This is a genomic window from Paenibacillus harenae DSM 16969 (assembly GCF_000422465.1).
GTDB lineage: Bacteria > Bacillota > Bacilli > Paenibacillales > Paenibacillaceae > Pristimantibacillus > Pristimantibacillus harenae.
This window is the reverse complement of the sequence record NZ_KE383842.1, coordinates 517,845-632,262: the sequence shown is the minus strand read 5'-3', so window position 1 is coordinate 632,262 and position 114,418 is coordinate 517,845. Positions and strand designations below refer to the sequence as shown.

Genomic DNA, 114,418 nt, shown 5'->3' with positions numbered 1-114,418 from the left:
GGCGGTCACTTTACGAAATTTTCTTTTTATACGACGCATGGACGAATCGCGACCTCCTTAAAGGTTTGCGTGAGCAAACCTACTTCGTAAGCATAAGCTTAGGTTTGCGTGAGCAAACCTACTTCGTAAACATTACAAATATAAGTGGATTTTCATGTACTGTACCAAAATATGCGATGAACAGGTGAATTATGAGATTAGTTTCGGATAAGGAGTTAATCTCAGCGGATACGAAAAAAGGTGTTCCGCAGGTCGGATTTGACCTGCGGAACACCTTTTTTTTATTTGCGATATGGCCGTTTGGCACGCGGAGGACCTAAAATTTCAGCCCAGACGACTGCCTTTCTTATATCGTCGGCTTGTACGGATGCCGCTGTCCTGCTGTTGCCGGCAGATCTGCTCTTATCGCCGTCAGGCTCCTTGGATTTATACGGGCTCGCTCTGCGGGACGAACGCTCGGGAGCGGTCGTCTGCGCCGTTCTAGACGGGGATAGGTATCCGCCCTCATAAGAATCATGATCCGATGTCCGGTTCTCCTGCTCCATACGCGAGCGGTAAACCGGCCGCTCAGCCGTACTCTCCGTTCTATGCCCCTCTTCCAGGGTTTGAGGGTCCGCTCTACGCGGCAGGCCGCCGCCTCCGAAATTCGGCATTTGGTTCGGCCGCTTCTTGCTGCCGGACTTGCCGAAGAACGAAGCGATCGCGCCTAAAACAATGACAACGATGAAGATATTGTCCATCAAAAATTCGATTAGTCTCAATCCGTCTTCACCTCCACGGCGCGGAAGCGCTGATTCGTTCCGTTCATTCGCTCATTAACGGCCGTCTTTGCCGTCAGTCGAACCGTCCGTTTTACTGATCGAGCTCCGCATTTGCGTATCGGCTTCAATATTTTTCAAGTTCATATAGTCCATGACGCCGATTTTACCGCTTTTCAACGCTTCTGCCATAGCAAGCGGAACCTGCGATTCCGATTCTACGACGCGAGCTTCCATCTCCACGACCTTCGCCTTATTTTCCTGCTCCTGGGCTACGGCCATGGCGCGTCGTTCCTCCGCTTTCGCTTGAGCGATCTTCTTATCCGCTTCAGCTTGCTCGGTTTGCAGATGCGCGCCGATGTTTTTGCCTACGTCGACGTCCGCGATATCGATCGATAAAATTTCGAAAGCCGTTCCGGCGTCAAGCCCTTTGCCCAACACCGTGCGCGAGATCATATCCGGATTTTCCAACACGTCCTTATGCGAATTTGCAGAACCGACTGTCGTTACAATACCTTCGCCTACCCGGGCGATGATGGTCTCCTCGCCGGCGCCGCCGACGAGACGGTCGATGTTGGCGCGAACCGTAACGCGGGCTTTAACTTTAACCTCAATACCGTCCTTCGCTACCGCCGCAACGATCGGCGTTTCGATTACGCGGGGATTAACGCTCATTTGCACGGCTTGCAGCACGTCTCGTCCTGCAAGATCAATGGCTGCCGCCCGTTCGAAAATAAGGGGAATATTCGCTCGCTGTGCGGCGATCAAAGCATTCACGACGCGGTCGACGTTACCGCCGGCCAAGAAATGACTTTCCAACTGGTTGATCGTTAAGCCAAGTCCAGCTTTCGTCGCTTTGATTAGCGGATTCACGATCCGGCTTGGCACGACCCGGCGCAAACGCATGGCAACCAGCGTTATAATGCCTACTCTCACGCCTGAAGCCAAAGCCGATATCCACAGCATAATCGGGAAAAAGCTTAAAAACACCGACAGCACGATAATGGCAACGACAACTAAGATTAATACGGATACGAGTGGATCCAATTCATCAGCCTCCATGTCAATTCATAATCTTTTCCTATTCTACTACTTCTTTCACAATAACCCAAGTCCCCTCGGCTTTTATAACCTTAACCTTTCGGTTAACGTTGACGAATTCGCCGGAGGTAACAACATCAATCCGGTTATCCCCGATCATGACGGTTCCGGACGGTCGCAGCGGCGTTAACGTTACTCCCTCATGACCAAGCAGCGATACCTTAACATCAGCCGATAGGTAACCTTCCTCCGTCGTCAGCTTATCGCGAAGAATGAATTTGTTCCAAACGCCTTTCTTTTTGTTCATCCTGACGAAGATCGAAATGATGACGATGGCTGCAACGATCGCCACAGCGAATGAAATGAACGCAGTCATCGGATCGGAAGCGGCTATGACGACACCCGTTATTAACGCCGCGCTGCCGAGAATGCCTAATATTCCAAAGCTTGGCACGAATACCTCGATAATAAGCAAGGCTATACCGAGGATAAACAGTACGACCGATTCCACCCCGGCAAAGCCGGCTACGTAATGGCCGAAGAAATACAGCCCGAACGACAATATGCCGATAATGCCCGGCACACCGAAACCCGGAACAAGCATCTCGATGACGATGCCGGCGATGCCGAGAATAAGCAGCACGGTCATGACAACCGGATTAATGAGCCATCGGGCGACATTTTCCGCGATCGACGGTTCGACCTCGATTTGGATGCGGGATTCGAGTCCCAGCCATTTCACAACCTCATTAACTGTGCCTGCAGTATGCTCTGAGTAACCGAGCGTCTCCGCCTCGCTGGCAGTTAAGGTTAGAATCTCCCCTTTCTGTTTATCTCTGCCGATTTTGTCCTGCAAATGAAGCGTCACATTCGGATCGACCATGGCTGCAGCGATGTTTTTATCCCTATCGTTCAGCGCCGCGGCTTCGCTCATCTCCGACACCCAGAACGAAATGGTCTTGGGATTTTCGATTAAAGTGCCCGCTCCGTCGACAACAGCAGCCGCTCCGATCGTGCTCCCGGGCTGCATCACGATCTTATCCGCGTTAAGCGCGATATAAGTGCCGGCCGATACCGCCTTCCCTTCGACGAAAGCCGTCGTCGGGATGCGGCTTTCACGGATAAAATGGCCTATGCTTTCTGCATTGACGACTTTTCCGCCAAGCGTATTGATCACCAGGATCACATGCTCGGCATTCGCTTCATCGGCCTCTTTATAAGCTCTTTTCAAGAACGATTCAAGCCCGGACTCCACCGTCTGCTTGACGGGTATAACGTAGACCGCCGATCCTGTGTCTGCTTCTGCCGCAGCGGCTTGCCGGGCAGAAACGCCGAACAGCCCTGCGAGCGTAAGCAACAACATCGCCGCCAGCAAAATGACGGGCACGGGGTACAAGCTTCTTCGTGAGCGGTTCATGTGCAAGAAAGCCCCTCCTTTTTCTTATATTATGTATTATTACGATCTAAAGGATTTAATGTTTCAAATGTGACCGCCTCCTTAGTATGCCACTGCAACCGGTTTAGCAATGTATAATCGTTCAACCTTCAAGTGTAAAAACTTATAAATGCTTATGAATTTAAAAAAACACCCCTGTACAGGGGTGTTTTGTGAGTCCGAATGTGTAGTTACTTCAGAAGTTGCTGTACGAACTGATTTACTAGTTTACCGTCAGCGCGACCCTTTGTTTTTGGCATAAGGGCACTCATAACTTTTCCCATATCGGCTTTGGAAGAAGCACCGAGTTCATGGATGGTCTGTGTTACTATCTCTTGAATCTCTTCTTCAGTCAGCTGCTCGGGAAGGTATTGACTAATAATTTCAATTTCTACTGCAAGATCCGCAACTAGATCATCACGGCCGGCTTTTTTAAATTCTTGGAGGGAATCTTTACGTTGTTTGATTTCGCGACTTAGAATATCAAGCACTTCACTGTCGTCCAAAGGACGCTTAAGATCAATTTCCAAGTTCTTAACTGACGCGCGCATCATTCGAATAACGGCTAGTTTGAACTTGTCCTGATTCTTCATGGCTTGCTTCATATCGTCGGTCAATCTTTCGCTCAGGTTCATTATGGAAGGATCCTCCTAAAACTTTCTCTTACGCGCAGCCTCAGACTTCTTCTTGCGCTTTACGCTTGGTTTTTCATAATGCTTGCGTTTTTTCACCTCAGCAAGAACCCCATCTTTAGCGATGGAACGTTTAAAGCGGCGAAGCGCAGCATCGATAGTTTCGTTTTTGCGAACTTTAGTTTCAGACACCAGTTTTCCCTCCCTCCGAAACAGACCGTCCAGAGCTAATACACGGTTTATCAAATTTCATTATATGTCAAACCAAAAGGCAGTGTCAACTTCAGACCTCTCCCAGTAATGGAGAAAGCTTCGCGCCGCCTAATAAATGGATATGCAGGTGATAGACGACTTGCCCTCCATCCGCATTCACATTGTTCACCAACCGATAACCGGACTCGTCGATGCCTTGCTCTTTCGCTATTTGCCTTGCAGCAGCGAACAGCTCTGCGATAACCGGCGCATCCTCATCCGTTACGTCATTCATCGTCGGGATGTGCTTCTTCGGGATGATTAAAATATGTACGGGAGCGGCTGGCTGGATGTCTCGGAAAGCAAGTATCCTATCATTCTCGAACACTTTCGTCGACGGAATGACGCCTTCGATTATTTTGCAAAATATGCAGTCCATCAGTTCACCCCCTATTCCTGCTTTCCTCCTATCATAACGAAAAAAATGAATCTCGTCCAATTGGCAGACGCCGGCGGGTGAACGCAGTTGACGCCCCGCCGGCTCTGGCGGACATTCTAATAAAAAGGCAGCAAGCTAAGGGCAAGCAGCGCCGCGAGCGGGAACACCCGGCGGACAAATCGCCTGCGCGGGAAATAGGGATAAGGATAGATGGGATAGCCATATGGCGCGAAAGGCAAAAAGGCTCTGCCGTCCCACTCATCGGACCCGCACGGCACGGCAAGGCAAACCACCTCATCGTCCAAATACTCGATAATTCCGTCGCAGCACCAGCCGTCATGCGTTTGAGCCAATACGTAGCGATTCATATGGCTCTCGCACCATTGTTTTTTTTGCTGGGTGTCAAACATTGTGTTTTCCATTCATTTCAGCCTCCTGTCAACATTATCATATTCACAGGTGGGCATTTGGCTACTCCCGTCAAACCTAAAAACTAGGACCGACCAAGTTATTTCGAGACTTGCTCCGACATCAGCCGCTGAAGCTCGTCCATCAGATCCAACCATTCGGCTCCGCTGGCCAGACGGATAATCGCTGTGCGGTTATCCTTCATTTTCAAATTGAAACCGCTCATGACGCCCGCCAGGCTTGAAGCAGACTGCTTCAAGGCCTGTAAATTGACTATATCCGGGTCGTTCAGCGGGCCTTCATAATTGCCGATCGATTGAAGCGACGAATCGACATTTTTTATATAGGCAGATGCGATCTCCGCCTCCGAATTTCCATTGCCGTTCAGCTTCTGCGCTTCTTCCGCTAACAGCACGACTGACCGCCCTTTCTGTGAAATCTTTCCGGCATCATATTTGATCTCGGCCCGCTTCTCGAGAAGCTCGCTTGCCAATAAGGCGTCGAGCTGGACAACGAGCTCCTCGAAGTATTGCCGCGATTCTGCCGCAGCGGTAAATATACGCTCGCCGGCTTCGAATTTATTGCCTTGCATGTTCTGTAAGGATTGCGAGTACAGAAAAACGTTGCCGACTAAGCTGAAAACGAGAAGCACAAGTGTAACCGGCAGCGCAATCGGCCTTTTTCCCGCTGGTTGTTGTTCCATAAATACCACCCTCCTTTATTCATGACTTAATGATGAAGCTGCACCGACTGTCCGCCGTCAAAGAAGAACACATGGCGCTCCTGAATCGGACGGCCCAGCACGGATTCTATCGCTTCCGCATACAGCTCAAGCTGGAAACGGTGCCGCTCGGCCGCTAGCTCCCACCGGCTCCCGACTATCCGATCCGTCTTATAATCGAGCAGAACGATCCCGTCCCGATCCTCGAACAAGCAGTCAATAATCCCCTGAATCAGAATCGGTTCGTCTGCCAGTGAAACGTCCGTACGCGGGTATACCCGGCTTGCCGGGAACATGCAGCTGAAGGGGATCTCCCGGCGCACCCAATCCGCCGATAGCAGCCTCTGTCCCAGCCCGCTTCCAAAAAATGCGGCTACGCCGGGCAGATCAATCGATTCCGACTGCTTGACTGTTAATATTCGCCGTTCAATCATGTTCTCCATCGTTTGCTGAAGCTTTGCTTCGTCCATATCACCCGATAGAGGAACATGCTGCATTAGCAAATGGTTCACCGAGCCCTTCTCGGCGGCGGTCAGCGACACTTCCGCCATGAAAGAAGGGCGTCGAAGCCGAAATGCGGATATGCCGGTGGACGGAACTCGACGCCCGGATCCGCTACCGTGTGCTTCCCCGCTTGCCGGAGGGTCGTCCATTGGCGCAGCATCCTCCTGTACGTCCGCATAGAGCCGCTTCATTTCTGTGACTGACGTTTTGGCGGCCAGCTCCGCCGCGGCTTTGTGAGGATATTCCCATTCCAGGCGGAGCCGGAGCTCTTCATCCGGTTCCGTATCCTCCAGCAGCGAGAGCGAAGTAACGGCTTGCAGCCGCTCGGTCAAATCGCCAGACGAAGCTTCCGTTATATCCGACGCCGCTGCAGCCTCATTGACGAGTAATGCGGCTGCCAGAATGCCCGCTTGCCATTGCGGCGGATTGCCGCCAGCAGACAGCTGCTCCTGCTCCGCCATTTGGCGCGCTGCCAGCGGACCAAGCCAGTCGATGTAGGATCGCGCCGAAGCGACGCGGAAATCCGGCATGGTGCCGTCCGCATCGACGGAGGCAAGCCAGCGTTTCAGCTTGGCTTCCGCATCTGCCACAGTGCCGACAAGAAACATTTTTTCCTTCGGGCGCGTTAAGGCGACGTACAAAATCCGCATTTCCTCGGCCAGCATTTCCATGCGCATCGCTCTGCGAATAGCCAGATAAGGAAGCGTCGGATAGCTGATCCGCAATTCGGGATCGACGAACCGCGGTCCGAAGCCGAGCTGCTTATGCTTTAAGAAGGCGCTGCGGACATCCTGCTGGTTGAACAGCTTGCCGAGTCCGGCGACAAAAACAACGGGAAATTCGAGCCCTTTGCTTTTGTGAATCGACATGATCCGGACCACGTCCTCCTGCTCGCCGAGCGCCCGCGCCGTTCCCAGATCGCCGCCGCTGTCTCTCATCCGCTCGATAAACCGGAGGAAACGGAACAGTCCCCGGAACGAGGTCGCTTCATATTGTCTCGCGCGGTCATGCAGGGCGCGCAAATTGGCTTGCCGCTGCGTTCCGCCCGGCAGGCCGCCTACAAAATCGTAATAACCGGTCTCCCGGTATATTGCCCACAGCAAGCCGGCAAGCGAGCCCTGCCTCGCTTCCGCGCGCCAGCGATCCAGTCCGTCAAGAAACTGCGATAATTTCCTGCGCAAGCCTTCATCCAGAAACAAATCCCCCGCCGCATGAAGCACGGCATCGAAATAGGAGCCTTTTGCCGACAAAATCCGAATTCGCGCCAGCTCCTCCGCATTTAGCGCAAATAACGGGGATCGAAGGACGGCTGCGAGCGGGATATCCTGGTACGGATTGTCGATGACGCGCAGCAAGGACATCATGGTCTCCACTTCAACGGCGTCAAAATATCCGCTGCTTAGTTCCGCATAGGCCGGTATGCCGTTTGCCTGCAGCTCCTCTATCATGATCGGCGCCCATTGCTGCGTAGCCCGGAGCAAAATGACGACATCTCTCCACTGGAGGCTGCGGCTCGCTTTGCGTTTGCCGTCATACACCTGGAAGCCGCTGTCAATCAGCCTCCGGAGCCGCTCTGCGATCCAACGCGCCTCCAGCTGCGCCGTCTTCAGTTCGGCTGCCGATTCTGCAGCCGAACCGTTCTCGTTCTGCTCAATGTCCTCTTCCTGTTCGGTAAACTCCGGTCCGTCGGAATCCTCAGCGGCGTCGTCCGCACCCGCTTTGTTCAGAACGGCGAACTCCACACGGCAGTTGTCCGCCGGCTCGGGATCGGGGTAAGCCGCTCCGCAGACGAGCTCAGCGCGTTCATCATAGTCCATTTCCGCGACATTCTCGCGCATAATGGAGCGGAATATGGCATTAACGCCGTCAACGACCTCAGCGCGGCTGCGGAAATTTCTCGCCAAATCAATGCGTAAGCCGGGAGAGGTTTCATTCGTTTGTTCGCCTTGACCTTGACGTGACAGGTATGATTTATATTTTTGCAAGAACAGTCTCGGCTCGGCGAGCCGGAACCGGTAAATGCTCTGCTTCACGTCGCCGACCATGAACCGGTTGCCATGGCCGGGCCGTTCGATTAAGGAGACGATCGCCTCCTGCACCATATTCGTGTCCTGGTACTCATCGAGCAAAATTTCATCGAATTGCTGCTGGAACTCGAGCGCCGCAACCGACGGGATCAACCGGTTTGGCGTAGACGCAGGATCGCGCAGAATGCGAAGGCAGTAATGCTCCAAATCGCCGAAATCAAGCAGCCCCTTTGCCCGTTTTGCAGCCTCGTAGCTCTCGCCGAAATCGATGACAAGCTCCGCCAACGCCCGCATAAGCGGCGCCAGCTCCCGGAGCTCCTCCAGAAACTGCCCGGCCGACCGGCCAAACAGCTCATCCGCCAGTGCCGTAATCAGCTTCTTCGCGTTATCCCGCAGCTCCTTCGCCTGTTCCTGCAGCGATTTATCGTATTCCTCGCCGCGCATCGGCTTCAGCTTGCCGAATTGGACCGATTGAAACGGCCCGATCCACGACTCCCACGGCGATGTGTTTATCAACTCGGATAGACTGCCGACCATAAGCAAATCCTCGTCGAAGCTGGCGGCGTAAGGCGCAGGCCCCGCCGGCTGTCTCGTTAGCTCGAGCGCCTGCCGCAGCAGCGAGGCTGCGCCGTCCAGCGCAAGCCGGATATCGCCTTGCAGGCTTGCAACCCACTCGCTGCGCTGCAGCTCCGCGACATCCGTAATGTCGAAAGCAGCCGCAGTCTCGCGAAGCCAATGTTCCGGCCATGGATGGCTTTGCGAAAAGTCGTACAGCTGCTGGACCAGACGGTACAGCGGCTCATCGCCGCGTTCGCCGCCGTAACGGTCGGCCAGGCGAAGGAACGCGCCGTCGTCGCCGGCGCTCTCGTATTTCTGCTCGAACAGCTGATCGAGCACGTCGAGCCTCATCAGCTCGCTCTCGGTTTCATTCGCGATCCGAAAGCCCGGATCCAGTCCGATAAGCGGGTAATATCTTCGGATGACGTCCAGGCAAAAAGAATGAAGCGTCGTGATCGAGGCCCGGTTCATTAAGGCAAGCTGACGCCGCAAATGCTCCGAATCCGGCTGTTTTTCCAGCTCCTTCTCGAGCGCAATCCGGATTCGTTCCTTCATCTCGGCGGCAGCGGCCTTCGTGAACGTCGCGACGAGCAAGCGGTCAACGTCGGATTGGGCGGAAATTTTGCGGATGATTCTCTCGACGAGAACGGCCGTCTTGCCGGAGCCTGCGGCAGCGGCAACGAGAATATTGGAGCCGCTTGTGACGATGGCATCCCATTGATCATCGGTCCAGGTGCTGTTTTCCGGCTTTGGCGTATCTTTAGCGGTATGCATCGTCTATCACTCCTTCTCCAGCTGCTGCCAGATTTCATCCTTTGCAGGCTTGCTTAGCTTCCGATATTCATTTCCGTCAAACTGCGCGTCGAACTGGCAAACCGCTTTGTAATCGCAATATTGGCAAGGCGATTTGGCGCCGATCCGATACGGCTCGATCGATACCTCGCCGGCGCCGATGTCGCTGCCGATCCGGCCGATCGTTTTTCGCACGGAACGGCGCAGCACATCCCATTGTTCATTCGTTACGACCGAGGAACTGCCGTAGAAGCTGCCGTCCCGCTTCAAGGCTACGGGAAGCAGCTCGGAATAGCCCGTCTCCAGCTCATCGTCCATAAGCCTTACCGTCTCCGCTTCGGCGGTCACCAGCCCGCGCATTTTGTACCGCTTGAGCAGCTTGCCCGCAACCTCGGACGGATGAAGGCCGTTGGATAAAGCAAGCAGCGGATTATGAACGTGAAAATATAACACGCCTGCAGGGGAAGCCGATTTCCCCAGCCATTCCGGCGCATGGGTCACGAGCACGTCGAGGTAGGCCAGCATTTGCAGCGACAGACCGTGAGCGACCTCCTCCAGCCGAAGCTGCGTCATGCTTGATTTGTAATCAAGCACGCGCAGAAGCAGTCCCTGCTCCGACTCCGCGGCGTCGACACGGTCTATTCTGCCGATGATTTCTAAAACTCCGCCGTCCTCCAGCGGAATCTGAAGCGCAGGCAGCGCACCGCCCGGCCCGAAGTCAATCTCCGTACCAACGGGATGGAATTCGGCCCGCCTCGCGTGCTCGCCCAGTATCAGGGCTGCTTGTCCGACGATTTCCTTCAGCTTGCGCGCGATATATTGAAAGCGGCTGCTGCTTAACAAAATTTGCGATTGCAGCTTCGGCGCCAGCTCATCTACCGTCTGAGCGGCAGCTGCCTTGAGCTCCGCCGGAGGCATCTGGCCCCAGCGCGGGCCAAGTCCCGCTGCCAGCCGGCTTAATGCGGCATGGAAGAGCTGTCCAACGTCGGGTGATTCGAGCCGGTACTGCTTCCGTTCCCGCAGCTTCAGCCCGTGGATGGCAAAATGCTGAAACGGACAGGATACGAAACGCTCCATTCTCGATACGCTTACCTGCAGTCTTGCGCCGTATAGTTCACGGGCCGTTTCCCTCGTCAGCACCTGCTCTTGATTCACATAAACAAGGGACGCCGTCAGCCGTTCAAGCTTAGGCTGCCATTCCGGCCTTACGGCAAACCAGTTATACATATCCCACCAGAAAGGCGGGATCATTTCTCCCTGTCTCCACTTCCGGATCGCCGCAATCAAATACGATAATGTCCGCGCCGGCCGGGAGACGAATTCTCTCTGCTCCTGAACCGGCAGGCTGGAAGAAGGCTCCGCCGCTGCGCTGTGAACAGGGATTCCGGGAAAAAGCTGACGCACATGCCTGACGATTTCGGAAGGCAGCATGCTTTTGCCCTCCTCGTCCGCCTGCGCCCAGCTGAGCCACAAATGGCGGCTTGGCGTCGTAAGCGCGTTGTAGATCATAAATCGTTCATCCAGCAACCGCCGCCTGACGCCGGGCGCCATAACGAGTCCGTCCTCCGCAAGCCGTTCGCGCTCCGGCTCGGTCAAAATGCCGTCTTCCTTCACTCTCATCGGCATAATCCCGTCATTCGCTCCAAGCACGTAACATATGCGGACATGACCGGACCTTGTGCGGTCCATGCTGCCGATCAGCACCTGATCGAGCGCCGGCGGGACAGCGGCCAGCTTCAGGCTGTCGAGTCCGGCTTCCACCATGCCGGCGAACAATTCCGGCGTCAGCGATTGCTGTCCCGCCAGCTCGACTAATTGATCAAGCAGCTGCATGACGTTGTCCCAGAGCTGCCGGTGGCTTCTGGCCCGCTGCGGATCGCCGCCTTCCATATCTTCCTGGCTCCATCGCTCAAGCCTGTCCGCCGCTTTTGTCTCATCGAGCAGGCGATACAGCGCTATGCACATTTCCTTAACGTTCTCCGCCTTCTTCATCGCATCTCCGAAGCGGCGAAGAGGCGGCACGACAGACGCTCTGGCCGCAAGCACGATATCAAATTCCCGCTGCGCTTTCTCGCTGACCACCGTCTCCATATCTGAATCATCGTCAAGAGAAACGGGAACAAGCGGACGCCAGCGCTTCTTGTCCAGCCACTTCCATCCGTCAATACCGGCAGCCAGCGCATAGTTTTCAAGCAGGTCGAACCATTCGCGGGGAATGCTGTTGTCCGGGTTGAACAGCATTTCGGTTTTGACACAGCGGAACACCGCATCGTACCGCCAGCCGAACAATGCCGTCTCCATCGCGGAACGAATAAATTCGACTAACGGGTGATGAACGGCTTTTTCCTTTTGATCGACAAAAAACGGTATTCCGTATTCGGTAAACAGGAGTCCGATATAATCGATGTAGTCTTCCGCGTTACGCACCATTACGGCCATATCCCGCCAGCGCAGATTCTCCGATTGCGCCCTGCGGATCATATCGCGCGCGACCGCTTCAACCTCGGCGCGCCGGCCTGCAGCCGCATGCAGAGATACGCCGCAGTTGTCAGAACCAAGCTCCAGCATCGAGCGGTCCGAGAGAAGCATCGGCACCCGGTCATGGTAATGCTTCTCCAAATGAGCCAGCATCGGACTCCCCCGGAATCTCGCCGGCGGCTCCTCGCCAAGCATAATCGGCTGGTGTACGGCAACGTCCCGCTCAGCCGCCTGCTCCATCAGCTTGTTATAGGTTTCCGCTGTCGGATGGAAAAGCTCCAGCTCGTGCGGCTTCTCGCCTGGCCCGTAGATACGGTTCAGCGTCAGCGTGACCGTCACCTGCGCGGACGACGCCATTAAGGCGCCAAGCGCCTCGTATTCGGTCGGTGTAAAGCCATAGAAACCGTCTACCCAAATTTGCGCGCCCTGCATCGAGGATGCATCGGCGAACCCTGCCTGCAAATATCGCAAATAATCCTCGGCGTCGATATACATGCCGGCGAGCTCCTGCTCCATTTGACTGTATATCAGCTGCAAATCATGCAGCTTTCGCTTTAATAAGACGGAACCGGAAGCCGCCGAATCGGCCGTCTCCGTCTTGGCTTGCAGGATTTCGGCGCCGATGCCGTATCGCTTCCATTCCGTTAGCAGCTCAGCAAGCCGGTCAATGAATCCCGGCTGCCCCGCCCCGTTCTGGAACAGCCCCAGCTGCTTCCCCAGCCTGTGAACGATCTTGTAGAGCAGCATGTGCTTCCCGGTATCGCCGATCGGAACAAGAGCGGTCCCGCCCGTCTCCTGCATGACCCGGAAGGCCAGCCTTCTAAAGCTCATCGCTTGCGCTCGGATCGTGCCGTTCAGACCGCCGCTCTGAAGCAATGCGTATTCGGTCTGGAAGGTCGCCTGCTCCGGCACCAGCATAATGAGCGGCGGCCCTTCCGGCTGCTCGCGCAGCCGGTCTCTGATTTCGTTTAAGCAATAAGTTGTTTTACCGGTCCCTGAACGGCCAATGACAAATCGGAGCGACATGCGCAGCTCTCCCCTCTGTGCGTTTCACACTCTTATTTGCTTCGTACCTCAAATATCGCGAATTTCAAATAATGTCCTTCATTGACGCCGAGCAGCTGCGGGTGGTCCTTGCCGGCCGCGCGCCATTCGACTAACCGGAGCAGCTTGCCGGCATCGGCTGCCGCATCCTGGATCGTCTCAAGGAACAGATCGGGACGCATATGGTATGAACAGCTGGCGGTTACCAGGTATCCGCCATCGTTGACAAGCTTTAGCCCCTGCAGATTAATATCCTTATACCCTCTGCAAGCGCCCGCCACGGCGCTTTTCGTTTTCGCAAATGCAGGCGGGTCCAGAATGACAACATCCCAAGTGCGGCCCGCTGCGCCTTCCAGCTTCTTCGAGGTATCCACGCCACCGAGTCCCCGCTGCTTTCGTTCGTCGTTCGCCTTCACCTGCAAGCGCAAATAATCAAAAGCGTCGGCAACGACAAATTCAACGCGGTCCGTAAACCCGTTTCTTGCGACATTCCGTTTCGCGGTTTCGATCGCATGCTCCGATACGTCGAGGCAGGTTACCTTCTTCGCGCCGTACTTGCAGGCATGCAGCGTAAAGCTGCCCGTATGCGCGAAGCACTCCAGCACGGACGCTCCGTCCCAATACGGATAGGTGACGATTTTCCCGTTTGAATTCACCGGCACCTTTTCTGCTGAGGCTGTACCGGCTGAAGCCTTTGGATCTGCAGCTTCCCCCGCCGCTTCGGCGCGGTTAACGAGACGAATGCCGCTTCTGCCGCCCCAACCCGTCATGAGCGGCGCGATTGAAGCGCGATTTTCGCGTTGATCGAAGAAGTAGCCGGTCTTCTGTCCCTCCACAATATCAACCTCCAGCTTCAGCCCGTTCTCTTCGATCTCGAGAATCGGCGGGCATTCTCCGTACAATACGCCGGTTCTCCGCTCAAGCCCTTCCAGATCGCGAACGCTAACGTCGCTCCGTTCATAGATTCCGCGCGGCTGGAAGACGTCGATCAGCGCTTCGATTAAAGCTTCGCGACTCTGATCCATGCCAAGAGTCAGCAGCTGCAGCACGAGGACATCGTTGAATCTGTCGACGACCAGTCCGGGCAGGAAATCAGCCTCGCCGTATACCAGCCTGCAGTCTGCGTCTTCGACGAACCGGCGGCGATGCTCCCCGCATTGGCGCAGCCGGCCCCTGAAGAAATCGGCATCCATCGCTTGGATCGGTTCATATGCGACTACGCGAACGGTGATTTGCGATTTCGGGTTCCAATAGCCTGTCGCCAGATACCTTCCTTGATGCGTTACGACGTCTACCAGGTCGCCCGGCTTCGCTTCCCCCTCCATCCGGTCAATTTCGGTTGCGAATATCCATGGGTGTCCTTGCTCCAGACGTTTTTTTCTGGCCTTCAATAACCATATTTTCGGATTGCTCATGTTTGCGATCGTCCTCTCTATGAACTGCTTGTCATGCTTGTCTTGCTCAAGGCATATGTATACATACGAAACGAACCTCTGGTTACGAAGAAGGAGACCGTCCTATGTTTCAAACGATAATTATTCCAATGCTGCTCGGATTCTCTGTTTTTATGTGCGGGATGAAGCTGATGGAGCTGGCGCTGCACCGGCTTGCGGGCCCATACTTAACCCGCATTCTGGAGCGTTCAACCGCTACCCCCATTCACGGTTTAGCGGTCGGGACCGCCACAACCGCCTTTCTGCAAAGCAGCACGGCCGTTACCGTCATCTCGATCGGCATGGTTAATGCCGGACTGTTAACTTTTCCAAGAACATTAGGTATCATATTGGGTACGAACATCGGTACATGCATAACGACGGAGCTGATCGGATTAAATTTAAACAAGCTCGCCGTCCCCTTGCTGATGACGTCGGTCGGGGTATGGATCCTTACGGCTCTGATCGGGGAAATCCGCCTTTTTCCGTCCTTGCGCAAGCTCAAATGGCTGGATTCGCTTCGCTCCTCCTCCGTCGCCTTCTGCGGCTTTGCCCTGCTGCTGACCGGCATAACGATGATGCAGGGGATCGGTCCCGCCGTGCAGGAAAGCGGCATGTTCGGCTGGTTTCTGGCGAAAGCAGCCGAGAACCTATGGTGGGGTCTGGCGGCCGGCGCGATTCTTACCGCTGCCGTTCACAGCAGCGTAGCCGTAATCGGCATCATTATGGGCTTCGTCTCGATAGGGGCCATGCCGGTTGATCTCGGAATTGCCGTCGTGCTGGGCGCCAATATCGGAACCTGCTTCACTGCTCTTCTCGCCTCGATCGGCGGTTCAAGAGCCGGTCAATATGTAGCCTTATCCCATGTCATATTAAACCTCGGCGGAGCATTATTATTTATGCCGTTCATCGGAGAGCTTGGCGCCGCGTCCTCCTGGATGGCCTCTTCGGCCTCCGGCCAGATCGCACGCTCACAAACTATTTTCAACATTCTAAGCTCGCTGATTGCTCTGCCCTTCTGTTATTTGCCGGCGTTCCGGAAAATGGACCCCGTGACGCAAGCCTAATCGGTCTGAATACGAAGCAATTGCAGCGCGCCCGCCACGATCCGGTGATTGTTGTCATAACCGGACTGCCGCTGGCGCTTCCATGCATCCAGCGGATCAAACCAGTCTACGCCGCGTATTTCTTCGACTTGCGCCTGCAGGGTGCCGCTTATTGCCTCCACCAGGTAGTAATGCACCTCTTTGTCTACCGTTCCGTGCGATTCGTGCTCGTATTGGTATTTGATCTGATCGATTGGCGCAATGATTTTGCCTACAAGTCCCGTTTCCTCGGCGATTTCCCTAAGAGCGGTTTGTTCGACCGTCTCGCCGGCCTCCATTTTCCCTTTCGGAAGCGACACCTTGCCGTACCGGTCCTGTATGAGTTGAATTTGCAACCTCCCTTGTTCCGTATAGCGGTACACGACGCCGCCTGCTGAAATCTCTTTCATTCTATGGCCCCTCCCTGAATCGTTTACTGTCTATTATATGCAGCAAAGGATTCCTCCATCTATTCCATGTCTGGAATCGATAAGCAAAGGAATCCTCCGCGTTCGTCAACATTCAATTAAGCTCTAATCGCTTCCGGAAGATCCGGCTCAAAGCTGCGCGGCTCCGCCCCGTTCACCCGCGGCACCCGCTCATCGAGCACGCGGACCAGCGTGCCCTTGCATTCGTTGACGCCGGCTTCCGTTATCTTAACGCGGCACAGCTGTCCGATCAGCGCTTCCGAACCTTCAAACACGACTTGGATGTAGTTGTCGGTGTAGCCCATAATTAGTCCGGTGCCCGGAGCTCCCTTATAGTCGCGCTCCGGAATGACGTCAAGCACTTGACCGACATATTGCTTCGCGTATTGCAGCTGCATCTTCTCGGACAAATCGATCAGCTTGTGAACGCGCTCGTTCTTCACTTCCTCGTCCACCTGATCGTCCATGCGGGCTGCCGGCGTTCCGGTTCGTTTGGAATACGGGAAAACGTGCATCTCGGCAAATTGCAGCTCCTCCATGAAGCGGTAGCCGCTCTCGAACATTTCCTCCGTCTCCCCGGGGAATCCGACAATAACGTCAGTCGTTATCGCCACGCCGGGCATCGCCTCGTGAAGCCGTTTGATTTTGGCTGCGAATTCTTCGGTCGTATATTTGCGGCGCATCCGCTTGAGAACCGAGTTCTCGCCGGCCTGCAGCGGGATGTGAAGATGGCGGCACATTTTGCTGGAGCGGTTCAGCACATCGATCATCGCATCGTCAATTTGACTCGCTTCTATCGAGCTGATCCGGATCCGTTCGAGCCCTTCCACCTTGTCCAAATCCCACAGCAGACGGGTCAGATTATAGTTTTCCATGTCATCGCCGTATCCGCCGGTATGAATACCGGTTAATACGATTTCCTTGTATCCGGATGCAACGAGCTGCTTCGCCTGCTCCAGCACGCTTTCAGCCGCCCGGCTCCGCGACAGCCCGCGTGACCAAGGAATGATGCAGAACGTGCAGAAGTTGTTGCAGCCCTCTTGGATTTTCAGAAAAGCGCGCGTCCGCTCCGTAAAGTCAGGCACATTGAGCTCTTCGAAATCGCGTGTTTTCATAATGTTGCGAACGGCATTGACCGGCTTGCGGTCCCCTTGAATCTGATTGACAAATTCCATGATTCTCTCACGGTCCTGCGTGCCGATGACGAGATCGACGCCTTCAATCGCCATAATCTCCGCCGGCGACGTCTGCGCGTAGCAGCCGGTTACGGCGATTACCGCATCGGGGTTGCGGCGAACCGCTCTCCTGATGATTTGGCGGCTCTTCTTGTCTCCCGTATTGGTAACCGTGCATGTATTAATCAAGTAAACGTCGGCAGTCGATTCGAAATCGACCTGCTCGTAGCCTTCGTTTTTGAACAGCTGCCAGATCGCTTCCGTGTCATAGAAGTTTACTTTGCAGCCTAGCGTATAAAATGCGACCGTTGGCATTGTGGTCACGCTCCTCCCATTTCTCCGGATTCATATAATAAGCAGGTTAATCCGACGATACCCGCTGTTTCCGTTCGTAATATCCGCTTGCCCAGACCGGCCAAAACGGCTCCCGCCGCTTCCGCCTCCGAAGCCTCGCGCTCCGTAAAGCCGCCTTCCGAACCGACGATAAGAAGAACCTTCGCCTCGTTTGCAGCTTCAGTATGATTCTGCTTGGCGAGCCATTCACGTACAGCCGTACCAATGCCCTTTCCGTTAGCGGCATCGCCTTCCCGTTCGTAACAAAATAAAGCCATATCATAGGAGCCGATCGAATTCAGCAGTTCGCGCCAGCTGTGAACCGGCTCGATTTCCGGTATCCGGTTACGGTGAGACTGCTCTGCGGCTTCCTTCGCAATCTTGCTCCAGCGTTCGATCCGCTTCGCTTCCTTTTTGCTGTCATACTGAACGACCATACGCTCAGACTCAAAGGGTATAAAGGAATATGCGCCTATTTCAGTACCCTTCTGAATGACAAGCTCCATCTTATCGCCCTTCGGCAGGCTTTGCGCGATCGATATCGACCATGCCGGCTCGCTGTCATTCGGAAGTAATTGGACTATATCAGCCGTTATTTGCATCGGCGTAGCCTCCCGAACGGCTACAAGCGCCGTGCGCGTCTCCCCGTCGCTTACGATAAACTTATCGCCCGGCTTCGTTCGCATGACACGGACCGCGTGATGCGCGTCGTCGCCTATGATGCGGACTTGGGAGTCTCGAAACTGTCCCGCCGCTACAAAATATCGTTGCATCGTCGTTGTCTAACCACCCTTAAACAAAATTCCATTCTCCATCTTACCATGTCTTATATTGAAAAATCTATGATTAACCGTTGCCAATCGGGCAACGGCAATCATTTGACTTGTGCACGATAACGCTATGAAAAAATCGAATAAGCTAATCGTAATGTGTTGGATGCCATATTGGTCGCTAATCCTAAAATCGGATCCAGCGTAACTCTGCGCAAGGGCGGGATAAATACGATAAGCAGGAAGATGAACATCCCCCATTGCACGTTCTGATCCATTTTATAACGAATCCTTAACGGCATCAGATCGGATATAATCCGGTAGCCGTCAAGCGGAGGCAGCGGAATCAGATTAAATACAAATAATAAAAAGTTAAATGAAATAAAATAGCTGAAAAACCGTTCGACCGCCATACTGACGCCTATGGAAGCCGAATCCAGAACCCCATATATATGCAGCGGCACAAAAATAAATACGCCGATTGTCCCGATCAATAAATTGCTGAGAGGCCCGACTGCGGTAACGATAATACTCATTAATCGAGGTCTGCTGAATTTGCTCGGATTGACAGGTACAGGCTTCGCCCATCCGAAGCCCGCGATCAGAATCAGGATCGTCCCGATAACATCCAGATGAACTCTTGGGTTAAGAGTGACCCGGCCTGCGTTATAAGCGGTATCATCGCCAAATTTATACGCACTGTAAGCATGGGCAAACTCATGTACAGTAAATGCTATAATAAGCGCAAGCGCAATAAACGGCAAATCCTCCAGGGGATATCTTAAAAAGCTTTGAAAATCCATTAAATCACCGGCTTTCTCGCCACGAACGCAATCCATTCTTCATCGCGGCGTTTTTCGATTATTTCAAAGCCGGACCGGAGCAAGCCTTCCTCCACATCGGTTTCCTTGTTTTTGTACACGCCCGAAGCGATATAGATTCCATTAGGCTTGAGCGCTGCGTACACATCATCAATAAACAGCAGTATAATTTCCGCCAAAATATTTGCGACCACGAGGTCAACCGGCAAAGTAACTTGGAGAGTTCCGCTATCGCCGACTTCATGGCTATCTTTCAAAACGCCTAGCAAATCGCTAAGTCTTACTTCAACCTGCCCGGACAGATCATTCAGCTTGACGTTCTCCGTCGCACTTGACACGGCAACCGGATCCAAATCAAGCGCAAGCACGCTCTTTGCCCCCAACCGGCAAGCGCCAATCGCCAGAATGCCCGATCCCGTCCCTACGTCAATCATTTCTTCTCCGCCGCGGATGACGGACTCCAGTGTCTGCAAGCACAACGCAGTCGTCGGGTGGGTGCCCGTGCCGAAAGCCATCCCCGGATCAAGCTCGATAATACGCTCATTCGGGCCGGCCTCGTACTCTTCCCATGTCGGCTTAATCGTTAACGTATCCGATATGCGAAGCGGTTTGAAATATTGCTTCCAAGCAGTCGCCCAATCCTCGTCGTCAACAACGATTGCCGAATATTCGACTGCCCCGGGATCGATATCAAATTCGCGAAGCTCCTCAACGCGAGGCTTCAATGCTTCAATTAAGTCATCGGGATCCGTATCTTCCGGAAAATAACCTTTTATAATCGCCTGGCCTTCGGGAATATCGTTAAGCGGCAGCTCATACCACTGTCCAAGCGATGTGTCCCGCTGTTTATTGAGCGTGCCCGACTCTTCAATGGATACGCCGCCCGCGCCCATTTCGTGCAAAAAATTCGAAATCATCTCCTGCGCCTCTTCGGTCGTCGAGATTGTTAGTTCATGCCATTTCATATGTATACTCCTCCATCGCTTAAACATCTCAGCCGTCCATTTTCGGCTCGGCTGTGATAACGTTACATAAAACCTAACCTCTATTGTACAACATAGTGATGCCTGAGTACAAAAAATCAAATACGTATTCTACCAAAAGGATGAAAACTTATATATGTACGAATGCTATATAAGTTAAACTAATGATTTATATGTGTTGATATCGCTGCGAGCGTATGTTTCTTTCGTTCAACATATAAAGAATGTATAAGTTGAAAAAGCCCGCAAGCATATTGCCTGCGGGCTTCCCGATTATACGACGGTCGTATCCGTGTTGCCGCCGATTTGATGAATAAGATGCAGCGCCCGTTCAGCAACCGTCTCATCGACGGTCGCAGTCAGCAGACCGCTCTCGAACACGCCGTTAACCTCGAAGGCGCGCAGCGCCTGAAGCTTATGCAAAGCCTCCTGGGCGCCGCTTTCCCCGTCAAAGGTGGCTCGTATTTCTACCTGACTCATGATGGAACCTCCTTAAAGGTTTGCAGAGCAAACCTGCTTCGAAAGCTTACGCTTAGGTTTACGGAGCAAACCTGCTTGCGAAAGTTTTTGCTTATGCTTAGCAAACCCGCTTCATAAGCAAACGCTTAGGCGCGGTTTATTGCTCTTCGTTACGCTGATCCGCTGCAGCGGCGCGCTGCATCGCTTTACGGTCAGCCTCATCCGCCAGCTCCTCAGAAAACTCTACATCTTCGATTTTACCCGGCTCATGCTCTGCCTCATTATCATTTACTATCAGATTATTATTGTTTTCCATTTTTTTCATCCTCCTTTTGTCAACTCCATTTACGCTCAATTACCCGTATAGAATATGTCTGTCCGCCAAATCCTATTCAATGCCTGATTAACGGAACCAACGGCATGCCGAGGTATAACGAGAGAACCGAACCGCTGCTATCTTGTATTCAGTCCAGTAATTTATGGAAATTAGTTCACTTTCATGGATGAAATCCATCATAGTCAAAAAAAAGACGATCCGCGTTAATCACCGCGGAACGCCTTTTTCATACGTTCGAAAATGGATTCATGATGTTCTTGGCCATCGGAACCATCACCGCTTAACCCGCCGAATTGGCGCAGCAGCTCCTTCTGGTCATCCGTCAAGCTGGTTGGGGTAACAATAGTTACTTTCACGTGCTGGTCGCCTTGCCCGTAACCGCGCAGCCTTGGCACGCCCTTCCCTTTGAGCCGGAAATAAGTTCCGGTCTGGGTGCCGGCCGGCACTTTCAGCTTGATCTTCTCCGTCAGCGTCGGAATTTCGATCTCGTCGCCAAGCGCCGCTTGCACGAATGTGAGCGGAACCTCGCAATAAATATCGTCGCCTTCGCGTTCGAAAAACTCATGCGCTTTGACACGTATAACGATATAGAGATCGCCCGCGGGCCCCCCGCGAAGACCGCCTTCGCCCTCGCCGGACATCCGGATTTGAGCGCCGTCGTCTACGCCGGCTGGAATACGTACTTTAATTTTACGCTGACGCTTTACCTTGCCTGCACCGTGACAGTTGCCGCATTTATCTTTGATAATGCGTCCCGTGCCGCTGCAGTTCGTACAAGCGCGCCGATTGACCATACGGCCGAACGGCGTGTTCTGAACGACCTCTTGTTGTCCGCTTCCTTTACAAACCGAACAGGTATCCGGCTTCGTACCCGGCTTCGCGCCGTTGCCGTGACAAGTGTCGCATGTCTCTGTCCGCGGAATGGTAATATCGGTTTCCTTGCCGAACACCGCTTCCTTGAACTCGACCGTCATCGTATACTGCAAATCGTTGCCGCGCTGCGGCGCATTCGGATCGCGGCGTCCGCCGCCCCCGCCGAAGAACATATCGAAAATGTCGCCGAAGCCGCCGCCGAAATCAGCTCCTCCGCCGCCCATGCCTTGATTCGGATCAACATGTCCGAAACGGTCGTACGTTGAACGCTTGCCGTCGTCGCTCAGCACGTCGTAGGCTTCCTTCACTTCCTTGAACTTGGCTTCGGCGTCCGCCGCCTTGTTCACGTCCGGATGATACTGCCGGGCCAGCTTACGGTACGACTTCTTAATATCTTCAGTTGAAGCGTCTTTTCCGACGCCCAGTATCTCGTAATAATCGCGTTTATCTGCCACCTGTTCTCACCTCCGCTATATCCTATAAGTGTATGCTTTCGATGTAGGTTTGCTGTGAATCTTTCTGCATGCGCATAATTGCACAAACGCAAGAAAGGAGGTCAAAGCCAGGCAGCGCCTGACTTTGACCTCTCGCCCGCTACACTTATTTCTTGTCGTCAACTACCTCGTAATCCGCGTCGACTACGTTATCCTTATTAACCTTTGAAGCGCCGGCATCGCCTTCTGCGCCTTCAGCCGCTCCTTCAGCAGCTTGGGCCTGCTCATAGAGCTTAACGGAAAGCTGCTGAACGATTTGCGTCAGCTCCTCGGCAGCCGCAGTGATTTGCTCCAGATCGTCGGTTGCAAGCGCAGCCGTTACTTTCTCTTTCGCTGCGTTCGCTTTTTCGATTTCCGAAGGATCAACCTTATCGCCAAGGTCTTTAATCGTTTTATCAACGGAGTAGACCAGTTGGTCTGCGCTGTTCTTAGCTTCTACAAGCTCGCGGCGCTTGCGGTCTTCCTCCGCGTTAAGCTCTGCGTCCTTCATCATTTTCTCGATTTCTTCATCGCTTAGACCGCTCGACGAAGTAATCGTAATTTTCTGGCTCTTGCCGGTGCCTTTATCAAGGGCGGATACGTTAACGATACCGTTGGCATCGATATCGAAGGTAACCTCGATTTGCGGCACGCCGCGCGGTGCGAGCGGGATATCGTTCAATGTGAAACGGCCCAGCGTTTTGTTGCCGTTCGCCATCGAGCGTTCGCCCTGCAGAACGTGAATTTCAACGCCTGGCTGATTGTCCGCATAGGTCGAGAAAATTTGCGATTTGCTTGTAGGGATCGTTGTGTTGCGTTCGATCATCTTGGTAAATACGCCGCCAGCCGTCTCGATACCGAGCGACAACGGAGTAACGTCGAGCAAGACAACGTCCTTCACATCGCCGGTCAGAACGCCTGCTTGAACGGCTGCGCCGAGAGCGACGACCTCATCCGGGTTAACGCCTTTGTGCGGTTCTTTGCCGATCAATTTTTTTACCGCATCCTGTACGGCAGGAATACGAGTCGAACCGCCGACAAGGACAACTTTATCGATGTCGCTTGCGGTCATGCCGGCATCGCTGAGCGCTTGACGAGTAGGTCCAAGCGTACGCTCTACAAGCGCAGCCGACAGCTCGTCGAACTTCGCGCGGGTAAGGCTCATCTCCAAGTGCTGCGGAACGCCGTCAACCATCGTAATGAACGGCAGCGAGATGGACGAAGTCAGTACGCCGGAGAGCTCTTTCTTCGCTTTCTCGGCAGCATCCTTCAAACGTTGTACAGCCGCTTTATCTTTGGAAAGATCAATGCCCTGATCCTTCTTAAATTCGTTAACGAGGTGGTCGATAATCACTTGGTCGAAGTCATCGCCGCCGAGTTTGTTATCGCCGCTTGTGGCTTTAACTTCGAAGAAACCGTCGCCAAGCTCCAGGATCGATACGTCGAACGTACCTCCGCCAAGGTCATAGACGAGAATCGTTTGATCTTCCGTTTTCTCAAGGCCGTAAGCAAGCGCAGCCGCTGTCGGCTCGTTGACGATACGAAGCACTTCAAGACCGGCGATTTTACCGGCATCCTTCGTCGCTTGGCGCTGGCTGTCGTTGAAATACGCCGGAACGGTAATAACCGCTTGCGTTACAGGCTGTCCCAGATAAGCCTCTGCGTCAGCTTTCAGCTTTTGCAAAATAATAGCCGAAATTTCTTGCGGCGTATATTCTTTATCGTCGATTTTTTCTTTGTGATTCGTGCCGATATGGCGTTTGATCGAGCTGATCGTGCGGTCGGGGTTCGTGATCGCCTGGCGCTTAGCCGTTTCGCCGACTACGCGTTCTCCGTCTTTCTTAAAGCCGACTACCGAAGGCGTTGTGCGGTTCCCTTCCGGGTTAGGAATGACAACAGCCTCTCCGCCCTCCATGACGGCTACGCAGGAGTTTGTTGTACCAAGGTCAATACCGATTACTTTACTCATCGCTTCGTTCCTCCTAATTATGATTTAAACACGGTTTCGAAATCTCGTTTCGTTATAAAAGGAAGACTCGTGAATTAGCTGCTAACTTTAACCATTGCAGGGCGCAGAACCTTTTCTTTCAAAATATAGCCCTTCTGCATTTCCTCCACGACAATGCCTTCTTCATGCTCCTCGGATTCGACTTGCATAACCGCTTGATGAAATTCCGGGTTGAACGGCTCGCCGACAACCTCCATGGGTTTCAGCCCTTCCTGCTCAAGCGTCTGCACCAGTTGACGGAAGATCATGTCCACGCCTTTCGCAAGCGAGTCAAAATCACCGTTAGCCGAAGCCGCGGCAACGGCGCGTTCAAAGTTATCTACAACCGGCAATAGCTGTCCAATCAGCTTCATGGAAGCGTATTGTCCGAGTTCTTCTTTCTCCTTCAGCGTACGGCGGCGGAAATTATCAAAGTCTGCTTGCGCGCGTAAGTATCGTTGTTGGTTCTCTTCCGCCAACTTCACGAGCTCGGCGTAACGGGCATCTTCGCCATCCGTTTCTTGAAGCGCTTCGCCCGAAGCAGGTTCCGCCTGCTCTTCTGCCGCCATCTCTTCAGCTGTCGCCTCTTCAGCGGCAACTGCCGCTTCCGCAGCCTCATTATGTTGTTCCTTCGTACTCATACGTTCACCTCCTTATAGAAATCATTTATACCATCGGCTCAGAAGAACCGACATATCCTTGGATATAAGATCCAGAAGACTAATTACTTTTCCGTACTCCATACGCGTAGGTCCCAATATTCCGATCGTTCCCAGCGACTGGCCGTCAATCGCATACGTTGCCGTTATCAAACTGCAATCGTTGATTGCCTTGTGGTCATTTTCTGTTCCGATCCGAACTTGTATACCCGATGGAAGGCCGGAAATCATTTTCATTATAGTTGGCGTTTCCTCAAGCAAATCCAAGATCGTTTTGACCTTGTCAACGTCCTTGAATTCAGGCTGCGTCAGCATGTTGGTTGTTCCGCCAAAGAAAATCCGGTGATCGTGATCGTTCTGCAGCGTCTGGTCAAGCACCTGAAGCAGCTGCTCGTAATGATCGACATGCCTCTCCAGCTCCTGCCCGACTTCCGTGTAAAGCTTCGAACGCAAACGGACTAACGGAACGCCGACCAGCTTCGTGTTCAAAATGTTGACGACTTTCTCCATGTCTTCCATCTTGACGCCGGCCGGAATCGAAATCGTCCTGTTCTCGACATGTCCCGTATTCGTTACGATAATCGCAACGGCAGACTGTTGATCGAGCGGAACTAAGCCAAAATGCTTCAACGAATTGTTGAACGTCTCAGGTCCGAGCAGGATAGACGTATAATTCGTCAAATTGGACAAAATCATCGCCGTATGCTGTATGACCTGCTCCATCTGATTCATCTTGTCCGTTACGAACGAGCGAACCATCCCGATGTCATGGTCATCCACTTCGTTCAGCTTAACTAAATGGTCGACGTAATAACGATAGCCCTTAGTCGATGGGACACGTCCTGCCGATGTGTGCGGCTGCTCCAGAAAGCCCAGATCCTCCAGATCCGCCATTTCATTGCGAATCGTCGCCGGACTATAGCCGACGTCGCCGCGCTTCGAGATGCTCCGTGAACCGACCGGTTCAGCCGAGCGAATATAATCATCCACTATCGCGTGCAAAATCATCCGTTGTCGTTCCGTCAGCATTCGAATTCCCCCTCATTAATTAGGCTATCCGCTGTTATCGTACACCATCGTTAGCACTCAATCGGTTCGAGTGCTAATCATTAATACAAAAATACCAAACCAGCTTGACGATTGTCAAGTCAGTTCAGCATTTTTAGCACCGCTATTTCATCGCAGGCAAGCTGCTTCGGACAATTCACGCAATCTTTCCAAACCTTCTCGGGAAAAATTTCTTTGTCTACGACGGTGAACCCGTTTTTCACAAAGAAGGACACCGCATAGGTCAAGGCCATTACCTTCGGAGTCCGCTGCTCCCTTGCTTGCTCAATCAAGGCGTCCACCAGCTTGCTGCCGATTCCGAGACCCTTGTAGCCGTCAGACATTCCGAGTGACCGGATCTCTACCAAATCGCTCCCAAGCTTCGTCAAGGAGCCGCAGCCGACGACCTCGTCTCCAATTTCCGCGACGACGAAGGAATCGATCATATAAGCGAGCGCTTCCCGTGTGCGAGGCAGCATAATGCCTTTCTCCGCGTAACCCTTAATTAATAGAAACAACGTCTCGATATCGTCCGACGTCGCTTTTCTGCATACGACTTGTAAAGCCTGCATATATGCCTTCGCCTCCACCCGGTGCATGTTCAACTCGATATGAATAAATATACAACAGAACGTATTTTAACTCAAGATAATTTTATTCATATTTCCGTGTGCAATTAGCCGATAAAAGCGCCAAATACGTCGTTGCCTAGCAGCACGCCCTTGCCGGTTAACCGATAAATCGTATCCCGCTCCGCCGGAACCGACTCGAGCAGCCCGTCGGTCTTCAGCTTATTGATGACGTCGCCGAATTTGTCCTCCAGCCGCCGCCCTCCGAATTGCTCGGCGAATCGGGATGCAGGAACGCCTGCAAGCAATCTGAGGCCGACCATCATCAGGTCCTCCATCGCTTCTTCCTCGGACACCTCGAAGACCTCGAGGCGCGGCAAGCCGGAAGCAGCAGATTCAATATATGGCGTAATCCCTTTTAAGTTGACATGGCGCTGTCTATTCGCATATCCGTGCGCTCCCGCACCCAGTCCGTAATACGGCTCATTGCGCCAATACGTGGAATTATGCCGGCTCTCGAAGCCGGGCTTTGCAAAATTGCTTATTTCGTAATGTTCATAACCGTTCGCTTTCAGCATATCCATCAGCAAAATGAACATATTAAACTCCTCTTCTTCAGGAGGCAGCGGCAGCTCATTTCGCTCATAGAGCTTGTGGAACAGCGTATTTTCCTCGACCTTAAGGCTGTATATGGAGTAATGCGGCAGATCAAGCGCCAAAGCGCTGCGGACGCTGTCAGCCAAATGCAAGGCGGTCTGACCCGGCAGTCCGAACATCAGATCGATCGACATATTCGTAAAGCCTGCGGCCCGGGCATTATCCAAACTGCGGTAGACGTCTTCTACGTTATGAATACGGCCGATTCGCTCCAGCAGTCCGTTATCGAACGACTGGACGCCGAAGCTGATCCGGTTCACGCCGCCGGCCTTCATCGCGGTCAGCTTCCCGAGATCGGTTGTCCCCGGATTGGCTTCCATCGTAAATTCCACATTCGCCGCAAGCGGGAAATAAGTACGGACATTGGCCAAAAACCTTTCCATCTGCGGAGGCGTAAGCACGGTAGGCGTTCCGCCTCCGACAAATACCGTGTCGATCTCCTCAGGGGGCAGCTCCGCCGTTGTCCTCCGCATCTCCTGCTCCAGCGCGTCGAGGTATTGGTCGACGGGCTGCCCTTTTAATACGTAGGAAGTGAAATCGCAATAATGACATTTGTTCGTACAAAACGGGATATGAATATACAAAGCGCGAGGCGCTCGTAAGACGCTCATTTTAAATTCCTCCTAAAGAGTTTTGCTTAGCAAAACTCACTTCGTAAGCTTCATCTTAGAGTTTTGCTTAGCAAAACTCACTTTGTAAGCATATGCGCAATAGAAAAAAGAGAGAGCTGCGCTCTCCCTCATCCTCGTACGGTTTAATCTTCGTCGATTTTGAGCACCGCCATGAACGCTTCCTGCGGCACCTCCACGCTGCCTACCTGCTTCATCCGCTTCTTGCCTTCCTTCTGCTTCTCAAGCAGCTTCCGCTTCCGGCTGATGTCGCCGCCATAGCACTTCGCAAGGACGTTTTTGCGCATGGCTTTAACTGTCTCGCGCGCGATAACCTTCGTGCCGATCGATGCCTGTACGGGCACCTCGAACATCTGCCTCGGAATAAGCTCCTTCATCTTCTGGCAAATGATTCGGCCGCGGTGGTAAGCGCGATCGCGATGCACGATAACGGACAAAGCGTCGACCTGCTCGTTATTGAGCATGATGTCCATTTTGACCAGATTCGATCTCCGGTAACCGGAGATCTCATAGTCAAACGATGCGTAGCCCTTTGTACTCGACTTCAATTGATCGAAGAAATCATAAACGATTTCAGACAACGGCACCTGATACGTAATCGTCACGCGATTAGTATCCAAATATTCCATATTCACAAATTCGCCGCGTTTGTTCTGGCACAGCTCCATAATCGCGCCGACATAATCGTTCGGCACGATAATGGCCGCCTTCACGTACGGCTCTTCGACATAATCCAGCTTGCCGGCTTCCGGATAATTCGACGGGTTGTCGATCTCCAAAGCTTCGCCGTTCGTTAAGGTAACTTTATAAATAACGCTTGGCGCCGTCGTAATGAGAGGAATATTGAACTCCCGTTCAATACGCTCTTGAATGATTTCCATATGGAGCAAGCCCAGGAAGCCGCAGCGGAATCCGAAGCCTAATGCGGTTGAGGATTCCGGCTCATATCTTAACGACGCATCGTTCAGCTCCAGCTTCTCCAGCGCTTCGCGCAGATCGTTGTAATCCTGCGTTTCGATCGGATACAAGCCGCAGAATACCATCGGGTTAATCCGGCGGTAGCCCGGCAGCGGCTCGGGAGCAGGACGCTTCGCTTCCGTTATCGTATCCCCTACGCGCGTATCCTTCACGTTCTTGATGCCCGCTACGACAAAGCCGACATCGCCGACAGCGAGCTCGTTCACGATCGTCATGCGCGGCATGAACGCCCCGACTTCGATCACCTCGAATTCGGCTCCCGTTGCCATGAACCTAATCTTTTTGCCTGCCTTAATACTGCCGTCCATCACCCGTACATAGACAATTACGCCCTTGTACGGATCATAATGGGAGTCGAAAATAAGCGCTTTAAGCGGCTCGTCCGGATCCCCCGTCGGGGCAGGCATCTTCGAGACGACCTGCTCCAATATTTCTTTAATGCCGATGCCCGCCTTCGCCGATGCATGAACCGCTTCGCTGGCATCAAGTCCGATGACGTCCTCGATCTCCTGCTTAACCCGTTCGGGCTCGGCGCTCGGCAGGTCGATTTTATTAATTACCGGAACGATCTCAAGATTATTGTCCAGCGCCAAATATACATTCGCAAGCGTCTGGGCTTCTATTCCCTGAGCCGCGTCAACAACGAGGAGCGCTCCTTCGCAGGCCGCCAAGCTGCGGGAAACCTCGTAAGTAAAATCGACGTGCCCGGGGGTATCAATTAAATTAAGCAAGTATTCCTCGCCGTCATCGGCGCGATAAGCTAAACGAACGGCCTGCAGCTTGATTGTAATGCCGCGCTCCCGTTCCAAGTCCATTTGGTCGAGAACCTGTTCCTGCATTTCACGGGACGACAAAGCGCCGGTATATTCAAGAATTCTGTCGGCAAGCGTTGATTTGCCATGGTCTATATGTGCGATGATGGAAAAATTTCTAATTCTCTTTTGCCGGTCACGTACGTCAGTCATGCCTAACCCCCACAATTTCCAATAATGCTAATCATTCCTCCTATTATATCAGTTAAGGTGTCGACCAGCAATGTTCATTCTCATTTAATAAGCCCGTCAAAAATCGATACGACCAATCGGATGCCCTCGCTTGACATGTTCTGGAGCAACCCCGAAGTCGAATCGGCGATCCGGTTCACGGCCGGCTGATCCGCCTCGATCGGTATACCCGGAAGCCGTTCGTTCTCTTGGACGGATTCTTCGCTCGGCTCAGGCCCCGCCAGTCCCGCCAGACGCTTCACTTCTTCAAGCTCCTGCTCGAGCTTCGCTATTTTCTGCCGCTGTGCCAGGGCGATGTCGGATATCGGTTCTTCGGACGGCTCCGGCTTAGGATCAGCCGCTTGCGCCTCCGCATATTCAATGCCTTCGATCGGACCGTTGATCCGTTCGATGCCGGCCGTAGACATCTCGATGCCGTACATGACGACGACGGCCAGCGCACCGCCAAGCACCGCCCATTTGAACGCTTTTCCCTTCATCATTCCCTCATTCCTTTCCGGTCGCTATCCGAATTTCGATTGCTGCCGTCAGCTTTCTTTCCCTTTATTCACCGATGCCTTTTCATCCGCCCAGTAGATCTCGGATATCACTTCGGCAAGCGCATCCGCCGTGCGGTAAGACTCCTCAAGCGTATTATCGACGCCGCCCACTTCGATGAGAACGCTATCCGGCGCGAGCGACTGATTATATTCGGCATTTCCGGATGCAGCCGTCTTCCCCCAAATTCCGCGGGATATGCCGGGATATTTTTTATCCAAAGCTTCGTGGATTTTCGTGGCAAACGCTTCATTCTGCTCCCAGTTCGGATTTTTATGCCCGATAATGAAATAAACCTGCGCATAGCTTTTACCGTTGATATCAATGGTCGTATATTTGCGTTTCTGGGAATCACGGTGCAGGTCGAAGAAAAACTTCAAATCCCGGCTGCTGGCAATCGCTTCCTTAACTGTCTTCATCGAATACTTATAGGACAGCTCCCAGCGGTAATTTTCGATTGCGGTCGGATAGTCCGTGTCGGAATGCTGCGCGCCGACCCCCATTTCTTCGAGTTTTTGCGCCAGACGCTTGCCTACGAGCGTAATGTTCTTCGTACTGGAATTCGGATCCTTGCTCTTATCGGTCAGCACCGGATACCAGGATTCCCGGTTGTGGGAATGGTAGATGAATGCAACCTTTCTTCCTCCGGTTGCCGGCTTGGCGGGCTTATCCTTATCGCCCTCCTCATCGGATGTTCCAGGTTTAACCGGGGGAGTATCGTTCTCCGGCTGTTTTGGAGGCTCATTATTCCCTGTTCCGCCTTCCCCTTCTTCAACCGCCCCCTCGGACGGTTCGCCGGGAATCGGCGCATTGTCTTCGGGACCGACCGCCGTATCCGTGCCTACCCCTTTGCGAATCAGAATCGCATCGTTCGCGTTCATTCCTGGCAGCTCGCCGGCAAGCAAGCTCTTTGGATCGCTCGGATTAATGTCGGTTAATGCCCTGATCAGCATCGCGCTGATTTGCTTTGTATTGAAAGATTCCGTTTCCTTGCTGCTTTGGAAAGCGGGCATCTCCATTTCTAGCATATCCCCAAAAAATCCGCTGGATACGGCCGCAGCGAATCCTTTCATTGAATTTACGGGTGAAGACGTCGACTGCTGATGCGCCATCCCGGCAATGCCAAGCGTGACAAAGAACAGCATCGAGCTAAATGAAAGCAGGGCAAAGGTTCGCCCCGTAACCAGCAAATTTTTGAGCCGCCTGCTTCCCCTTCCAATATCGAGCAGCATCATGTTTCGTTTCATCGGTTCCATACCTCCCGGTTCCTTATGCCATTCGGCTAGAGTTACTATTAAATTATGAGAGAATAAGAGTTAATAGAACCGCATCGGCTAAAGAGATTCGCGTTTGATAGAATACGAAGGCTTACAAACGCGCAAAAAACCGCTCCGGCAGGGAGCGGTCATAGAAAAGTAAAAGTTAGTGGGTGTAAGCGGCCACGTTGTCCGTATCCACCGCCTCGTGAAGCGATGCGTTCAGGCCGCTGGCAATCACGTTGGCGATATCCTCGATAAATTCATCGATCTCCTTCGGCGTAACGAGCAGATCATGTCCGAGCGGGCTTAACACTTCCTTCACAAGCTGAAGGCGCTCGTTCTCCGCCATTTGATTCACTAAGCCTAAAATTTGATTGGTGTTGCCGTTTTGTTGCTCAATGTGACTGCGCATCATCTCCAGCGTATTGTTCACGATCGTAGAGGCATAGACGACCGTAGGCACTCCGATTGCGATGACGGGAACGCCAAGTATATCTTGCGTTAAGCCTTTCCTTTTGTTACCGATGCCAGATCCGGGATGAATGCCCGTATCCGCAATTTGGATGGTCGTATTGACGCGTTCCACCGCCTTTGACGCCAAGGCATCGATCGCAATGAGGAGATCGGGTTTCGTTTTCTCGACGATGCCGTGCACAATCTCGCTCGATTCGATGCCCGTTATGCCGAGTACGCCTGGCGCCACAGCGCTGACCGGACGGTACCCGTCCGCTACCTGATCGGGCATAAGCTCGAAAAAGTGTCGGGTAACCATCACGTTTTCCACGACAAGAGGCCCCAGCGCGTCCGGCGTGACGTTCCAGTTACCCAATCCGACAATAAGCACGCGCGCCGACTTCGGGATAGACAAACGTTCCAGAAACGCTTCGAAATGTTTGGCGAAATGGGTAGCTACACGGTCCTGCAGGCCCGTGTCGCCGTTGCGCAGGCCCGGAACTTCGATCGTCACATAATGCCCCTGCATTTTGCCGATGGCTTGCGAGCCCTGCTCGTTCTGAACCTGGAGCTGCGTAATCGTTATCCCGTTATCCTCTGTGATTTCGCTTAAGATTCCCGGTATCGGACCGCCCTGCGGGGCTTCGGCCATTTCCTTCGCTTCCAGCGCAAGGTCGGTTCTGACATTGTATTTCTGTAAATCAAGATCATTCTCCACTCGATTTTCTCCCTTCGCACGGTTGTACTTACGTTATTGTTCGCAGTCATGGTATTTTCATACTTCGGCTTAGGGAATAGAGATCTTGAAGACCGGTTCGGCTATAGCGGATGCTATTGCTTTTTGGGAGGCGTCATGATAATATATTTTAAGTTGTGTTGTCTAGGTAAATGATGAATATGTACCGTTGTTATCAGTTTAGGAGGTGAATTCCATGCCAAATATTAAATCCGCGATTAAACGCGTTAAAACAAGTGAAAAGCGTCGTGCTTTGAATGCTTCCCAGAAATCCGCACTTCGTTCGGCCGTTAAGTCTGCAGACCAAGCTATCGCCGGCACTGATGTAGAAGCTGCTAAAGCAGCTCTGCTCGCTGCAACGAAAAAATTGGACAAAGCAGCAACGAAAGGCCTGATTCATAAAAATGCGGCTTCCCGCAAAAAATCCCGTCTTGCTAAAAAGCTGAACGCCATCTCGGCACAAGCTTAATTAGCCAATAATTCTAAGCGCATATAAGGATGAATCTTATAAATACTTAGAATCAAACAAAAAGGCTTCGCCTCTCATCAATGAGCGGCGAAGTCTTTTTTTGTTCAATCCCAAGCCTTGTATAACGCATGCGTGCCGTTATCAGCCAGGCCTGCCGCCGCAATTTTCTCATATAGTCCTTTTGCCAGCGCCAACCCCGCCAGCTCGATCCCCATTTCGTCCGCAGCTTCCAGCGCAATGCCCATATCCTTAATAAAATGCTTCACGTAAAAACCGGGATTAAAGTTGCCTGCGATAATGCGCGGGGCCAGATTGCTGAGCGACCAGCTGCCTGCCGCGCCAGACTCAATGCTTTTCAGAACGCTGTTCAGGTCGAGACCCGCATGCTTCGCATAGACCAAGGCCTCGCACACGCCAACCATGTTAGAGGCGATTGCGATTTGGTTGACCATCTTCGTATGTTGTCCGGCGCCCGGGCCTCCTTGCAGAACGATATTAGTCCCCATCTTCTTCAACAGCGGTTCAACCGCCGTGAACGCCTCTTGGTCGCCGCCGACCATAATGGAGAGCGATGCGTTTCGCGCCCCCACGTCGCCTCCGGACACGGGCGCATCCAGGGCATACAGTCCTTTGGAGGCGGCTGCCTCATGGATTCGTTTGGCCAATTTCGGACTGGATGTCGTCATATCGATCAAATAGGTTCCGGGCTTAGACGATTCCACAATGCCCCCCTCACCCAAATAGAGCTGCTCGACATCCCGGGGATAACCGACGATCGACATGACTGCATCGCATTGCCCCGCCAGCTCGCCAGGCGTATGATGCCAGATCATGCCGAGCTCCAGCAGCGCCTCCGCCTTTGCTTTCGTTCTTGTATAAATATGGACCTCGTATCCGCCGTTCAGCAACTGCTTGGCCATGCTGCTTCCCATTACGCCCGTTCCGATAAACCCGATTTTAGTTCCTTTTGCAGCTAACATAAGACCAGCTCCTTACCCGATTTTTTTTTTGATTATTTGACAACCCTGACTCACCCCAAAAAAAAGCCCGAAATTTCCTAGTCTAATCTAACTCAAATGAAATGCGGCGTATGCTTGAAGCTCTGCAATACGGACAATGAGCCGTTCATCCCGTTTCTCCAATTGCATTGCTGCGGCGCCTGTCAAATCCCTTGCCAGGCTGATGCCGTCAAGCCCGTACAGCTCTGCTTCGATGCCGCATATCGGAATCGGAGCATCATAGGTCATGCCGTTGAATCCGGACAAATTCAGAAGCTGAAGCAAATAAGTGCCGTCCGGCAGTCCATGAAAAGTAATTTCCACGCTGGAATGCGCATTCGTGACGAGCCGTCTTTTCCCTTCGTGAAGTTCTTCAATAACGCCCGTTACAATCTGCTTGTGATCGGCGAAGCCATGCCGGTAATACAGCTCTCCGACATTCCAGGAAATATAGGCGCCCTGCCCCTCTCTGCCGGCAGCAGCTGTTATGCCGAGGCCATACCATGCCGTCTGCTTATGCCCATACGCTCGCTCCGGAGGTCCAAAAGACGACGGCGCAATCAAAGGCAGCTTCTTGACCGAATCAGCGTTATGCCGCATGATTGCAAACGGACCGTTCACGATGACCCAATCTCTCTTCTGAAGTTTTGGGAACCGCCGTTTATCATCTATCCGCACATAGGCGGAGGTTGTATCTTCCATAATCCCTTCCAGCTCCACCGCAAATAGTCGGCTCAACGCTTCCTGCTGCCCCGTAAGCGAACCTCCCGTCGCGACGATATGCACCCCGCGGGCCTGCAAAGCAATCAACACGCTTAGCTCCTCATCTGTGAGAGCCGCTACTCCAGGGAGCACGACAGTTTTTGCTTGCGTATCTGCAATATGGGAGAGACGTCCCTGCTTCACAACGTCAAAGAGGATATGATCTTCCTTCAGCATTTTAAATACGCCGAGATATTCCTGCTGAGAATCCCGGTTGGACGGCGAGGGCTTGACGAGAACGACCTCCGCCTCGGACTTGAAATGTCCGAACAGTCCTTCATTTTCTTTATGGAAGCGGAAAACGTTTTTCGTTTTTTCCATATTCGCATGATCCGGATAACCCTCGAATGCGCCGATAATGCAAAAATCGAGCCCTGACCCGTTGGCAATATTTTCGTATAAACGGATTTCCGTCTCGTATTCCGATACGCCCGTAAAGCGGTAAGTCAGGTTTATCGCATTTATCGAGCAGTTGCTCGACAGCTTATCCTTGTAGCTCCCGGCTATCGGCATTACATTCTCGGCCGCCGAATACAACCATTTCGGATGAGACCGTCCGAGAGCCGTATTGGACTCATGTCTCACGATATCCACTTTATGAGTGTGGTACGTACAAATCGCGGCATCCGGATTCAGCCGTTTGATGCGGCTGTGGATCTTATCCAACATGTCGATAGAGGTTTCTTCCTGAAACTTCCGGTACGCCTGGTATAGATCGGAGTTTCGGTCCTCGTTATCCGGAAGCTCCATACCGTACATGACCATGAAGCGCATGCGGCAGCTGCCGCAGTAGCAAATACCGTAATAGTTCCCACTGTAATCCCAGTTCTGGTAGCCGAACATATTGAAAAAAACGCCGTCGACGTCGTAACCCGTCAGTACCTCTTGCAAAATATCGAGGGAATATTGCTGCTGGTAGCCGCCGTTCAGGCAGGTATGTACAATGCCGGAGTAATTGATCTCGCTTCCTTCCCTGGAACGGTAAAACCACTCCGGCCGCTTCCGAAAAATCGATTCATGCGCCTTGCTGAAATCGAATCTCGCAATGAACCGGATATTGTTCGCATGCGCCTTCTCGATCGTCTCTGCAAGCAAATCCTTCTTCAGGCAAGGGGTCACGTATTGATACGGAAGCTTCGACGGATAAAACGCGAATATGCCGCCCGCATTCATCATGAGCGTATTGGCGTTGAAATCCTTCAGCTCCCGGATAAGCAGATCCACGTCCATATCCGCGTCCGTCTCGCGCAAATTGTTTTGCACAAGGCGCAGATTGTTGTTCTTCCACCAAGTCATCGTCATCCTCCTTCGCGCATAGCCATCATCTCCGTATTTACTTCTCGTTCAACTGCCGTTTTTCCTCGGAAGAACTAAAAAAAGAACGAACCGCCCAAGCTGCCGGCAGATTCGTTCTTTTATATATTTCGGGATAATAATGTTAAGCGCCTTTCTCCATCCCTAATGACAGGAGATAAAGCTCTAGACCAAGACTCTTGTCGATGACGCCGGTCTTCATCTGGTAATCGAGCTCAGCCAATGAGGCAAGAAGCTTTCCAAGTCTGGCCGTTTGGAATTTGCGGCTCTTCTCCGCAGCCAGTTTCACCGCATAGGGATGCAGGCCAAGCTGACCCGCCATCTGCTGCGGCGAATACTGATGCTGCTCCAATTCCTTGATCTGCAGCATGATCCGCAGCTGTCTGGCGATAAGGGCGGCGATCTTGATCGGCTCCTCCCGTCTTACGAGAAGCTCCCGATATAATTGAACCGCACGGTCGATACGCAGCTCTGCGATGGAATCGATAAGGGCAAACACATCCTCCTCGACCGTGGCGGCTGTAAGGAGCGATGCCTGCCTGGCGTCAATCTCGCCTCCGGAACCCGCATGCAGACAGAGCTTATCCACCTCCTGCGCCAGCTGCTGCATATTGGCTCCCGCGCGCATCAGCAGCAAATCCGCCGCTTCCGCCGTCATCGTCCGGCTCTGCTCCGACGCCCGCTTGATCATCCATTGCTTCAGCTGCGCGGCGTCCAGCTCAGGAAATGAAATCAATGCTTTCCGGTCCTTCAACATCTTCGTCAGCTTGCGCCTTTCATCCAGCTTCTCGGCATGAACGGCTATGACGATGACCGATGACTCCGAAGGGTATTCCATATATTGCATCAGCTTATCCGGATGATGCTCCACCTTCCCGCCTTCCTTGCCTCCCGCAGCAAGAACGGTGACGTCCCGGACGAGGATCAGCTTCCGCTGCACAAAAAAAGGCAAAGTCTCCGCTTCAAGCACCGCTTCATCGATTGAGGTTTCCGCCGTATCGAATTTGACGACGCCAAGCTCCTTCTCGTCCGAGGTAAACATGGCATCCGTCAAAAACGTTATAAATTGCTGCAGGCGAAAGCGGTCTTTCCCGAACAGCACATAAATCGGCCGGAAACGGCCTCCCTTTATTTCCTTCAATGCTTCCTTCGCGTCCATTATCTCACCCCGACAACATAAATGACCGAAAATACGCCAACAAAGGGATGAGCCGTCCTAGGCCTCATCCCTTTGCCGAACATCTATATAAACATTCGCAGGCAGGCCCATGGTACCGCCCTGCGGATGGTCATACGACGTTAAACCAATCGCCGCAGACGCTCTCGTTACTTACACTATACGCGATAGCGGACGAAAGTGTGCGGATTGCTTACGATTAATGCTCAGCTTTCTTTTCTTCGCCGGTCTTCATATCGAAGACATATTTCTCGATGGCGCCCTTCTCGACATGAACCTCGTAGGTTAGCTGCGCGCTGTCCTCCGACCAAACCAGATTGGTTAGGCTTCCATTCTTGCGAGGCGACTCGACTACAACGGACTGATCGGATTCCGCATAGATTTTGATAGAAAATCCTTCGGCTTTCGCTTTGTATTTGCCATCCGGCGACACAACCGCCGTTTTAACCGCAGTGATCCCTTGCTGCGGCTCGCCCGGCTGACCGGAATCGTCAGCCCCGTCTCCCAACGAGCCCGTCGAGCCTCCGGATGAATTCGAACCGCCGCCGTCGGATGCGCTGCCCTCCGCTTCCCCGGAAGGCTCACGTACTTGGCCTCCATCGCTCGCTCCTGAATCCGGCTCGCTTGCTGACTTGCCAATTATAGCCTTGTCATCCGACTGACTGTCCGTAACGGATTGATCTTCGGCCTTGGCATCCCTGTTTCTCATTGTTTCTGTTCCGACCTCGGGCGCAGCCGGACCGTCTTCTGCGTTCGCACTAAATGCGTACTCCTTAGGCGACGCATTGGCGGCTGTATCGGCAGCAGCGTTCGATTCATTAGCGGATTGCTGTAATAAGTTGAAATTCGGCGCATTTCCGGACTTGTACGTGACAAGGAACAGCCCCGCGACGATTCCCGCGGCGATAACCCCGCTCATGACGCGGATCGAAGGCCAGCGGCGCTCGCGCTTCGCTCGGCGGGGACCCGTCTCGAACGTCTCGTCGCCTGCGACCGGCGCTGCCGCCGCTTCTGTCTGGCCGAATAGCTCGATCCGCTCCAACTGCGGCATGATCGCATCCACCAGGCTGTAGCTCGGCGTAACCTTCGGCAAACTGGTGAGCTCGGCGGATAACAGCTGAAGACGCTCGAGCATCGCTGCGCAGTCCGGACACTGTCTGGTATGATTGTTCAAGATGACCATCTCGCTCTCGTCGAGATCGTCGTCTAGCTGTCTCTGCATCAATTCCATCACCTCTTGACAATTCATCCCCGGACACCACCTTTCTGATAATCGTGGAGTAATGTTTGCAGCTGCTGCCTGGCTCGGAATAAATAGGATTTCACCGTATTGAGCGGCAAATCGAGCGAGTCGGCAATTTCGTTGTAGGAGAAATCCTGCAAATACCGAAGCACGACGACCGCACGGTGATGATCGGGAAGCTTGTCGATCGCGGCACGGATGTCTTGGACGGCGTAAGCGGACATGACTTCGTCCTCTACGTTCTGTTTCTCCTGGAAAACCATCTCATGCTCGTCGATCGAGACGGTCGGCTTATTTCTGCGAAACTTATCGATGCAAATGTTGGTTACAATCCGTTGTATCCAAGTTTTGAACTGCGCTTTCTCTTCGTAAGAGCCTATCTTCGTATAGATGCGGATAAGCGCTTCCTGCGCCGCATCAAGAGCATCCTGCTCGTTGTTTAATATATAATAGGCTGTCCGATAAACATGTGTTTCAACCTCTCGCAATAGAGTGATTAAAGCGTCGCGATCTCCCGACTGAGCGGCTCTAATAAGGCCTGGCTCCACCACGAAGGATCCCCCTCTCTTGCAACCATTCTGACGAACTGGTTACGATAAAAGTTGCAGATAAAAGATAAAAAGCACTTTATTTTTTTTAGCGCAATACAAATCATAAGTTATCGAGGCAAGCAGGACGCGAATCCGATTGGATTAAAACTGTAACCATACGCGTCGAACCGGCCCCGAAGAATATCGGCGAAGCTTCTTCCCTATTCTTTTTATATATATTAAGAAATGAATTAAACTCCACATAAAAGGATACCAAATTTATAGAACTCCGTATATAGACATCGGATGATTAAAAGCTTCCTCCATTTGGAATAGACGTATCTTATTCATTAGCCCGGAGAAAAACTCCTTCACCTGTTACCCGAAAGCCGACCTCTCCGTCCGTATCCGTCCGCCACAGAAAAACCTCCGCCTTCCCAAGTCTGGATAAGACATCGGGATGAGGATGTCCATAGCTGTTCGTCGCGCCAACCGATGCAACGGCGCCAAGCGGCCGCCAGTAACGAAGCCACGCCGCGCCTGTGGAGAATCTGCTGCCGTGATGCGCGACTTTCATGACGGATACCGGAATGGGTACTGCCGCCAGCTGAGCGGACGGGAGACTTTGAATGAGCGCATGCTCCGTATCCGCGTTAATATCGCCGGAGAATAAAAAGGAGGATTGATAGAGCTGGACAAGCATAACCACGCTGTTCTCGTTCTGCTCCTGAAGCAAAGGCACCTGCCCATCCGGCGGTCCGGGCGGCCACAGCACCGTAAGCTTCGCCTCTTTATCAAGCTGCCGTACCATGCCGGCATGTGCCGGGTACAGCGGAATTCCTTTCTCCACCGCAAACGACAACAGCTTTTGCGCGTCGTCCGCATCCTTAACCGTACCGTTCCATAAAATGCCGCGAACCGGAATCGTCTCCACAACGGCTTGGAGGCCGCGGATATGGTCGCTGTCCAAATGAGAGATCACGAGCAGGTCAATGTGCCGGACGCCTCTCTTCATAAGCAGCGGCACCAGCAGCTTGCGTCCGATCTCGAACGGATCGCTCCGCTCCTTCCACTCTTCTCCCGGCTTGCGGAAGGAGAGCGTACCGCCGCCGTCAATCAGAATATGCTTGCCTTCCGGCGTCCTGATATGAATGGAGTCGCCTTGTCCGACATCAATAAATTCAACGGCTGCATTGCGGTCAAAAAAGTCGGGTTCGCAGGCAACGGCCAGCAGCAGCAGGAGCACGACGGCAATCATCGGCAAACCGCTCCTCGTCCTCGCCTTCGGTTTAAGCGCCGGTACCGGCTCGAAGGCGATTGGAGCGGTTTCTTCCATAACGGACGCCGCTTCCATGCGGTCACCCGCCCTGTCGGCGGCCCGCCTGCCGAGCATGGTGAAGGCAGCGCCTAGCAGAGCCAGCCAGGCCGCAACCCACCATATCGGCGGGGTAGCCCATATCGTTCTGAAGGTATCGGCCTTCGACAGCTGCTCGACCAAGGCGAAGGTCCATTCGTTTGCATAATGGGAGGCGGAAGCCAGCATTTTCCCGCCGGATGCCCAAGGGATGGCTATGACCAGCGCAGCCGCACCGAGCGGCATGACGACGAAGCTGATAAACGGCACAAGGAGGAAATTGGCCAGCAGCGATAAGGCATGAAATTGATTGAAATAATAAATCGTCACCGGAAACGAGACGAGCTGGGCGACAATGGTCACCGCAGCCAAATCAAGCACGGCTTTCCCTCTGCGCCAATCCGGCATGGTCCTGCGCAGAGGCGGAACTCCGATGATTAAGCCGACGGTTACGATGAAGGAAAGCTGAAAGCTGACATTTTCGAGAAGGAACGGATCGGCGGCGAGCATGAATAAAGCCGCGGCCGCCAGCAGATGCAGACCGTCCTTGAGCTTGCCTAATCGGGATGCCAGCAGTCCGAGCACCGCCATAACGCCCGCCCGGATAACCGAAGGCGACGCGCCTGAGAGCAGAACGTAGAACGGAACGGACAGCATGAGGACGAGCAGAATGCGCTCGCGCATCATGCGCAGCAAGCGAAGCAGGCCGCCAAGCGCATATAGGAATACCGCGACGTGCAAGCCCGAAATGGCCAATATATGCGTCAAGCCCAGCCGCGAGAATTGCTGGAACTGCTGCGGGTCGAGGTCCTCGCGTATGCCGAGGACGAGACCCTTCATATATCCGGATTGGTCTTCCGGATATAACAAATCCATCCGCGCGCCGAGCCAGCCGCGCGCGGCGTCCACGCGGCCGAGCAGCGCGGCCGCGGTCCACCTGGGGCCCGGCGCCGCTTCGACGGCGGCGGTGCCCCTTGCTTTCAGCAGCCAGTGGATCCTCTGGCTGCTGAGGTAGCGGCGGTAGTCGAAGCCGCCGCTGTTGGTTGCGCCGGCCGGCAGCGTCAGCTCGCCGGCCACGCGCAAGCGGTCGCCGCGCCGCCAAGCCGCGGCGGCAGCCTGCTCCGGCTGCGCATCCAGCCGCAGCTGTACCAGCAGCCGCTCGCGCAGCTGGAGCGGCTCCTTTCCCTCGACGGCGACGAGCTCGGCCGCCATGCGGAACGTCGCGCGTTCGCCGTCGACCTCCACCGCGCTCACGATCGTGCCTTCCGCTTCCGCTGCGTAAGCCGCTCGCGGACCGTCCGCCTCGGCGGCGGCCAGCAGCGCTTGCAGCGCGGTCACGTTGCGGGCATCCGCCCACATCCGCTCTCCCGCGGCCAGAGCCGCTGCTGCGACGCAGGCGGCAGCCAGCGGCCATGACGCCTGCCGGCACAGCACGGCGGCCAGCGCCAGCAGCGCGAGCGCGCCCGCCGCAAGCGCGACGCCGCGGCTGCTCAGGCCGGCCGCCGCGGCGCTGCCGATCACCCAGCAAATGACGAACCAAAGCAACGGACGCCTGTTCATTCCCATCCTCATTCTCCCCCTGTCCCACGATTTGCGTTGACACAAGCAGAAACGCCTGTTGGCGTCTGTGTCAGAGGACGCCAACCGTCCCGCTTAGAATAAAAAAAACCCCGACCCGTATCAACCGATACGTTCAGAGGTTCCTCCTCCATGCTATGAATGTACTTAGGTGGTGACGGCCATGTGCGCTCCGGCGGGAGGCTCAAAATGATCCAAGCAGCGGAAAACGATGCCCTTATGCTTCATTAGAAGAGCGACTTTATCGCTATCCTTCGGATACGCACGGTGATACACAATTTCGACGATACCGCTGTTGGCCAGCATATTCGCGCAGGTCCAGCACGGCTGATCGGTGACATAGACGGTAGAGCCCTCGCGATCGCCCCGGTCGGTGAACAGCAGCAGATTTTGCTCCGCGTGAATCGTCCGGATGCAACGCTGCTTCTTGAACAGCTGCTCCTGCCCGTCGACCAGCTTCATCTCAATCTCCTCCGAAATCATGCAGCCTGCCTCGAGGCAATCCTGCACGCCCATGGGGGCGCCGTTATACGCCGTGCCAAGCAGCTTCTTTCCTTGGACAAGCACCGCTCCGACATGCCTGCGCGGACAGCGGGAGCGTGTCGAAACCATATAAGCGATATCCATGAAATAGGTATCCCAATCCTTCCGGACGGTATCCTGCATCTGAGTGTTCATTTGCGCTTCTTCCTTTCTGCTGAGCCTCTGCTGTGAACGATATTTCATTCTCGTTCCATTTATAGCGACTTCGAATCGCCCGCATTCGCGGGATGCGAGAATAATTGTACGGAATTAATTACTTTTTTGCCCGCTTCCATTCTCTCACATCTATGGACCAGCGACAATGCTGTCTTGCATGCCCGACAGTAATTTTTCGCCAATTCCTTTTACCCGAAGCAGGTCTCTTTCGCTCTTGAATTTACCGTTCTGCTCGCGGTCGGCGACAATCGCCTGCGCTTTCGACGGTCCGATCCCTTTCAGCTCATCGAGCTCCTCAGCCGTCGCGGCGTTTATATCAAGCCTGCCGTCCGGTTCCGCCTGACCGCCTGCCGTCGTACCGGTATCTGCGGCGTTCGGTTTCTCCTCTTCCCCGGCATGCTCCGCTCTCACGGACGGCGTATCCGTTGCCTGAAGGACCGGAAATCCGGCTGCGGCAGCCGGCGCCATGTTCGTATCTTCCGCTTCCGCGTTCTGTTCCTCCATTCGTCCCAGCGCATTCCCTACCGCATCGTTGAGAGGCACCCATTCGTCCGGGGCCTGCTTCTTCGGTTCAAAGAATGCTGCGCCAAGCAGCGCTGCTGCGCATACGATGCAAACGGCTGCGATCGCTAACTTTTTATTGGATAGCATGATAGACGGCTGCTTCATCATAAAGATTCCTCCTCTTTAAACGACATTTTTTTGAAATGATTGACATATGAAACAAGTCGTTCCGAATATGGTAAGAGAGCAACTGAAATGCAAGGACTGTTCCTTGCACGCTTAGCCGCGTATAAGTTAATGACACTGGTTTTGCGATGGCAAAACTATAGGAGGGTTCAGCATGAATGTCGGATTTATCGGGACGGGCACAATGGGAAGCCTGCTCATTGAAGCATTTATTGCATCGGGCGCATTATCGCCGTCACAAATCTCAGTAAGCAACCGCACCTTTGCAAAAGCGCAAGCATTAGCCGACCGTTATTCCGGCATGAGAGCCGAATTCTCGAACGAGAGCGCTGCCTGCGGCTGCGACGTTGTTTTTTTGTGCATCAAGCCGCATGAGTTCAAGCGGGTTGTCGACGATCTTAAGCCGGTCGTCCGGCCGGATCAAATCCTTGTTTCGATTACAAGTCCGGTTCTTATCTCTCATCTTGAAGGAGAATTGGATTGTAAAATAGCCAAGGTCATCCCCAGCATTACGAATTATGTACTAAGCGGCGCTTCGCTCTGCATTTACGGCCAAACGATGCAAGAGGAGGACAAAGCAAGCTTGGAGTCGCTGCTATCGCATATAAGCGATCCGCTGCGCATAGATGAAAGCTACACCCGCATCGTATCGGACCTGTCGAGCTGCGGTCCGGCCTTTATCTCCTTCCTGCTTGAGCAATTCGTCGATGCCGCGGTCGAAGAAACGGGCATCGGACGCGAGGTAGCGCTGAAAGTTGCGAGCGCGATGCTGCTCGGCACCGGAATGCTGCTGACGGAAGGCGGACTGACGCCGGAGCAGGTTCAGGAACGGGTGGCCGTTCCGGGAGGCATAACCGCAAAAGCTTTGAATCTGCTGCGCAGAGAAACGGACGGCGTCTTCAATCAGCTCATCCGAACGACGCATGACAAGTTCCGTGAGGATCTGACCAAGGTTTCCGTCGCATTCATAGGCGAAGAGGTGAACGGTCAATAGCTGTTCTTCAGCTAATGTCCGCTCACCTCTTCGATTTGCGTTAGTTTGCTACGATATTGACCAGCTTGCCTTTTACCGCTATGACTTTACGAATCGTCTTGCCGGCAATAAGCTCCCGCACCTTCTCAAGCTCCCTCGCAAGGCTCTCCATGCCTTCCGTCTCCATATCCGCCGCGATCGATACGCGGTCAACGATCTTACCGTTTACCTGCACCACGATCTCGACTTCCTGGTCTACCGTCCAAGCCTCATCGAACGTTGGGAACGCCGCATACGACAGCGAGTCTTTGCGGCCCAGTCTCTCCCACAGCTCTTCCGCGATATGCGGCGCGATCGGAGACAGCAATTGCACGAATTGCTCCATTGCCGCTGTCGGCAATAGATCGGTTTTGTAGGCTTCATTGACGAAAATCATCAACTGGCTGATCACCGTATTGAAGCGGAGCGCTTCATAATCCTCGGTGATTTTTTTGATCGAGCGGTGCCAAGTCCGTTTGAACGCATCGCTCGTCTCGCCGCTGCCGATCTTACCGTTCAAGCTTCCTTCCTCGTTGACGAACAAGCGCCATACCCGGCTCAAGAAACGGTACGTGCCTTCAACGCCGTTTGTATTCCAAGGTTTTGTCGCTTCCAATGGACCCATGAACATTTCGTACATCCGCAGCGTGTCGGCGCCGTATTCGTTCACGATATCATCCGGATTGATGACATTGCCGCGCGATTTGGACATTTTCTCATTGTTATTACCGAGAATCATCCCTTGATTGACGAGCTTATGGAACGGCTCCTTCGTATGCACAACGCCGATATCATACAGCACTTTATGCCAGAAACGGGCGTACAACAGGTGAAGAACCGCATGCTCGGCGCCGCCGATATAGAGGTCGACCGGCAGCCATTCCTTCTGTTTCTCCGGCGAGCAAATTTCCTTGTCGTTCTTCGGATCGATAAAGCGCAGGTAATACCAGCAACTGCCGGCCCATTGCGGCATCGTATTGGTCTCGCGGCGCGCGTTCATCCCCGTCTCCGGATCGGTCGTGTTCACCCAATCCGTCACGTTCGCAAGCGGCGATTCGCCCGTTCCGGAAGGCGTGATGGCGTCGACGTCAGGCAGCAGAAGCGGCAGCTGGTCTTCCGGGACCGTCTTCATCGTGCCGTCCTCCAGATGAAGGATCGGAATCGGCTCGCCCCAATACCGTTGACGGCTGAACAGCCAGTCGCGCAGACGGTAGGTTACCTTGCCTTGCCCTTTGCCCGTAACATCCAAATGCTCGATCATCGCGGCAATCGCCGCTTCGTTATTTAATCCGTTCAGGAAATCGGAGTTCACGTGCTCGCCGTCGCCCGTATAGGCCTCCTGCGTCACATCGCCGCCCTTCACAACCTCGACGATCGGCAGCTCGAATTGCTTCGCGAACTCCCAGTCGCGGGAATCGTGGCCCGGAACCGCCATAATCGCGCCCGTCCCGTAGCCGGCAAGCACGTAGTCGGCAATCCAGATCGGCGTTTTCACGCCGTTTACGGGATTGATCGCATAAGCGCCTGTGAACACGCCTGTTTTATCCTTCGCAAGATCGGTACGCTCAAGATCGCTCTTGCGCGCCGCCGCATCCCGATATGCCTCGACTGCCGGTTGCTGCTCCGGCGTTACGATCCGGGCGACAAGCTCGTGCTCGGGAGCGAGAACGCAGTAAGTCGCGCCGAACAATGTGTCCGGACGAGTCGTAAATACGACAAGCGAAGCGTCATGCCCCTCAATGTTGAACGTAACCTCGGCGCCCTTCGACTTTCCGATCCAGTTGCGCTGCATATCCTTAATGCTCTCGGACCAATCAAGCTCCTCCAGATCGTCCAGCAGCCGATCCGCGTATTCGGTAATTTTCAGTATCCACTGCCGCATCGGCTTCCGGATTACCGGATGGCCGCCGCGCTCGCTCTTGCCGTCGATGACTTCCTCATTGGCAAGCACGGTGCCGAGGGCGGGACACCAGTTCACCGGCACCTCCGCTACGTAAGCAAGGCCGCGCTTATACAACTGGATGAAAATCCATTGCGTCCATTTGTAATAATCCGGATCCGTCGTACTGAACTCGCGGTCCCAATCATAGGAGAAGCCCAGCGATTTAATTTGCCTGCGGAAATTATCGATGTTTTTGAACGTGATGTCGCGCGGGTGCTGGCCGGTATCCAGTGCATGCTGCTCCGCGGGCAGGCCGAACGCGTCCCAGCCCATCGGATGAAGTACGTTGTAGCCCTGCATTCTTTTGTAGCGCGATACGATATCCGTTGCCGTATAACCTTCCGGATGACCGACGTGCAAGCCGGCCCCCGATGGATACGGAAACATATCCAGCGCATAGAACTTTGGCTTACCGGGCTCCTCTTTTGTTTCAAACGTCTTGTTGTTCTCCCAATACTGCTGCCACTTCAGCTCGACAGCCTGCGGATGATATCCGTGAAATTGCTGTTCCTGACTCATCTTGTTTGACCTCCCAGGCTTCATACTTTGATCGGTAGTTTTAACGCCGAATCAAATTTTTCTTTCCGGATGACCGGAAACCAAAAAAACCTCACGCCCCCAGCGATTAACGCTAGGGACGAGAGGTTGTTCTCCCGTGGTACCACCCTAGTTAGCGGCAGGCATGCTTTGCCTGTCACTCACTTGTCGCCTTTAACGCAGGCCAGACGGAGCGTTTGCGTATCATGGCAAGCATGAATACCTCGTACGCCCAGCTCCAAGGCGAGCTTCACTCCGCAACAGGTCCGGCTTCCACCATGAATCGCCGGCTCTCTATGCCTTGTCTGCGAAATTACTGTTCCTCTTCAACGCTGAATATGCATAAAAATGGTTAGTTTCGATTATAATGATCGCGCGGTTCGCTGTCAAGCGACGGATGGGTTATCACTGCCGTATAATAGCCCTTTCAATGCCCAACTATAGCTGCGCCTTTTCCCTGCGGCCTAAAGTTACGATTCGTATAATGCCCGCAAGCGGCAATGCGTGGAGCATAATACCTGCTGCGACCTCCACATTGCCGAAAAAAGCAAACAACAGCCATAAGGAAAAGGGCGGAAGCTGGATGATAAACAATAAACCAAGCATGAGAATAAGCAATCCGTCATTGATTTGCTCCCTCATCTTCGGTCTTATTAATAGAGTTACGAGGAGAATAAAGCCCAGCCCGATCGAGTTTCTCGACCAAAAAAGCACGGTTGACCGTTCAGATCCTATCTCCGGCCCGAGAAACCGAAAGCCGAATAACTCACCGTTTATGTAGATCAAGCCTGCCGTGACCGAAAACAAGCCCACAGCTATAATCAACCATCTTTTCAACGCTGCCACATTTATACCCTCCTTCGGAATTCAGCTCTTATTCCGGATGTACAAGGTACCAATAATCGTACTGATGGACAAAGCCGATCTTTTCATACAGCCGGTTGGCCGGCGCGTTCTCTTTCACGACAAGCAGGTAGCCGTGCTTCGCGCCCTGCCGCTTGCCCCAATCCAGTACGTGCAAAATAAGCTGCTCGCCGAAGCCGCGATTACGGTGGTTGGCACTCGTTACGATGTCATACAGCCCGATCCAGCCATCCTCGATGACGGCGATGCCGCAAGCGACGGGGACTCCTTCTTCCCGTAAAATCGCAAAGCACTTCGCAAGCGGCGATTGCTCCATCATTTTGCGGGTAACCTCCCTCTGCCCCTCCGATAGTCCGTACAATCCGGATAATGCAGCGAGCCACTCCTCCGTAAGATCGTGTTCGAGCTGTATGCCGGAATGGGCCGGCAATTGAACCTGATCCAGATGAACCGTCTTGACAAACGTATGATCGATCCGTCCGTATCCGCGAGCCGTAAGCTCCCCGTCCAATTCAGCAGGCTTGACGAACGGGGTCATTTTGAATACCGGCCTGATCCCGCGCGCTTTGTAGAGGCGCTCGCAAGCTTCTATTTTGTCGGTAAGCTTAATCGTATGACCATAGATCGGACTGACGGAATTCGAACGCTTCGTATAGCCTTCCGAGAACCGGAGAAGCCAGCCGTCATACACGATCGTCTGCAAGGCCGGCCAGCCGTTGAGGCTCATTTCCTCTAGCCGGAAATAAAGGAGACTCCGGATTTGCCCTATATGATGGCGGTCATGCCAAATAAAGTCCTTTATGTATTGCGCAGCTTCAAAAAGATTGCCGTCGGCGTCCTTATATGCCGCAGTGTACTGCTCCTCCGTCAAGCCGGACAGCTCGCTGATAATCATGGTACGCATCCGCACCGCTTGATTGACCAGCTCCCCGGACGCGGCTTCCTTCCCATAAGCCGCAGCCTCACGATTAAATTCATCGTAGTCGATATGCTTTAAGGTGAGGGACTGCCCTATGCCGACCTTTGCTACCGCCCCTTCAAGGAAATACTCGTCCCATTTTAAAATATGCCCGACAACCTCGCGAACGGACCATTTGCCCGCCGCTATGCTCTGATTCCACAGCCAATCGCCATAACGGCCTAAATCCGTAACGAAATGGAGCCATTCCCCGAAATCCCGAAGCAAAGCCGCCCTCTCATCGGTCATCTCCATTCTCCCCTTTCAAGATAACATTCCGAACCGCCTTAACTGCTCCATTTGATTCGCTTGCAGCAGCACATCGCGCTGCTTTGATCCAAGCAGGTCGAAATGCGGATATTCGGACCTGGCATGAATGTACCGCGGGTTTAGTCCGTTGTCTACACACCAGCGCGACAGCTTGTCCAGATCCGCGCAGCCTACCTTCGTTACCGTCCGCATCCCGGGGAAACGCGGATCTATCCAATAATGAGTTAAATAAGCGATATCGCCGCGGGCAACGGCCTGTTTCCACAGTTCCATTTCCGCTCTCTTAATGCCGAATGCCATAGCAGGACTCCTTTATTCATTAGCGAGTATATGCTTAACCCGTCCGACCTGGCCGCCTTCAAGCCTCACTTTTATTCCATGCGGGTGATTGGGCGAATTGGTCAAAATATCTTTTACGATTCCGCGCGTAAGCTTGCCGGTCCGTTGATCCTGTTTCAATACGATATCTACCTGAATACCCGCTCTAATCGCGGAGCGTTCCGTTCCATTCATCGTTCATCATTCCTCTGCTTTTCTTGTGTTGAAATCAGGATAGCATATGAGATCCAAAGATGCACATCATAGAGACAACTGTTATACTAAACATCAAACGATGTACACGAAAAGAGGAAATATACGAATGTCAACCGCCTTTACCGCTTTGGGAATTACTCCCCAGTTAAGTGAAATACTTCATCAAGACGGCATTACGGAGCCGACACCGGTTCAGAAACAAACCATCCCCCTGCTGCTTGGAGGTCAGGATGTCATTGCGCAAGCACAGACCGGCACTGGCAAAACAATGGCCTTTTCGCTGCCTATTTTGCAAAAAATTCATGTCGACAAGGAGCAGGTGCAGGCGCTTATTCTGACGCCGACCAGGGAGCTCGCCATTCAAATTACGAGCGAGCTGAAGAAACTGGCGCCGCCCCTAGGCATACGCGTGCTTGCCGCATACGGCGGTCAGGACGTAGATGCGCAAATTCGCAAGCTGCAGCAAGCGCCGCATATCGTCGTTGCGACTCCCGGCCGGCTTATCGATCATATGAAACGCGAGACCGTAAGCTTAGGCAAGCTTCAAATGCTGGTGCTCGATGAAGCCGACCAAATGCTGCATATGGGTTTTCTGACAGAGGTGGAGAGCATTATTACGCAAACGCCGAGAGCCCGCCAGACGATGCTGTTCTCCGCAACGATGCCGGATGCGATACGCCGCTTGGCAGCGGAATATATGAAATCCCCAGCCGATATCCGCATTCGCAGCACGAATGTGACGCTCGACAGCATTAAGCAGATTGTCTATGAAACGACGGACCGCGCCAAGCAGCAGGCGCTTATTCATTTATTGGAGAGTCATCAACCCTATTTGGCCGTTATTTTCTGCCGGACGAAGGTTCGCGCCAAGAAGCTGAACGAAGCGCTGCAAGAACTGGGCGTGGAATCGGATGAGCTCCACGGCGATCTGACGCAAGCCAAGCGCGAGCAGGTCATGAAACGATTCAGAGACGCGCGCCTTCAGGTGCTCGTAGCTACCGACGTTGCTGCTCGCGGACTTGACGTCGAAGGCGTTACGCATGTGTATAACTACGATGTGCCGCAGGACGGCGAGCTGTACATCCACCGCATCGGCAGAACCGGCAGAGCCGGGCAGCAGGGTACAGCGATTACGCTCGCTACCCCTTATGACAAAAACACGCTGCTGTCCATCGAACAGAGCATTAACGCGAAGCTGGACCGCCGCTCCATCGATAGTAACGGTGAGGAATCGGCCGTACGCGGTCCGATTTCCCCGCGCAAGGAGAAAGACAGCGGTGAAAGCGGCAGGCGCGGCGGACAAAAGTCCGACGGACGTCGCGGCGGGCGCGAACGTACCGCCCAGCAAGACCGTGGGGCTAAGCCTGGCGGACGAAGAGGCGGCCGCAGCGAAATGGGACGTGCGGCGGTCAGCAGACGCAAGAATGAAGGCGGCGCGGCACGGGATTCAGCCGAGGCAGCGGGACAAAGCTCGGGCTGGGCCGGACGGCGCGGCGAACGGCTTGACGGCGGCCGAAGCGCAGATCGGCGAAGCGCAGATCGCCCTGCAGCCCGCGGCGGAACGGGTCGTGCAGCTGCCGGCGGTTCCGGGCGGGGCGGCGAGCGAAGCGGGACGGGACGTTCTGCAGTCGGCGGAAGACCTCGCGGCAATGCGCGCGCGGCAGGAAGCGCAAGCGCGGCAGCCGACAATCCGTGGCTGGCTGCTCAAAGCGAGGCGAGAGGCAGCAGCCGCGGCGCAGTGCGCGGCAACGCCCAGCCGGGAGGACGCGGCGGACAGCGAGGCAACTCTCCTGCCGGCGGACGCGGCAACTTCTCAAGCGGCGGTCGTAGCAGCGCTCCGGGCGGCGGAGGCTCAAAGAGCAAGCCGCGCGGACGTGGCCGGTAACATAATGACTTGGCAATTCGCCTGAACTGGCGGTCAGCCTGACTAGCAGCCTTACATGCGGCATGAATGAATTGCTGATGCCCCCTTTATACATTCAGGGGGCGCTCCAAAAGGTTTTACGTCCATAGGGGCAATCTTGGAATTGTTCACCCTTCTGGTAATCGTATCGAAAGCGGTATAGTACTATTTCCACGATATCGTGCGTAAAACAAAAACCCGCCGGAAGCTTAGCGCTCCGGCGGGTTTTTCATTTATGTCCATGCATATTCGCGCAAAGCGGCGGCGACGCCGTCTTCATTATTCGTCAGCGAGACCGCGTCCGCAGCCTGCTTGACGCCCTCCGGCGAATTCCCCATCGCGATGCCCGTGCCCGCGAATTGCAGCATTGTAATATCGTTATAGTAATTGCCGATGGCAAGTATCCGGCTGCGGTCGATCCTCCGGATTTCCGCGAGCTGCTGAAGCGCCATCCCTTTGTTTGCCTCCGGGTGATGCAGATCGATGAAATAATCGCCGCTGCGGATCGATTTGAGACACTGCCGCCACTCCGCCCACTCCGCTTGCACGAGATCCATCTGCTCCTTGCTGCCGAATACGGACATTTTCACTAAGCTGCCAGGCAAGTCTCCGCTAAGGTCACGAAGCAAGGGCTTCTCCTGAAAATGCGCATACATTGCTTCTTCTTCCGGCGTGAGCTTCTCAACCATCAATTCGAACGCCGTATTCAAATTAAATCGGATGTCCTGCTTGCGGCAATACTCGATAAAGCGAAGCAGATGCTCCTGTACCATATCATATTGATGCACGACTGTCCGGTCATCCGCGTTAATGGTCGCCGCGCCGTTATGCGTAATGACCGTTCCGCTTAGTCCCAGCTCCTCAAGAATCGGAATCGCCCCTGAAGGACCGCGTCCCGTACATAAGACGATCTGGGCGCCGCGGTTCGCCGTCTCCCGCACCGATTCCCGTATTGCGTCCGTTAGCACATGGTCATCCGTAAGCAGCGTCCCGTCGACGTCAAGCGCAATCAAATCATACTTCAAGCTCATTCTCCCACTCCTGACTTTATCTCTTTTTGAAAAATAAACTAACCGTTCGTCTGCCTATGCCCGCGAAGCAGCGCCACTTCCTCCTCTGTCAGCTCCCGGTATGCTCCTTCGGCGAGCGTTTCATCCAGCCGCAGCGGTCCCATCGATACCCGCTTCAAAGCGATAACCTTTTTACCCACCGCTTCAAACATCCTCTTTACCTGATGGAACTTGCCTTCCATAATCGTAAGCGAGATCGATGAGTAGACCATGCCCTCCTTCTGCTCGCGATTCACAATATGAAGCTCTGCCGGCATCGCGGCATACCCGTCGTCCAGTGTCACGCCTGCGGCGAATGCCTGAACGTCGGTTTCCCCCACATCCCCTTGGACGAGCGCTTCATAGGTTTTGGCGACATGCTTGCGGGGAGACAGCAGCTCATGCGCAAGCTGTCCGTCATTCGTGAGCAGCAGCAGGCCTACCGTATCTTTATCAAGCCGTCCCACCGGGAACGGCTCCAGCAGACGGTCCTCCGGCTCAAGCAAATCAATAACCGTCCGTTCCCGTCCGTCCTCGGTTGCCGAGATGACGCCCTGAGGCTTATTCAGCATCAAGTAGACAACATCGCGATATACGACAATTTCCCCATCATAAGCTACTTGAGCCTGATCCGGATCAACGATAAGGCCGCTGTCCTTCACCGGCTTGCCGTCGACGGTCACCTTACCCTGTTTAACCGCTTTTTTTATTTCGCTGCGCGTTCCGAGCCCCATATGGGCCAGCAGCTTATCGATTCGAATTCGTTTGCTCATTCTACATCATTCTCCATCCCGCCGGAAGCTCATTTTTGATCATGCCGCCTGCATATTTCCCCCAGCCGATCGGGTAACCGTCCGTGCAGACCAGAACATAACCCTTGGGGGCAGCGCCGTCCTGCAGCAAGATCGACGACTCCTCCACAAATAAAGTTTCCCCTCTCAGAAAACGAAGCGTCTGCGGATCGTCCGGGCTCCAATCGACCGAGCGCTGCGCTTCCTCTCGTCTTAGACCCATCGCGAGCGGATGCGTAGGCTCGATTCTTCCCTTCCCCGCTTCGCCGACATACCAGCCGGCCCTTACGACGCGCAAGCCGTCCAGAGACGGAATGTCCATCGGTTGAATATAAACCCTGGAGCCGTACGAGACTATCCTTCCTTCCCACCCGGCGGCGCCTGATACGAATTGCTCTGCCTGCCGCCGCCACAAACCGGCCGGATCGAGCTCTAGCCCGCCGCTGTTCGTATTTTTATCCCGATCTTTGCCATACGCTTTCTTACTGGATCGATGCGTTCGTCCAATGCTCATCCCGATGTCTCTGACCTGTCGTTTCCCTTCGCGCCGTTCGTCCCGCTGCTCCATGCGCTCATCATTCGGCTTCCCGCCGCTGCGCCTCGATTCGCGTTTCAAACTTCCTCCGCTTGAGCTCCTTAACGCACCTTGATATGGCTCCTGGCCGCTAACCCGTAAAACCTGTCCTTCAAATCTTTTATTATCGGCAGCAGGCAACGCTTCAGGCGACGCCTTTTCCGCCTGCAGTCTTTTATGACCGGAATCCCCGCGGCGCCGCAGAACGGCCGCAAAATGTCCTTCGCCTTCGATGAGATGCGGCCAGAGCCTTATCGTTCCTTCGATGCTGCCAAGCCGATTCGCATCAAGAAGGCCTTTCTCTTCAATGAGGTCCGCTCTGCCCGGCCTCCAGCCGTAACGGCATTCGATCGGTTCAACCTGAAAGTCGGGATGCTCGGATAAAAAGGACGCGATCTGCTGCTCATTCTCCTCCGGCGAGAAGGTGCAGGTCGAATAGACCAGCAATCCGCCAGGGATCAGCATCGCTGCGGCATGCCTCAAAATATCGCGCTGCAAGACCCGGCAGCTTTCGACGGAATGTTTCTCCCATTCGGCAATCATCGATTCGTCCTTTCGGAACATGCCTTCTCCCGAGCACGGCGCATCCACGAGAATCCGGTCGAACCAATTCGGGAAGACGGGAGCGAGCGCTGCCGGCTCCTCGTTGAGAACGACGGCGTTCCGAACGCCCGCAAGCTCGATATTTTTCGCTAACGCCTTCGTCCGTTCCCGGGCATTATCATTCGTCACCAGCACGCCGCTGCCCTGCAGCTTTGCGGCGATTTGGGTCGACTTTCCGCCGGGCGCGGCGCATAAATCAAGCACTCTGTGTCCCGGCCGGACATCGAGCAGCTCTACCGGCGCCATTGCGCTTGGCTCCTGAATATAGTAGAGCCCCGCGTGATAATGCGGATGCTTGCCCGGCCGTTCGCCTTCCTTGTAATACAGACCTTCCATAGCCCATGGAATCGGCTTTGCTTCAGAACCGATAGGCGAAAGCCTTCTCCAATGCTCCGGACTCAGCTTCAAACGGTTAATTCGAAGGCCGTATACGCGAGGGGCACCATAAGAAGACATAAAATTGTCAAATTCGCTGCCGAGCAGACTTTTCATTTTTTCCATGAAATTACGCGGCAAATTGCCGATCATACTCAATTCCTCCTGCCAATGTCTACGATGACGATCTACTTACATACGGATGCAGCTTTGTTATATAATATATAAAAGTAAGGACATGCTGCAAAGGAACCAGCAAGTTCATAATAAATCCATGTCGGAGGTAGACAAGCTTATGAAAAAGAAAAAGAAAGTGAGAATGATCTATGTGTACGTCGCAATCGTCGTCATTCTTTTTGGTTTCATATTCGTACTGAACAATAGCGGTAAGGTGAACGCCTTATACGACAAGCCTGTCTCCGAACTGAATCCGGCTACCCGCGACCTGCTGGACGATCCTCATTATCAGAATATCATATTACCGGCCGAATTAGACAAAATGGTCGCCGATAAGGAAGATTTCTTTGTCTACCTTTTTGCTTCGGACTGCCCGCATTGCCGGAATACAACGCCGCAATTAATGCCGCTCGCGGATGAGCTCGGCATCGATCTTCCGCAGTTTAATTTGCGTGAGTTCCCGACTTACTTTAACAAATACAATGTCGAATATACGCCGACTCTGGCTTATTTCAAAGACGGGGTTCAGGTTGACAAATTGGAAGGCGGTTTGGCTGAGGAAGGCACGACTGCCGGCTACACGCTGGATGATTTCAGAGCCTTCTTCAACAAATATTCCGGGGCCGAAGCGCAATGATGAGACGACAGCGATTAAGCGCGGAGGAAGCTTCCGGGCAAGCGGCCGATGAGCTGAAGGCCTCCCGGATACGGAGTATCATGTACGCGGCGCTGCTCGCCTTCGCTTTTATCACACTTTTAACCGCCTGCGGCTTAGCGAAGGATGACGGAAATGGAGATACGCATCAGCACGGCTCCGAAACTTGGCAGACCACTGCTTCCTACGATGAGCTCCCCGGCTTTCTGGCCGATTATACGCCGCATACGAGCGAGCTCTATGAAGCGGTGCAGAAGCATGCGCATATTATGAGCGGCATTACCTGCTACTGCGGCTGCGCGGAAGGCATTGCGGTTGAGACGCCGCATGACTCGCTGTTGCGGTGCTATGTCGCCGAGCATCCCGCGGACGAGGGCAGCGTTACTTGGACGAATCACAGCACAAGCTGCGGCATCTGCAAGAAGGAGATGGAGGATGTCATCGCCTTAAGCAAACAAGGCAAGACAGCTGAGGAAATACGAGTCGCGATAGACGCATCGTATAAGCCTAAGCAGAAAGGCTAGTCTTGCCGGCCATACGCAAAAGAAGAGGCTGAGCTCACCGCTCGGCCTCTTCTTTTGCGTCAACTTTGATTTGCCTTCTTCGCTTTGCCGATCGCGGTTTGAATATCAAGCGATAATTGGTTCAATCCCTGATAATCCTCTTTCTCGAACTGCTCGTTAAATTTCATCTGGAACTGCGCCGCTTCCCGGACACGATGGTAGAAGTACAAATCCTGTATGCCGTTCAGCACCTTGGACACGACGTTCGATTGCTCCTCGAATTCGGTCTGCGCATCCAATATTTCCTTACGGATGCTCGTCATTTCCGTATCGAGCTGAGCGGCCGCTTCGGCCGCTTTCTTCAGCCTGTTGCGGACATCCTCCGGCAGGCTTTCTTTAAATTTATAATTGAGCGAATGTTCAATCGTAGCCCAGAAATTCATCGCGAGCGTACGGATTTGAATTTCGGCGAGCACGATTTTATAGCCTAAAGCCGTTTGGACCGGATAATTAACGATCATATGGTAACTGCGATAGCCGCTGTCTTTGAAATTCGTAATATAATCCTTCTCGTATACGAGCGATAAATCTTTCCGGGAACGAATCAGATCGGCAACGCGATGAATGTCGTCGACAAATTGGCACATAATCCGTATGCCCGCTATATCCTCGATCCCCGTATCGAGCTGGTCAGCCGGAACGTTAAGCCGTTTGGCTTTCTCCAGGATGCTCGATATCCGTTTAACCCGGCCGGTGACAAATTCAATCGGCGCGTATGCCTCTCTTATTTTCAGTTCAACACGCATCGTCTTGAACTTCACTTTCAATTCTTCAACCGCTTGTTCATAAGGCTGTAAAAAAAGACTCCAGTCTCTACCGTCCATCCGGCCGCCTCCTGTTCTTAACGATGTTCTGCGCCTACCGCTTGGGCAATATTGCGAAAGCCATCCCTACGCAAGCATTCCTTCAAACCCCCGGTGATTTCGCGGAGCAAGCCGGGACCTTTATAAATAAGAGCGGTATAAACTTCAACCAGAGATGCTCCCGCGCGGATTTTATCGTATGCATCTTGTGCGGTAAAGATGCCGCCCGAGCCGATAATTGGCAGCTGCCCGCCCGTCTGCCGGTATACGGCGCGAATGACCTCGGTCGAACGGTCCCGCAGCGGCTTCCCGCTAAGGCCGCCCGTTTCACCCGCGTTCGAATGCCGCAGACCGGATCGGGATAAGGTCGTATTCGTCGCAATGATGCCCGACACGCCGCTTTCCATAATGGTAGCGACCGTTAGCTCCAGCTGCTGCCCGGTCATATCCGGGGCGATCTTGACGAGCACCGGCTTCGGCTTCGTTCCCGCTTTCGCCGCTTGAGCGTTGATTTCTTTTACGACGGCGCCAAGCAGATTTCTCAACTCTTCGCCATGCTGCAAATCTCTTAAATCCGGCGTGTTCGGCGAGCTGATATTAACGACAAAAAAATCGCCATATGTATATAAATCGCGAATGCAAGTCTGGTAATCCTCGTGCGCCAGTTCATTCGGCGTCGTTTTGTTTTTACCGATATTGACCGCGATCGGAATTCGGTTTATTTTCCGGCGGGACAAACGTTCGGCCATTGCTGCCGTACCGTCGTTATTAAAGCCCATCCGGTTTATGAGCGCTTCGTCAGGCGGCAATCGAAACAGCCTTGGCAGCTCATTGCCGGCTTGTCCCTTCGGCGTCACGGTCCCTACCTCGGCGAAGCCTAAGCCTATGCTTGAGAAACCGTCGGCAGCCTTGCCGTTTTTGTCCAGGCCTGCCGCGAGGCCGACCGGATGGGGAAATTGTAATCCGAACAGATCGACAGCAAGCTCGGGCGACTTCGCTACGCCGTACATGGCATGCATCAATCCGTTCAGGCCGGGCACTTTGCCTCCTGCGGCTAAACCGTCTATGACGATATGGTGCGCCTTCTCCGGATCCATTCGGAAAAATATAGGTTTTAATAAAGAAGAATAAAGCAACTTACCCACTCCGTTCTCAGATGTATGTTCTACCTGTCAGTTTATCTTTTTTGCAACAAAAAGAAAAGAGCTTGCAGGCTGCAGGCAAGCATCCGGAATATTGCGGCTTGTCAAGAAAACGATTACAATGAAAGCATGATATTATAACTATGAAATAGAAAGGTTGATTGTCGATGAGCGCAGCTAAAAGAAAGCCGGCAACGATGAAAACAAAACCGAAGGAAGAACTAAACAAGAAAGCTTTGACCTGGGTCGCCGTCATCGTTGGCGTCGTTATTGTAGCCGTTTCCGTCCTTCTCATTCTCTCCACATAATCATTACGTCAACCATTCATATATTTTAGCGGGATTGGTTTCGTTCTGCCGCGGTTCCAGCTTAAATCTCTCAGCCGGCTGCTGCGACTTGGACGGAAGCGTCCCGTTTTTTATATGCACGATTGTCCCCAACGGAACGAGATCGAACAGCTCCTCCACATCGTCTTTGTTCATACGGACGCAGCCAAGCGACTTATCCTTGCCGACGCTCGCCGGGTCATCGGTTCCATGGATCGCATACAGCGTGTTCGACAGCGTCATTCCCCGGCTTCCGAATACCCCGTCATCGCGCCCGTTCGGATTTCTTACTTTCTCGCTGATATAGAAGCTGCCCTCCGGCGTTTCATCGCCTCCCAGACCTACTGTATAGCTGCGCACGATTATGTTTCCCTGGACGACGGCAAGCCGGTGCGCAGCCTTATCGACGATAATTTCAAGCGGCTTGGACCACTCCTGATCCAGGATCCCGTTCGTGCCTACGATAGATCTTATGGATGTCATGCTGTCCGTCTCATCCCCATCCGACGGTTGATCCGGCTGCACATCCGTTCCGGAAACGCCCTTGCCGTTCGTTGGCTTCAGATCGTTCCTCAGCTTATTCAGCACATCAGCAAACATCTCGCGCATCCCGTTCCGCTCACCTGCTAACACGTTATGCGGATAGGGGCGGATGAGATCGTCGAGCTTCTCCGGCCATTTTTTATATTTCCGTTCATAATGATAGATCGCGCTGGACAGCGTCCAATGCGTCTCCTGCCGCGAAGCCCACTTCTCATACAGCATCGAAGCGGCCGAATCCCCAGACGGCTCACAGGAGCAGGCATCCCGGTCTAACATGGCAACTTCCAGCTTCCCTGCAGCGTCCTCCCGATTGACGGACATGAGCAGCTTCGTTCTCCCCGTCCACTTTCGCCAGCCGTTTTCCTCCTCCATGCGGGCCGCTACGGTCAGCTTCGGAGCTTCCAAGCCCGCTCTCGTCAAGCTGTTCCAAGCATATCCGATTGGCCTCAGCTCCTTCAAGGGCACGACAACGACGCCAAGCGGCGCTGTACCGATAGGAATACCCGGAAGAGGCAGTATCGCTTCTTTCTCTTGGTCAACGGTACCTTTGCCTGGAATCCATATAGCGGCAAGCAGAAGCAATATCGCTATAGCGACCGCCCGTCGCGCAAGACGCTTTTTCTTTTGCTTTTTATCCCAATCCCGAAGCTGCTGAAGCTGATTTTCCGATAACGGGTGGCTTTCATTCTCAAATGCGTCGTAAACCTCTCCCGCTTGGAGGAAACAATAGTTCGCTTTGCCGTCTTTCCCCGCAAGCAGATATTGTTTGCCCAGCAAATACCAGCCCATTTGATTGCCGGGATGCCTCTTCACAAATTGCTTCAAATAGAAAATATCTTTCGGGTCTTCCATTCCATATCCTCCCAGCCATAGGTATAATCCTATTATCGGCAGAACGGTAACGCCATTGCAGCTGCTTGTTCATTCCGTATAGAGAAATGCAAAAAAGCTTCTCCCCGCCGATCCGTCAGCGAGAAGAAGCTTTTCTCCATTCTAATTAGTTATTGAAAGGATCATCGGCGATTTTGATCGAATCCGTTGGACAGCCGTCGGCCGCATCCTGCAAATCGTCGTACAAGTCTTCCGGAATTTCAGTATTGCCTTTGTTTCCGTCATTTTTGTAAATGACTTCAGCAATACCTTCATCGTCGTAATCATAAATATCAGGAGCGGTAGCCCCGCATGCTCCACAAGCGATACATGTGTCTTTCTCTACCCAAGTAAATTTAGCCATGGAAATTCCCTCCCAAATAAATATACATAATGCGTATGAACTCGTTCTTTATCTCCAGTCAAGCTTCAATCATCAATATATAACAAACTATCATCCTTTTGCAAGGATGTCCCGCGAATTCGTTTATTCCTTATTAAGGTGGACGGGTCGTCTCCCAGCATTCCCGCGGTTAAAACCGCGCTCTCCCCGAACCTATCCCGCAGTTGATCCATCGCCTTCGTCAAAGCCTCCTTGCGGGGCTGCTGCTCATAGTTGAATATATCGAGCTGCAGCGCCGTTTCTTCCAGAAGCGACAGGTTTTGAAGCGTGACGCCAAGCAGCCTTATCGGTTCTCCGGTTCTCCAGTGCTGATCATACAGCTTGCATGCTTCCTTATAAAAATCCTCAGTCGACTGCGTCGGCGCATCTAACGTATGGGAACGCGTAATCGTCGTCATATCCGGCTTCCGAATCGTGAGCTGAACCGTTGTCGCGACCAGCTTCTGTCTGCGCAGCCTCCGCCCCGTCTGATCCGCCAGGTTAAGAAGGACGCGGTACACATCCTCCCTTGCAGTCAGGTCGCTCGGCAGCGTCGTCGTATGGCCGATCGATTTGTTGCGCTCCCTGTTCGGATTTACCTCCGCATGGTCAATGCCGTACGCAGCCGATTTCATCCAAGAGCCGACTACGCCAAAATGTTTAACAAGCATTGCCTCGTCCGTCTTCGCCAGCTGTCCGATCGTACGTATATTCAGCTTATCCAGCTTATCCGCCGTCTTCCTGCCGATTCCGAATAAGGTGTCGCACGGTTTATCCCACAGAATGTTCTTTACATCGCGGATCCGAAGAACGGTAAGACCGTTCGGCTTCTTCATGTCTGATGCCATCTTCGCGAGCAGCTTGTTAGGGGCGAGACCGATCGAGCAGGGCAGCGACCACTCCGTTTGAATCCGCTGCTGCAGCTTCGTTGCGATCTCAAGCGGCGTACCGAACATTTTGGATCCGGTGATATCCATGTAACACTCATCGATCGATACCGATTCCACAAGCGGAGTGAACTGCCGCGCAATGGACATAAATCCGCGCGAATATTTGCGGTACAATTCAAAATTCGGGCTGATCAGGATGAGCTCCGGACAAAGCTTCACCGCCTGGCGAACCGTCATGCCGGTTTTAATTCCTTTGCTCCTTGCCGTGTACGAGCAGGTGACGATAATGCCTTTGCGCTGTTCCACGCTGCCCGACACCGCTGTCGGCTTGTTCTTATATTTCTCCGGTTCCTCCGCTTCATGCACGGAGCAATAGAAAGCGTTCATATCCAGATGTATGATAACCCTGCCCTTGACCGGGTAATGTTCATTTACATTTGCCATATCAGCTAGCCGCACCGCCCGTCTTCATCCATGAAACGCACATAAGCTTAACCACCCCCAGCATACAATTCCAATAAGTTCAAGTCAACGCATTTGGGCCGAAAATGGACAAAATTGCATCCCCCCTCTCTACTTTCGGCACAACAAGTGTTATAATAGTAAATTATGATTTGAAAAGGCTATCAGTGAAGGAGGCGTCCCGTTAATGACAACCAACATTTCAATCTTTGATACGACGCTGCGTGACGGTACACAAGGTGAAGGGATTAGCCTGTCGGCGGATGACAAATTAAAAATTGCCCAGAAGCTTGACGCGCTGGGCGTCCATTATATTGAAGGCGGCAATCCGGGAAGCAATAGCAAGGATATCGAATTTTTCCAGAGGATCAGAGCATTCAATCTCAGCGCCAAGGTTACGGCATTCGGAAGTACGCGCCGGAAGAACAGCCTGGCCGAGCAGGATGCGAGTCTTGTGCGAATCGCGGAATCCGGTGTGCCTGCGGCTACGCTTGTCGGCAAATCATGGGACTTCCATGTACATACCGCGCTGCAGACGTCGCTGGAAGAGAACCTGGCCATGATCTACGACTCGGTGGCGTTCCTGAAGCGCAACGGCATGGAAGCGTTATTTGATGCGGAGCACTTTTTTGACGGCTACAAGCACAATCCCGAATATGCGATTTCCGTGTTGAAGAAAGCGGAAGAAGCTGGCGCGGACTGGCTTGTGCTGTGCGACACGAACGGCGGCACGCTCCCGGGCGAAGTCCACGATATCGTAACGCGCATCCGCAAGGAGCTGAATGCGCCGATCGGCATTCATACGCACAATGACTGCGAGCTGGCCGTTGCGAACTCGCTCGCGGCGGTTCAAGCCGGCGCGAGGCAGGTTCAGGGAACGATTAACGGTTACGGCGAGCGCTGCGGCAACGCGAACCTATGCTCGATTATCCCGAATCTCCAAATCAAGATGAAATACGATGTTTTGTCCGAAGAAAAGCTGCGTTCCCTTACGAGCACGGCACGTTACGTAAGCGAAATCGCTAACGTGCATATGCCTGTAGGCCAAGCATTCGTCGGAAATGCCGCTTTCGCGCATAAGGGCGGGATTCACGTCTCTGCCATCATGAAGGATTCCAAAACCTATGAGCATATCCAGCCTGAGCTGGTCGGCAATAAACAGCGGATTCTCGTATCCGAGCTCGCCGGACAAAGCAACATCATCTCGAAGGCGCAGGAGCTTGGGCTTGACGTTAATGCGAACAATGAGAAAACGAAGCTGATTATGGATCAAATCAAGGAGCTCGAGCATCAGGGCTATCAATTCGAAGGAGCCGACGCCTCTCTTGAGCTGCTTCTTCGCGAAGCATTCGGCGGCGAGTCGAAGGAAATTTTCAAGGTGGAATCGTTCAAGATGCTCGTCGAGAAAACGAACGGCCAGATGATTTCCGAAGCGATCGTGAAGATCAACGTCGACGGCCAGCAGGTGTATACGGCAGCTGAAGGAAACGGTCCCGTCAACGCATTGGACAACGCCCTGCGCAAAGCGCTCGTGCAGTTCTATCCGAAGATCGAGGAAATCCATCTATCCGATTACAAAGTGCGGGTCATCGACGAGAAGGACGCTACGGCCGCCAAAGTACGCGTGCTGATCGAATCGACCAGCCTCGAGAATACATGGAGCACGGTGGGCGTATCGAGCAACGTAATTGAAGCAAGCTGGGAAGCGCTGGTTGACAGTATTCGATATGCGCTTCTCAATATGGTCAAGGTAGAAAGCAGACATAGCGACCCGCATGACCGAATAGGGCTCGTGAACCATTAAGCGAATATTTCTTCTATCGACCAATAAAGGGGCTGTCCAAGCAGGTACGATACCTGCCGGGACAGCCCCTTCTTTTCTCACATCCATTTCGCAATAATCCGTTCCCATTCCTCGAATGTTATGACTCCGTTAATCCGCTCTCTTATTACGCCGTCGTCATCGATCAAGAACGTTGTCGGAAAGGTGTCAACCTTATATTGCTTCGTCACGTCGCCTTCGCGGTCCATCAGGATCGGAAATGTAAACTCGTGCTCATTCACAAAATCTCTGGCTGACCGCTCCTTGTCATACTTTGTTGCGTTTATGCCGTACATTTGAATCGATTCGCCGTACTTCTCGTGAAGACGTTGCAGATCAGGCGCTTCCAGCTCACAAGGCCCGCACCAGGATGCCCAGAAATTAACGAAGCTCAGCTTGCTCTGCTTGCCGCCGATCTCGTAGGACTGCTCGTCAAGCGCTGGAAGCTTGAACGATACCGCCTTGTACCCGGCCTTCGGTTTAAAATCCTCCGAAGATGCCGCCAGCGTTGCGGCGTCCGGATTGTGGGTCATATATTGATAAACAGCTAAGCCGGCAAAAACAAACGCGATCGTAAAAAGCGTGATGATCCGTTTCATGAAGTACCTTCCTTCTAGCGAATATTCATTCTGCCTACATGGTATCATGCGGCGTATGGAAGCTCAAGCCGCAGGGGACATTAGCCATAAATCCGTCACTTATATCGGATGAGGCTTTTCTTTCTGTTATCCCTATAGTTTCGGTAACATCAACGCTGTTCATACCTTCGTCATTAGTAAATAGCCGAATGACGATGATCATAAGACGTTATGGTTTGTAGAGCTCGCTTAAGACGGCCGGCAAGCTCGCTGGCAAACCCTGAAGCCATAAAGGCCAACCCCAGCACGATGATTCCAGGAAGCCGCACAAGGCCTTTACAGTCCGTTAGCGCATAAGAGAAAAATCCTGTATACTTTCCATATACAGGTACGGCTCGGGGAGGCCTAAGCATGACTGAGAAGGAAACGAATGGCATGATTACGAAAGAAGCATATGAGCTGCTTATTCGGATTTGTAGCGAAGCAAATCCTCAAGAAGCATGCGGCATCCTTGCAAGCTGTCAGACACCCGATTCAAGCGACGCGGTTCATCCGCTTGTTATCGATACCGTCATTCCAATTCGCAACGCTCATACAAGCCCGGGCAATGCTTTCTCATTCGACCCCGCGGAATGGACGCGGGCCTACTACGACATGCAAAAAAACCGACAATCCCTTGTCGGTTTATTTCACTCCCATCCCCGGACGAAGGCTTTGCCGTCAACTAGCGATGCTGACGGATTTATGCCTGCGTCTTCCCTTTCCTATTGGATCGTCTCGCTGCAGGATGAAGAAAACCCTCAAGTGCAGCCCTATGTCCGCGAGCATGGCGCATTTATTCCGCTTGTACTAGTGCTTGCTTAGATAAGCGTACAAATCGCCCAGCGTCGTAATATTTCTTTCCAAAATCCGCGTTAAATAATTTTGCCAAAGCTGCGCCGTCATTATCGAATCCTGCAGCGCATGATGCCGGTCCGTAATCGGTATGCAGCAGCTGTTCAGCAGTTCGTCCAGGCTATATCCATCTCGGTTGGGCTCCAGCCATTTCGCCACCATCATCGTATCGAGCACCCGATGATTCAGGTTAACCTTTGACGTCCGCCATAAGGCAGCATTGAGAAACTGCTTGTCATGCCCGGCAGCATGTGCAATAAGCAGTCTTCTGCCCACAAATTCCATAAAATCATGGAGCACCTGCATAAGGTCCGGCGCATCCTGCACCATTTCATTCGTAATGCCTGTTAATTCCACGATCGCTTTAGAAATTTTCCGCTTCGGGTTAACGAGACTGTAGAACGACTCGCTTTCGAACAGCTCTCCGCCTCGCATGAGCACAGCGCCAAATGAAATAATTTCATCCCCGTTCGTCGGATTGAAGCCTGTAGTCTCCAAATCGAATACGACAGCCTCCAGCTCCCTAAGAGGTGTATCCAGCATGGACTGCTTGCGCTGTTCCTTGTTGACGTTGCGAATAAATGCCATTTGCTGCGCATTTTGCGAGCCTAGCATCGAAGCGATGGCAGGTGTAAATCCGCCCATTTTATAGAGATTCCACATACGACCGACGCCTTTTTGCTCCTTCACCCCAACATCACCGCCCTACGTAAGCCTGCCCATCGTTTGCTTGAATACCGCTCGCTGCAGCTTCTTGCCTAGACGCAGACTACTCTTCAATTCATCAGTCAATTCTTTCGTCAGTTTACTGCTGGAAAGCTTGCCGTTATTTGCATATAAGCCGTTGTTCTTCTGTTCGGTCGTCATGAGGCGCAGCCGCAGAAAGAGACGGAACGCCTGCTCATAAACCGCAGCCTCATGGTCGGACAATTGACCGGCCTTCGCCAGTCTTCGAATACGTTCCAAGGTCGCCGTCTCGCGAATGCCGACTTGGACGGCCATCAGTCTGATCGCATTCACCATCGGAATATAGGCGCCGTACTTAATGTCCAGACTGCCGGTATCCGTACCGTACTGCTCTTTTAACAATTGGCCGAAAAAACCTAGCAGAACCTTATGCCTCATCGTATTCTCCAGCATCCGCTTCAATATAATCGGCGATTTAAGCATATCGGTGAAGAACGAATCCTTCAACAAATGGAGCAGCTTCTCATCCCCGTATACGCATCGGCCGTCCGCTACGATCAACAGGTAACGGACCGACTCCCAAGCCGGTTCCGCAAACCATTTGTCCAGCTTCATGCCCCATTCCGTTAAGGATAAGCACCATTCCCGGTTACTGCTGAGCACGTTTCCTTCACACAGCGGATATCCCACCTGCTGCAAGTTCATGACGATCATTTCGCATAGCTCTTTAAAATACAGTTGAACCTCTTCTGAATCAGATACAGGATCCTCGTAAACAACGCCGCTGTCTTGGTCGCTTGATAATGTCTGCTCTTTCCGGCCGCCGCTGCCGAACAATATATACGCGTAAGGCACGGGCGGGGAGCCTTTCCCCAACCGTGCCATTTCCGCTTCTGCGAGGGCCGCGGAGCGTTGAATCAACGCATCGTGCACCTCGTTCAATTGTTCATTAAACTGCTCGACGGGACGCGCCTTGAGAAGAGCTTCCATTTGCTCGTGCACTTGATCGCGCAAACTGCGCAGTCCCTCCACATGATCAGCTGATCCAATCTGCTTCAGTACCTGCAGCGGTACTGGATCACTCATGCTCTCGTCCTCTCCCCTCGGTCAGTCCATCATGTTCGCATTAATTATCCCTACATGTTTTGACCTGCTTTTTTCATTTGCTCAGGATAACCATAAGCCCCATGCTCGCTAAGGTCAAGACCGATAATTTCTTGCTCTTCCGTAACACGGAAGCCCATGATCAGTTTCATCACGCCAAGAACGAGGAACGATGCGGCCAGAACGAATGCGCCTACGACGACAACGGATTCGAATTGTACCCACAATTGCTTCCAGCTGCCCGTATCGATCAAGCCGCCTGTACCTATGCCAACTTTGTCGGCAAGCGCTTGAGTTGCGAAGATACCGTTAGCAAGCGTACCCCAGATCCCTGCAGCACCGTGAACGGACAATGCATAGATCGGATCGTCAACTTTAATTTTCTCAAAAAACTTCGCGCTGAAATATACAAGAACGCCCGCTACAAGTCCGATAACGACTGCAGCCCAAGGATCGACGAATGCGCAGGATGCCGTAATGGCGACAAGACCCGCAAGCGTACCGTTAAGCATTGTCGTAATATCCGCTTTACCTGTCATCGCCCAAGAAATAAGCAGTGCAGCCACGCCGCCGGCGCCGGCGCCGAGCATCGTGTTAAAAGCTACAAATCCCAGAAATCCGTCGCCGACCGATACTGTGCTGCCCGCGTTGAATCCAAACCAGCCTACCCACAGCAGCAATACGGAAAGCGCAGTGAAAACTTGGTTATGACCCAGAATTTCGTTTGCAGAACCATCCTTGTTAAATTTCCCGATACGAGGCTTAAGCAATACGGTCGCTACGAATGCCGCAAGCGCGCCTGTTAAGTGAACGACTGTCGAGCCTGCGAAGTCCTGCGCGCCGTCTTCAGCCAGCCATCCGCCGCCCCAGATCCAGTGAGCGACAACCGGATAAATAACAGCAATGAAGAAAACGGTAAATACGATATAAGAAGAAAGCTTTGCTCTTTCTGCGAAACCGCCCCATGCAATCGACAGCGATACAGCTGCAAACGCCAATTGGAAAAGGAAGAATACGGTGCTTGGGTAACTATCGCCCTCGCCTGCCGCCACCGCCGGGTCGAAGAAGAAGTTGCCCCAACCGAAGAGCGCGTTTACCGCGCTGTCGCCGCCGAATGCAATGCCGTAACCGAACGCCCAATAAATAAGTGCGGCCAAACCTGTCGTGAAGATTGTTTTACCCGCTACATGACCCGCATTCTTCATGCGGGTGGAGCCCGTTTCAAGAAGAATGAATCCGCCTTGCATGAGCAATACGAGAATGAATGACAACATAACCCACAACGTGTTTAGCCCCATGTTCAACGTTGCTGCGGAAGGATCTTCTGCGAAAGCCGCTACCGGAAACAGCAAGGTGAAGATCCCCAAAGCTAACATTGTTTTCTTAATCATTACGACCACTCCCTAAATGTTATGTTTTATTACATACGAAGAAAGACTTAATGTCATTATAGTCAGTAGTGCTCAATTTGACAATATGTTTTCCCTTATTTTTTTGAAAAAATCTAACGTTCGGCATTAAATCTAACACGAACGTTAAGTTTTTAAACCTGTCTGCTCAAAAAACGCCCAAAAAGCGGTTTTATTCTTCGCATTTTTTGTAATCATAGGAATAGATTCCTATGATAGTGGCATTGCCTATCCACATCCTTCATATATATGTAACACGTTTGACTGTATGGTTCCTTTACTATTATCATTAAGAGATATTGAAAAGAGCGGTACGAATGGAGGATGAGGATATGAATATGTATCGAATCGGTGAGCTGTCCAAGCTTGCAAACATCAGTCCGCGGACAATTGATTATTACACGACTCTCGGTTTAATCGAACCTGCGGAGCGTTCAGCCAAAAATTACCGACTGTATGCAGATGAAACGTTGGAGAGGCTGAAACGTATTGAACAAATGAAAAAAGATAAATATACGTTAGATGAGATAAAAGCAACGATAGACAGCTGGAGCCGAATAACGCCGGAGGAGCAGGTTTCACGCAAGCTGACTGACCTGCAGCATCATTTGAGCCAGTTGGAGCGCGAGGTTAAGGAATTGGAGCCGGTTATTAAAAATTTAAAGCCGCGACAAGCCAATCACATTTATACGCGTTTAATGCCTCAAACAGCCGCTTGCATCGAAGCGCTTATGCTCCTGATTAACAAGAGCTCCCTCATGTAACGTATTTATACATTACAACTATGGAGGAATGACTCAATGACGTTGATTTTTATTTTGACGATACTCGCGTTTATTATGACGATTTGGGCACAATTCCGAGTAAAAGGGACCTTTAAGAAATGGACCCGTGTACCAGCGAACAGCGGCTTAACCGGCTATCAAGCAGCCAGACGCATGCTGGACGCCAACGGCCTGCACGATGTGCCGATCGAGCCGGTACGAGGCTCTCTTACCGATCATTACGACCCGATTCACCGCGTTGTCCGGCTGTCGGAACCTGTGTATTACGAAAGCACGATCTCAGCCGTATCCGTAGCCTGTCACGAGGTCGGCCACGCGATACAGCATTCCGAACATTATCCGATGCTTGTTCTGCGCCACCGCATTTTCCCGGTCGTGAACTTCGCTTCCGGCGTTGCGCCTTTCTTGTTCATTGCAGGCATCTTGTTCTCCGCATTTAATTTGATCGGCCTCGGCATCATATTCTTCTCGGTTGCCGTCGCGTTCCAGCTCATTACGCTGCCCGTCGAGTTTAATGCGAGCAGCCGCGCGAGAGACATTATGGTCGCGGAAGGCTTCATTACGAACGATGAAGAACGCGGCGTCGCCAAGGTGTTGAATGCAGCAGCTTTAACGTATGTAGCAGCCGCGCTTCTGTCGCTGCTGGAGCTTGTCAGATATATTATGATCTTCGTTGCCGGAAGCAGGGAGGAATAAAAAAGGAGCTGTTCCGTTTTGGTCGCAATGACCAAATGAACAGCTCCTTCCTATTTTGTTCCTTATCAGCTTAGAACCCGGTCTTGAAAGTAACTTATCAGGAAGCTATGGAACACTTTAGCGACAAGCGGCAGCTTTTCATTCGAACGCCTGATCAGTCCAATGGTTCGGGTTACCTCCGGCTCCGTCACCCTTACCTTTGCCGGCTGAAGCTGCCCCGTATAATGAAGAGCCATTTCCGGAAGCAGACTTACCCCCATCCCGGCCGCGACTAATCCGCGGATGGTATCCGTCTCTTCACCCTCAAAACCGATCTTAGGCGTAAATCCGGCCTCCTGACAAGCTTCCCATACAATCGGCCTCAAAGAATACCCTTCGCTGAACAATACGAAGTTCTCCTCCTCCAGCTCTCTTAATTTAATGGACTCTTTCTCCGACAATCGATGACCCGGCGGCAGAATCGCATACAGTTCCTCGGTAAGCAGCACCTCGCCGCATACGAATTCATGTTCATCGGGAAAGGGCGAAATAAAAGCCAAATCGATATCGCCCTTGAGCATATCCCGAATAAGCGTAGGATACATTCCCTGCTTAAACCGGAACTTTACGTTCGGATGCAGCTTGCGGAACGCGGCGACTACCTGTGGGATCAACGAGATCCCTAAGCTGTGCGGAAAGCCCAGCCTGATTTCACCTTTCTCCGGATCAAGAAATTCGTGAATCTCAGTCACTGCCCGTTCAAGGTCCGCCAATATGACCTCCGCGCGCTTCAGAAATAATTGCCCGACGGGAGTAAGCTGAAGATTCCTCCCCTTCTGAACGAATAATTTAACGCCAAGCTCTTCCTCAAGCTGATGAATTTGCCGGCTAACCGCCGATTGCGCAACATGCAGCTCCTCCGCAGCCTGCGTTACATGCTCTTTCTTTGCTACTTTCACAAAATAATGAAGCTGACGAAGTTCCATACCGATTCGTTTCTCTCCCAGTAAATATATATTCTTCAGGTCCGGTAGCGCGTTTTCGGCGCTTTAGTTCGATCGAAAATTTGATAAAGCAGAAAGCCGGCAATAGCGCCTCCCGCATGCGCCCACAGGTCAACCTGAGGGACCAGGAAGGAATAAATGACGCCGAAGATTAGAATCGTATACACCGTTTTCCTCGACGATTCATCCAGCTGCGACTTACGGAGAAGGGATATAAATAAATAGGCGCCGTAAATCCCGTAAATGGCTCCTGACGCCCCTACGCCTACGTGCACATCGGGATCATTGGTCATATCGCCAATGAAAGCGCTGGCCGCATTGCCGGCAAAGCCGCAAAGGAAATAAAAAATCGTGTATTTGACCGGCTTCAGCAGCCTTTCCAGCGGAGGCGCGAATACAAGCAAAGCAAACATATTGAAAAGCAAGTGCTCCAGTCCGGAATGCATGAAAATGGAGGTCACGTAACGCCACGGCTCCAACATTCCATACGGATCACCTGCGGCATGGGTTACAAATGCGCCGAACTTTACGGCATGGTAAACTTCGTTTGGATTTCCATTAATAGCAATTACGATAAAATAAATCAAATTTAATGCGATTAACGCGGAAGTAACCGGAAATTGCCGTAAATAGGAACGGAAGCTTTCATAGCGCAGAAAGATCATCGCACATCTCCTTTTCTCTCCAATAATTGGACAAGGCCGATTCCTAACGATTATAATAAATCTGGTATTGACCATAACTTTTAGAGGAGGAATCTTACAATGTCACAAGAACGTAATGGGGCCGCTACTTTCAAGGGCAACCCGATCACATTAATTGGACCTCAATTGAAAGCGGGAGACCAAGCTCCTGATTTCACGCTTAACAAATCGCTGGTGGAAGCTGTCTCATTGAAGGACTTTTCCGGGAAAGTGAAATTAATCAGCGTCGTTCCTTCCATCGATACAGGCGTTTGCGATGCTCAGACGCGCCGTTTCAACGAAGAAGCAAGCAAGCTTGGAGAGAACGTAATCGTACTGACCGTCAGCGTCGACCTTCCTTTCGCGCAAGCGCGCTGGTGCGGAGCTGCAGGCGTCGATAAGGTCGTTATGCTCTCCGATTACAAAGCTCACAGCTTCGGCGAAGCTTACGGCGTGTACATCAAGGAGCTGGGTCTTGATCACCGCTCTATCTTCGTCATCGACGCTAACGACAAAATTCAATATGCCGAGTACCTTCCTGAAATGACGGAACACCCTAATTACGAGCAAGCCGTCAATGCGGTGAAGTCGCTCGTATAATTATCCATAATAGGCATAGACTGCAAACAAAGCGAGAGAAGGACAACCTTCCTCGCTTTGTTTATTTATTAACTATTCACTTTAAATGCAGCAAGTTTCTTATCCAGCGTTCGGTACAAATCCAGGATAACCCTATAGTTAGAGCCAAGATCTCCTAATGAGCCGCGGGAGGCGGAATAAATGTCGACCGCCGATTGAAGAGGATTGACGCTAATGACGGATACCGTAATGTCCATCGTCCTTCCGAATGCCGTACGCTTCTCAAGCACAATTTCCCCTACCGATTGCACCTCGTGAAGCACCTTATAGCCTTGCATCTTCTTAAGAGTCGATATTACTTCTTCCCAAGCCTTATCCTTCGAGAGCTTGTAGAAATGAGATTTGAGCAATGGATCCTTGGCTTTATCGCCCGTCTGTTCATGACTGCGCAGCAGCCCGATCAAGGTCCGCTTCAACAACAACGATCTCCCCCTCCGGCATCTATGTACATTACTCTTAATGATACCATGATTTGTCCAATGAAAAAAGAGCTATCACCGGATTTAACCGGCAAATGCTCTTTCTTAGATCAATTGAACCCGCCTATGCCGTCCGACTCACTTGTTTCTGAACCCGCTTACGCAGGTGGGTGACCGCAGAACCGCTTTTGAGGTCCCCTTTCGGGGGCATGTCAGCTACGCTTCGATTTAGGTCTCCCGTGAAACAGCCATTGGTTCAAAACAGCGCAAAGCCGTAACGAACATCGCAGGAGGTATAGTTATTATAGACCGAAAAAATACAAAAGTAAACGCAGGCCCGATGTTATTTATTGGTCCCGTTCGAATTTTCCTTCAACAGATCTTCCCGGTCCATCTCGGCAGCCTTCTCCGCCTCTTCTTCTTCCGCCAATCGCGCTTTCTCCGCTTGATCCTGAAGCTTCTGGTAAATCAAATGAAAGTTCCAGAAGGACAAATAAGCGATGATACTGCCCATAAAGAAAGGAATAAGGAACGTAAATCTTGTGCTGAAATACATGACTGCCCCAGCCATAATCGCTGTCGATAATGAACGAAACGGTCTGCCGATTGTAATGAGAATCGCATTTTTCAGCAATTGAAACGTTTTCATATGATAATGAGCAAGCATAGAAAAGAAGTTGAATAAGGATACGATCAATAGCACCAGGAAAGCTATGAAAATATAGGAAAGCAAATTCAATTGCTCGCGGTAAACAATAAAATCGACGATCATAATGGCGAACAAAATCGTATAGAGGATTCCGCCGAGCATGCTTTGTTTATAGTTTTCCTTATAACCTCGGAAAAACGTCTTAAACAGCGCTACGTCGCTTTCCCCCATTACCCACTTGCGCGCGACCGTAAACATGGCCGCTGTAGCCGGAAACAAAGTGAAAGGCGCAACGACTGCCATTGCGATAAGCGCAGAATACACTTGACTGACATCTGCCGACATCAATAATCCCCATGCGAAAAATACGAATGGAATTGAACAGAGTAACCATAATACATTGATAACCGACAACCGCATGATCCACTCGGAAATACGGTAAAATCCACCCATCAGCCCTCTTGGTTCCATCGAATCTGCCTCCAGAATGTTGTGATTGTTCCAGCCGGACTAATTTGAAAAAAACCGAGGAGCCCCGATGCCCGGAAGGCATCACGGACTTCCTCGGTTCTTCAATTAATTATTGATGTAGCCCTCTGAGCTGCTCTTCGGACGGCGGTTCTCCGTACGTCCTTCGCTGGTTCTCTTGGTGCCGTATCCGCCGCCGCTTCCGCCGCGGTTCTCATAGCCGCCGCGCGTGCTTCCGCCGGTGCGTCTGTCATCGCGTCCGCGATAACCGCCGCCGCCAGTTCCTCCGCGGTTGCCGCCGTATGACGAGCCTCCGCCGCTGCGGTTGAAAGGACGTCCGTTGGAACGAATATCCGGTCTGCGCTTCTTCGCGCGTAGCGGCTCTTCCGGTGTCAATTCCACATCCACGTTCTTCTTCTCGCCCGTCAGCAATTTGATCGCCGCCGCTAGAAGATGAACGGAATCGTATTGCTCCAGCAGTTGAATGGAAATAGCTTTGTATTCCGAGAATTCATCGCTGTTCACGATATCGAGAATTCGCTCCGCCGTTACCCGCTGCTTGCCTTCAATCGCTTCCGCTATGCTTGGCAGAGGCTTGCGGCTCATCTTCTGGCGAGTGATTTTCTCAATGAAATGAAGATGATCGATCTCTCGCGGCGTCACGAAGGACCAAGCCGTACCTTCCTTGCCGGCACGGCCTGTACGACCGATACGGTGTACGTAGCTCTCCGGATCCTGCGGTAGATCGAAGTTAACGACATGCGTCACGCCGGATACATCGAGGCCGCGTGCAGCTACGTCCGTAGCGACAAGAACATCAATGCTTCCGTCACGGAATTTGCGCATTACGCTGTCCCGCTGATTCTGGGACAAGTCGCCGTGCAATCCGTCAGCAGAATATCCGCGTTTCTGGAGCGCCTCGCTTAGCTCATCGACACGACGTTTTGTACGACCGAAGATGATAGCGAGTTCCGGGGATTCCATATCAAGCAAACGGCTCAGCGCTTCGAACTTTTGACGTTCATGCACTTCGATATAAGCTTGTTCAATCGATGGCGCGGTAATCTGTTTCGGAATAACCGATACATGCTCCGGGTTTTTCAAAAATTGTTGGGCCAATTTCTGAATGTTGAGCGGCATGGTTGCGGAGAACAGCATCGTATGACGCTCTTCCGGCACTTGCTTCAGAATGGATTGAATATCCTCCATGAAGCCCATGTCCAGCATTTCGTCCGCCTCGTCCAATACGACCGTCTGAACATCTTCAAGACGAATCGTTTTGCGGTTAATATGGTCCAAGAGACGTCCTGGCGTACCGATAATAATTTGCGGCTTCTTCTTCAAAGCGCGGATTTGACGGCCAATTTCTTGTCCGCCGTAGATCGGCAGCGAGCGAAGACCTTTGTATCGAGTCAACTTCCCGATTTCTTCAGCCACCTGGATTGCGAGTTCACGGGTTGGCGTCATTATTAATGCGACAATGCGTTCCTCGCTTGTCGGAATTTTATTGATGAGCGGAATTCCGAATGCCGCCGTCTTTCCTGTACCCGTCTGCGCTTGGCCGATTAAATCCGTTCCTGCCATTGCAATGGGAATCGCTTTGTCCTGGATCGGGGTAGATTCCTCGAAGCCAAGCTCCGTAATTGCTTGCAACACTTTTGGTTCCAAACCAAATTCAGCAAATGTTTTCAAACTTTTCTCAAACTCCTTCTATCTGCAGCCTACTTAAGAATATCCAAATCATTATAGCACACATTCAATCGTGAATACCAGTTATCCAATGAAAGCCATACTATTTATGAAACATAGCACCGGACTATCCGTCTGGCCAATTGGAGGAATTCCCATGAAACTCCGTACGCTGCGTTATCTGTATACCGTTCCCGTCATGACTGCTGGAGCTTTTCTCGTCGCGGTCGGATTTAATATATTTCTCATACCTCATCAGCTTCTTAGCGGCGGCGTCTCGGGTATATCCATGATGATCGGGTATTTGACCGGCGGCAATATCGGCTGGTTATATTTGATATTAAATGTGCCTCTCCTGATCTGGGGGTGGTTTGCAGTAGGCCGCCGTTTTATTTGTTGGAGCGTCTACACGGTATTAGCCTCCACACTTTTTCTTCAGATCATACCGGTCATCCGAATTGCGAACGATCTCTTGCTCGGCGCCGTCTTCGGCGGCGTTATTATCGGCTTCGGGGGAGGATTGATGCTGCGGTACGGCGGCTCCTCCGGCGGTTTTGACATTGTGGCTTCGATTGTGACGCGAAAGCGCGACCTTCCTGTCGGCATGATCATTTTTATGTTAAACGGATCGGTCATCGCAGCATTGGTTTTGTTCACAAAAAATTGGGACTCTGCGTTATACTCCCTGCTTGCCATCTTCTCGGCAGGAAAAGTCGTTGATCTTATTTATGTGCGTCACGTGAAGCTGACCGCATTCATTATCACCACCAAAACCGAAGAATTGCTTGCAAAGCTGCTCAAGCATCCGAGAGGCATTACGATTGTGAAAACGCGGGGAGCCTACTCCTCGGCCGAACGGGATATGCTGATGACGGTTCGGACCAAGTATGAACTGGCCGATCTCCGCAAAACGATTACGGCGATAGATCCGAATGCCTTTATTAACATTGTTGAAACCGTCGGCGTTATCGGCGACTTCTCAAGGCCCAAAGATTAGCCGATCTACGCAATCATGGAATTTCCTCCTTATCCCTATGTTTTTGAAATTGATCCTGCTATAATGTGTGTATCCCGCAGATTTTTGGTTTCTTGCCATATGCTTTCCCCTGAACATGAATATGAAAGGGTGATGCTCAATGGATTTGGAAACGGTCAAATTGTCTCAAATTGTAGAGAGGCTTGCCCCAGAGCTCAGTCCTTTTCTCACGGAACGTGAAATGGATATCAGCATCGTACTGCGCGACGGCCTTGCCTTGTTGGAGCCGGCGGATGCCATGGAAATTGTGCAGCACAGTATTTGCAATCAGCAGAGAGAAGCTTTGTTACAATGACAATGCGGGATGTACAAAGATTATTTATGGAACCAGCCGACGCAAACCGGCTGGTTTTTTGTTCTTCTAATAAAAAAAGTTAATGACCCAGACACTATATCTGCTTTATAATTTGAACAGAATAGCTGACGGGGAGAGAGCAAAATGGACAACATCATATCGGTTTTGCTGCTGCTGTGCAACTTGCTCACCGGTAGCGGAGAGGACAGTCTCGCTGCCAAGCAGCTCGCTGTCGCTTACCTGAACGCCGCAGCCGGCCAAACGATTATTAAACCGGATATGCGCCACGGATATGGCGGGGGAAAGGTAGAAGCAGCCGCGGCCAGCGTTAAGAAGGACCCGCAGCCGGACGCGCCGCTGATTAAAGGGATCTACGTCACGGCACACAGCGCGGGCGGAGCGCGTATGGAATCATTATTAAAGCTTGTAGACGATACGGAACTCAACAGTATGGTTATTGATATAAAAGACGATTACGGATATATTACATATCCGACGACAACCCCCGAACTGTTGGAAACCGGCGAATCCAAGAAGTACATTCGCGATATCGGCGGGCTGATAACGACGTTGAAGCAGCATGCCATCTATCCGATCGCGCGGATCGTCGTTTTCAAGGACACCGTGCTGGCGCGCAAGCAGCCCGAATTGTCGTTCCTGCACCTGGACGGAACGATATGGAAGAACGGCCGAGGCGAGAGCTTCGTCAATCCGTACCGCAAGGAGGTATGGGAATACAACGTTGCCGTCGCGAAGGAAGCCGCTAAGCTCGGCTTCAAGGAAATCCAATTCGACTACGTCCGTTTCCCGGAAGGCTTTGAGAACAAAGCGGACTCGCTGACCTTTAATAAAACGGAGCAAAGCCGGGTCGATGCGGTTGCCGGATTCGTCAAATATGCGAGGGAGCAGCTAGAGCCGCTCGGCGTACGCGTATCGATCGATATTTTCGGTTATGCGGCATCCGTCCCTGCTGCAGAAGGCATTGGACAGGATTTCGTAAAAATTTCGAATGATGCCCATGTCATTTCTCCGATGGTTTATCCGAGCCATTACAGCGCCGGATGGTTCAAGCAGGCAGATCCGGACAAAAGCCCGTATGAAACGATCAAAGGGGCTATGCTCGACACGCATAAGAAGCTAGACCCCACCGGCGAGCTCAAGCCGATTATCCGGCCGTGGATTCAGGATTTCACCGCAAGCTGGCTTGGACGGGGGCATTACCTCAAATATGGCAAAGCTGAAGTTGAAGCTCAAATCAAAGCGCTGCATGACACCGATGTCAAAGAATATCTGCTTTGGAATGCGGGCAACAAATATTCGCCCGGCGTTGCGTACAAATAACCGATATATAAGAAAATGTCCATCCGCGCACTCTACGCAGATGGACATTTTTTGGTTAATGTAAAGCTCCTTCAATGAGATATCCGTTGCCGTTCTCGATCCTCTTCTTCTCGACAAGGGCGATGGAGCTTATGACCGGCTTTTTGATAAAATGGCGTTCTACGTGACTCTCCACGACGCTAAACGCCTTCTCGTCGGAATCCGCCAGGATGACAAGGTAAGCCATTCGATCCGAAAGCTCAATTTCGATCTTGTATAGAAACATGATGTCAGTCACTTCCCTATTGAGATAGACGAATCGCCAATTCGTACATGCTCATGTCGAAAGGCTTCTTTGTATTTACGACCGTATCAATGTCCGTCATAACCAGCTCTCCGCGCACAACGCCGCACGCTTGACCCGAGCTGCCCTCCATCAGCTGCCTTACCGCGTAATCGCCGAGACGGCTTGCCAGAATACGGTCAACCGCAGTCGGCGTTCCGCCGCGTTGAATATGCCCAAGGACGGTTACGCGAGGCTCGATGCCGCAGTCAGCCGTAATTTGCTTCGCAACCTCTTCCCCTTTGCCGGCTCCTTCGGCTACCACGATAATACTGTGGCGCTTGCCTCTGGCAAAATTTGTTTTCATGCGTTCAGCCACTTCGCTAAGCTCGAATGGCACCTCAGGAACCAAAATCGTCTCGGCGCCGCTTGCAAGACCGGCATAAAGCGCGATATCGCCGCAATGGCGTCCCATAACCTCTACGACCGAAGAACGCTCGTGCGAAGACATGGTATCGCGAATCTTGTTAATCGCATCCACTACGATGCTAACCGCCGTATCGAAGCCGATCGTCATATCCGTAAAAGGGATGTCATTATCGATCGTGCCAGGCAGACCCATCGTTTTGATTCCAAGCTTGCTCAGCTTATTGGCTCCCTGATAGGAACCGTCGCCGCCGATGACAACCAGACCGTCAATGCTTCTTTCACGCAGCACTTCCGCTCCGCGCCGCTGGCCTTCCGCAGTCATAAACTCCTTGCAGCGGGCTGTTTGCAAAATCGTGCCGCCGCGCTGGATAATATCGCCGACGCTCCGTAAATCCATTTGGCGCAAATCATCGTTAATGAGACCTTGGTAACCCCGTTGCACGCCGTATACGTCCAAACCGTGAAAAAGCGCGCTTCTCACCACGGCCCGGACAGCTGCGTTCATTCCTTGCGAATCTCCTCCGCTTGTCAGTACTGCGATTGATTTGACTGCAGACATGGTTCATTCCTCCACATGATAGTAATTATAGTTAAGCCCGTTGTTTCCGAATCCAGATGCTGTTTATGAGAAAAAACAGGCGCGTAAGCGGGCTGTTCTTCATAAGCTTTCTTGAAACATCTCTTACATCCGCCTGATGGCGGACCTTTGGGTCCGATAAATACAAGGCTAACAGACCTTCGATGATCATACGATGAAATCGGGACGCCGGAAGCTTCTCGACATCCTCTCTCGCCCGAATGACGATAAGTCCGATCCGATTGGCAAGCTGTGACTCATCTTCGTAATAATTGCAAAAATTAAGATCGCCGCCAGCATGATCCTCTTCTTGATCAATTAAATAATCGAGCAGGATATGTAGGCCGCATACATGCGGAAAATAAATGCCCTTGACCGCAGCGGCATCCTGTTCGGACAATCCTTCCTCGCTAGCTGCCAGAAAAAGCATGAACATGCCGAGCGTCGACCCTGTCGCTGCGGCAAATTCATTCCACTGCAGATTCGGATAATCGCCCCGGTGACGCTCCCACCAGGCAAGCAACTGCGTCTCCCGCAAATCCTTGCGGATATGCTTGTACACCTGCAGGTCCGCGTAAAGCCCTACTAATTCCGTCACATGACGCTGAACGCTTCCGTAGGAAGGCAAGGTCGCCGCCTGAAGCTGACAGGTCCGGACGAGATGATGCAAATAACCGCCGTCATCCTTCTCCGACCTGAGCGCATAATAATCCTGAAGAGGCGCTTCCGGATTGACGGCATCCAGCATGGACTGATGCAGCAGGCGAAAGTCATCCGCATCCAGCGATGTGCTGCGGTCGCATAAATTGTCTAAATAATCGCTTATCGTTTGCAGCGCTACAATAAGCGGTATCAGAATATGCCTATGCTCCAAATTAGCCGCCGCATATACGCCCCCGCCTTGGCAATGAAACTTCTTGCTGTCCATACTGCTGAGCGCTTGCGTACGCAGTTCGGGATCGGGGATCCCTTCGGCCAGCCTGCGGAGCTGCCCGAGCTCACGCTCCACATCGGGAAGAACATATTTATAAACGCGATGCATGAGTTTTAGCGCGCCTTGGGGCACACGGCTGCCTGATAAAGTGGTCAATCTCACGACGCACCCTCCTATAAATCAAGTTCATGAATGCCGGCGTGATTCCAACTGCTGATCGATGCGGTACCAAATATGCAAATCATTGATCCTACTCGCATAATCGGCAATATTATAATTTAATATACAAGATTGCTCGAAGCTGTCTTCATCGAACAGCTGCGCTTGCATCGCGTTGATGAGCCGTTCATATTCCATGACCCGGTCCGGAATCGTTCCTCTTATAAGCTCCCATTGCTCCACAATCGCCTGCTGCGCTGACGGCTCATACTGCTCCCATTCCGCTTCCAGCACGGGAAGACGGATCCGAAGCCGTTCATTCCACTCAAAACGATATGCTCCCATTGTGAACCTCCACATCTTAATGTACCATTTCACCCCGCAATAATCCAGCTGCAAATCTCATTGGTCGGACTGCAAATTCGTGATATACTGATCAGATACTGTTTTTTCAAGACAGAGATGGAGTGAGCTTCATAATGGACACAACCCCTACAGCTAAAGCGGAGAGATCACCTACGGCGCGCAAAGAAACGTTCTGGCTGCGAATATTCAGCTACTCCGCTTATTCGACGCAAGCGATGGTCGTCTCATTTATCCCGCTGTACTTCCTGGACCGCGGCTTCTCCGAGCAGCAAATCGGCATCATCTATTCTACCGGGCCTTTCATATCGATATTTGCCAACATTATTCTCGGCATCGCCAGCGATAAGTTTAGAACGATAAGAAAGCTGCTGATGCTGTTATTATTCGGACAGCTCGTCATGATTTCATTGTTATTTCCGGTTCAACATTTCGCGATTGTGTGTCTCGTCATGATGGGCTTTTATTTTTTTCAAACGCCGATTAATCCGCTCAGCGATAGTCTCCTGCTGCTGTCAAGCCAGCACACGGGCACGCCCTATGCGCTTATCAGGATTTTCGGGTCGCTCGGCTTTGCGGTATCGGCTTATATGTTCGGGCTTCTGTTGAAGCAGATCGGCTCTCAGTGGACGATGCCGCTTGCGCTGACTACGATTGCCATCACCTTGGCTTTGACTACACGGATCAAAGATTACCAGGGCAGCGCGCGCAAAATCGATTTCTCGGGCTTCTTTAAGCTGATCCGCCGGCGGGATGTCGTATTATTCTTCTTAATCATCCTTACCGTTTCCATTCCCCACCGGATGTACGAGGGCTTCCTTGCCGTCACGATGCGGCAAATGGGCGCCAGCGATTCGCTTGTCGGACTTGCCTGGCTGGTGTCGGCGATGAGTGAAATTCCGATTCTCTTCTTGCTGGGCAAGTATGGTCATAAATTCAAAGAACTTCCGCTGCTCATGATCGCGTCCATTATGTACGCGGTCCGGCTCTGGCTGCTCAGCGACATTCAGGATCCGCGCTGGGTGATCGTGTCGCAAGCCATGCACAGTATATCGTTCGGTATTTATTTCTCTACAGCGCTCCGTTATTTATCGCAGATTATTCCGGACGAATACCGCGCATCCGGTCAAGCCGTCTATGCCGTCGTTTGGACCGGGCTTGCCGGAGTCATCAGCGGCATGTTCGGCGGATTTATTTATGAAAATTTCGGCAGGGAATCGTTTTTCAAGATGGGCTCCGCATTCGCGCTTATCGCGGCGGCCGGCTTTCTCTCACGCTATTATTTCAACCGGTCGGACCGTTAGTCCAGTCAAAACAACGCACAAAAAAGAGCTGCTCCGACGGCGTTCTGCACGCAGCCGAAACAGCTTTTTTATTTGAATGGTTTAAAATTTATTCGGCAATCTCAAAATTCGAGTAAACGTCCTGAACATCGTCGTTATCCTCGAATGCGTCCATCATCTTCAACAGCTTCTCCGCGTTCTCGCCCTCGACTTTGACGATATTTTGCGGAAGCCACCGGACGCCGGCATTCGCGAACGTGTACTCTTCCTTCTCAAGCGCCGTCTTTACCTGCTCGAATTCATGCGGATGGGTTAAAATCTCAAAGCTGTCGTCGTTCACGACAACGTCCTCCGCTCCGGCTTCCAAAGCGAGCATCATCATCGTATCCTCGTCGGCCTCATGCTCCTCGCGATCAACGACAAGCAATCCCTTGTAATCGAACATATAGGACACGCAGCCGCTCTCCCCCATATTGCCTCCGCGTTTGTTGAATGCGGAACGCACGTCTGCGGCGGTACGGTTGCGGTTGTCGGTCAAGCATTTCACCATAATGGCTACGCCGCCCGGTCCGTATCCTTCGTACATTATTTCTTCGTACTCGACCTCATCGCCCGCTCCCGCGGCTTTCTTAATGGCCCGTTCGATATTGTCATTCGGCATCTGTTCCGCTCTCGCATTCGCAATTGCGGTCTTCAAGCCGAAGTTGGCCTCCGGATTCGGGCCGCCTCTGCGGGCTTGGACATAAATTTCGCGCCCAAGCTTCACGAACTTGTTATTTTTAGCCTGATCGGCCTTCCCTTTACGGTCTTTGAACAATTTAAACTTCATTATGCTCGCTCCCCTGACAAAGTTTCCAAGCATCAGTTTATCACCGAGGGCGGGCTCCGGTCAATGAAACCAAGCAGAAACGCCTGTCGGCGCCCTCGTCTAAGTACGCAACCGTTTATTCCGTATTTTCAGAAGCGGTTCATACAGCAAGCTCGCCCTGAAAACGGGACCGCAGTAAAATATAAGGCTGGAATAAGCGCTAAAAAAGGGCCCCTGTCGCCAGGGAGCCCTCTCCAATCGTTTGTTCAGTCGCGCTTCATTCTTATAGTTTAATGACGTTGGCCGCTTGCGCACCGCGGTTACCCTCAGTAATGTCGAACTCGACCGCTTGCCCTTCATCCAACGATTTGAAGCCTTCGCCTTGAATTGCCGAGAAATGCACGAATACGTCTTCTCCGCCCTCTGTTTGGATAAAGCCGTAACCTTTCTCTGCGTTAAACCATTTAACTGTACCTTTCAATTGAACAACCTCCTAAATATGACCGCCGTATTTTTACGGCGAGTAGCATTATTATAGCCATTCGAAATAAAAAAAGCAATTAAAGCGAAATCTGCAAAAAATAATCGGATTCAGGAATAAACGGCAGCCTGGTTGGCAATAATTCAGGTTTTCCACCGTTAGCTCTAACCGCTTCGAGGAGAGCATCCAGCTCCGGATACGGCTCCCAGTTCAAGGAGATAAGCGGATAAATCCGAATTTGGCCGCCCGGCCTGCATATCCGCATCAGCTCGATGACGGATTGGAGGTGAAAATCCGGTCCGAACTGGCCGGCATATAGAAACATGAAATGGCTGCATAAGAGGAGGGAAAAACGGTTGTCGTCGAACGGCAATTCCGGAAGCCGTCCGGCAACATACCTATGTAACCCGAAATTGCCGGAAGCGTCGGCCTCGAATCGCCTGAGCGAAGCTTCGCGCCCTTCCCGGTGTTTCTCCAGGGTACCGTAATAGCTCCAATCAAATACTTGGGCGATCTTGGCTAATTTCTTTGTAGAATCATCAATCTCCCGAGCGGCTTCGGAAATCCATAACGCGGCATTCCCTTCATAGCGGGGATCGACGGCCATGGCCGGAATGCCTCTTCCGTTCGCCTCCGCCGTAAACGACGAACCGCCCGCAGCCACATCAAGCACCTCTCCGTTCCGTAAATCAGCGTCCTTTAGATCAAACATCCGGACATACTCGTCATAGCTTCTGCATGTCATGGCAACGCCTGTTTGCTCATAGCTCATTCTGCTCATCCTTGCACTCTCCTCATCTCATCTCATCTATATAAGTTGAACCGCGCCGCGCTTATGTTTCTATCGTTCAACTTATATCATCTCGACTCAACCCGGTCCTGCTTCTTGCGCGCTCATATTGATTACAGCCGCCATAATGGCTATGATGATAAGAATACCATAATTAACTACTCAAAGGGTGGAAAAAAACATGTTCAAAAAACACGAAATTTATAAAACCGACAATTACAATATGCTGACGGTTGAAGTACAAGGTAAGACGTTGATTGTGAGGGAAATTTCCGATCAATGGGGCGAGGACAGCCATACTTTCATCAGCCGTCCCGAAATGTTGAACTGGGCGGAGAACCGCTTCCGCCCTGCCGACTTCGTCGGACGCGAAGACGAGCGGGAAGCCATTATGAACGCGCTAAAGAAGGTTTAATCTGTTTTCACCGCGATATGGCAGGAAAAATTACCCTTAACGGCGAACATATCGTATCACAGGCCAGCTTAGTCAAAAGTGAACGGCAGATGCTGCCTTTTGGCGGATGCAGCCTGCATACGCGTCAGTTTTATTTACCCAGGAGGCTTGCTTAACAGATGGACGCTACCGCAACCCTTATTTTTATCATTGCCGCTTTCTCGCTTGGAGCGGTCGTCATCATGAAACGGGATTCCTTGCCGCCCGGCATGCGCCGCGTTCTTGCGCTGATATCCATCGCGTTGATCGCGTTTGCGTTTTTTCTTATTGTTTACGCCTTTTTCACGATGGGCTCGGTTTAGCCGTTAAACGGCAGGCATATTTTCCAATCCTTCAGGACATAGTATCCGCAAACTGTGTCCCGAGGTGATAATCGGATGAAATGGCTGACCCTGCTGCTAGCTTTGTGCCTCGTGCCGGGTGCTGCTCCCGCAAGCGAAGGTGCAGTGAAAGATCCGCACGCCTTACCAACTTTATCCATACCAAGGAGGAATTCGATGAATCACGTACCGAAACGTTCAGAATCTGCACCGGAAAGCCGTTGGAAGCTGGAGGATTTATTTGAAAGCCAGGCCGCTTGGGACAAAGAATTCACAGAAGCGAAGGCGCTGATCAAAAAAATGGCCGATTACCAAGGCAAGCTTGCGGACGTCGCTCAGCTCAAGGCCTGCTTCGAGCTTGAGGATGAGCTGTCGCTGCATGTGGAGCGGTTGTACGTATATGCCAACATGAAGCATCATGAGGACACGGCCGAGCCTACTTATCAGGCGCTTTCCGACAAATCGAAAAAGCTTAGCGTGGAGACGGGAGAGGCGCTTTCCTTCATTACTCCGGAAGTGCTCAGCCTGTCTGACGACCAGCTGGATGCAATCATAAAAGACGAATCCGTTGCGAAATTCCGCCATACGCTCGAAGAGATGCGCCGCCAGAAAGCCCATGTCCTATCGAAGAACGAAGAAGCGCTGCTCGCTCAGGTAGGCAACGTCAGCTCAGCGCCGGGCACGATCTTCGGCATGCTGAATAATGCGGACTTGAAGTTTCCAAAGGTGAAAAACGAAGAAGGCGAAGAAGTCGAGCTGACGCACGGCCGTTACATACAGTTTCTTGAGAGCAAAAAACAGGACGTACGGCGCGAAGCGTTCCATGCCATGTACGATACGTACGGCAAGCTGAAAAACACGCTCGCTTCTACGTTAAACGCTAACGTGACGAAAAATATTTTTTATGCGAAAGCCCGCAAATATGACTCCGCGCTCGGAATGTCGCTCTACGGCGATAACATTCCGAAGGAAGTCTATACGAATTTGATCGACGCGATCCATAAGCATCTTCCGCTTATGCACCGGTACATGGAGCTCCGCAAGAAGCTGCTCGGACTGGATGAGCTTCATATGTACGATCTGTTCGCGCCGCTCGTCGATGAATTCAAAATGGATATCACGTACGAGGAAGCGAAGAAAACGGTTAGCGAGAGCTTGAAGCCGCTTGGCGAAGACTATTTGAAGGTGCTTCAGGAAGGCTTCGAGAACGGATGGATCGACGTTTACGAGAACGAGGGGAAACGAAGCGGCGCTTACAGCTGGGGGGCATTCGGCACCCATCCTTACGTGCTCCTGAACCACAAGGACAATCTGAACAGCATGTTCACGTTGACGCATGAAATGGGCCACGCCCTTCACTCGTATTATTCGGACACGAATCAAAACTACCGCGACGCGCAGTATACGATCTTCCTGGCGGAAGTCGCATCGACGCTGAACGAAGCGCTGCTGATGGATTACCTGCTCGGCAAATCGACGGATCCGAAAGAAAAAATGTATTTGCTTACCTACTACGCGGATCAATTCCGTACGACGGTATTCCGCCAAACGATGTTCGCGGAGTTCGAGAAAATCGTTCACGAGCGGGCGGAGGAAGGCGAATCGCTTACGCCGCAGGAGCTTAGCAAAATCTATTACGATCTGAACGTTCAGTACTACGGGCCGGGAATGGTCATCGACAAAGATATCGAAATGGAATGGGCGCGCATCCCTCATTTCTATAACAGCTTCTATGTCTACAAATATGCGACCGGCTTCTCGGCGGCGACCAGCTTCTCCAAGCAAATTCTGGAGGAAGGCCAGCCCGCGGTCGAACGCTACCTCGGCTTCCTGAAGAGCGGCGGCAGCGACTTCTCGATCAACATCCTGAAGAAAGCCGGCGTCGATATGTCCTCTCCTGAGCCGATTGAGCAAGCGATGAGCGTGTTCGAAGAGCTGATCGGCCAAATGGAGCAGTTAACGAAGTAAGCTGCTATGGGCTTTGGTGCTCGGATAAATAAAAACTGACAATCAAGCCGGGGACCGGTCGATTGTCAGTTTTTTGTTTGTTTGGCTTTTTCTTCTTCAGTTCTATAATGGATATTTGCAGTACCTTTGGCTTGTCCAACGGTTCTATGCCCGCTATCCTTTATTTTGCGTAGTAAAAAGGGCTTTTTCGGAGCCATGGCTGCGAATAGGGCTAGAGCAGCACGGCGCCGATGACCCAAGCCATCGCGCCGGCGAACAGCGACGACAGGAGGTTCACCCTGTCGTTGTTCAGCGCGGCAAAGCCGCGCACCCGCTCCGCCGCGCTCCCGCAATGCGCGGCGCGCTCGGTCTCGCTGCCGCATACCCGGCAGCGATACATGGCCTGGCCGGTTGCGCCGAGCAGCGAGTCGGCGAAGGCCCCGGCCAGGCCGGCGGCGGCCGCGGCGATTACCGCCACCGCCAACAAGCCGCCGCCTGGCGTACCCGCAGCAGCCTCTGCCGGCTGCGGGGCCGCCAACAACAGCAGCGCGGCGGCGGCGCCGATGAACACGGCGCCCGCGAGCGCTGCTGCGCTGCCGAGCGGCGTGACCCCGCCGCTCGTTCCAGGCGCCACCGGCTTGCCGCTCGTCACGAGGCGCGGCGCCGTTCTGCTCAAGGCCCCGATCTCGGTGGCCCAAGTGTCCGCGTTCACGGCTGCCATTACGCCGATGTACGCGAACAGCCAGCCCTGATCGGGCCACAGCGCGTGAGCGGCGCACAGGAGCAAACCCGCGCCGCCGTTCGCCCAGACCTGACCGGCGTCGCGCCGTCCGGTCTTCTCATATTTCGCTTCGGCTTCCGCCTTTGCGCGATGCTTGCGTTTCCACTTCGACCAGACGGTCGACGAGACAAAAAAAGCAATCAGCAAGCCGAACCAGACCGGTTCGCCAAGCGTCACGAAGCCGGTCCCCATAACGACCGCCGACACGGCGCCCGAACCGGACAACGAACGATGCCGGTAAGCTGCCGCCGCAATAAGTCCGCTGCCAAGCAAACCGACAAACAGCCTGATCCACCATTCCTCTATCCAACCAACCATCAGCCGATTAACCTCCATTGCATGCGGCGCCCCGCGTTCGGATGTTTCCAGGCGCAGGGGGCCTATGCCTGTCTCTATTCGTTGTCCTATTGACGAACGGCCCGCAGCCGCATCGCCTCATGCCAGCGATCCGGATAATTCGTGCAAATCATCAGATCCGGATCAAGCTCCGAGACTTTGCGGATAGCGCGAATCTCATTAACCGTCCACGCCATCACCTGAATGCCGGCAGCCTTTAGCGCGGTAACTCTATCCTTATTTAACCGCGAATACCCGATGGATAAAAAATCCGCTTCAAGCTCATGCATGTCTCTCGGCAGCGTATGGCGCCAAGCATCTAGAATAAGTCCGGTCCGGATCGTGCCTGACAGCTTGCGCGCGCGATACAGCGCACCCTCATGAAAGGAAGTCAGCACAACCTCCTTCTCCGCGCCATAAGCTTGCAGCAGCTCAATTACCTTTTGTTCCAGCATAGGGTACCTGTTGCCGTCGGTTTTCAGCTCGATATTCAGTTTGCAGCGGCCGATCGTCTCTTGAAGCACCTGCTCCAAGGTCGGAACAGGCTCTCCTTGATATTTTTGCGAGAACCAATGACCCGCGTCAAGCTTCGTCAGCTCCGCTGCCGTCAGGTTCTTTACCTCGCCCCTGCCGTTCGTCGTCCGGCGCAGCGTAAAATCATGAATAACTACCGGTACGCGGTCCTTTGACAGCTGAACGTCAATTTCAATCCATTCGATCGCCGGATCTTCAACCGCAAGTCGAATGGCCGCCATCGTATTTTCCGGCGCGCGGCTGGACCAGCCTCTATGCGCTACGCACGGATTTCTCATGATGCCCTCATCCTTTCGGGACGGTTTCCGTTATTCGGGAACGATCGAACCATCCTCTCTCAGCTTCGCGCCAAAAGAAATGGACGAAAGCCGGTTGAGCAGCTCCTTCGCAGGCTCCGCTTCCATCGGAGTCGGCTGCGCATTAACCGTAAACATGGGATGAAACTTCAGTTCGCAGTCGCCGCCTTTGGTGCAAAGCGCATCAAGGACGCCCGTTTCGCCCGCCGTTCCCTTCGGAAACGCGCTAAAAATAAAGTTTCCTAAACTGTATGCAATCCATTTTCCTTTATACATCTCGAACCCCTGCAGCACATGCGGATGGCTTCCGATTACGAGATCCGCCCCGGCGTCGATATATTGCCTGGCGTAATCCCGCTGATACGGCTTCGGCTGATCCACCCTTTCCTTCCCCCAGTGAACCATAACGGCAACGATGTCCGCCTCTTCCTCGGCCTTCCTTATCGCCGTGACCGCACGCCGCGTATCGTAGGTTTCCGCAACGCCCGCAACGTTTTTGTCCGCTTTCCACTCCACGGTCGGCACAACCTTGCTAAGCCCGATATACGCGATTTTGACGCCGCGCACCTCCTTGATGACGGGCGCGAACGCCTCCGTATCATTGGCGCCTGCTCCGGCATGCGATATACCGGCTTCCTCCAAATGCCGCATCGTATCCATCAGCCCTTCGACACCTTGATCAAGCGTGTGATTGTTCGCCAGAGATACGACGTCGAACCCGGCATCCCTCAGAGCGGGCAGCGCATCCGGCGAGCCTTTGAATACGTAATCCTTGCCCTCGGCAGGAATGCCGCGGTTCGTTACGGGATGCTCCAAATTACCTGCCGTCAGGTCCGGCTCGCTTAGATACAGCAAGGACTGCTTATATAGAAAATCGTAACCTTCCCGCTCCATCACCGCACTCACATATTCGCCCAGCAGCAGATCGCCGACAAAGGAAAGACTTATTTGCTCAGCGCCGCCCGCTTCAACGGACGGCACCGGACCTTCGGCCTGCTCCCTGCCATCGGAATTTCCTCCGCCGTTTGAATCCGTATCGGCAACGCCTTCATCATCAGGAGCACTCGAAACCTCATCATCCATGGCATCCGGCGTTCCGCCGCCGTCAGTCGTCACTCCGACCGCTTGCTCCTTATTCCCGCTGCCGGAATCGCCGAATAAACTCTTAAGCTTATCGGCCTGGTTCAGGACGAGCCATGCGCCCAGCAGCGCTATAATAACGCCGAACAGCGTAAAATTAACGATCATTAGCCGTCTTAGCCTTTTCTTGCGCTTTAGCTTGTCCTGCTGATGGGACGCAGACCTTGATAAATTCATAGGGAAGATGGCTCCTCTTTGATAGATTATGACTCTACCATTATAGCAACGATCTGCCGATGATGGAAAAACTATTATAGCATTTTAATCAATCTAGCGGAAACGCGACCGTTATCGCGCAGCATAAAAAAAGCGGAGCGCCGCCCGCTGGCCTATCCGCCGCTAACGGCGTTCGGCCAAACGTTCAATTCTCCGCGTTTTATCCTTTACTGCTCGTTCAAACCGTTTTGAGCCTCCAAGACCGACTCCGCTAACGTCTCCATATATAACGGATCTCGATTCAGCATCGCAATTCGGTCAAGCTTGACGCCAAGCGCCTTCGCCTCTGCCTTCGCTTCGATATCAAGGTCGTACAGCACCTCCAGATGATCCGATACGAAGCCGATCGGAGCGACTAGCACCGCCGTATAACCCTCCTCCGCGACAGCCTTCAGCGTCTCCAAAATATCCGGGCCGAGCCACGGCTCTCTCGTCCTTCCGGCGCTTTGCCAAGTAAACTGCCAGTCTTCTACATTCGCAGCCTTCGCAACCGCGGCGGACGTTTCCAGGAGCTGCTGCTCGTAAGGATCGCCAAGCTCGCGTATCTTCTCAGGCAGGCTGTGGGCGCTGAACAGTACCTTCACCTTTTCTTCATCGTCCGAAGCATTCGCTAACCTTTTCAAGCCGTCCCGTACACGGTCGGTCAACGCTTTAAGCAGCTTTGGATGCAGATGATACTGCTTGACGAAGGACATCGCAATGCCCGCCTCGGCAGCCTTCTCCTGCGCCCGTTTGATATAACCGCCTACGCTCATGATCGAATAGTGAGGCGCAAGCACGATACCCACCGCTCGGGTAATGCCGTCGTTCGCCATTTGCTCCACGCCGTCTTCAATATAAGGCCGCGCATGCTTTAAGCCCTGATAACAGACGAATTGGCCCGGCGCAAGCTGCTCCAACTTATCCTGCAGGCCGGCAGCCTGACCGTTCGTATTCTCACGCAGCGGGAACACGCCGCCTACGATGGCTTCATACCGCCCCTTCAGCTCGTTAAGCTGCTCCTGCGTCGGGGCATGCCCGCGCCTGATATGCGTGTAATAAGCTTCTACGTCGTCCATTGACTCCGGCGTTCCGTACGACATGATAAGCACGCCAATCCGGTTATCTTTATGCTCAGACACGGCTTGCCTCCTTCCCGTTTCTTGCGGCGATGGCCTTCTCAGAATACGAGTGGATGAATGCGGTCAATTCGGCCAATTTCTCAATTGATGCTTCCGGGAACAAACCGTGACCGAGATTAAAAATAAAACCGGGCTCATCAATGCCGCTATCTATAATCTCCTTGGCATACGATTCAATGACGCGGATTGGAGCCGTTAGCACCGTCGGGTCCAAGTTCCCCTGAACCGCGAATCCGCCGCCCAATCTTCGTCTGCCTTCCTCAATCGTCACGCGCCAGTCCAGCCCGATCACGTCGGCTTTCACCTGATGAAGGGTTGGCAGCAGCTCGCCGGAGCTTACGCCCGGGAAATAAATTTTTGGCTGCTCGATATCCGACAGCTCGGCGAATATCCGTTCGATCGTCGGCAGCACAAATTGCCGGAAGTCGGCTGGCGTCAGCGCGCCTACCCAGCTGTCGAACAGCTGGAACGCCTTGCCGCCCGCGGCAATATGCGCGCGCAAATACGCGATGACCATATCGCCAAGCTTTCGCATAAGCTCATGCCACAGTTCCGGCTCGCTGTACATCATTTCTTTAGTCCGCAAATAGTTTTTCGAAGGCTTTCCTTCAATTAAATAGCTGGCAATCGTAAACGGAGCGCCTGCGAATGTAATTAACGGAACTTCCAGCTCGCGGTCCAATAGGCGGATCGTCTCGAGGACATGACCCAAATCTCCTTCAACGTCGATCGGCTTCAAGCGCTCCACGTCGTCAGCCGACCGAATCGGATTGGCAATGACCGGCCCGACATTGGCTACGATATCGAAATCGATGCCGATCGATGCGACCGGATTCATAATATCCGAGTACAGGATGGCCGCATCGACGCCCAGCTTGCGGACCGGCATCATCGTCACTTCAGCCGCAAGCTCAGGCTGCCTGCATATTTCTAGCAGCGAATATTTTTCTTTTATTTTGCGGTAATCAGGGTCGTACCGCCCTGCCTGCCTCATATACCATACAGGTACCTGATCTGCTTGTTCCTTCCGGCATGCCCGTATGAAACGGTCGTTATAAGACATCCCCGTTCCCCATTTCTATGTATTTTACTATGTTTTTATTATGCCCTTTTTCAGAAGACCTAACAACCGCCGTCAGACGGCTTCCTATGACAATAGTATGACAATCAAATACTCTAAAGGTCCATTTTTCATCCCGGGTCGGCATATGCTATACTTTTTTTATGGAACAGTGGAAAAAAAACCTAGTCGTGCTGTGGTTCGGTCAATTTCTTGTGATGGCGGGAATGACGATGATCATTCCGTTCCTATCACTCTATTTGCAGTTTGATTTAGGTTTGACCGATAAGCACGAGATCGGGATTTGGGCGGGTTTTATTTTTGCCGGGAACTTTGTCACCTCATTTATATTCCAGCCTATTTGGGGGAAGCTGGCTGACCGGTACGGACGCAAAGTAATGCTGCTGCGATCCGGCTTCGGCATGGCGATCGTCATGGCGCTCATGGGCTTCGCTACGAACCCGTGGCATCTGCTGCTGCTGCGCATGCTGAACGGTACGATATCCGGCTTTAATCCCGCTTCCATCGCGCTGATCTCGTCAACGACGCCGAAAAACCGGATGGGCTTCGCGATGGGCACCATTCAGTCGGGCGGAATCGCCGGCACTATTTTGGGTCCGTTCATTGGCGGCCTGCTTGCCGATTCGATCGGCTTCCGGCCTATTTTCTATTTAACGGGTGCGCTGCTGTTCGCCGCGTCGCTGCTTGCGCTGTTTGTCGTAAAGGAGCCGTTCGACCGTATGAAAGCAGCCGAGCGCATCCAGGCATCCGTCATTCAAGGCTTCCGGCAGCTAAGCCGCATTCCGGAGCTTACTGCGCTGTTCGCCGTCACCTTTCTCATTCAGTTCGCTATGATGAGTCCGATGACGCTCATTCCGCTGTATGTGCAGGAGCTGCACGGAACGACGGCCAATCTTGCTTTCTTCGCCGGCTTTGTCGGTTCCGTCACCGGACTCTCGAATCTGGTTGCCTCGCCTCTGCTTGGCAAGCTGAGCGACCGGATCGGTGCGGAACGCGTGCTCGGCTTCTCGCTCGTCGGCGCGGCGCTGGCCTTCATCCCGCAGGCGCTGGCGGGAACCGTCTGGCAGCTGCTTGCGGCGCGATTTGTGCTAGGCATCTTTCTCGGCGGCCTCATCCCGGCCGTGAACGCCTTAATCCGCAAGTATACGCCTGACGGCATGGAGAGCCGATCCTACAGCTTCAACACGAGCACCCTCAGTCTCGGCAATATGATCGGGCCGATAACCGGCGGCGCCCTCTCCGGCTGGCTCGGCATTCAAGGCTTGTTCATCCTGTCCGGCATCATGCTGATGGCCAACGCCGCATGGGTATGGCAAACGCTGCTTCGCAAGCGCCCTGTCCGCTCAAAGACTTAAGTGCCGGTTAGGGAGACTATGCAAGCAGCCTGTCCGCTCAAAGACTTAAGTGCCGGTTAAGGGGACTATGCAAGCAGCCTGTCCGCTCAAAGACATAAGTGCCGGTTAAGGGGACTATGCAAGCAGCAGGTTGGCTCAAAAGCTTAAACCCCGGTTGCAAACTTATTCCAAAGCCTGTCAGCTCTGCGCAAGCGAACAGCTTGTTCGGGGCTTGAGCTGCCGCTGACCGGTATACTGAAAGAACAGCCCTGCTCAGAGCTTTAGTTTCGGATTTTGAACCTATTATCGCTCAAAAGATAATATAGGTGATTTAATATCAGAATTTGACACTACTCGTTGATTTTGGTGCCATTCCGACCACTCCCCCTCCTCTTGGTTCAATAATTGAAACTAATTTATATGTAAACTACGATTTGAATAAATTAGTTTCAGATATTGATACTAGTCATCGCTATCAATAAAACTTGCTAGTAACATGTTCCGGTTTATGGTAATCTCAAACTAATCAACTACACATAGGCAGCAAAGCATGCGCCGTTTGAGCAGGTATACTCCTGATCATGCGGCGCTTTTATTTTAAAGGAGATGATTGAGATTGGGTGATAAGTTATTCGAAGATTATTGCCAAAGCTGGCTCACAAAGCATATTATCGGACGCCGCGGAGAAAATCGCAGTAGGATCAAAGAGGGGCTTGGACATGCGGAGAAGCTTATGCTGCAAAATATTTGGTGGCCTGCATTCGGTCATTTCCAGCATTTGCATCCCGAGTATGAAATTCAAGATTTCAGCGAAGGTTACCGCTACATTGATTTTGCTTACGTACGCTCCCATATCCGAGTCGCGATCGAAATCGACGGCTACGGGACGCATTTACGGCATAATACGCGCAAACAATTTTGTGACCAATGGGTCAGGCAAATGCATCTGACAAATGATAATTGGACAGTCATCCGCATCGGTTATGACGATATCGAGCAGCGCCCCCGCTTATGGCAGCAGCTCTTTCAGCAGATGGTCGGCAGGTTATTCGGAGCACCCGGCACTTTCAATGAATTGCATGTGTACGAGAGAGAAATCTTGCGGCTTGCGGCGATGCTGGAGCGCCCTTTTCAACTGTCAGACGTAAGGGGCCGCCTGCATTGCAGCTACAACAAAGCCCGCCCGCATATCCGGAAGCTCGAGGAATCAGAGTGGATCAGGGCGGCGCTTGGTGGAGCAACCCGTACTCACGCTTGGAGCCTGGAGCCGTCAAAGCGAATGTTCATACATTAGATGATGGTGAAAATAATTTCAATAACTGAAACTATCCTGGGTTCAATGGTTTATTTTGAACCAATAATTTCAATTTCTGAAACTGCACAGGAAAAATCCAGTCAATAAGCTACAAAATTACAATTTTAGTTCAAATACTGAGACTACGACGCTTATTGATTTATTTATTCGGGGATTAATTTCAATATATGAAATTAACCACGCTTTCCGGAATACCGTAAAATACAGATTACCGTACATTCGTAATATTACGATAAGCATTTTATCGTAATCGTTCAAACGGATTAATGCGGCAAACCGTTCATCATGTTCGTTGCATGCGGATTTTCACTACTTGCAAACGTAACATGCATACGAATTAACGTGACAAGCTGTTCATCGTGTCCGTGCATGCGCAATATCGCAACAAGCATTCTATCGAAACCGTACATACGGATTATCGCAACTAGCCGTCTATCGTAACCGTGCACGCGGATTATCGCGACAAGCCGTTCATCGTGTCCCTAGATGCGGATTATCGCGACAAGCCGTTCATCGTGTCCCTAGATGCGGATTATCGCGACAAGCCGTTCATCGTTTCCCTAGATGCGGATAACCGCGGCATGAAAACGCCCTGACGCGAGACGGCTTGGTAAGCGGCACGCACCAGGACGCTCCTTATATTCCGCCTAGACTTAACTTACTTCACGATCGCGATTGCGAGCCCGTCATATCCCGGGAGCAGCGTGCTCATCAGGCGATTGTCCGCAGCAATGGTTTCATTAAAGGAACGAACCGCCTGGACCGACGGTCCCGCCTTGGCCGGATCGGTCGTTCTCCCCCGGAGGAAGATATTATCGCCGACGATCACCGCGCCCGGCTCTGCCAACTCGATCGCATATTCCAAGTAGACGGGATAACCTTCTTTATCCGCATCAATAAAAAAGAAGTCAAATTTTTTGCCGGCTGCCTTCAGTTCCGCCAAGCTTTCCTTCGCGTCACCGATCAAATATTCCACCTTACCGCCTAGTCCAGCCGCTTCCATATGCGTCTTGGCCAAGTCCGCATAGTTCTGCAGCAGCTCCAGAGACACCAGGCTCCCGCCTGCCTGCAGCCCGCGCGCCAAACATATGCCGCTGTACCCGCCCAGCGCGCCGATTTCCAAAATCTTCTGCGCCTTCGATAGCGATACCAGCATCGTAAGCAGCCGCCCGTAACCGTCGGCAACCGAAATATCAGGCATGCCGGCAGCCGCGATGCCTTCTTTTGTCCTTTTCAAATCGGCATCCGCCTCGTAAAGCGAATCCACATATTGTTCATTCCGCAACATTATTCTTCTCTCTCCATATTTACAAATTTGTAAAAACGACCTCATATGTCCTATACTTGATTGTATGTTTTTGTACGTGAGGATACAAGCGTATGCTTCCTGCGCGGCTTGGAAATCAATAAGTATAAATGAAAAGAGAGTGCGTAATGGAAAATTTACAGCTAATCGCAACCGCGCCGATGGGGCTCGAAGCGGTTGTGTCACGCGAGCTGAAGGATCTCGGTTACACCGACTTGAAAGTAGAGAACGGACGCGTCAATTTTACGGGCAAGCCTATCGATATATGCCGAACGAACCTTTGGCTCCGGTCGGCAGGACGGATTTTAATCAAAATGGGCGAGTTTCCGGCCGCGACGTTCGAAGAGCTGTTCGAAGGGACGAAAGCGCTTGATTGGCCGTCTTGGATTCCTGAGGACGGCGAATTCCCCGTCAACGGAAGATCGCAAAAATCGCAGCTGACAAGCGTTCCCGCCTGCCAAAGCATTGTCAAAAAAGCCGTTGTCAATAAAATGGCCGAGCGTTATGGAACCGAATGGTTTCCGGAGGATAACGGACGATATGTTATCGAAGTTACGCTCATGAACGATGTCGCGATGCTTACGCTGGATACGACGGGCGACGGATTGCACAAACGGGGTTATCGCAGAATGTCGACCGAGGCCCCGATTCGCGAGACGATGGCAGCCGCTCTCGTTCAGCTTAGCCGCTGGCAGCCGGAACGACCGCTGTACGACCCGTTCTGCGGCTCGGGAACGATGCTGATTGAGGCCGCCATGATCGGGTGGAATATTGCTCCCGGACTGCGCCGCAGCTTTAACAGCGAAGGATGGCCGCTCATCCCGGACGAGCTGTGGAATGAAGCGCGCGATGAAGCCTTCGATCTCGTTAAGGATAGTATTCCGCTGCAAATTGCCGGCTCCGATATCGATCCTGGCGCGATTGAAATTGCCGAGGCTGCCGTCAAGAAAGCTGGTTTCGGAAAGGATATCAAGCTGAGCGTACAGCCCGTATCGAAGGTCAAGCTTGAAGGCGATTACGGCGTCGTTATTACGAACCCGCCTTACGGGGAACGGCTTGGCGACGATGCCTCAGCCGAGGCTGCTTTGCGCCAGTTTGGCCTGACTGCGCTCCATTATCCGACCTGGTCCTATTTCGCCATTAGTCCGTCAACTACGATGGAGCATTACTTCGGCCGGTCTGCGGATAAGAAGCGCAAGCTGTTTAACGGGCGGATCGAATGCAACTATTACCAATTTTTCGGCCCGCTCCCGCCTCGGGGAAACCGGGATTAGAGAGGAAGGCCGTACAAAATGTTACCAGTCCAACAGAATATCGCCCGCCGAAGCATGAGCACTCTGCTCGTCTGGCTTGAGCGGCTGAAGGCTGTCGACCTGATTTTGTTCGCAGCCGTTATCATGGCTAAGCTTTACTTATTTTCAGATTTTATTGGAATGTCCAAATTCAAAATGAATGACAAAGACGCCATTATCGAGCTGGGAGCGCTCTTGCTCCTCTGCTTTTGGACGTTATGGCTGCCAGCGCGCGGCCGGATTATCGCCCTAATCGTTTTAAATGTGATTGTATCCTTTGTGCTGTATGCCGATCTTATTTATTTCCGCTACTTCCAGGATTTGATCTCGGTACCGGTCCTGCTCCAGCTCAGTCAGGTCGATTCCTTGGGCGGCAGCATCGGAACTTTGCTCAGCTGGAACGATATCGTATTTTTCATCGACTGGATTTTTATCATTCCGTTTGCGGTCTATGTTATATGGCTCGGCCGCAGGGATCTGCGAAAAGCCAATGAGCATCGCAGGAAATCATCGGTATGGTTGAAAACGGTCGTTCGGATCGTACTCAGCGCTCTCCTTTTCACCGTCGGCACATCGTTTTATTTCTCGAACGTGAACGAAGCGAAGCGCACCTGGGGACAAGGGATTTTCGTCGGCAACTGGTGGAATCTCTCGATCTACAACGTCACGGGATCGCTGGGCTTTCACGGCTATGACGTCTACCGCTACGTGAAGCAAAACTATTTGGATGCGGCTACCGTTACCGCTGAGCAATCATCGGAAGCCAAGGCGTGGATAGAAGCTCGCGGAGATCTTCGCGGCGCGCTCGAGCAGGACGCGCTGTTCGGCGCTTACGCCGGCAGCAACGTCCTGATGGTACAGCTGGAAGCATTCCAAAACTTCATGATCGGCAAATCGATCGGCGGTCAGGAAATTACGCCTAATCTCAATAAACTTATCGGGACGAGCGCGTATTTCAGCCAGTTCTACCACCAGACTTCGCAGGGAAGAACGTCGGATGCCGATTTCGCCGCCAACTGCTCCATGCAGCCCGTAATGAACGGCTCCGTGTTTGTTCAGTATGCGTCTCACGAATTTGATTGCATGCCGACTACCTTGAAGAACAATGGTTATTCGACCACGGTGTTTCATTCTTACGAAGGCGGATTCTGGAACCGGAACACGATGTATAACAACATGAATTATGACAAGTTTTACAGCTTGAAGCACTTTAACCTCGACGAGAAGGTAGGCTGGGCGCTCGGCGACAAATCATTCTTCCAGCAGTCGATGGACGTCGTGAGCGATCAGCAGAAGCCTTTTTATTCGTTTATGATTACCTTATCCAGCCATCATCCTTATACGATGCCGGATACGGAGAAGAAGCTTGACGTAGGCAATTTGAAAGGAACGATTATGGGCGACTACCTGCAGGCCGCTCATTATGTCGATGCCGCGCTCGGCGAGCTCGTGGACCGTATGAAAGCGGAAGGTCTGTGGGATAACACCATCTTCGTCGCGTACGGCGACCACGACAATTCGATTAAGGATTGGAAGCTATTCGAGAACTTCCTAGGCAAGCCTCTGAGCGGGCTGGAACGGGAAATGATTCTGAAGCAGGTGGCGATGTTCGTCCATCTGCCGCGGGACGAGCATGCGGGCACGCACGCGAACGTGAGCGGACAGCTTGATATCACCCCGACGGTCATGCACCTTCTGGGCATCTCTACCGCCGATCAATTCATGGCCGGAACGCCGATGCTGACCGAGCAGCCTGCCGAAGGCAAGAAGGTCGTGCTGCGGAACGGCGCATTTACGGACGGCACCTTCTTCTTTATGCCTTCCGGCGACGGGGTCATCGGGAACGGCAAGTGCTGGAATATCGCGGCGAATGCTCCCGGCGATATGGACGCCTGCCTCGGCGCCGCCGAAGAGGCGCGCACCGAGCTGTACGTCTCCGATCAGATCGTCATGAGCGACTTGATCAAGGACTTCAGGAAACAGGCTGTCGCGGAAGCTCAGGCGGCCATCACCGAAGGCGGCGAAGCGTTAGATATCAACGGACAAAAGAAGTAACCTGACTCCGCCTTTAGTATAAAGAAACACCCCGCATGCAGCCGGTTGAAAGGCTAGTATGCGGGGTGTATTTGTCTACTTTTTATGCTGTGCCAGCCAAAGGAGCACGTCGTCTATCGTCTGAACCGGGACGATATTCAAGAGGGGCGCTGCGCTGCGCGCAGCCTGCTCCAGCGCCGCAGGCACGAAAAAAACGTCGGCATCGGTGCGGCTTACGGCATAGGCCTTCTGCTTAATGCCGCCGATCAATCCGATCGAGCCGTCCGCTTCAATCGTTCCCGTCCCTGCCGTTATATTGCCGTACGTGACACCTCCGGGCGTCAGCTGGTCTATAAAAGCCAGCGTTAGCATCGCGCCGTGCGACGGCCCTCCGATATGCGCCATATACCGTTGATAATCGATTGCGCGCGGAATGTCCATATGCAGCTCCGTCTGGACCGATATGCCGAAGACCGGCCGTTCAGGCTGATCTGCAGCCGCTTCCGTTCTTACCGTTACCTGTGCCATGCTCCCCGCCCTTCTTACCGTGACGTCCACGGACTGCCCCGGCTTAACCGATTCCGCCATATAAGCGGTCATATCTTCGACGGACCTTACGTCCCGGCCATTCAGTTTTTCAATAATATCACCTGCATGCAGCCGCTGATCTGCCGGCATGTCCTTCATGACGGCAATGACTCTTACCCCATTCTCCGTTATCCCTTCGCCAATGCCTGCCTTTTGCAGCGCTACCGCAGCCGCCACGGCATTGGCGTCCGTCTTCATCATGACGACCTGGGTATACGACTCGGCGAGCGGAGGCTCGTTCTCCGGTATTTTCTCAAAGCTGTACAACGGAAAAAGAGACGCATACAACCAATCGGCAGGTACGGCCGGCCGCTCGAATACAAGCACGCCGTTAACGGCCCCGCCGCCTGCTCCGCCTTCCATGTGCGCGTACCGGTTCAAGTCGAGCGTCATGCCCGGGTAAATCACAAGATAGCCGGTAGGACAAAGCAAGGATAGAAGCAATAGAACGGCAGCGAGCGTGACCGGCACGCTCCGCTTCGGCGCTTCGCTGAACAGCATGTCCATTACGGCGAGCGGGGCGGCAGCCGCAATAATCCCAATCGTCCAGAACAGCTTCGCCTGCTCAAATAAAACCATGCAGGTGCCTATTAAACCTAGTGCGGCAATGATTGCCCGCAGAGCTTGCAGCAGCAAGGATCCGAACCGGCGTTCCGTCTCCGGAAATCTATTCCCGTATTGCTGTTTCCGCCATCCGAGAACCGCTCCGGCAGTCCAGCATAGCGGTACAAGCGCGACGGCATAGAACAACCGGTCGATCATTTCGATCCACTGCATCCCGCTGTCCGTCCGCCATGGCGCAGGCAGCCAAATAAGCTCCGACGCCGCCACGCAAGCGATCGCGACAGCTAGTCCAATTGTGTAATACCACGTTGGCTTCCGCACTTCAGCCTATCGTCTCCTCTCCGGATCATCGCCTCATAACCTATGTCACCAGAAACAAAAAGACCCGACGATGAGCATCGCGGGGTCCTATTTCGTTTGCAAATATTGGCGTTCCTCCGAATCGATGCCCCTGTCCCGAAGCTCACCCTTCTCGATATCGACGATTCTCTCCAGCCATTGCAGCGGGGGATGATCCATGCGCCGCGCCTTATCCAGCATCTGCGCGTATTGCCCGCAATTATCATAACCGCCCAGCTTGCGGACGACCACGATATAATCGACTACAAGCGACCTGGCATCTGCCGCGGCATAGCCGTAATCCGCGACCAGCGCCTCCACGATACCGCGCTCATAGATGCTTAACCTGACCTGCGACTTCGCTCTCATGATACATCCACCTGCTTCCCGTGTAAATATGATAACCCAGCAGCCTCAAATGGGATTCCCAGCGCTCCGAACAAAACACGACCTGATTGCCGAGGCTGAGCGCGTCGAGCTTTCTCCCCTTGCGCGATATTGTAATCTGTTCATAGAACCAACGATCGTCTTTCTTCAATTGTACCGCTTTATGTACGATTTTTCCAGTGTCATTGTCCGCCATCGGGCCTATAATGATGTCCGGATGAGAATCGCAGGGATCCATTCCCTTCACGGCCGCCTTACGATGCGCGTAAATGAAGGAAGCCCAGTTCTGCGAATCGGAAAGAAACAACAGCGGCTCCACTTGCTCCGGCACGGATGCCAGTTCGATGACGAGAACGCACGGCCTTCCGCCATCCCACGACTCCTTAGCTGCCTTATGCGACCATTTTCGCGCTTGTGCAATCGATATCGTCGTGTAGAAGCCCTCGCCAAAGTCTTTACCCGGACGCCAATATGGCGAATTCAACAGCTTATTCTCAAAAGATTGCACCGTATGGCTTGTCGTACCGTGGTATAGCAGCTGCGGCGTCGTTATGTCCACCCTGGACCTCCTTACCATATAGTCACAAAAAAGACCCTGGCGCTTGGCTGTCGTCGGGTCTGCAGATGTCATGGATTTCCTTATTCATGCAAGCAAGCTTATTTCTTCTTAATGAAAGGAAGTGCCTTCTCGATCGCCTCGTCCTCGGTCGCCGCCTTCACATAACGGCCGTTCACAAAAATAAATGCGTACCGGGCGCATGGCCCGCAGTAGGATTTGCAGCCAACCTTGATCTCCGCGTCGGGAACCAGCTTCTGAAGCTTGGGCACGATCGTCTTCATTTTCATATGTTTGCATTTGTCGCATACTCTTATGTCATTTGCCATTATCCATCGCCCTATTCCAACTCGTTACTGAAAGCCTAGTGATCGCCGTGGTTCCCTTTGGTTGGATTCGTTACGGCAAAACCTTCTTCCGGCACATAGAAATAATCGATGCGAACTCCGTCCAGAAACGCATTGTCCTTCTCCAGAATAACGTCGATTCCTTTATCCGTCGTTACGACAATGTCCGTCTCCGACGGCACGTCGATTCCCATGCCGTAATGGGCATGGTCGCCGTGCGAATGCGTCACGTAGACGCGCAGTTTTTTACCTTCGTTTTCAGGCTTGTCCAGCTCCGCTTGAATGACTTTCGCAGCGTTTTTGGAGATTTTGCAGTTCATGATAATCCAGCTCCTCTTATTTAAATGCCTTGCGGCAAAACTCACTATTTCATATTATACTTTCTCTCCATCCTGCGGGCAAACCATTCCGAGAGGAGCATCGTAACGGCAATATCGTCAATCGGCAGAAACGGCAGCGGCAGCACATCGGGCAGCACCCAATACAGCAGCGCAGGCACGGCGAAAAGCAGCTTGTCCATCAAAGAAACATGCTTTGACCTCAGCAGTTGAAAAATCCGGACAAACGTCCGCTGCCAGTGGCGCAGCGACAGTAATTTACGCATCAGTTCTACCACCTTTGCTGATCTTTACCGCTTATTATACCACAAGCCATCAGCTTTGCTATGTTCCGCAAAGGAAGGCAACGGCATGTTCGTTACAAACGAAGCGCCTCCAGCAGCAGCGGCTGCAGCTCGACGTAAATTTGATCGAAATTGGCCATCGGCAGCGGATTTTCCCCAAAGCCTGCCTCCACGGTAAAGCCCGGCCGGCGATACTGCTGAATGAACCAGTCCTTATAGCCTGCATCGCTGCCGCTCAGCTTAACCGGCTTGTAGCCGCTTGCGCGACCGAGCCTGTTCGCAAGCTCCTCCGCCTCTGCCGGCTCGTAATTGCGGTAATTCCAGTAAATTTCCCTCCCTTGCGTATGGAGCGCCAGCACGGTGTCAAAGGACATGATTTCCGTAAACCGGGCCAACGCGCGCGCTTCAGGCTCGCTTAACGGATATGGTCCCGGATAGTCGCGCGGACCTGGTCCGGTCACTCCCCGCCGCTTGCACTCCTCTTCCCAGAACGCCGGAAACTGGTCGTTTAAATCAACGCCTCTAATATTGGCTTTCCAGCCGCTGAACCGCTCCGAGCCTCCGTTCCATTCCAGCAGCTGCCTATGCCAGGGATGCGTAGGCGGCGCGCCGCGCTGCGCAAGCTCGACGCCATCGGGGTTGACCATCGGTACGAGCCAAAGCGTTGCCTCCCTGCACAGCTGCTCCGCCTGCTGGCCGCAGACCGGTTCTCCGCTGCTGTATGCCGCAGACAGGTCGGCAGCGAAGCGCATGAGCAGCGCAGACGTAATCCACTCGTTCGCGTGGAAGGATCCGTTCATATGAATGCGGCGCGGCCCGCTGCCGCAGCGAAGCGCGATCAGCGGCTTTCCCATTACGCTTTCTCCGATCACGTAAGCAGACAAAAACGAATATCTGCCGACCAGCTGCCTGACGCCCTCCACCATTTCAAGATAGCCGAAGCTTTGTGCCGGATACATCATCGCCTTCGCCCCCCGCTGCATGAATTCATTGTTATCATGCTATGCGGTGGCGGTCCTGTCCTATGATGACCCGCCGCAGAATGGAAGAAACCGGGCCTTTGAAGGGCCCGGCTTCCGCTCGCCATATTTTAAACAATAACCGGCTCCTGCCACACGATCGGCGACAGTACGATCTGCTCTCCCAGCCATTGCTTTGCGATCGTCTTGAACATCGCCGAATTGCCGCTGCAAAAAAACTGATGTACCGGCAGCCGTGCGCCTTGCGCCAATTTCCGCTTATCCTGCAAAATCGTGCTGATTTCACGGGCGGTCTCGTCCGCGGAGCTGATCAGATTGACGCACTCCCCCATCACTTCGGAGATCGATTCCGTCAAGAAGGGGTAATGCGTACATCCAAGAATTAACGTATCCATCGGAAATTGGCGCAGGTGTCCGATCGACTCAAGCACCGTCCTATACGTTTCCTTAGAATGAAAGTTCCCCTTCTCCACCAGAGGAACGAACTTTGGGCATGCTTCGCTAACGACCTGAACGTACGGAGACAGCTCGCGTAACGCTTGCTCGTATGCGCCGCTTTTAATGGTGCCTTCCGTTCCAATGACGCCGACGCATCCCGTAACGGTGCATCCGATGGCCGCTCTGGCGCCGGGATTTATAACCCCTACTACAGGGACGGACACCCTGGAACGAATATCATCAAGCGCCGCCGCGGTTGCCGTGTTGCATGCTATAACAATCATTTTAGGGCGGAATTGAATTAAGTAATCGACAATTTCCCGCGTAAATTTGACAACCTCATCCGGGGAGCGCGGGCCGTACGGCGTCCGGGCGGTGTCCCCGAAATAAATCATTTTCTCGCGCGGCAGTTGGCGCATCACTTCCTTGGCAACGGTGAGACCGCCTACGCCGGAATCCAGTATCGCAATCGGTTGCTGCACAAACACACCGCTTTCTTAAACAAATGTAATGAAAGGAGACAGAATAGCATATGAATACGGGCGCAAAAATGTACCTGCGGCTCTCACCGGAAAGAAGAGGGTTCGCACGCTTGTCCTGCAGGGATGCCTTCCCGAAATCGCAGCTTGTCGTCGTCATTTCATCGAATATGTTCTTCCGTCAAAACGGCGTTATAAAAGAAAAAGATCTGGCCAAAGCAGGCGCCAGATCTTTTTCTCATATGGATTATTGCTCCTTCGATACGGCCGCTTCCGTCTCTCCGGCTTCAACAACGTCAATTGCGCTTATTTCTTCATCCGTGCCGTTATCCGATACGGTAACGACTATTGCCGGCGCCGTCTCCGTTTTGTTCCAGCTCTTCACGCTGCTAACCACATTGCTGGCAGCGGTCTTTGTTTTATCGGCCATTTGTGCCGCCTGACCGCCGATCTGCTTCGCTATGGTTACCGTCGTATCCGTTACCTGACCGGCCGCGCGCACCGTCGCATCGCTAACCTTCTGCGCTCCGACAGAGATATCCTGACGGAGCTCCTTGCCTGCTTTTGGCGCGAGCAGCAGTGCGGTTATCGATCCAATAACTCCTCCGGCCAACGCTCCCAGCAAAAATCCTTTTGTTTGTTTACGTGTTGTCATTGTAGTCGCTCCCTTCTTTTTTAGCGTGCCCTTCGTCTCTGCTCCTTGATTCGGTGTCCGATTCGGATACGGGAACATGCGCCTCTCCGGCAGTCGCCGCTGCCTTTCGGCTAGTTTGCCACAGCTGCCAAGCCGCCATTCCGAGTTCTGCCCATTCCAGCGCTTCACCAAATTGCCTCTTCGTCGCCGCGCGCTTTGCATGCTGCTCCGCCGATTCGGACAGCACGGCTGTGACGCGCTCGACCGTTGAAGTCGTATTTGCGATCGCGCCTCCAACTTGACCGGCCGCTTCAAATAGACTGTTGACGGCTTGCAGCTGGCGATGCGCGGCGCGAATCGTGTCTTCCGCCGGCCGGACAAGCCCGCTCAGCTCCTTCATCAGCTTATGCAAATCCTGTTGCATCGCAGCCGCCGATGCTTGGGCCTCAGCAAGCCTTCCGAGCGCCGATCTTACGGCGAGAAGGATACCTGCCGTCAGAATGACAAAGGCTGCGGCAGCAATAGCTGCGCTCCATGCCATGACCATATCCGTTATCCCCTCCTCCTCTGTCAACCGCAGGCATAACCGATGCTCTTCTAGACGAATGCCCACTTGCGTAATGACATTATAAGCAGCATGGGCTCGTCTTGACACAAAGAAAAAAGACTGCTTCAGCAAACCCGCCGGGTTACGCTAAAACAGTCCATTCCCATTTATTCTCATGAAGCTTTGTTGCCTTAACCGATCCGATAGCTGCACTTGCCTCCGCCCTTGGCCAGACACTCCGTCCGTTCGACAGGCGCTTCCAACAGTTTCTTGAACAAGGACAGCTCGCATTTGCATGCTTGCTGGTACTTGCCCGCCACTTGGGCGATCGGGCAATTGTATTCATACAGCATATAAGTGCCGTCTGTTTGCGCTTCTACATCCACCATGTAACCGCCGGCATTCTGAATCGCAGCCAGCTCGTCTACTCGCTGCTCCAGGCTCTTGGCAGCCATACGGGGCTCATACCGTTCAAGCAGCTTCCGCTTGCGGCCTTCGAATACGCGGTCAACCAGCACAGCCGTATTCGGGTCGTCCGCCAGCTCATCGAGCAAATCCAGAGCAAGCAAGTGATAATTTCTCGGAAAGAGCTCATCCGCCTCAGTCGTCAGCTCATAGGCGTGAAGCGGTCTGCCCATTGCCTGACGGATGGCAACAATATTGACGCTGCCTTCGCTCTCAAGCACATACATATGACGCCGAATAGCCATTTCCGTTAATTCAAGCTGCCGTGACAAATCGCCGGCATTCATTCTGCCGTTCGTCTTCAACAGCAGCAATATACGCTCGCGCGTCGATCCGTCTCCGCGCGTATCTGCTGCAGCGCCGGCAGCGCGCATCGTCCCGTTCCGCTTCAACCCTTCACCACCCTTGCAGGCTTGATAGCGTCATTGTAACGTATTTTGTCATTTTCGTAAATCAAGCCCGAACGGAAAAAGCTTGGGAACCGGCCTACAGCTCGCGCGAAAGATAATCCAGAACCGCCTGCCTGAAGGCCGGCAGCACGGCCGTCAGCTTCTCCGTCAGAGGATGAAGCTCGCTTCTTGACCATGAATAATAATCTTGAACAAGCGGCTTGCGAAGCTTGACGAGCTCCGTTAGCGTAACCAGCATATTCCCCGGAAAAACGCCTTCCTCGCCCGTAATTTCAATAATATCCTCATAGCTGCTCGCATCCCTCATAATAAATCCGTCAATGAGAAAGCTTCCGACATCGGTAATCGTTTCGATCGAGAGATGAAGCGCTCTTTCCTGCGCCAATCCCTCCAGCATGCTGCCCTGCCAGTTGTCCGCAAGCGATTGCAGCGCGGCGGCGATCGCCGGCAGCGTCTCCAGCCTTACGGCTATTTGTTCGCGATTCACATAATACATCCATCAGTCGCCCGCTTTCAGCCTTGCTTCTTTTTTTTAGCTTTTCGTTTCAGCCATGCCACCATAACAATACTGCTAATAATAATAACGAGCAGATAAGTCAAAATCTCATATACGTCTCTCATGTCGCTCATGAAACGTCAACCTGCCTCTCAGCTTTCGAAATCGACAGCTACCGACGCTTCGCGAACCTGAGCCATATGCTCGATAACCTTCTTATGAACCGGATGCACCTGGTAAGCGTTCAAAGCCTCCATCGAATCGAACTTCGTAATTAAAGCAATATCGTAGGAACGGTCGGAATGAAGCACGTCGATCCCAACCTCGATCGATTTCAGCTCTTCGATCTTGCCTTCCATATCCCGCAGCACCTGCGCGGTGCGCGCAACGCTCTCGGCGCTGCCGTCCTTTAATTTAAAACAAACAATATGCGTAATCATTATCGTTCCTCCCTTGAATATGAATGGATCGCATGAGTTTCGTCCTTTCGACACATAATAACCTAAGCAGTCGCATTACGGCAATCTTTTACGTGAAGGAGTACGGTACGTTATGCGCTATCCCGTTACCATTGCAGCCACCATAATCGGAGCTGCCGTCTGCTTGTATAATTACACCGGCTATGACCCGCATAACCTTGTTTTCTTCATGCTCAGCGTGCCAACATGGATCGTTGATATGTTCGTCGATGTGCATGAGGTAAGCGTCCTGCTTATGTATGCCCTTACGATCATAACATGGGCGCTGCTCGGCTTTATTGCCGATATGCTGATTGCCCGCGGGCGCGATCGCGACCGTCATCGCCGTCCGGCGCGCTAGAGGCGGTAAAAATAAGCTTGTAAAGTCTTATAATTTTAACAAAAAGGAGCCTTTCGGCTCCTTTGCTTTATCCGCGGTTCGCATTCGCTGGCTTATGCCGCTTCAACGACCAGCTTGGACTCCATAGTGGTATGTCCTTGTCCGCATGGTATTGAACAATAGATACGATATTCGCCCGGCTCCGTAAATTCCAAATCCATTTCCGGGTGATCATTATCAAGAGCTACTTGAAGCTCATCAATGTGAATGCCGTGTATACCGCTTTTATTCGAAAGCTTCAATCTCACCTTGTCCCCAACTTTGGCCGTGTATACCGGTTGGTCAAACACAAAATCATTCGATGCTACGACCTTCATTAGAACCATGCCCTCTGGCAGCGAGGCAGACTCGTCAACCGGTTTGGCAGGAAGGGCGAATGTGAGCAAATATACGCCCAGCAACGACGCCGCCGTAAACAAAACAAACATAATCCACTTGTGCATTGCTATGTGCTCCCCTTTGCGATCATAATGTCTACCTCTTATATTACATAAGATCGTCCGAAGTTCTCAACCTTAAACTGCGGAAAGAGGAAAAGTTTTTTTGTTTTTATGACAAAACCATGAACAAATTCGTAACTATCCGGACAAATATTGCTTCAGCACGCGCTCCGATTCCGCCTTCACGAAGCCCCAGAGCATAAAAAAGCGATGATGGTACCCGCGGCATACGTACCCGGCGTGCAATCCGTCCGGCTCCCGCTTCTCTTCGTACACTTTAATGCCCGTCATGCGAAACTGCCTCCGGATCGCAGCCAAATCCAGGAGCACCCGGTCCTGTATGCCGCGCAGCATCGACTCATAAAACCTTGGAAGCTTAATGGCCGACGTGCCGATCACGCGTATATCGTGGTCCAGAATACGCATGACAATACCAAGCAGCACAAAACGCTTTACAAGCTCCAGCTCATCCTCGGTCTGTACCGGCGGATGCGGAGCCGTCTTCACCGAGCCGCGGACTTCTTCCTCTTTAGCGGCCATTGCCACCCCTCCAAACCAGAACATCTGTTCTTATTATAACGAGAAGCGGCGGTTTCATGCAAGTAAAATTCGTCAAGCGCGAAACTACTGCTGCTTATCCTTAAGAACCTCAATCAGCTTCCGGAGCCGCTCCGGCATAGGCAGCCCGATCCGGCCGTAATTTTCTGTAATCGAGATAAGCTCATTCGCAATATAAAAATAAATAGCGGCTCCCATCGTAATCGTATTTGTCTCGAGCAGAATATCAATACGATGTGCCAGTAAAATAACGAGGAGCGTCAAGCCTTTGCGCGCTAATCCCCATGCGCCGAACACGGAATTCAGGCCCTTCCCCTCCCGGATAGAAGCGGCAACACCCGTAATATAATCGATTCCCATCGTTACCAGCAACAGGGTAAGAGACTCCATCCAGCTTCCGAAAGCAAAGGTAATGACCGATCCGACCAAACCGCTGACTGAGCAAAGCCAAACCAACGTCATTATTCGCCACCTCTCTTTCGTTGAAATATAGGATAATATATGCAGCCGGAGCAGTGGTTGTTCGTCCACTTACCTATGAAAGTTCCTCTATTCTATGAATCTCATAACGGTTTGCATTTATTTTACTATTGGAAAATTCCTGGATAGGATGTAAGGTATATAAAGTAAGCTTCCGATAGAGGTGAGCGTCATGCCGTTATTTTTGAAACTCGTAATTAAGTTGTTTCGGTTAAAACATTATTCCATTTTACTGCTCACGCTGCTGCTCGTGCTCGTAAGCTCGACGCTGGGCTTCCTGCTGGAGCCGGATACGTTCGGCAGCTGGTTTAACGCGTTTTGGTGGGTGATGACGACTGTCGCGACGGTCGGGTACGGCGATTTTTATCCGGTGACGGTCCCCGGAAAAGTGCTTGCCATGCTTCTGTACATATTCGGAATCGGCCTGCTCAGCCTATTGATCGGCAGAATCATCGATTCCTTGGCGGAGGTGCAGCGAAGAAGGGAGGGTGGAAAGTTGAGGTTCCAAGGACAGGACCATATTATCGTTATCAATTGGAGCAAAAAAGCGCAGCTTGCGGTTGAAGAGCTGCTTGTGTCTGACCCGGATGCAACCGTCATCATTATTGATGGATGCGACAAGCATCCTTATGACCAGCCCCGGGTTCATTTCATCAGCGGCGATCCCTCGTCGGCCGAGACGCTGAAGATGGCAGGCATTCATAAAGCCCGTTCGGCCATCATTTTTGCCGACCCCCGGATTGACGATCCTTCGCTCATTGACGGCAAATCCCTGCTCATCTCCTCGAGCATTGAGCAGGCGGCTCCGAATGTCCATACAACGGTCGAAATCGTGCTGGAGAAGCATATTCTCAATTTCCGCCACGTACAAGTAAATGATTTTATTTTATCGCATGATGCGGTGTCGAGGCTCGCGGTCCGTTCCGCGCTCAAGGAGGGCAGCATCGATCTGTTCACCCAGCTGCTCAGCAGGAAGTACGGCGAAGACGTATTTGAAGCGCCGGTCGACCCGGCATGGAAAACCTACGGCGACGCCTTTCATTCTTTGCTGCGCCAAGGAGCTACGCTTATCGCGGACCGCAGCGATATGGGCATCAACCGCAGGCTGGAGGAGCAGCTCCCTTCCAACGCCCGCTTATTCGTCATTTCCGATGATGAGACGATAACAAAGATCCGAGCAGAAAGGCGGTAGACAAAGGTGGATTTTCCGCTAACCTATTTGGAATGGTCCGAGCAAGACCGGCGCGTTGTGCGAACGGTCGCGGAGGCCCAGGTATCCTGCCATGATGTTTTTGTCCGAAAGCTGGTTAATGCGACCGCTTATCGCAACCGTTTATACGAGCATACGGCGAACGAATGCGAGGACGGCACGCGCCATCATGTTTATGTGAAGCCGTTCAAAGAGGATGACGATGCCGTATACGGGCAGGCCATAAGCGCGGCCCTTCACGAGTATTGCACCGTCTCGCCCCGCATGGAGGCGGAATTTTTGCTTTGGAACGGTTACCGTTTTAATCCGTGCACGCTGGGGCAGCCATCGCCGGAGAGTCCGCTTGCATTCGCGCAGCTGCTGCTCGATCACTACATTGTCAGCCAGGAGCGTGCCTATGAAACCATTTATACGATTTATGATATGGACCGCAGCAAGATCGTCGTCTTTTTGAAAGGAGCAGACCAGTAAATGCAGAATAAACATCCAGAACGGCAAGCAGCGGGCATCAGGCCGCCAGCGAGCGCCAAATTGCGGTCCGGCGGCCAGAAGGCGCTGGCCTTCGCCTTAATGCTGACCGTTCCGGTCGCCTTGAGCGGCTGCAATACGAGCGCGTACGGCAATGAATGCGACGATTATGACAGCAACGGATATTGTGACGATGACGGCTCCCGCACTTATATATCCAATGGCAAAACCTACAAAAAATCGCCGGGCTACAAATCCGGTTCCAGCTCCTCCAAGGGCTTTGGCAGCTCGGGGATCAGCAGCAGCGGAGGGTAAGCGCATGCAGCGCGTTATCCCGCTATCCGTCGCTCATGAGGAGCTGTTTCAGGGCGAGCTTGCGCTGCGTATTCCATATCACAGGATGTACGGCAAGCAGTACTGTCTTCCGTCCGTCGCGCTTTACAGCGCGGCGGAGTACGGAGAGCTCCGGACCGCCTCCGTGCAGGTTGACCGCATCTATTGGAAAGCGCTCCGGTTCGCCCAGCAGCATTTGCCGGATTCTTTCCTAATCAAACGGTTGGGCGTCCATCCCTCTCTGCTGCCGGCCGCGCGTTTCGAAACGCCGTATCACGGCATATCCAGACAGGACTGGATCGTAACGGAACACGGGATCAAATGTATCGAGAATAATACCGACACGCCGACCGGCATCCCGGAGACGGCCTTTCTCGGTAACGCGGTCGTGAGCCGTTATACCGGCCTCCGTTCCGCCTCTGAAGGGATGCGTGAAGCGATGAAGAATGCTTTTGCGGAGCTTATCGGGCATTACCGGAACAACGGCTACACCGGAACGATCGCTTGCGCCTGCTATGATTGGCATATCGAGGACAAGTGCAATACCGAATATATTATGGAGGTTATTCAGGAACTCGGCTTTAGGGCTATCTTCGTCCCGCTCGAGACGCTGGAAATCGTGGAGGGCGACGGGCTTTACGCGGGCGGAGAACGGATCGATATCCTGTACCGTCTCTATCCGCTCGAATATTTAATCCATGATGCCGATGCGGATACCGGCTTGCCGGTCGGCGAAGCGCTCATGGAGCTGGTCGAGCTTGGCAAGCTGGCGCTCATCAATCCGGCGCAAAGCGTTCTTACGCAGAGCAAAGGCTTTATGGCGCTGATCTGGGCGCTGTTCGAACGCAATGAACTGTCGTCCGACGTGCTTGGCCATCCGCTGTTTGACGGAGCGGAGCTTAAGGCCGTTCAAACCTATCTGCTGCCTACTTACTATGAGAATACCGTATTCACCCGGCAGAATATTCCCTATGTCGCCAAGAGCTACTGGGGCCGCGAAGGCAAGGGCACAACGCTCTTCGGCGAAGACGGCGCGGCGGAATCGGAAGAATGGGGCCATCAAGAGGGGGAAGAGGAAGCGGCCGAAACGAAGCAATACTACACCAGGCAGCCGAAAATCTACCAGCAGCGCTTCACGATGGAAGAAACCGGCGTTCATACGGAGAACGGATTATACCGCGGCTTCTTGCTGACGGGGGCCTACGTTATCGGCGGCCGCTTCGCCGGCCTGCTCCCTCGCATCGGCGGCAAAATTACCGGCGACATGGCCTACTACTGCCCGGCAGCCATACGCGATTAGACTTGTATGGAGCTTCACAAAACAAAGCGGATCCTTCCGATGCCAAGTTTTGTTGCGATCTTCATTCGGGAAGCTGTGCTTCACAAAACAAAGCGGATCCTTCCGATGCCAAGTTTTGTTGCGATCTTCATTCGGGAAGCTGTGCTTCACAAAACTTTTAGGAGGAACATAAATGAATGAATATGTTCAAAACGCCGTAAACGTGGCTGTCGGTCTCGTCATTCTGCTCGTTATTTTGAGCGTCGGCGCTTTCGTATTTAGCAAATTAACCCGATACAACGATTCCGAGCAAATTAACAAGGGCAACCAGGCAGCCGGCATGTACATGGGCAGCAAGCTGCTCGGGCTTTGCATCATCGTCGCGATGGTTTCGTACAGCTCGCAGGACTGGGTATCCATGCTCATTTGGTCCGCGATCGGCATCGTGATTTTGTGTCTGGTCTACGTTGTCTTCGACTTCATGACGCCGCGATTTAAAGTATGCGAGCAAATCGCACAAGGCAATATGGCTGTAGCCCAGCTGCTCCGCTCGATTATCATCGGCGTATCGATCGTTATCGGCACCTTCCTGATGTAAGATCAGAAGCGTTTGCCCGCCTCATATGATAAGCGCCGTAATGGCAGCCGATGCGGCTTCCCCACGTTGCTGTCATGTATCTCGTACAGCCTAAACACGGAATATCGTGTTTAGGCTGTTTTTGTTAGAGTATGATTGGATAGCGGGGCGATGACGAAGCTTGTTCGGCCCTCCATCTGAAGCCCCATCGCCTTCTGGATTTGCGATTCCGTCCGGGTATCGACGCTGCTCACCGCCTCGCCGAGAATAAGGATCGTAGGATCGGCCAGTATTGTTCCCTCGGCCGTAAGCGATGTTGTCGCGGATCGTTCCGTTAAACAGTACCGCTACAGCCGTCTCGCGACCCCTATAAATAAAAAAGGAATCATCGCTCGTATAGGCGTGATTCCTTCGGTGCTTCCTATTCAGCTTTGCTTGCTTCTCCTGCAGGCTAGGCGTTCGCTTCGTGACGGGATGCATCCCCTGCCAGCTGCCGCGCAGCAGATCAGCCGCCGGTCGTCCTTGCCGGGCAAGCTTCTGTCTGGCTTTCTTTGCTTTGCTTATAGACATATTCGTTGCCTCCTCGAAAATTGAAAGTTTTCTATAGCTACTATACCACAGAACATTCCCGCAGACAGCTGCAGGACAAGCATGCCAAAAAAAAATGTTCACCGCCCGCTTTACACTGAAACATTCGGCCGATGCGCAACGTTATGAGGCTACCAAGGAAATTCTACCCTTCAGGGGAAACAGCTGCCAAAGCTGCACAAAACTTAGCGTATGCTTCCGATGCCAGTTTTGTTGCGATCCCTATTCAGGAAGCAAAGCTACACAAAACTT

The 114,418-nt window shown here is 52.7% G+C and carries 117 protein-coding genes, 1 other RNA gene, 1 pseudogene and 1 other annotated feature (1 of these 120 running past the window's edge); of the genes and pseudogenes, 29 read left to right on the top strand and 90 right to left on the bottom strand.

Features of this window, described 5'->3' with window-relative positions; genetic code table 11:
* From yqfC to H581_RS0112960, 12 genes are all read right to left on the bottom strand, one after another.
* Positions 1–39, bottom strand: the beginning of a protein-coding gene (gene yqfC / locus H581_RS0113015; protein ID WP_028610373.1) for a sporulation protein YqfC. Its footprint begins 240 nt before the window's first position; only the first 39 of its 279 coding nucleotides appear in the window; the start codon lies at positions 37–39; its stop codon lies off the left edge, out of view.
* Between the two features lie 242 nt (positions 40–281).
* Positions 282–761 carry a hypothetical protein gene (locus H581_RS0113010; protein WP_028610372.1) on the bottom strand — a complete coding sequence of 160 codons (480 nt, stop codon included), beginning with the start codon at positions 759–761 and terminating at the stop codon, positions 282–284.
* A gap of 54 nt (positions 762–815) precedes the next feature.
* Entirely contained in the window at positions 816–1,820 is a 1,005-nt protein-coding gene (gene floA, locus H581_RS0113005; RefSeq protein WP_028610371.1) for a flotillin-like protein FloA, read from the bottom strand.
* A 19-nt stretch (positions 1,821–1,839) separates the two neighbouring features.
* The gene (locus tag H581_RS0113000) at positions 1,840–3,216 is read right to left on the bottom strand and encodes an NfeD family protein (RefSeq protein WP_036718562.1); all 1,377 of its coding nucleotides are present in this window, start codon (positions 3,214–3,216) and stop codon (positions 1,840–1,842) included.
* Between the two features lie 209 nt (positions 3,217–3,425).
* Positions 3,426–3,869 (bottom strand): GatB/YqeY domain-containing protein, encoded by a 444-nt coding sequence (locus H581_RS0112995; protein ID WP_028610369.1) that lies wholly within the window; start codon positions 3,867–3,869, stop codon positions 3,426–3,428.
* Positions 3,870–3,884: 15 nt separating this feature from the next.
* Positions 3,885–4,058, bottom strand: a complete 174-nt coding sequence (gene rpsU / locus H581_RS0112990; protein WP_005547957.1) for a 30S ribosomal protein S21 — start codon at positions 4,056–4,058, stop codon at positions 3,885–3,887.
* A gap of 91 nt (positions 4,059–4,149) precedes the next feature.
* Positions 4,150–4,497 carry a histidine triad nucleotide-binding protein gene (locus H581_RS0112985; protein ID WP_028610368.1) on the bottom strand — a complete coding sequence of 116 codons (348 nt, stop codon included), beginning with the start codon at positions 4,495–4,497 and terminating at the stop codon, positions 4,150–4,152.
* 116 nt (positions 4,498–4,613) lie between these two features.
* Positions 4,614–4,919 carry a hypothetical protein gene (locus H581_RS0112980; protein ID WP_028610367.1) on the bottom strand — a complete coding sequence of 102 codons (306 nt, stop codon included), beginning with the start codon at positions 4,917–4,919 and terminating at the stop codon, positions 4,614–4,616.
* A gap of 86 nt (positions 4,920–5,005) precedes the next feature.
* Positions 5,006–5,608, bottom strand: a complete 603-nt coding sequence (locus H581_RS0112975; RefSeq protein WP_028610366.1) for a hypothetical protein — start codon at positions 5,606–5,608, stop codon at positions 5,006–5,008.
* 26 nt (positions 5,609–5,634) lie between these two features.
* Complete coding sequence (gene addA / locus H581_RS0112970; RefSeq protein ID WP_028610365.1) at positions 5,635–9,489, bottom strand: helicase-exonuclease AddAB subunit AddA; 3,855 nt, start codon at positions 9,487–9,489, stop codon at positions 5,635–5,637.
* A gap of 6 nt (positions 9,490–9,495) precedes the next feature.
* Positions 9,496–13,011, bottom strand: a complete 3,516-nt coding sequence (gene addB, locus H581_RS0112965; RefSeq protein ID WP_028610364.1) for a helicase-exonuclease AddAB subunit AddB — start codon at positions 13,009–13,011, stop codon at positions 9,496–9,498.
* 32 nt (positions 13,012–13,043) lie between these two features.
* The gene (locus H581_RS0112960; protein WP_028610363.1) at positions 13,044–14,444 is read right to left on the bottom strand and encodes a class I SAM-dependent rRNA methyltransferase; all 1,401 of its coding nucleotides are present in this window, start codon (positions 14,442–14,444) and stop codon (positions 13,044–13,046) included.
* A 104-nt stretch (positions 14,445–14,548) separates the two neighbouring features.
* Between H581_RS0112960 and H581_RS0112955 the strand changes: the two genes are divergently transcribed.
* Positions 14,549–15,529 (top strand): Na/Pi cotransporter family protein, encoded by a 981-nt coding sequence (locus tag H581_RS0112955; protein ID WP_028610362.1) that lies wholly within the window; start codon positions 14,549–14,551, stop codon positions 15,527–15,529.
* Here the strand turns inward: H581_RS0112955 and H581_RS0112950 are convergent.
* From H581_RS0112950 to gpr, 17 genes are all read right to left on the bottom strand, one after another.
* The gene (locus tag H581_RS0112950) at positions 15,526–15,957 is read right to left on the bottom strand and encodes an NUDIX hydrolase (RefSeq protein WP_028610361.1); all 432 of its coding nucleotides are present in this window, start codon (positions 15,955–15,957) and stop codon (positions 15,526–15,528) included. The two genes, H581_RS0112955 and H581_RS0112950, sit on opposite strands and share 4 nt — an antisense overlap.
* Before the next feature lie 116 nt (positions 15,958–16,073).
* Entirely contained in the window at positions 16,074–17,465 is a 1,392-nt protein-coding gene (mtaB, locus tag H581_RS33940; RefSeq protein ID WP_051250765.1) for a tRNA (N(6)-L-threonylcarbamoyladenosine(37)-C(2))-methylthiotransferase MtaB, read from the bottom strand.
* Between the two features lie 5 nt (positions 17,466–17,470).
* Positions 17,471–18,256, bottom strand: a complete 786-nt coding sequence (locus H581_RS0112940) for an RsmE family RNA methyltransferase (protein WP_028610360.1) — start codon at positions 18,254–18,256, stop codon at positions 17,471–17,473.
* Positions 18,257–18,381: 125 nt separating this feature from the next.
* Positions 18,382–19,056, bottom strand: a complete 675-nt coding sequence (locus tag H581_RS33935; RefSeq protein WP_036718559.1) for a site-2 protease family protein — start codon at positions 19,054–19,056, stop codon at positions 18,382–18,384.
* Positions 19,056–20,039, bottom strand: coding sequence for a 50S ribosomal protein L11 methyltransferase (gene prmA / locus H581_RS0112930; RefSeq protein ID WP_028610359.1), 984 nt, complete (start codon positions 20,037–20,039; stop codon positions 19,056–19,058). The genes H581_RS33935 and prmA overlap by 1 nt, the downstream gene beginning before the upstream one ends.
* Before the next feature lie 291 nt (positions 20,040–20,330).
* Positions 20,331–20,537, bottom strand: coding sequence for a hypothetical protein (locus tag H581_RS0112925; protein WP_028610358.1), 207 nt, complete (start codon positions 20,535–20,537; stop codon positions 20,331–20,333).
* A 136-nt stretch (positions 20,538–20,673) separates the two neighbouring features.
* The gene (locus H581_RS37145) at positions 20,674–20,832 is read right to left on the bottom strand and encodes a YfhD family protein (RefSeq protein ID WP_211231468.1); all 159 of its coding nucleotides are present in this window, start codon (positions 20,830–20,832) and stop codon (positions 20,674–20,676) included.
* 224 nt (positions 20,833–21,056) lie between these two features.
* A complete protein-coding gene (gene dnaJ / locus H581_RS0112915) occupies positions 21,057–22,181 on the bottom strand; it encodes a molecular chaperone DnaJ (protein WP_028610357.1) in 1,125 nt (374 codons plus the stop codon).
* Between the two features lie 145 nt (positions 22,182–22,326).
* Complete coding sequence (dnaK, locus tag H581_RS0112910) at positions 22,327–24,168, bottom strand: molecular chaperone DnaK (protein ID WP_028610356.1); 1,842 nt, start codon at positions 24,166–24,168, stop codon at positions 22,327–22,329.
* Positions 24,169–24,242: 74 nt separating this feature from the next.
* Complete coding sequence (gene grpE / locus H581_RS0112905; RefSeq protein ID WP_028610355.1) at positions 24,243–24,827, bottom strand: nucleotide exchange factor GrpE; 585 nt, start codon at positions 24,825–24,827, stop codon at positions 24,243–24,245.
* 21 nt (positions 24,828–24,848) lie between these two features.
* Positions 24,849–25,874: a heat-inducible transcriptional repressor HrcA gene (gene hrcA, locus H581_RS0112900; protein WP_028610354.1), complete on the bottom strand. Its 1,026-nt coding sequence runs from the start codon at positions 25,872–25,874 to the stop codon at positions 24,849–24,851.
* Between the two features lie 119 nt (positions 25,875–25,993).
* Positions 25,994–26,464: an N-acetyltransferase gene (locus H581_RS0112895; RefSeq protein ID WP_028610353.1), complete on the bottom strand. Its 471-nt coding sequence runs from the start codon at positions 26,462–26,464 to the stop codon at positions 25,994–25,996.
* Positions 26,465–26,568: 104 nt separating this feature from the next.
* Positions 26,569–27,729 carry a radical SAM family heme chaperone HemW gene (gene hemW, locus H581_RS0112890; RefSeq protein WP_028610352.1) on the bottom strand — a complete coding sequence of 387 codons (1,161 nt, stop codon included), beginning with the start codon at positions 27,727–27,729 and terminating at the stop codon, positions 26,569–26,571.
* 143 nt (positions 27,730–27,872) lie between these two features.
* On the bottom strand, positions 27,873–29,690 hold the full coding sequence (gene lepA, locus H581_RS0112885) for a translation elongation factor 4 (protein ID WP_028610351.1): 1,818 nt from the start codon (positions 29,688–29,690) through the stop codon (positions 27,873–27,875).
* A gap of 80 nt (positions 29,691–29,770) precedes the next feature.
* Positions 29,771–30,211 carry a hypothetical protein gene (locus tag H581_RS0112880; protein ID WP_028610350.1) on the bottom strand — a complete coding sequence of 147 codons (441 nt, stop codon included), beginning with the start codon at positions 30,209–30,211 and terminating at the stop codon, positions 29,771–29,773.
* Between the two features lie 45 nt (positions 30,212–30,256).
* The gene (spoIIP, locus tag H581_RS0112875) at positions 30,257–31,513 is read right to left on the bottom strand and encodes a stage II sporulation protein P (RefSeq protein WP_028610349.1); all 1,257 of its coding nucleotides are present in this window, start codon (positions 31,511–31,513) and stop codon (positions 30,257–30,259) included.
* A gap of 175 nt (positions 31,514–31,688) precedes the next feature.
* The gene (gene gpr / locus H581_RS0112870; protein WP_028610348.1) at positions 31,689–32,696 is read right to left on the bottom strand and encodes a GPR endopeptidase; all 1,008 of its coding nucleotides are present in this window, start codon (positions 32,694–32,696) and stop codon (positions 31,689–31,691) included.
* A gap of 214 nt (positions 32,697–32,910) precedes the next feature.
* Between gpr and rpsT the strand changes: the two genes are divergently transcribed.
* The gene (gene rpsT / locus H581_RS0112865) at positions 32,911–33,183 is read left to right on the top strand and encodes a 30S ribosomal protein S20 (protein WP_028610347.1); all 273 of its coding nucleotides are present in this window, start codon (positions 32,911–32,913) and stop codon (positions 33,181–33,183) included.
* 104 nt (positions 33,184–33,287) lie between these two features.
* Here rpsT and H581_RS0112860 read toward each other — a convergent pair whose 3' ends face one another.
* The 8 genes from H581_RS0112860 to H581_RS37140 form a co-directional block, all read right to left on the bottom strand.
* Positions 33,288–34,163, bottom strand: a complete 876-nt coding sequence (locus H581_RS0112860; RefSeq protein ID WP_028610346.1) for an NAD(P)-dependent oxidoreductase — start codon at positions 34,161–34,163, stop codon at positions 33,288–33,290.
* 87 nt (positions 34,164–34,250) lie between these two features.
* The gene (locus H581_RS33930) at positions 34,251–36,239 is read right to left on the bottom strand and encodes an alpha-amylase family protein (protein ID WP_036718554.1); all 1,989 of its coding nucleotides are present in this window, start codon (positions 36,237–36,239) and stop codon (positions 34,251–34,253) included.
* Between the two features lie 142 nt (positions 36,240–36,381).
* Positions 36,382–37,416: a DNA polymerase III subunit delta gene (holA, locus tag H581_RS0112850; RefSeq protein WP_028610345.1), complete on the bottom strand. Its 1,035-nt coding sequence runs from the start codon at positions 37,414–37,416 to the stop codon at positions 36,382–36,384.
* A 217-nt stretch (positions 37,417–37,633) separates the two neighbouring features.
* Positions 37,634–38,683, bottom strand: a complete 1,050-nt coding sequence (locus H581_RS36430; RefSeq protein ID WP_028610344.1) for an anti-sigma factor family protein — start codon at positions 38,681–38,683, stop codon at positions 37,634–37,636.
* Positions 38,680–39,228 (bottom strand): RNA polymerase sigma factor, encoded by a 549-nt coding sequence (locus tag H581_RS0112840; RefSeq protein ID WP_028610343.1) that lies wholly within the window; start codon positions 39,226–39,228, stop codon positions 38,680–38,682. Before H581_RS0112840 ends, H581_RS36430 begins: the two co-directional genes overlap by 4 nt.
* A 322-nt stretch (positions 39,229–39,550) precedes the next feature.
* Positions 39,551–42,127 (bottom strand): DNA internalization-related competence protein ComEC/Rec2, encoded by a 2,577-nt coding sequence (locus H581_RS33920; RefSeq protein ID WP_051250763.1) that lies wholly within the window; start codon positions 42,125–42,127, stop codon positions 39,551–39,553.
* A gap of 159 nt (positions 42,128–42,286) precedes the next feature.
* Positions 42,287–42,817: a deoxycytidylate deaminase gene (locus H581_RS0112830; protein ID WP_036718552.1), complete on the bottom strand. Its 531-nt coding sequence runs from the start codon at positions 42,815–42,817 to the stop codon at positions 42,287–42,289.
* A 150-nt stretch (positions 42,818–42,967) separates the two neighbouring features.
* Positions 42,968–43,510 (bottom strand): ComEA family DNA-binding protein, encoded by a 543-nt coding sequence (locus H581_RS37140; protein WP_084134571.1) that lies wholly within the window; start codon positions 43,508–43,510, stop codon positions 42,968–42,970.
* A 172-nt stretch (positions 43,511–43,682) separates the two neighbouring features.
* On the opposite strand from H581_RS37140, the gene comER reads away from it, so the two are divergent.
* Positions 43,683–44,522 carry a late competence protein ComER gene (gene comER, locus H581_RS0112820; RefSeq protein WP_028610341.1) on the top strand — a complete coding sequence of 280 codons (840 nt, stop codon included), beginning with the start codon at positions 43,683–43,685 and terminating at the stop codon, positions 44,520–44,522.
* Positions 44,523–44,562: 40 nt separating this feature from the next.
* Here the strand turns inward: comER and leuS are convergent, their stop codons facing one another.
* The 5 genes from leuS to H581_RS0112795 form a co-directional block, all read right to left on the bottom strand.
* Positions 44,563–47,001 carry a leucine--tRNA ligase gene (gene leuS, locus H581_RS0112815; RefSeq protein ID WP_028610340.1) on the bottom strand — a complete coding sequence of 813 codons (2,439 nt, stop codon included), beginning with the start codon at positions 46,999–47,001 and terminating at the stop codon, positions 44,563–44,565.
* A gap of 111 nt (positions 47,002–47,112) precedes the next feature.
* Positions 47,113–47,358 (bottom strand) — a binding site (T-box leader).
* Between the two features lie 99 nt (positions 47,359–47,457).
* Positions 47,458–47,865, bottom strand: coding sequence for a hypothetical protein (locus H581_RS0112810; RefSeq protein ID WP_028610339.1), 408 nt, complete (start codon positions 47,863–47,865; stop codon positions 47,458–47,460).
* A 28-nt stretch (positions 47,866–47,893) separates the two neighbouring features.
* Complete coding sequence (locus tag H581_RS36425; RefSeq protein WP_051250761.1) at positions 47,894–49,090, bottom strand: GNAT family N-acetyltransferase; 1,197 nt, start codon at positions 49,088–49,090, stop codon at positions 47,894–47,896.
* A gap of 15 nt (positions 49,091–49,105) precedes the next feature.
* Positions 49,106–49,411, bottom strand: a complete 306-nt coding sequence (locus tag H581_RS0112800; RefSeq protein ID WP_028610337.1) for a hypothetical protein — start codon at positions 49,409–49,411, stop codon at positions 49,106–49,108.
* Positions 49,412–49,423: 12 nt separating this feature from the next.
* Entirely contained in the window at positions 49,424–49,624 is a 201-nt protein-coding gene (locus H581_RS0112795; RefSeq protein WP_028610336.1) for a YwbE family protein, read from the bottom strand.
* Between the two features lie 127 nt (positions 49,625–49,751).
* Here H581_RS0112795 and H581_RS33910 point away from each other — a divergent pair, with 127 nt between their 5' ends.
* The gene (locus H581_RS33910; protein ID WP_036718550.1) at positions 49,752–51,530 is read left to right on the top strand and encodes a DEAD/DEAH box helicase; all 1,779 of its coding nucleotides are present in this window, start codon (positions 49,752–49,754) and stop codon (positions 51,528–51,530) included.
* A gap of 251 nt (positions 51,531–51,781) precedes the next feature.
* Here the strand turns inward: H581_RS33910 and H581_RS0112785 are convergent, their stop codons facing one another.
* The 3 genes from H581_RS0112785 to H581_RS0112775 are packed head-to-tail and all read right to left on the bottom strand — an operon-like array spanning position 51,782 to position 55,093.
* Positions 51,782–52,579: a Cof-type HAD-IIB family hydrolase gene (locus tag H581_RS0112785; protein WP_211231467.1), complete on the bottom strand. Its 798-nt coding sequence runs from the start codon at positions 52,577–52,579 to the stop codon at positions 51,782–51,784.
* Positions 52,580–52,617: 38 nt separating this feature from the next.
* Positions 52,618–53,370 (bottom strand): pseudouridine synthase, encoded by a 753-nt coding sequence (locus tag H581_RS0112780; RefSeq protein ID WP_028610334.1) that lies wholly within the window; start codon positions 53,368–53,370, stop codon positions 52,618–52,620.
* 1 nt (position 53,371) lies between these two features.
* Complete coding sequence (locus tag H581_RS0112775) at positions 53,372–55,093, bottom strand: RsmB/NOP family class I SAM-dependent RNA methyltransferase (RefSeq protein WP_028610333.1); 1,722 nt, start codon at positions 55,091–55,093, stop codon at positions 53,372–53,374.
* Positions 55,094–55,235: 142 nt separating this feature from the next.
* On the opposite strand from H581_RS0112775, the gene H581_RS0112770 reads away from it, so the two are divergent.
* Both H581_RS0112770 and H581_RS0112765 read left to right on the top strand, forming a co-directional pair.
* Positions 55,236–55,754, top strand: coding sequence for a thioredoxin family protein (locus H581_RS0112770; protein ID WP_036719031.1), 519 nt, complete (start codon positions 55,236–55,238; stop codon positions 55,752–55,754).
* Positions 55,751–56,296 (top strand): PCYCGC motif-containing (lipo)protein, encoded by a 546-nt coding sequence (locus H581_RS0112765; protein ID WP_051250759.1) that lies wholly within the window; start codon positions 55,751–55,753, stop codon positions 56,294–56,296. The genes H581_RS0112770 and H581_RS0112765 overlap by 4 nt, the downstream gene beginning before the upstream one ends.
* Positions 56,297–56,355: 59 nt before the next feature.
* On the opposite strand, the gene yjbM is transcribed toward H581_RS0112765, so the two are convergent.
* Positions 56,356–57,159, bottom strand: a complete 804-nt coding sequence (gene yjbM / locus H581_RS0112760; RefSeq protein ID WP_028610330.1) for a GTP diphosphokinase — start codon at positions 57,157–57,159, stop codon at positions 56,356–56,358.
* A 17-nt stretch (positions 57,160–57,176) separates the two neighbouring features.
* Complete coding sequence (locus H581_RS0112755) at positions 57,177–58,274, bottom strand: quinone-dependent dihydroorotate dehydrogenase (RefSeq protein WP_028610329.1); 1,098 nt, start codon at positions 58,272–58,274, stop codon at positions 57,177–57,179.
* 173 nt (positions 58,275–58,447) lie between these two features.
* Between H581_RS0112755 and H581_RS37895 the strand changes: the two genes are divergently transcribed.
* On the top strand, positions 58,448–58,588 hold the full coding sequence (locus H581_RS37895) for a hypothetical protein (protein WP_156889575.1): 141 nt from the start codon (positions 58,448–58,450) through the stop codon (positions 58,586–58,588).
* 3 nt (positions 58,589–58,591) lie between these two features.
* Here H581_RS37895 and H581_RS33905 read toward each other — a convergent pair whose 3' ends face one another.
* The 3 genes from H581_RS33905 to H581_RS0112735 form a co-directional block, all read right to left on the bottom strand.
* Positions 58,592–60,001: a L,D-transpeptidase gene (locus H581_RS33905; RefSeq protein ID WP_051250757.1), complete on the bottom strand. Its 1,410-nt coding sequence runs from the start codon at positions 59,999–60,001 to the stop codon at positions 58,592–58,594.
* A 145-nt stretch (positions 60,002–60,146) separates the two neighbouring features.
* Positions 60,147–60,383 (bottom strand): ferredoxin, encoded by a 237-nt coding sequence (locus H581_RS0112740; RefSeq protein WP_028610328.1) that lies wholly within the window; start codon positions 60,381–60,383, stop codon positions 60,147–60,149.
* A gap of 65 nt (positions 60,384–60,448) precedes the next feature.
* Positions 60,449–61,735, bottom strand: coding sequence for a DNA polymerase IV (locus H581_RS0112735; RefSeq protein WP_028610327.1), 1,287 nt, complete (start codon positions 61,733–61,735; stop codon positions 60,449–60,451).
* Positions 61,736–61,940: 205 nt separating this feature from the next.
* Between H581_RS0112735 and cimA the strand changes: the two genes are divergently transcribed.
* On the top strand, positions 61,941–63,557 hold the full coding sequence (cimA, locus tag H581_RS0112730; protein WP_028610326.1) for a citramalate synthase: 1,617 nt from the start codon (positions 61,941–61,943) through the stop codon (positions 63,555–63,557).
* 77 nt (positions 63,558–63,634) lie between these two features.
* Here cimA and H581_RS0112725 read toward each other — a convergent pair whose 3' ends face one another.
* Complete coding sequence (locus H581_RS0112725; protein WP_028610325.1) at positions 63,635–64,174, bottom strand: TlpA family protein disulfide reductase; 540 nt, start codon at positions 64,172–64,174, stop codon at positions 63,635–63,637.
* Positions 64,175–64,564: 390 nt separating this feature from the next.
* Here H581_RS0112725 and H581_RS36420 point away from each other — a divergent pair, with 390 nt between their 5' ends.
* On the top strand, positions 64,565–65,017 hold the full coding sequence (locus H581_RS36420) for a M67 family metallopeptidase (protein ID WP_051250755.1): 453 nt from the start codon (positions 64,565–64,567) through the stop codon (positions 65,015–65,017).
* Here H581_RS36420 and H581_RS0112715 read toward each other — a convergent pair.
* From H581_RS0112715 to H581_RS0112705, 3 genes are read right to left on the bottom strand one after another with little or no spacing between them, the layout of a single operon-like run.
* Positions 65,003–65,737 (bottom strand): 3'-5' exonuclease, encoded by a 735-nt coding sequence (locus H581_RS0112715; protein WP_028610324.1) that lies wholly within the window; start codon positions 65,735–65,737, stop codon positions 65,003–65,005. The genes H581_RS36420 and H581_RS0112715 overlap by 15 nt on opposite strands.
* A gap of 15 nt (positions 65,738–65,752) precedes the next feature.
* Entirely contained in the window at positions 65,753–66,820 is a 1,068-nt protein-coding gene (locus H581_RS0112710; RefSeq protein ID WP_028610323.1) for a DUF294 nucleotidyltransferase-like domain-containing protein, read from the bottom strand.
* 50 nt (positions 66,821–66,870) lie between these two features.
* Positions 66,871–68,229: an ammonium transporter gene (locus H581_RS0112705; RefSeq protein WP_028610322.1), complete on the bottom strand. Its 1,359-nt coding sequence runs from the start codon at positions 68,227–68,229 to the stop codon at positions 66,871–66,873.
* Positions 68,230–68,579: 350 nt separating this feature from the next.
* On the opposite strand from H581_RS0112705, the gene H581_RS0112700 reads away from it, so the two are divergent.
* Positions 68,580–69,011 carry a MerR family transcriptional regulator gene (locus tag H581_RS0112700; RefSeq protein WP_051251005.1) on the top strand — a complete coding sequence of 144 codons (432 nt, stop codon included), beginning with the start codon at positions 68,580–68,582 and terminating at the stop codon, positions 69,009–69,011.
* 36 nt (positions 69,012–69,047) lie between these two features.
* On the top strand, positions 69,048–69,728 hold the full coding sequence (locus H581_RS0112695) for a zinc metallopeptidase (RefSeq protein WP_028610320.1): 681 nt from the start codon (positions 69,048–69,050) through the stop codon (positions 69,726–69,728).
* A 65-nt stretch (positions 69,729–69,793) separates the two neighbouring features.
* On the opposite strand, the gene gltC is transcribed toward H581_RS0112695, so the two are convergent.
* Positions 69,794–70,693, bottom strand: a complete 900-nt coding sequence (gene gltC, locus H581_RS0112690; RefSeq protein ID WP_028610319.1) for a glutamate biosynthesis transcriptional regulator GltC — start codon at positions 70,691–70,693, stop codon at positions 69,794–69,796.
* A 35-nt stretch (positions 70,694–70,728) separates the two neighbouring features.
* Complete coding sequence (locus H581_RS0112685) at positions 70,729–71,376, bottom strand: rhomboid family intramembrane serine protease (protein WP_028610318.1); 648 nt, start codon at positions 71,374–71,376, stop codon at positions 70,729–70,731.
* A gap of 99 nt (positions 71,377–71,475) precedes the next feature.
* Between H581_RS0112685 and tpx the strand changes: the two genes are divergently transcribed.
* Positions 71,476–71,994: a thiol peroxidase gene (gene tpx, locus H581_RS0112680; RefSeq protein WP_028610317.1), complete on the top strand. Its 519-nt coding sequence runs from the start codon at positions 71,476–71,478 to the stop codon at positions 71,992–71,994.
* 68 nt (positions 71,995–72,062) lie between these two features.
* Here tpx and H581_RS0112675 read toward each other — a convergent pair whose 3' ends face one another.
* From H581_RS0112675 to cshA, 4 genes are all read right to left on the bottom strand, one after another.
* Positions 72,063–72,452, bottom strand: coding sequence for a DUF1499 domain-containing protein (locus H581_RS0112675; RefSeq protein WP_084134569.1), 390 nt, complete (start codon positions 72,450–72,452; stop codon positions 72,063–72,065).
* A 113-nt stretch (positions 72,453–72,565) separates the two neighbouring features.
* Positions 72,566–72,748, bottom strand: a non-coding RNA gene (gene ssrS, locus H581_RS37135) — 6S RNA.
* 47 nt (positions 72,749–72,795) lie between these two features.
* A complete protein-coding gene (locus H581_RS0112670; RefSeq protein WP_028610315.1) occupies positions 72,796–73,572 on the bottom strand; it encodes a YesL family protein in 777 nt (258 codons plus the stop codon).
* A gap of 105 nt (positions 73,573–73,677) precedes the next feature.
* Positions 73,678–75,261, bottom strand: a complete 1,584-nt coding sequence (gene cshA, locus H581_RS0112665; protein WP_028610314.1) for a degradosome RNA helicase CshA — start codon at positions 75,259–75,261, stop codon at positions 73,678–73,680.
* Positions 75,262–75,415: 154 nt separating this feature from the next.
* Between cshA and H581_RS0112660 the strand changes: the two genes are divergently transcribed.
* From H581_RS0112660 to H581_RS0112650, 3 genes are all read left to right on the top strand, one after another.
* On the top strand, positions 75,416–76,255 hold the full coding sequence (locus H581_RS0112660; RefSeq protein ID WP_036718547.1) for a YitT family protein: 840 nt from the start codon (positions 75,416–75,418) through the stop codon (positions 76,253–76,255).
* A 139-nt stretch (positions 76,256–76,394) separates the two neighbouring features.
* Positions 76,395–76,589 carry a hypothetical protein gene (locus tag H581_RS0112655; RefSeq protein ID WP_028610312.1) on the top strand — a complete coding sequence of 65 codons (195 nt, stop codon included), beginning with the start codon at positions 76,395–76,397 and terminating at the stop codon, positions 76,587–76,589.
* Between the two features lie 144 nt (positions 76,590–76,733).
* A complete protein-coding gene (locus tag H581_RS0112650; protein WP_028610311.1) occupies positions 76,734–77,930 on the top strand; it encodes a putative glycoside hydrolase in 1,197 nt (398 codons plus the stop codon).
* A 55-nt stretch (positions 77,931–77,985) separates the two neighbouring features.
* On the opposite strand, the gene H581_RS0112645 is transcribed toward H581_RS0112650, so the two are convergent.
* The 4 genes from H581_RS0112645 to H581_RS0112630 form a co-directional block, all read right to left on the bottom strand.
* Positions 77,986–78,195: a DUF3906 family protein gene (locus tag H581_RS0112645; RefSeq protein WP_028610310.1), complete on the bottom strand. Its 210-nt coding sequence runs from the start codon at positions 78,193–78,195 to the stop codon at positions 77,986–77,988.
* Between the two features lie 16 nt (positions 78,196–78,211).
* Positions 78,212–79,180 carry a 6-phosphofructokinase gene (gene pfkA, locus H581_RS0112640; protein WP_028610309.1) on the bottom strand — a complete coding sequence of 323 codons (969 nt, stop codon included), beginning with the start codon at positions 79,178–79,180 and terminating at the stop codon, positions 78,212–78,214.
* Positions 79,181–79,211: 31 nt separating this feature from the next.
* Positions 79,212–80,240, bottom strand: coding sequence for a tetraprenyl-beta-curcumene synthase family protein (locus H581_RS0112635; RefSeq protein ID WP_051251003.1), 1,029 nt, complete (start codon positions 80,238–80,240; stop codon positions 79,212–79,214).
* Positions 80,241–80,318: 78 nt separating this feature from the next.
* Complete coding sequence (locus H581_RS0112630; RefSeq protein ID WP_028610307.1) at positions 80,319–80,636, bottom strand: hypothetical protein; 318 nt, start codon at positions 80,634–80,636, stop codon at positions 80,319–80,321.
* 134 nt (positions 80,637–80,770) lie between these two features.
* Here H581_RS0112630 and H581_RS0112625 point away from each other — a divergent pair, with 134 nt between their 5' ends.
* Positions 80,771–81,958, top strand: coding sequence for an MFS transporter (locus H581_RS0112625; protein WP_028610306.1), 1,188 nt, complete (start codon positions 80,771–80,773; stop codon positions 81,956–81,958).
* Between the two features lie 88 nt (positions 81,959–82,046).
* On the opposite strand, the gene H581_RS0112620 is transcribed toward H581_RS0112625, so the two are convergent.
* The 3 genes from H581_RS0112620 to H581_RS0112610 all read right to left on the bottom strand — a co-directional run bounded on the left by H581_RS0112620 (position 82,047) and on the right by H581_RS0112610 (position 84,007).
* Positions 82,047–82,766 (bottom strand): YebC/PmpR family DNA-binding transcriptional regulator, encoded by a 720-nt coding sequence (locus H581_RS0112620; protein WP_036718545.1) that lies wholly within the window; start codon positions 82,764–82,766, stop codon positions 82,047–82,049.
* A gap of 262 nt (positions 82,767–83,028) precedes the next feature.
* Complete coding sequence (locus H581_RS0112615; RefSeq protein WP_028610304.1) at positions 83,029–83,226, bottom strand: cold shock domain-containing protein; 198 nt, start codon at positions 83,224–83,226, stop codon at positions 83,029–83,031.
* 79 nt (positions 83,227–83,305) lie between these two features.
* Entirely contained in the window at positions 83,306–84,007 is a 702-nt protein-coding gene (locus H581_RS0112610) for a class I SAM-dependent methyltransferase (protein ID WP_028610303.1), read from the bottom strand.
* A gap of 190 nt (positions 84,008–84,197) precedes the next feature.
* Between H581_RS0112610 and H581_RS0112605 the strand changes: the two genes are divergently transcribed.
* From H581_RS0112605 to pepF, 3 genes are all read left to right on the top strand, one after another.
* On the top strand, positions 84,198–84,431 hold the full coding sequence (locus tag H581_RS0112605; protein WP_028610302.1) for a hypothetical protein: 234 nt from the start codon (positions 84,198–84,200) through the stop codon (positions 84,429–84,431).
* A gap of 158 nt (positions 84,432–84,589) precedes the next feature.
* A complete protein-coding gene (locus H581_RS0112600) occupies positions 84,590–84,772 on the top strand; it encodes a hypothetical protein (RefSeq protein ID WP_028610301.1) in 183 nt (60 codons plus the stop codon).
* A gap of 195 nt (positions 84,773–84,967) precedes the next feature.
* The gene (pepF, locus tag H581_RS0112595; RefSeq protein WP_028610300.1) at positions 84,968–86,758 is read left to right on the top strand and encodes an oligoendopeptidase F; all 1,791 of its coding nucleotides are present in this window, start codon (positions 84,968–84,970) and stop codon (positions 86,756–86,758) included.
* A gap of 211 nt (positions 86,759–86,969) precedes the next feature.
* Here pepF and H581_RS0112590 read toward each other — a convergent pair whose 3' ends face one another.
* From H581_RS0112590 to hemE, 5 genes are all read right to left on the bottom strand, one after another.
* Positions 86,970–87,854, bottom strand: a complete 885-nt coding sequence (locus H581_RS0112590; RefSeq protein ID WP_245600032.1) for a DUF92 domain-containing protein — start codon at positions 87,852–87,854, stop codon at positions 86,970–86,972.
* 68 nt (positions 87,855–87,922) lie between these two features.
* A complete protein-coding gene (locus H581_RS0112585) occupies positions 87,923–88,666 on the bottom strand; it encodes a glycerophosphodiester phosphodiesterase (RefSeq protein ID WP_028610298.1) in 744 nt (247 codons plus the stop codon).
* Between the two features lie 30 nt (positions 88,667–88,696).
* Positions 88,697–90,001 carry a CapA family protein gene (locus H581_RS0112580; protein WP_028610297.1) on the bottom strand — a complete coding sequence of 435 codons (1,305 nt, stop codon included), beginning with the start codon at positions 89,999–90,001 and terminating at the stop codon, positions 88,697–88,699.
* Between the two features lie 206 nt (positions 90,002–90,207).
* Complete coding sequence (gene hemH / locus H581_RS0112575; protein ID WP_028610296.1) at positions 90,208–91,161, bottom strand: ferrochelatase; 954 nt, start codon at positions 91,159–91,161, stop codon at positions 90,208–90,210.
* Positions 91,154–92,224 carry a uroporphyrinogen decarboxylase gene (hemE, locus tag H581_RS0112570; protein WP_028610295.1) on the bottom strand — a complete coding sequence of 357 codons (1,071 nt, stop codon included), beginning with the start codon at positions 92,222–92,224 and terminating at the stop codon, positions 91,154–91,156. The genes hemH and hemE overlap by 8 nt, the downstream gene beginning before the upstream one ends.
* A gap of 161 nt (positions 92,225–92,385) precedes the next feature.
* Here hemE and H581_RS0112565 point away from each other — a divergent pair, with 161 nt between their 5' ends.
* Together H581_RS0112565 and H581_RS0112560 are read left to right on the top strand one after the other, a co-directional pair.
* A complete protein-coding gene (locus H581_RS0112565; RefSeq protein ID WP_028610294.1) occupies positions 92,386–93,597 on the top strand; it encodes an MFS transporter in 1,212 nt (403 codons plus the stop codon).
* Positions 93,598–94,192: 595 nt separating this feature from the next.
* On the top strand, positions 94,193–94,870 hold the full coding sequence (locus tag H581_RS0112560; RefSeq protein ID WP_036718543.1) for a hypothetical protein: 678 nt from the start codon (positions 94,193–94,195) through the stop codon (positions 94,868–94,870).
* Positions 94,871–95,549: 679 nt separating this feature from the next.
* On the opposite strand, the gene H581_RS0112555 is transcribed toward H581_RS0112560, so the two are convergent.
* On the bottom strand, positions 95,550–96,179 hold the full coding sequence (locus H581_RS0112555; RefSeq protein ID WP_028610292.1) for an O-methyltransferase: 630 nt from the start codon (positions 96,177–96,179) through the stop codon (positions 95,550–95,552).
* 146 nt (positions 96,180–96,325) lie between these two features.
* Between H581_RS0112555 and H581_RS0112550 the strand changes: the two genes are divergently transcribed.
* Complete coding sequence (locus H581_RS0112550; protein WP_028610291.1) at positions 96,326–97,471, top strand: THUMP domain-containing class I SAM-dependent RNA methyltransferase; 1,146 nt, start codon at positions 96,326–96,328, stop codon at positions 97,469–97,471.
* Positions 97,472–97,489: 18 nt separating this feature from the next.
* Positions 97,490–99,544: an LTA synthase family protein gene (locus H581_RS0112545; protein ID WP_028610290.1), complete on the top strand. Its 2,055-nt coding sequence runs from the start codon at positions 97,490–97,492 to the stop codon at positions 99,542–99,544.
* Positions 99,545–99,619: 75 nt separating this feature from the next.
* Here the strand turns inward: H581_RS0112545 and H581_RS0112540 are convergent, their stop codons facing one another.
* The 13 genes from H581_RS0112540 to H581_RS0112475 form a co-directional block, all read right to left on the bottom strand.
* A complete protein-coding gene (locus H581_RS0112540) occupies positions 99,620–100,996 on the bottom strand; it encodes a PDZ domain-containing protein (RefSeq protein WP_028610289.1) in 1,377 nt (458 codons plus the stop codon).
* Between the two features lie 87 nt (positions 100,997–101,083).
* The gene (locus H581_RS0112535; protein ID WP_028610288.1) at positions 101,084–101,383 is read right to left on the bottom strand and encodes a hypothetical protein; all 300 of its coding nucleotides are present in this window, start codon (positions 101,381–101,383) and stop codon (positions 101,084–101,086) included.
* Positions 101,346–101,960, bottom strand: a complete 615-nt coding sequence (locus tag H581_RS0112530) for a DUF3990 domain-containing protein (protein WP_028610287.1) — start codon at positions 101,958–101,960, stop codon at positions 101,346–101,348. Before H581_RS0112530 ends, H581_RS0112535 begins: the two co-directional genes overlap by 38 nt.
* Before the next feature lie 98 nt (positions 101,961–102,058).
* On the bottom strand, positions 102,059–102,286 hold the full coding sequence (locus H581_RS0112525; RefSeq protein ID WP_028610286.1) for a YuzB family protein: 228 nt from the start codon (positions 102,284–102,286) through the stop codon (positions 102,059–102,061).
* Positions 102,287–102,321: 35 nt separating this feature from the next.
* Positions 102,322–102,624 carry a heme biosynthesis protein HemY gene (locus H581_RS0112520; RefSeq protein WP_028610285.1) on the bottom strand — a complete coding sequence of 101 codons (303 nt, stop codon included), beginning with the start codon at positions 102,622–102,624 and terminating at the stop codon, positions 102,322–102,324.
* Between the two features lie 44 nt (positions 102,625–102,668).
* The gene (locus H581_RS0112515) at positions 102,669–102,908 is read right to left on the bottom strand and encodes a hypothetical protein (protein ID WP_028610284.1); all 240 of its coding nucleotides are present in this window, start codon (positions 102,906–102,908) and stop codon (positions 102,669–102,671) included.
* Between the two features lie 92 nt (positions 102,909–103,000).
* Positions 103,001–103,888 (bottom strand): M14 family metallopeptidase, encoded by an 888-nt coding sequence (locus H581_RS33895; RefSeq protein ID WP_036718537.1) that lies wholly within the window; start codon positions 103,886–103,888, stop codon positions 103,001–103,003.
* Between the two features lie 128 nt (positions 103,889–104,016).
* Positions 104,017–104,826: a glutamate racemase gene (gene racE / locus H581_RS0112505; protein ID WP_028610283.1), complete on the bottom strand. Its 810-nt coding sequence runs from the start codon at positions 104,824–104,826 to the stop codon at positions 104,017–104,019.
* Positions 104,827–105,070: 244 nt separating this feature from the next.
* A complete protein-coding gene (locus H581_RS33890; protein ID WP_051250749.1) occupies positions 105,071–105,478 on the bottom strand; it encodes a YtxH domain-containing protein in 408 nt (135 codons plus the stop codon).
* The gene (locus tag H581_RS0112495; RefSeq protein WP_028610282.1) at positions 105,465–106,004 is read right to left on the bottom strand and encodes a DUF948 domain-containing protein; all 540 of its coding nucleotides are present in this window, start codon (positions 106,002–106,004) and stop codon (positions 105,465–105,467) included. Before H581_RS0112495 ends, H581_RS33890 begins: the two co-directional genes overlap by 14 nt.
* Before the next feature lie 191 nt (positions 106,005–106,195).
* Positions 106,196–106,843 carry a helix-turn-helix transcriptional regulator gene (locus H581_RS0112490; RefSeq protein WP_028610281.1) on the bottom strand — a complete coding sequence of 216 codons (648 nt, stop codon included), beginning with the start codon at positions 106,841–106,843 and terminating at the stop codon, positions 106,196–106,198.
* Positions 106,844–106,955: 112 nt separating this feature from the next.
* The gene (locus tag H581_RS0112485; RefSeq protein ID WP_028610280.1) at positions 106,956–107,375 is read right to left on the bottom strand and encodes a DUF86 domain-containing protein; all 420 of its coding nucleotides are present in this window, start codon (positions 107,373–107,375) and stop codon (positions 106,956–106,958) included.
* Positions 107,376–107,527: 152 nt separating this feature from the next.
* On the bottom strand, positions 107,528–107,815 hold the full coding sequence (locus tag H581_RS0112475) for a Dabb family protein (protein WP_028610279.1): 288 nt from the start codon (positions 107,813–107,815) through the stop codon (positions 107,528–107,530).
* A gap of 112 nt (positions 107,816–107,927) precedes the next feature.
* Here H581_RS0112475 and H581_RS0112470 point away from each other — a divergent pair, with 112 nt between their 5' ends.
* Positions 107,928–108,194, top strand: a complete 267-nt coding sequence (locus H581_RS0112470; protein WP_028610278.1) for a hypothetical protein — start codon at positions 107,928–107,930, stop codon at positions 108,192–108,194.
* A gap of 92 nt (positions 108,195–108,286) precedes the next feature.
* Here H581_RS0112470 and H581_RS0112465 read toward each other — a convergent pair whose 3' ends face one another.
* The 3 genes from H581_RS0112465 to H581_RS0112455 all read right to left on the bottom strand — a co-directional run bounded on the left by H581_RS0112465 (position 108,287) and on the right by H581_RS0112455 (position 109,693).
* Positions 108,287–108,676 carry a cupredoxin domain-containing protein gene (locus H581_RS0112465; RefSeq protein ID WP_028610277.1) on the bottom strand — a complete coding sequence of 130 codons (390 nt, stop codon included), beginning with the start codon at positions 108,674–108,676 and terminating at the stop codon, positions 108,287–108,289.
* A 135-nt stretch (positions 108,677–108,811) separates the two neighbouring features.
* The gene (locus tag H581_RS0112460) at positions 108,812–109,213 is read right to left on the bottom strand and encodes a YhjD family protein (protein WP_051250747.1); all 402 of its coding nucleotides are present in this window, start codon (positions 109,211–109,213) and stop codon (positions 108,812–108,814) included.
* 84 nt (positions 109,214–109,297) lie between these two features.
* On the bottom strand, positions 109,298–109,693 hold the full coding sequence (locus H581_RS0112455; protein ID WP_036718533.1) for a phage holin family protein: 396 nt from the start codon (positions 109,691–109,693) through the stop codon (positions 109,298–109,300).
* Positions 109,694–109,883: 190 nt separating this feature from the next.
* Between H581_RS0112455 and H581_RS0112450 the strand changes: the two genes are divergently transcribed.
* The 5 genes from H581_RS0112450 (at position 109,884) to H581_RS0112430 (ending at position 113,599) form a co-directional block, all read left to right on the top strand.
* Positions 109,884–110,903 carry a potassium channel family protein gene (locus H581_RS0112450; protein ID WP_028610274.1) on the top strand — a complete coding sequence of 340 codons (1,020 nt, stop codon included), beginning with the start codon at positions 109,884–109,886 and terminating at the stop codon, positions 110,901–110,903.
* Positions 110,904–110,909: 6 nt separating this feature from the next.
* The gene (locus H581_RS0112445; RefSeq protein WP_028610273.1) at positions 110,910–111,392 is read left to right on the top strand and encodes a hypothetical protein; all 483 of its coding nucleotides are present in this window, start codon (positions 110,910–110,912) and stop codon (positions 111,390–111,392) included.
* Positions 111,393–111,704 (top strand): hypothetical protein, encoded by a 312-nt coding sequence (locus H581_RS0112440; protein WP_051250745.1) that lies wholly within the window; start codon positions 111,393–111,395, stop codon positions 111,702–111,704.
* Between the two features lie 4 nt (positions 111,705–111,708).
* Positions 111,709–113,022 (top strand): glutathionylspermidine synthase family protein, encoded by a 1,314-nt coding sequence (locus H581_RS0112435; RefSeq protein WP_028610271.1) that lies wholly within the window; start codon positions 111,709–111,711, stop codon positions 113,020–113,022.
* Between the two features lie 172 nt (positions 113,023–113,194).
* Entirely contained in the window at positions 113,195–113,599 is a 405-nt protein-coding gene (locus H581_RS0112430; RefSeq protein ID WP_028610270.1) for a DUF350 domain-containing protein, read from the top strand.
* Between the two features lie 146 nt (positions 113,600–113,745).
* Here H581_RS0112430 and H581_RS38915 read toward each other — a convergent pair.
* Positions 113,746–113,871, bottom strand: a pseudogene (locus tag H581_RS38915) (hypothetical protein); the annotation flags it as partial.
* Positions 113,872–114,418 lie beyond the last annotated feature (547 nt).

Excerpts from the sequence above, each read along its gene's own strand:
- H581_RS0112955 (WP_028610362.1), top strand. The coding sequence starts at position 14,549 with ATGTTTCAAACGATAATTATTCCAATGCTGCTCGGATTCTCTGTTTTT.
- dnaK (WP_028610356.1), bottom strand. The coding sequence starts at position 24,168 with ATGAGTAAAGTAATCGGTATTGACCTTGGTACAACAAACTCCTGCGTA.
- H581_RS0112465 (WP_028610277.1), bottom strand. The coding sequence starts at position 108,676 with ATGCACAAGTGGATTATGTTTGTTTTGTTTACGGCGGCGTCGTTGCTG.
- H581_RS36425 (WP_051250761.1), bottom strand. The coding sequence starts at position 49,090 with ATGACCGATGAGAGGGCGGCTTTGCTTCGGGATTTCGGGGAATGGCTC.
- pepF (WP_028610300.1), top strand. The coding sequence starts at position 84,968 with ATGAATCACGTACCGAAACGTTCAGAATCTGCACCGGAAAGCCGTTGG.
- H581_RS0112590 (WP_245600032.1), bottom strand. The coding sequence starts at position 87,854 with ATGGAGGTTAATCGGCTGATGGTTGGTTGGATAGAGGAATGGTGGATC.
- hemW (WP_028610352.1), bottom strand. The coding sequence starts at position 27,729 with ATGAGCGTCTTACGAGCGCCTCGCGCTTTGTATATTCATATCCCGTTT.
- H581_RS36430 (WP_028610344.1), bottom strand. The coding sequence starts at position 38,683 with ATGAATTGTCAAGAGGTGATGGAATTGATGCAGAGACAGCTAGACGAC.
- H581_RS37140 (WP_084134571.1), bottom strand. The coding sequence starts at position 43,510 with ATGATGAAGCAGCCGTCTATCATGCTATCCAATAAAAAGTTAGCGATC.
- H581_RS0112650 (WP_028610311.1), top strand. The coding sequence starts at position 76,734 with ATGGACAACATCATATCGGTTTTGCTGCTGCTGTGCAACTTGCTCACC.
- H581_RS0112775 (WP_028610333.1), bottom strand. The coding sequence starts at position 55,093 with ATGATCGGCAATTTGCCGCGTAATTTCATGGAAAAAATGAAAAGTCTG.
- gltC (WP_028610319.1), bottom strand. The coding sequence starts at position 70,693 with ATGGAACTTCGTCAGCTTCATTATTTTGTGAAAGTAGCAAAGAAAGAG.
- H581_RS0112535 (WP_028610288.1), bottom strand. The coding sequence starts at position 101,383 with ATGAGAGCGAAGTCGCAGGTCAGGTTAAGCATCTATGAGCGCGGTATC.
- H581_RS0112660 (WP_036718547.1), top strand. The coding sequence starts at position 75,416 with ATGAAACTCCGTACGCTGCGTTATCTGTATACCGTTCCCGTCATGACT.
- H581_RS0112495 (WP_028610282.1), bottom strand. The coding sequence starts at position 106,004 with ATGGTCATGGCATGGAGCGCAGCTATTGCTGCCGCAGCCTTTGTCATT.
- rpsT (WP_028610347.1), top strand. The coding sequence starts at position 32,911 with ATGCCAAATATTAAATCCGCGATTAAACGCGTTAAAACAAGTGAAAAG.
- comER (WP_028610341.1), top strand. The coding sequence starts at position 43,683 with ATGAATGTCGGATTTATCGGGACGGGCACAATGGGAAGCCTGCTCATT.
- H581_RS0112515 (WP_028610284.1), bottom strand. The coding sequence starts at position 102,908 with ATGCGTAAATTACTGTCGCTGCGCCACTGGCAGCGGACGTTTGTCCGG.
- H581_RS0112620 (WP_036718545.1), bottom strand. The coding sequence starts at position 82,766 with ATGAAGTTTAAATTGTTCAAAGACCGTAAAGGGAAGGCCGATCAGGCT.
- H581_RS0113000 (WP_036718562.1), bottom strand. The coding sequence starts at position 3,216 with ATGAACCGCTCACGAAGAAGCTTGTACCCCGTGCCCGTCATTTTGCTG.
- H581_RS0112925 (WP_028610358.1), bottom strand. The coding sequence starts at position 20,537 with ATGAGTCAGGTAGAAATACGAGCCACCTTTGACGGGGAAAGCGGCGCC.
- H581_RS0112565 (WP_028610294.1), top strand. The coding sequence starts at position 92,386 with ATGGAACAGTGGAAAAAAAACCTAGTCGTGCTGTGGTTCGGTCAATTT.
- H581_RS0112455 (WP_036718533.1), bottom strand. The coding sequence starts at position 109,693 with ATGACGTTGGTTTGGCTTTGCTCAGTCAGCGGTTTGGTCGGATCGGTC.
- H581_RS0112610 (WP_028610303.1), bottom strand. The coding sequence starts at position 84,007 with ATGAGCAGAATGAGCTATGAGCAAACAGGCGTTGCCATGACATGCAGA.
- floA (WP_028610371.1), bottom strand. The coding sequence starts at position 1,820 with ATGGAGGCTGATGAATTGGATCCACTCGTATCCGTATTAATCTTAGTT.
- H581_RS0112980 (WP_028610367.1), bottom strand. The coding sequence starts at position 4,919 with ATGGAAAACACAATGTTTGACACCCAGCAAAAAAAACAATGGTGCGAG.
- H581_RS0112490 (WP_028610281.1), bottom strand. The coding sequence starts at position 106,843 with ATGCGCGCTGCCGGCGCTGCAGCAGATACGCGCGGAGACGGATCGACG.
- H581_RS0112605 (WP_028610302.1), top strand. The coding sequence starts at position 84,198 with ATGTTCAAAAAACACGAAATTTATAAAACCGACAATTACAATATGCTG.
- H581_RS0112700 (WP_051251005.1), top strand. The coding sequence starts at position 68,580 with ATGAATATGTATCGAATCGGTGAGCTGTCCAAGCTTGCAAACATCAGT.
- H581_RS0112795 (WP_028610336.1), bottom strand. The coding sequence starts at position 49,624 with ATGAATGGAACGGAACGCTCCGCGATTAGAGCGGGTATTCAGGTAGAT.
- H581_RS0112695 (WP_028610320.1), top strand. The coding sequence starts at position 69,048 with ATGACGTTGATTTTTATTTTGACGATACTCGCGTTTATTATGACGATT.
- H581_RS0112685 (WP_028610318.1), bottom strand. The coding sequence starts at position 71,376 with ATGATCTTTCTGCGCTATGAAAGCTTCCGTTCCTATTTACGGCAATTT.
- H581_RS0112600 (WP_028610301.1), top strand. The coding sequence starts at position 84,590 with ATGGACGCTACCGCAACCCTTATTTTTATCATTGCCGCTTTCTCGCTT.
- H581_RS0112985 (WP_028610368.1), bottom strand. The coding sequence starts at position 4,497 with ATGGACTGCATATTTTGCAAAATAATCGAAGGCGTCATTCCGTCGACG.
- H581_RS0112525 (WP_028610286.1), bottom strand. The coding sequence starts at position 102,286 with ATGGCAAATGACATAAGAGTATGCGACAAATGCAAACATATGAAAATG.
- H581_RS0112770 (WP_036719031.1), top strand. The coding sequence starts at position 55,236 with ATGAAAAAGAAAAAGAAAGTGAGAATGATCTATGTGTACGTCGCAATC.
- H581_RS0112550 (WP_028610291.1), top strand. The coding sequence starts at position 96,326 with ATGGAAAATTTACAGCTAATCGCAACCGCGCCGATGGGGCTCGAAGCG.
- H581_RS0112765 (WP_051250759.1), top strand. The coding sequence starts at position 55,751 with ATGATGAGACGACAGCGATTAAGCGCGGAGGAAGCTTCCGGGCAAGCG.
- H581_RS0112740 (WP_028610328.1), bottom strand. The coding sequence starts at position 60,383 with ATGGCTAAATTTACTTGGGTAGAGAAAGACACATGTATCGCTTGTGGA.
- H581_RS0112635 (WP_051251003.1), bottom strand. The coding sequence starts at position 80,240 with ATGCATCGCGTTTATAAATATGTTCTTCCCGATGTGGAGCGTGAGCTC.
- addA (WP_028610365.1), bottom strand. The coding sequence starts at position 9,489 with ATGCATACCGCTAAAGATACGCCAAAGCCGGAAAACAGCACCTGGACC.
- H581_RS0112960 (WP_028610363.1), bottom strand. The coding sequence starts at position 14,444 with ATGAGCAATCCGAAAATATGGTTATTGAAGGCCAGAAAAAAACGTCTG.
- H581_RS33890 (WP_051250749.1), bottom strand. The coding sequence starts at position 105,478 with ATGACAACACGTAAACAAACAAAAGGATTTTTGCTGGGAGCGTTGGCC.
- H581_RS0112860 (WP_028610346.1), bottom strand. The coding sequence starts at position 34,163 with ATGTTAGCTGCAAAAGGAACTAAAATCGGGTTTATCGGAACGGGCGTA.
- H581_RS0112555 (WP_028610292.1), bottom strand. The coding sequence starts at position 96,179 with ATGTTGCGGAATGAACAATATGTGGATTCGCTTTACGAGGCGGATGCC.
- prmA (WP_028610359.1), bottom strand. The coding sequence starts at position 20,039 with ATGAAATGGCATGAACTAACAATCTCGACGACCGAAGAGGCGCAGGAG.
- H581_RS0112785 (WP_211231467.1), bottom strand. The coding sequence starts at position 52,579 with ATGAGCTTGAAGTATGATTTGATTGCGCTTGACGTCGACGGGACGCTG.
- yjbM (WP_028610330.1), bottom strand. The coding sequence starts at position 57,159 with ATGGACGGTAGAGACTGGAGTCTTTTTTTACAGCCTTATGAACAAGCG.
- H581_RS0112705 (WP_028610322.1), bottom strand. The coding sequence starts at position 68,229 with ATGATTAAGAAAACAATGTTAGCTTTGGGGATCTTCACCTTGCTGTTT.
- H581_RS0112995 (WP_028610369.1), bottom strand. The coding sequence starts at position 3,869 with ATGAACCTGAGCGAAAGATTGACCGACGATATGAAGCAAGCCATGAAG.
- leuS (WP_028610340.1), bottom strand. The coding sequence starts at position 47,001 with ATGAGTCAGGAACAGCAATTTCACGGATATCATCCGCAGGCTGTCGAG.
- H581_RS0112975 (WP_028610366.1), bottom strand. The coding sequence starts at position 5,608 with ATGGAACAACAACCAGCGGGAAAAAGGCCGATTGCGCTGCCGGTTACA.
- mtaB (WP_051250765.1), bottom strand. The coding sequence starts at position 17,465 with ATGCCAACGGTCGCATTTTATACGCTAGGCTGCAAAGTAAACTTCTAT.
- H581_RS0112830 (WP_036718552.1), bottom strand. The coding sequence starts at position 42,817 with ATGAACACTCAGATGCAGGATACCGTCCGGAAGGATTGGGATACCTAT.
- H581_RS0112520 (WP_028610285.1), bottom strand. The coding sequence starts at position 102,624 with ATGAACTGCAAAATCTCCAAAAACGCTGCGAAAGTCATTCAAGCGGAG.
- lepA (WP_028610351.1), bottom strand. The coding sequence starts at position 29,690 with ATGACTGACGTACGTGACCGGCAAAAGAGAATTAGAAATTTTTCCATC.
- H581_RS33905 (WP_051250757.1), bottom strand. The coding sequence starts at position 60,001 with ATGGAAGACCCGAAAGATATTTTCTATTTGAAGCAATTTGTGAAGAGG.
- H581_RS0112800 (WP_028610337.1), bottom strand. The coding sequence starts at position 49,411 with ATGGCATTCGGCATTAAGAGAGCGGAAATGGAACTGTGGAAACAGGCC.
- H581_RS0112545 (WP_028610290.1), top strand. The coding sequence starts at position 97,490 with ATGTTACCAGTCCAACAGAATATCGCCCGCCGAAGCATGAGCACTCTG.
- H581_RS0112630 (WP_028610307.1), bottom strand. The coding sequence starts at position 80,636 with ATGGGAGCATATCGTTTTGAGTGGAATGAACGGCTTCGGATCCGTCTT.
- H581_RS0112655 (WP_028610312.1), top strand. The coding sequence starts at position 76,395 with ATGGATTTGGAAACGGTCAAATTGTCTCAAATTGTAGAGAGGCTTGCC.
- H581_RS0112670 (WP_028610315.1), bottom strand. The coding sequence starts at position 73,572 with ATGGAACCAAGAGGGCTGATGGGTGGATTTTACCGTATTTCCGAGTGG.
- H581_RS0112585 (WP_028610298.1), bottom strand. The coding sequence starts at position 88,666 with ATGAGAAATCCGTGCGTAGCGCATAGAGGCTGGTCCAGCCGCGCGCCG.
- H581_RS0112435 (WP_028610271.1), top strand. The coding sequence starts at position 111,709 with ATGCAGCGCGTTATCCCGCTATCCGTCGCTCATGAGGAGCTGTTTCAG.
- H581_RS33935 (WP_036718559.1), bottom strand. The coding sequence starts at position 19,056 with ATGGATTTTCAAAGCTTTTTAAGATATCCCCTGGAGGATTTGCCGTTT.
- H581_RS0112470 (WP_028610278.1), top strand. The coding sequence starts at position 107,928 with ATGCGCTATCCCGTTACCATTGCAGCCACCATAATCGGAGCTGCCGTC.
- H581_RS0112645 (WP_028610310.1), bottom strand. The coding sequence starts at position 78,195 with ATGTTTCTATACAAGATCGAAATTGAGCTTTCGGATCGAATGGCTTAC.
- pfkA (WP_028610309.1), bottom strand. The coding sequence starts at position 79,180 with ATGTCTGCAGTCAAATCAATCGCAGTACTGACAAGCGGAGGAGATTCG.
- H581_RS0112460 (WP_051250747.1), bottom strand. The coding sequence starts at position 109,213 with ATGGCCGCTAAAGAGGAAGAAGTCCGCGGCTCGGTGAAGACGGCTCCG.
- H581_RS0112940 (WP_028610360.1), bottom strand. The coding sequence starts at position 18,256 with ATGCAACGATATTTTGTAGCGGCGGGACAGTTTCGAGACTCCCAAGTC.
- H581_RS0112735 (WP_028610327.1), bottom strand. The coding sequence starts at position 61,735 with ATGGCAAATGTAAATGAACATTACCCGGTCAAGGGCAGGGTTATCATA.
- H581_RS0112880 (WP_028610350.1), bottom strand. The coding sequence starts at position 30,211 with ATGATGAAGGGAAAAGCGTTCAAATGGGCGGTGCTTGGCGGTGCGCTG.
- cimA (WP_028610326.1), top strand. The coding sequence starts at position 61,941 with ATGACAACCAACATTTCAATCTTTGATACGACGCTGCGTGACGGTACA.
- H581_RS36420 (WP_051250755.1), top strand. The coding sequence starts at position 64,565 with ATGACTGAGAAGGAAACGAATGGCATGATTACGAAAGAAGCATATGAG.
- H581_RS0112580 (WP_028610297.1), bottom strand. The coding sequence starts at position 90,001 with ATGAATTTATCAAGGTCTGCGTCCCATCAGCAGGACAAGCTAAAGCGC.
- H581_RS0112475 (WP_028610279.1), bottom strand. The coding sequence starts at position 107,815 with ATGATTACGCATATTGTTTGTTTTAAATTAAAGGACGGCAGCGCCGAG.
- grpE (WP_028610355.1), bottom strand. The coding sequence starts at position 24,827 with ATGAGTACGAAGGAACAACATAATGAGGCTGCGGAAGCGGCAGTTGCC.
- H581_RS33910 (WP_036718550.1), top strand. The coding sequence starts at position 49,752 with ATGTCAACCGCCTTTACCGCTTTGGGAATTACTCCCCAGTTAAGTGAA.
- holA (WP_028610345.1), bottom strand. The coding sequence starts at position 37,416 with ATGGACGCGAAGGAAGCATTGAAGGAAATAAAGGGAGGCCGTTTCCGG.
- H581_RS33930 (WP_036718554.1), bottom strand. The coding sequence starts at position 36,239 with ATGACTTGGTGGAAGAACAACAATCTGCGCCTTGTGCAAAACAATTTG.
- H581_RS0112430 (WP_028610270.1), top strand. The coding sequence starts at position 113,195 with ATGAATGAATATGTTCAAAACGCCGTAAACGTGGCTGTCGGTCTCGTC.
- H581_RS0112895 (WP_028610353.1), bottom strand. The coding sequence starts at position 26,464 with ATGCAGGCTTTACAAGTCGTATGCAGAAAAGCGACGTCGGACGATATC.
- H581_RS0112725 (WP_028610325.1), bottom strand. The coding sequence starts at position 64,174 with ATGAAACGGATCATCACGCTTTTTACGATCGCGTTTGTTTTTGCCGGC.
- H581_RS0112440 (WP_051250745.1), top strand. The coding sequence starts at position 111,393 with ATGCAGAATAAACATCCAGAACGGCAAGCAGCGGGCATCAGGCCGCCA.
- H581_RS0112625 (WP_028610306.1), top strand. The coding sequence starts at position 80,771 with ATGGACACAACCCCTACAGCTAAAGCGGAGAGATCACCTACGGCGCGC.
- H581_RS0112950 (WP_028610361.1), bottom strand. The coding sequence starts at position 15,957 with ATGAAAGAGATTTCAGCAGGCGGCGTCGTGTACCGCTATACGGAACAA.
- H581_RS0112450 (WP_028610274.1), top strand. The coding sequence starts at position 109,884 with ATGCCGTTATTTTTGAAACTCGTAATTAAGTTGTTTCGGTTAAAACAT.
- hemE (WP_028610295.1), bottom strand. The coding sequence starts at position 92,224 with ATGTCTTATAACGACCGTTTCATACGGGCATGCCGGAAGGAACAAGCA.
- spoIIP (WP_028610349.1), bottom strand. The coding sequence starts at position 31,513 with ATGAAACGAAACATGATGCTGCTCGATATTGGAAGGGGAAGCAGGCGG.
- H581_RS33895 (WP_036718537.1), bottom strand. The coding sequence starts at position 103,888 with ATGATGTATCCGGCACAAAGCTTCGGCTATCTTGAAATGGTGGAGGGC.
- H581_RS37895 (WP_156889575.1), top strand. The coding sequence starts at position 58,448 with ATGAGCGCAGCTAAAAGAAAGCCGGCAACGATGAAAACAAAACCGAAG.
- H581_RS0112780 (WP_028610334.1), bottom strand. The coding sequence starts at position 53,370 with ATGAGCAAACGAATTCGAATCGATAAGCTGCTGGCCCATATGGGGCTC.
- H581_RS33920 (WP_051250763.1), bottom strand. The coding sequence starts at position 42,127 with ATGGGAATGAACAGGCGTCCGTTGCTTTGGTTCGTCATTTGCTGGGTG.
- tpx (WP_028610317.1), top strand. The coding sequence starts at position 71,476 with ATGTCACAAGAACGTAATGGGGCCGCTACTTTCAAGGGCAACCCGATC.
- addB (WP_028610364.1), bottom strand. The coding sequence starts at position 13,011 with ATGTCGCTCCGATTTGTCATTGGCCGTTCAGGGACCGGTAAAACAACT.
- H581_RS37145 (WP_211231468.1), bottom strand. The coding sequence starts at position 20,832 with ATGGAAAACAATAATAATCTGATAGTAAATGATAATGAGGCAGAGCAT.
- hrcA (WP_028610354.1), bottom strand. The coding sequence starts at position 25,874 with ATGCTGACGGAACGACAACGGATGATTTTGCACGCGATAGTGGATGAT.
- H581_RS0112710 (WP_028610323.1), bottom strand. The coding sequence starts at position 66,820 with ATGAGTGATCCAGTACCGCTGCAGGTACTGAAGCAGATTGGATCAGCT.
- H581_RS0112485 (WP_028610280.1), bottom strand. The coding sequence starts at position 107,375 with ATGTATTATGTGAATCGCGAACAAATAGCCGTAAGGCTGGAGACGCTG.